Here is a 112,913-nt window from a genome sequence, read left to right as displayed (position 1 = left end):
CGCGGACATCATGGGTACACCCATCGGTACGGTCATGTCGCGACTGCACCGTGGCCGCCGTCAACTCCGCGGAATGCTGGAGGACTATGCCCGTGAGCGCGGGTTGGTTCCCGCGGGCGCGGGGGAGTCGAACGACCGGAAAGGCTCGGGGTCATGAGTTGCGGAGAGCCGCACGAGACAGAGTGCTCTGAGGTCCTGGACCACCTGTACGAGTTCCTTGACCAGGAAATGCCCGACAGTGACTGCACGAAGTTCGAGACCCACTTCGGCGAGTGCAATCCCTGTCTGGAGAAGTACGGCCTGGAACAGGCCGTGAAGAAGCTGGTGAAGCGCTGCTGCGGGTCGGACGACGTGCCCACCGACCTGCGGTCGAAGGTCATGGGGCGGATCGAGCTGATCCGCTCGGGGCAGGCGGTGCCCGATCACGATGTCACCGCCGACCATCCGACCACCGGCTGACCGGATCGGCGGCGCATTGAACAACTGCCCCCGGAAGAGCACTTCATTCACCCGAATGTGCTAATCCGGGGGCGTCCGCATGGCGCAATACGAAAATGTGGCCCGCGTCGCTCGGGGCCCCACCTATTCTCCCCATTCGGTACCGGTCCGCATCGGTACCCGGCCGGAACGGCACAGGGGAGGAGAGCGCCATGCGGCTACTTCCGCCGGCGGCGCGCGGATACGTCCTGTGCGTCGTCCTCGCGGCCGCGGCGTGCGTCACCCCGGCCCTCACGGATTCCGGTACGCCCTGGGCGGCCGTCGCCCTCCTCGCCGTGCTCTACCTCGGCTGCGAACTCGTCAGGATCTGCCCGCTGCCGGGCAGCCGGGTGCCCGAGGGCATCGGCTCCTTCTTCCCCGTGGTGCTCGCCGCCGTCTTCCTGCTGCCGCCCGCCGCCGCCGCGCTCGTGGCGCTGCCCGGCGGATGCGCGGGGACCGTGACCGAGCGGCCCGCCCCGGTGCGCCGGATGTGGCACGGCGCGCAGCAGGCCATGGCCGCCTGGGCCGCCGGCCGGGCGTACGGGCTGCTGGGCGGTCCGGACTCCCTCGGCGGAGGGCCTTCCGCCGGGTCCGGGCCCCCCGGGTGGGTGGCCGACTTCCCCTACGCGATGCTCCCCGCGGCCGCCGCGGCCGTCGTCTTCTGCCTGGTGCTCACCGCCCTCGACGGCGGCATCCTGGCCACCGCCGAACGCCGGCCCGCCGCCACCGCCTGGCGCGGACTGCTCACCCTCTCCCTCGCCCCGCACTGCGTCCACGGCCTCGCCGGACTGATGATGGCCGTCATGTGGCGCAGCCCCTACGGGCTCCCGGCCGCCCTCCTCGTCCTGCTGCCGATGTACATCTCCTGCTGGGTCTTCGCCCAGTACCACCGCGAGCGCTCCGCCCACCGGGCCACCATCCGCGCCCTCGTCCAGGCCGTCGACATCAAGGACCGCTACACGCGCGGGCACAGCGAGCGGGTCGGCCAGGCCTCCGCGATGATCGCCCGCGAGCTGGGCATGGCCGACGACCGGATGGAAGTCGTGCGGATCGCCGGGATCCTCCACGACGTCGGCAAACTGGGCGTCCCCACCCGGCTGCTGCGCAAGGACGGGCCGCTCACCCCGGAGGAACGCCGGATCATCGAGCTGCACCCCGAGTACGGGCACGAGATGGTGCGCGGCATCGGGTTCCTCGGCGAGGCCCGGTCCGCGATCCTGCACCACCACGAGCGGGTCGACGGCTCCGGCTACCCGTACGGGCTGACCGGCGAGCAGATTCCGGTGCTGGCCCGCGTGGTCGCGGTGGCCGACGCCTTCGACGCGATGACCTCGACCCGCTCCTACAGCCGGGCCCGGCCGGTGCCGGTGGCCCTGGCCGAGCTGGACCGGTGCGCGGGCGCCCAGTTCGACCCGGCGATGGTGCGGGCCCTGACGGGCGCCATCGGCCGGTACGGCTGGCACCCGGTGGTCACCTCCGACGAGGACCTCCAGGTGATCAGCGCAAACCCTCCCGCCCGGGCCGCGCGCAGCGGGCCGCCCGAGCGGGGGCCGTCCGTGCCGCCTGGCCGCCAGGGCCCGGGCCCGGCTGCGCCGGCTCCGCCTGCCGATCGGGTCCCGGCGGCTCCGGGCCCGGCCGACCGGTACGACGGAGCCCCTCCCGGTCGTGCCCGCACGGCCCGACCCGCTGCGCGGACGGCGTTGCGCGCCCTGCCCGCGCAGGACGGGGCGCCCGCCGGGGCCGACCGCCCCGGGAACGCGGCTCCGCCCGCAGCCGGACCCGGCCGTGACGCGGACGGCGCCGGGACGGGCGGATGAGGACCGCGGCCGTGTGGGCGGTGCGGGGGGCCGCGGCCGTGCTCACCGCCGTCGCCCTCGCGCACACCCTGTGGAACGGCGTCGTCGAGCCCGGCGCCGCCCTCTCCTTCGGCGCGCTGATCGCCGTCGGCGAGCTCGCCCGCCGGGACCGGCACGGCGGCTCCGTCGACCGCCTGCCCGCGCCGCTCGGCTCCGCCGGCGCCCTCGCCTACGCCCTGCTCGGCGAGAACGCCGGCCAGCCCACCCGGCACGGGGTGCTCCAGATCGTCGCCGTCGTCGTCGCGGCGGCCCTCGCCGGGATCGTCCCGCACATCGCCCGGGGCCGCGGTCGGGTCCTCGACCACCTGTCCCGCCGGGTGCTCACCGTCGCGTTCGCCGCCGTGTGTTTCCAGCCGCTCTACAACTCCGGCCGGCTGGCGGAACGGGTCGGCCAGGGCCCGTGGCTCGTCCTCTTCCTGCTCTGCCTGCTCGGCCTCACCGCCCTGTGCGACGCCGTGCTCGCCGCGGCGCTGGCCGGGGCAGGCACCGGCTGGCCGTACGGTCCCCTGCTGCGCGACGAGCTGCGCGCCCAGCTCGGCATCGGCGCGGCGATCTGTGCCACCGGGGTCGTGATGGCGCTCGGCGCGGCCGTGGCGGGCCTGTGGTCCCTGCCCGTCTTCAGCGTGCCCCTGCTGCTGACCCAGCTGTCCTTCCACCGGATCACCGCGATCCGCACCACCTACCGCCAGACCATCACCTCCCTCGCCCGCGCCACCGAGATCGCCGGCTACACCCGGCCGGGCCACTCGCGCCGGGTCGCCGCCCTGAGCTGCGCCGTGGGCCGGGAGCTGGGCCTGTCGGAGCGGGAGCTCACGGTGCTGGAGTACGCCGCCCTGATGCACGACATCGGCCAGCTGTCCCTCGTCGACCCGGTTCCGGACGGGGCCACCGCCGGGCTGCCGGCCGCAGAGGCCCGCCGGATCGCCGGGCTGGGCGGGGAGGTGGCCCGGCGGACCGGGGTGCCCGCGGACGTCGCCGTGGTGGTGGAGCGGCAGGCGGACCCGTACCGGGAGCAGCCCGTCCTGGCCCGCATCGTGCGCACGGTGAACGCGTACGACGACCTCACCGGCGCCGTCGGCGGGAGGCGTCACCCGGGCGGCTCACTGGCCGCCCTGGAACAGCTCCGGCTGGGCACGGGGCGCGATTACCAGCCGGAGGTCGTGGAGTGCCTGGCAAGGGTTCTGGCCAGGGGTGGACGTGACAGAGTTGTTCCCGTCCGACCTGGGTAACCCATGGGTAATGAGCGGCCGTCCGAGTGGGCATGGTTGGATGCCAGTAAGAGTGTCCGCAAGGCTGCACCGTTGTCCCCCGGCTACCGCCGGGAGGGTGCCCCCAGGCAGGCGGGAATCGTGAGGATCTTCGGGAAGGTACGGCATCGCCCCTCCGCCTCGTGGCGGCAGGCCACCGACCGCGCGTTCACGCTGATCGGCGACGGTCGGTACGAGGACGCGGGCGCGCTGCTGACCAGAGCGGCGGACCTGGAGCCCTGGCTGTCCGAGTCCTGGTTCAATCTGGCCCTGCTGCACAAGTTCCGGCACGACTGGGAGCAGGCGCGGGCCGCGGGCCTGCGCGCCGTGGCGCTGCTGGACCGCGAGACCGGCGCCCCGGACTGGTGGAACGTGGGCATCGCCGCGACCGCGCTCCAGGACTGGCCACTGGCCCGCAGGGCCTGGCAGGCGTACGGGTTGAAGGTGCCCGGCGACGCGCACGGCGCGGGCGCCAAGGGCAGCGGCGAACCGGTCGGCATGGAGCTCGGCAGCGCGGCCGTACGGCTCTCGCCCGAGGGCGAGGCCGAGGTGGTCTGGGGCCGGCGGCTGGACCCGGCCCGGCTGGAGGTCCTGTCGATCCCGCTGCCGTCCTCGGGGCGGCGCTGGGGCGAGGTCGTGCTCCACGACGGGGTCCCGCACGGCGAGCGGATCACCGCGGCCGGCCCCTCGTACCCCGTGTTCGACGAGATCGAGCTGTGGGCGCCGTCGCCGGTGCCGACCTGGGTGGTGCTGCTGGAGGCGGCCACCGAGGCGGACCGTGACGCGCTGGAGCAGCTGGCCTCGGACGCGGGCTTCGCCGCCGAGGACTGGTCCTCGTCGGTGCGGTTGCTGTGCCGGACCTGCTCGGAGAGCGAGATGCCCAGCGACGAGGGTGACGGCGAGCACCTGGACCCGCACGACCACAGCGAGCCGGGGCATCCCGGACCGCTGGGGCACCGCACGGCCGGCTCCGGCTCCCTGTGGGTGCCCGAGCGCGAATGCGGGATCGCGGCGCCGGCCGGTCTGGTGCGCGGACTGCTCGACGGCTGGGTCGCGGACAGCCCGGGCACCCGCGAGTGGCGGGATCTCGAAGAAGTCTGCTGAGCAGGGCCGTAGGCTGTACGGGCACATCGGTGGCCATCGGCGACCACCGGTGACTTGGACTTACGGAAGGCGTACGGCGGACATGTCGCAGCAGGAGAACGAGGTAGTCGGCGTCGAGGTCGTGAACGACGGGTACGTCGTGGACACGGAGGACTGTGCCGAGCGCGAGCTCGCCCACCGTGAGCGCGGCACCGCCCGCCCGATCACCGTCGTCGGCAACCCGGTGCTGCACCGCGAGTGCAAGGACGTCACCGAGTTCGGTGACGAGCTGGCGCAGCTGATCGACGACATGTTCGCCAGCCAGAAGGCGGCCGAAGGCGTGGGCCTGGCCGCGAACCAGATCGGCGTGGACGCCAAGGTCTTCGTCTACGACTGCCCGGACGACGACGGTGTCCGGCACACCGGTGTCGTGGTCAACCCGAAGCTCGTCGAGCTGCCCGCGGAGAGCCGGGTGCTGGACGACTCGAACGAGGGCTGCCTGTCGGTCCCGACCGCCTACGCCTCGCTGGCCCGCCCGGACTACGCCGAGGTCGAGGGCCAGGACGCCCAGGGCAACCCGATCAAGGTGCGCGGCACCGGCTACTTCGCCCGCTGCCTCCAGCACGAGACCGATCACCTGTACGGCTACCTCTACATCGACCGCCTCTCGAAGCGGGACCGCAAGGACGCCCTGCGGCAGATGGAAGAGGGCACCCCGCGCTACGAGACCGTCCCGAACGCGTAACCCCTCGCCCGCTAGGCCGCCTGCGGGCCCCGGAAGGCGCGCCGGAAGGAATTCGGCGTGGTGCCGAGGGTCCGCAGGAAGTGGTGGCGCAGTGCGGCCGCGTTGCCGAAGCCGCAGCGCCCGGCGATGGCGTCCACCGTCTCGTCGGTCGCCTCCAGCAGCTCCTGCGCGAGCAGGACCCGCTGACGCAGCACCCACTTGTACGGGGTGGTGCCGGTCTCCTGGAGGAAGCGGCGGGCGAAGGTGCGCGGTGACATGTGCGCGCGCTCCGCGAGCTGCTCGACGGTGATCTCCTCGTCCAGGTGGCGGGCCATCCACTCGACCACCTCGCCCACGGTGTCGCAGGAGGTGCGCGGCAGCGGCCGCTCGATGTACTGGGCCTGCCCGCCGTCCCGGTGGGGAGGCACGACCATCCGGCGCGCGATGGTGTTGGCCACCTCGGCCCCGTGTTCCTGGCGGACGAGGTGCAGGCAGGCGTCGATGCCGGAGGCGGTGCCGGCGGCGGTGATCACCGGGCCCGCGTCGACGTAGAGCACGTCCGGGTCGACCAGGGCCCGCGGGAAGCGCCGGGCCAGTGTCGCGGCGTGCATCCAGTGCGTGGTGCAGTGCCGGCCGTCCAGCAGACCCGCCGCGCCGAGCACGTACGCGCCGCTGCACACGCTCAGCACCCGCGCTCCGCGGTCCACCGCGCGGCGCAGCGCCTCCATGAACGCTTCCGGGTACACACGGGCGCCCGCGTCCCGGAAGGCGGGCACGCAGATCAGGTCGGCGCTCTCCAGCCGCTCCAGCCCGTGTTCCGGGGAGACCGTGAAACCGGTGCCGGACATGGTCAGGGGGCCTTCCTCCGCCGCGCAGACGGCGAAGTCGTACACCGGCAGCCCGTGATCGCTGCGGTCGATTCCGAAGACTTCGCAGAAGATCCCGAACTCGAAGGGGGCGATCTCGTCGAGGAGGGCCACGGCCACATTGGTCAGCATGCCTCCAGTGTGGCAGTAATTCGTTCTTTCATGACAGTCCTGCCACTGTGCGAGTTTTCCCCGCGGGAGGACAGTAGAGACATGAACACGCTTCTGAGCTACCTCACCGTCCTCGCCGTCGCCGCCCTGGTGCTCGCCCCCAGCCTGTACGGGCTCCTGCGCGACCGGCGGATCGACCGCCAGTTGCGGGCCGTGGAGACCCGGCTCGTATGGCTGCCCCGCCAGAAGGCGGGCGGCATGCCCCCCACCGTCCGCCGGTCCGGCGCCCGGCACACCGGGATGCACTGGGGCCCCATCGCGCACTGAGCGGGGCGACCGTGCACACGGGAAGCCGGACGATCGGGCGCCGGAAACGCGAGAAGCCGGGACGCGGTGCTGAACCGCATCCCGGCTTCGCGGCGTTCACCGCGTCCCGGCCCGTGCTACCGATGGACCTTTAGAAGTCCTCGTCCAGGTCGACCGTGCCCTCGACCGCGACCTGGTAGGCCGACGGACGGCGCTCGAAGAAGTTCGTCAGCTCCTGGACACCCTGGAGCTCCATGAAGGAGAACGGGTTCTGCGAGCCGTACACCGGCGCGAAGCCGAGGCGGACCAGGCGCTGGTCCGCGACGCACTCCAGGTACTCGCGCATCGACTCGGTGTTCATGCCCGGCAGGCCGTCGCCGCACAGGTCGCGGCCGAACTGCAGCTCGGCCTCCACGGCCTCCTTGAGCATGTCGGTGACCTGCTGCTGGAGGGCGTCGTCGAAGAGCTCCGGCTCCTCCTTGCGGACCGTGTCCACGACCTCGAACGCGAAGTTCATGTGCATGGTCTCGTCACGGAACACCCAGTTGGTGCCGGTGGCCAGGCCGTGCAACAGGCCGCGCGAGCGGAACCAGTACACGTACGCGAAGGCGCCGTAGAAGAACAGGCCCTCGATGCACGCGGCGAAGCAGATCAGGTTCAGCAGGAAACGGCGGCGGTCGGCCTGCGTCTCCAGCCGGTCGATCTTCTCGACCGAGTCCATCCACTTGAAGCAGAACTGCGCCTTCTCGCGGATGGAGGGGATCTCCTCGACCGCGTCGAAGGCGGCCGCGCGGTCGTCCGGGTCGGGCAGGTAGGTGTCGAGCAGCGTCAGGTAGAACTGGACGTGCACGGCCTCCTCGAACAGCTGGCGCGACAGGTACAGGCGCGCCTCCGGGGAGTTGATGTGCTTGTAGAGCGTCAGCACCAGGTTGTTCGAGACGATCGAGTCGCCCGTCGCGAAGAACGCGACCAGACGGCCGATCATGTGCTGCTCGGCCGGCGTCAGCTTCGCGAGGTCCGCCACGTCCGAGTGGAGGTCGACCTCCTCCACCGTCCACGTGTTCTTGATCGCGTCCCGGTAGCGCTCGTAGAAGTCCGGGTAGCGCATCGGACGGAGCGTGAGCTCGAAGCCCGGGTCCAGGAGGTTCTTGTTGTCGTTGGAGCTCATTACTGGCAGGCCTCGCAGGACTCGGGGTTCTCAAGGGAGCAGGCCAGAGCGTCGGCGTCGACGGCCTGCGGGAGCGGGGTGGCGGCGGCCGGCACGGCGGACGCGGACGCGGCGCGGGCGATCTTCGTCGCGGGGCGCGAGCGCAGGTAGTAGGTGGTCTTCAGACCCTGCTTCCAGGCGTACGCGTACATCGAGCTGAGCTTGCCGATGGTGGGCGTCTCCAGGAACAGGTTCAGCGACTGCGACTGGTCCAGGAACGGCGTACGGGCCGCCGCCATGTCGATCAGACCGCGCTGCGGGATCTCCCACGCCGTGCGGTACAGCTCGCGGACCTCCGCCGGGATCCAGCCGAAGCCCTGGACCGAGCCGGAGGACTCGCGCAGCGCCTCGCGGGTCTGGGCGTCCCACACGCCGAGCGCCTTCAGCTCCTCCACCAGGTAGCCGTTCACCTGGAGGAACTCACCGCTGAGCGTCTCGCGCTTGAAGAGGTTGGAGACCTGCGGCTCGATGCACTCGTACACGCCGGCGATCGAGGCGATCGTGGCCGTCGGGGCGATGGCGAGGAGCAGGGAGTTGCGCATGCCGGACTTCGCGACGCGGGCGCGCAGCGCGTCCCAGCGCTCGGGCCAGTTCAGCTCGACCTCGTAGTGGTCCGGGTGCAGGACACCGCGGGCGGTACGGGTCTGCTCCCAGGCCGGGAGGGGGCCGCTGCGCTCGGCGAGGTCGCAGGAGGCCTCGTACGCGGCCAGCATGATGCGCTCGGAGAGCTTCGTGGACAGCGCCTTCGCCTCGGGGGAGTCGAAGGGCAGCTTCAGCTTGAAGAAGACGTCCTGGAGGCCCATGGCGCCCAGGCCCACCGGGCGCCAGCGGGCGTTGGAGCGGCCGGCCTGCTCGGTCGGGTAGAAGTTGATGTCCACCACGCGGTCGAGGAAGGTCACGGCGGTGCGGACGGTCTCGTCCAGCCGCTCCCAGTCGATCTCGCCCGTCTCCGTCAGCACGAACGCGCCGAGGTTGACCGAGCCGAGGTTGCAGACGGCGGTCTCGCCGTCGTTGGTGACCTCGATGATCTCGGTGCAGAGGTTGGAGGAGTGGACGACCGTGCCCGGCTCGGCGGTCTGGTTCGCCGTGCGGTTGGAGGCGTCCTTGAACGTCATCCAGCCCTGGCCGGTCTGCGCGAGGGTGCGCATCATCCGGCCGTACAGGTCGCGGGCGGGCATGGTCTTGCGGGCCAGGCCCGCCGCCTCGGCCTTGCGGTAGGCGGCGTCGAAGTCGTCGCCCCACAGGTCGACCAGCTCGGGCACGTCGGCCGGGGAGAACAGCGACCACTCGGCGTCCGCGTTCACGCGGCGCATGAACTCGTCCGGCACCCAGTGGGCGAGGTTCAGGTTGTGCGTGCGGCGCTGGTCCTCACCGGTGTTGTCGCGGAGCTCCAGGAACTCCTCGATGTCCGCGTGCCAGGTCTCCAGGTAGACGGCGGCGGCGCCCTTGCGGCGGCCGCCCTGGTTTACGGCGGCGACGGAGGCGTCGAGGGTCTTCAGGAACGGCACGATGCCGTTGGAGTGGCCGTTGGTGCCGCGGATCAGGGAACCGCGGGCGCGGATGCGGGAGTACGACAGGCCGATGCCGCCCGCGTGCTTCGACAGGCGCGCCACCTGGTGGTAGCGGTCGTAGATCGAGTCGAGCTCGTCCAGCGGGGAGTCCAGCAGGTAGCAGGAGGACATCTGCGGGTGCCGGGTGCCGGAGTTGAAGAGGGTGGGGGAGGAGGGCAGGTAGTCGAGGCGGCTCATCAGCCGGTACAGCGAGGCCACTTCCTCGACGGCCTGGACGCTCTCGTCCGCGGCGAGGCCACAGGCCACGCGGAGCATGAAGTACTGCGGGGTCTCGATCACCTGACGGGTGATCGGGTGGCGCAGCAGGTAGCGGCTGTGCAGGGTGCGCAGGCCGAAGAAGCCGAAGCGGTCGTCGGCGCCCTCGGCGAGGGTGTGCTCGACCAGCGCGTCGAGGCGGCTCGCGTGGGTTCGCACGAACTCGGCCGTGCGGTCGGCGATGAGGCCCTCGCGGTGGCCGACCTCGACGGAGGCGGAGAAGGAGGTGGAGCCCTGGCTCGCGGCCTCGTCGCGCACGGCCAGCGTCAGCAGCCGGGCGGCGAGCTTCGAGTACGCGGGGTCCTCGGAGATGAGACCGGCGGCCGCCTCGGTGGCCAGCCCCCGCAGTTCGGCCTCGTCGGCGGCGGAGCTGCGGCCGCGGAGCGCGGCGGCGGCGACGCGGCCGGGGTCGGTGTCGGGGAGGTCCGCCGTCAGTTCGGTGAGGGTACGCAGCAGCGTGGCCCCCGGGCCCTCGGTGTTGTCGCCAGAAACGGACTCGGCGCGCGGTGCGGAAGGCGCGATGGTCACGGCGGGAGCTCTCCCTCGCTCGGCCCGGTCATCGGCGGAGTGGGCGCGAGCGGGCGCATGCGGGCGTGACGGGAACGCGTACACACCGCATGGCGTCCACCGGCCCAACCGCGAGGCCCGGACGTGTCGGCACCCGGATCGGTCGAGCCGGGCGCGCTGTCGGCAGGTCATCGGACTTGGTGTCCGGTAGCCGGACACTTCATACCGTTGCGGGACAGTTCCGGATTCACACCGGATTCCCCTGCGAGACAGCAGCCTTGAGCATACATGTGGGGGCGCCCCTGTGAGCCAACCCCCACATGTAGTGTCGGCGTGGCTACAGCTTGAGTCGATACGCCAGGAGTGTCAGGCCCGGGATGGGCGCCCAGTCCCGCTCCGGAACGCGTACGAAGCCCAGTCGCGCGTAGATCCGATGGGCGCCGGTCATGCCGCGCTGGGTGGAGAGCACCATGCCCGACACGCCCTCGATCGCCCGCGCCCGCTCGACGCAGGCCCGCACCAGAGCCTCGCCGGCGCCCTGGCCGCGCCCCGCGTGGGCCACGGCGAGCATCCGGAACTCGGCCTCGTCCGGGCCGGCGATGTCGGCGAGCGGACTCCCGGGCGCGGCGAAGGTCACCCCGCCCAGGATCCGCCCGTCGCGCTCGGCGACGAGCACCTCGCCCAGGGCGGCCCGGCCGGCCACGTCACGCAGCACCTTCAGGTACGCGTCGTCCTCGTTGAAGTCCAGGTGCCCGTCGGTGAGATAGGCCTGCGCCGTGATCTCGCCCAGTTCCGCGTACTCGGCGGGCAGCGCCGCCCTGATCACCATGTCCATGCGGTCGAGTGTGCAGGACGCGTGTCGGCGGACGAACACCTGGCGGCGGCGACGTGGTTGCGGCATCGGACGGGTGGGTAGCGGAGGGAATGGGGGGTGCGAAATGGCGCAGAAGGTAGGCGGGTACGTCGCGGTCGGGGGGTCGGTGGCCGCGGTCGTCGGCGCGGGCGTGCTGCTGTGGAACTGGGCGGACGGGAGGCCGTGGACGGCCTGGCCGCTCGTCCTGCTCGGGGCGGGGCTGGTGGCGGCGCTGGTCGGGCTCATACTCCGGCCGGGTCTGGACCGGTGGGCCGACGCGCTGGCCGCCGCCGGTCTGACGGCGTTGGTGCTGGCGGGGGTCCTCACCACGGGCGGCGCGGTGGAGCAGGTCCAGCTCCGGGGGCGGACGACGGAACCGGTGACGGTCGAGCTCAGCGGTTGTCGGGTGACCGGGCAGCACTGGGACGACGGCGCCCCGCCGAAGGACGAGGTCGAGTGCCGGTACGTCTGGTCGGTCGGCGGACGCACCTTCGACGAGGTGCGCCCGGCGGACAAGATGCACCCGGACGGGCACCGGATCCGGCTGTGGGCGTCGCCGGAGGGCGGGGAGCTGGACGACCACGCGTGGCAGTCGGTCGCGGCGATGGGCCTGTCCGCGGCGGTGGTGGACGGGCTGGCGCTCCTGGCCGGTGCGGCGGCGTGGCGCCGGGTGTCGAGGCGGCGGGCCGAGCGAACGGGCGTGGCGGCCGAGCCGGTGCTCGCCGCAGGCCGGGCGGGCACGGGCCGCGAGCGCTGAGGCGCGGGGCCGGTTCGGGGCCGCGAGGTCCCCATACCGAGGCCTGGGCGCCGCTGCTGCTGAGCGTGCGCTGAACACGGGCGAAGGCCCCGCCGGAAGCGTCCGGCGGGGCCTTCGGTGTGCGGGGTGGCTCAGCAGCAGCCGAAGCCCTCGCGGGGGTCCGCCTCGCGGGCGTCCGTGCGGGCGCGTTCGAAGGCGCGGCGGGTGAGGACCTCCGCGTCCGGGTCGTGCGAGCGGGCGTGGGCGACGTACCGGTCGTACGCCGCCTCCCCCGAGAACTCCCGTACGTAGAACCGGGCGCGGGCCAGCACGCCCCGTACGGTGCTCACGCCACCGGCTCCTTGACCTGTCCGCCGCCCGAGTCGAGGCCCGCCGCGGCGAGCTCCGCCCGCTCCTCGGGCGTCGGGATCAGCCCGGCCGGGGCGATGATCTTCGACTCGGTCCACGGGACCTCGGTGAGGGTCGCCGACTCCGGCTTGCGGACGGCCTTCAGGCAGGTCCGGGCCGCGTCCAGGAGCACGATGATGATCAGCAGCGCGAAGAGGGCCGACAGTACGCCGTCCACCGTGGCGTTGGTGACCACGGTGTGCATCTCGTCCATGTTCTTCGCGGGCTTGAGCACCTTCCCGGCGTCGATGCCCTCCTGGTAGGTGCTGCGCTGCGCGAAGAAGCCGATCTTCGGGTTGTCGGAGAAGATCTTCTGGTAGCTGGCGGTGAGCGTCACGGCCACGTCCCAGGCCAGCGGGACGGCCGTCACCCAGGCCCACTTGAGGCGGCCGGACTTCACCAGCAGGGTGGTGCAGACGGCCAGGGCGACCGCGGCGAGGAGCTGGTTCGCGATGCCGAACAGCGGGAACAGCTGGTTGATGCCGCCCAGCGGGTCCTTGACGCCCACCCACAGGAAGTAGCCCCAGGCGCCGACGACGATGGCGCTCGCCAGCCAGACGCCGGGCTTCCAGCTGACGTCCTTGAAGGGCTTGTGCAGGTTGCCGAGGGTGTCCTGGAGCATGAACCGGCCGACTCGGGTGCCCGCGTCGAGGGTGGTGAGGATGAACAGCGCCTCGAACATGATGGCGAAGTGGTACCAGAAGGCCTTCATGCCCGCCCCGCCGATCACCGACGAGAAGATCTCCGACATTCCGAGTGCGAAGGTCGGCGCGCCACCCGTACGGGACAGCAGGCTGGTCTCCTCCACGTCCTTGGCGGCCTGGGCCAGCGCCTCGGGGGAGATGGCGAAGCCGAAGTTGGTGACCGCCTGCGAGGCCGACTCGACGGTGGTGCCGATGACGCCGCCGGGGGAGTTGACCGCGAAGAAGAGGCCGGGCTCGATGATGCAGGCCGCGATGATCGCCATGACGGCGACGAAGGACTCGGTCAGCATCGCGCCGTAGCCGATGACCCGGACCTGGGTCTCCTTCTGGATCATCTTCGGGGTGGTGCCCGAGGCGACCAGCGAGTGGAAGCCGGACAGGGCGCCGCACGCGATGGTGATGAAGACGAAGGGGAACATCGAGCCGGCGAACACCGGGCCGTCGCCGCGCGCGGCGAAGTCCGTGATCGAGGGCATCTTCAGCATCGGCATCGCGATGACCACGCCCAGCGCGAGCAGCGCGATCGTGCCGATCTTCATGAAGGTGGAGAGGTAGTCGCGGGGCGCGAGCAGCATCCACACCGGCAGCACCGACGCGATGAAGCCGTACGCGACCATCCAGATGACCAGCGTCTCCTTCTCCAGCGTGAAGGTGTCCGCGAAGGAGGACTCGGCGACCCAGCCGCCCGCGATGATGGCGACCAGGAGCAGGGCGACACCGATGGTGGAGACCTCGGTGACCCGGCCCGGCCGCAGCACGCGCAGGTAGAAGCCCATGAAGAGGGCGATCGGGATGGTCATGCCGATGGAGAACACGCCCCAGGGGGAGTGTGCCAGGGCGTTGACGATGACCAGCGCGAGCACCGCCAGCAGGATGATCATGATGGCGAACACGGCGACCAGGGCGGCGGCTCCGCCGACGGGGCCGATCTCGTCCCGGGCCATCTGGCCGAGCGAGCGGCCGTCGCGCCGGGTGGAGAAGAACAGCGTGATCATGTCCTGTACCGCGCCGGCGAAGATGACGCCCGCGACGATCCAGATGGTGCCCGGCAGGTACCCCATCTGCGCGGCGAGCACCGGTCCGACGAGCGGGCCGGCGCCGGCGACGGCGGCGAAGTGGTGGCCGAAGAGCACCCGGCGGTCGGTGGGATGGAAGTCGACACCGTTGTCAAGGCGCTCGGCGGGGGTGGCCCGCGTCTTGTCCACCCTGAGCACGCGGTCCGCGATGAAGCGCGCGTAGAAGCGGTATCCGATGGCGTACGAGCCCAGCGCGGCGGCGAGCAGCCACGCGGCCGAGATCTCCTCGCCGCGCGAGAGCGCCAGCACGCCCCAGCCGAGGGCGCCGACGAGTCCGACGAGCACCCACACGGCGATGGACTTGGGAGAGGGCGAGCCGGGCGTGGTGCCCGGACTCGCCGCGTCCCGTTCTGTCCCTGTTGCTTCCGGTTCAGGCATGACCTCGTCCCCTCGTCGATCATCTGCGTAAGGGCAGGGAATCTACGGGGAATTGCCCGGTCAGCGTAAGGGTCCGTCCGCATTCCGGTATGTGAAGGAATTCGGTAGGCCGGGAGCCGGCGGGCGGGGCCGGGCGGCCTCGGACGGGGCCGAACGTTCGAGGTCAGACGGCGGGGCGCTTGAGCCGGGCGACGAACTTGTACCGGTCCCCGCGGTACACCGACCGCACCCACTCCACCGGTTCGCCGTCGGCGTCCAGGGAGTGCCGCGACAGCATCAGCATCGGCAGGCCGACGTCGGTGCCGAGCAGTCCGGCCTCGCGCGGGGTGGCCAGCGAGGTCTCGATCGTCTCCTCGGCCTCGGCCAGGTGGACGTCGTAGACCTCCGCGAGGGCGGTGTAGAGGGAGGTGTACTTGGCCAGTGAGCGGCGCAGCGCGGGGAAGCGCTTGGCCGACAGGTGCGTGGTCTCGATGGCCATCGGCTCGCCGCTGGCCAGGCGCAGCCGTTCGATGCGCAGGACCCGTCCGCCGGTGGTGATCTTGAGCAGTCCGGCGAGGGTGTCGTCGGCCGTCACGTAGCCGATGTCGAGGAGCTGGGAGGTCGGTTCGAGACCCTGGGCCCGCATGTCCTCCGTGTACGAGGTGAGTTGCAGGGCCTGGGAGACCTTGGGCTTGGCGACGAAGGTGCCTTTGCCCTGGATCCGCTCCAGTCGTCCCTCTACGACCAGTTCCTGGAGGGCCTGCCGGACGGTGGTCCGCGAGGTGTCGAATTCGGCCGCGAGCGTGCGCTCCGGCGGGACCGGGGTGCCGGGCGGCAGTGTCTCGGTCATGTCGAGCAAGTGCCGCTTGAGTCGGTAGTACTTGGGAACGCGCGCCGTGCGGGTGGCCGCCCCGCCTTCCGGCTCCGTGGTCGCCCCTTCGGTGGCCATCGCCGCCCGCCTTCCCGACTCCAGTTTCGCTGCCGTCACCGGCTCCTCCGATATGTGCGGTCACATGGTGACACGTAAGGGGGGACAGGCCTTCTCTCTCCCCAGGTGTCGGTCCGATAACGGACCGGGCACCCGCTCATTAGACCCTTGACACCCCTAAAGGTCTAGGCCAAGCTCCAGCTACTGGTCTAAACCAATATGGATCAGATCCCGGCCCCACGGCAGTACTTCGCGTATGTCACCGCGGCGGGCGAGGGAAGTGCAGGCAGGCATCCCTGAGGAGGGTGGCGTGAAGCGCAAGCTCATCGCGGCGGTCAGTGTCGCGGGCATGATGGTCGGAGTCGCGGCGTGCGGCGACGGCGGCGACGACAAGGCGAAGACCGACGCGGGTGGCGCCAAGGAGATCACCGTCTGGGTGATGGACGGCTCCGCGCCCAAGGCCTGGATCGACGAGGTCAACAAGGAGTTCTCGGCCAAGCACCCCGGTGTCACGGTCAAGGTCGAAGAGCAGAAGTGGACCGGCATCCAGGAGAAGGTCACCACGGCCCTCTCCGAGAACAACCCGCCGGACGTCCTGGAGCTCGGCAACACCCAGACCGCCGGCTACGCGGTCACCGGCGGCCTCGCCGACCTGACGAAGGACAAGGCCAAGCTCGGCGCCGACGCCTGGCAGAAGAGCATGCTCGCCTCGGCCGAGATCGACGGCAAGCTCTACTCCGCCCCGTGGTACGCCGCCAACCGCGTCGTCATCTACGACAAGAAGGCCTACGAGAAGGCCGGCGTCACCCCGCCGAAGACCCGCGACGAGTGGATCGCCGGTCTGGAGAAGCTGAAGGCGGCCGACCCGGCCTCGCAGCCGATCTACCTGCCCGGCCAGAGCTGGTACGTCCTCGCGGGCTTCGTCTGGGACGAGGGCGGCGACCTCGCCGTCAAGGACGGCTCCAAGTGGAAGGGCGGACTCGGCACCCCGCAGGCCGCTTCCGCCGTGGAGTTCTACAAGAAGCTCCAGTCCTTCTCCACCGCCCCCAAGGACAAGGACGAGGCCAACCCGCAGCAGTCCACCGACATCGTCCCCAAGGGTGGCGTCGCCTCCTGGATCGGTCTCGGCTGGGAGGCCGGCGGCGCCGAGAAGGCCCTGAAGGACGCGGGCAAGGAGGCCGACTTCGGCTACTTCCCGATCCCCGGCAAGACCGCGGACAAGACCAGCACCGTCTTCCTCGGCGGCTCGAACCTCGCGATCGCCGAGCGCTCCAAGAACAAGGAGCTCGCCAAGGAGTGGCTGGCCCTCGCCGCCGGCAAGGACCAGATGACCAAGTACGCCGCCGAGACCAAGGGCGCGCTGCTGCCGAACCAGGCCGGCGCGAACTTCACCCCGGCCGCCGGCTCCTTCGCCGAGGCCATGGGCAAGGCCGGCGTCAACGGCAAGATCACTCCGGTCACCGCGGGCTGGGCGAACGTCGAGACCGAGCCGAACCCCATCAAGGAGTTCATGACCAAGGTCCTGAACGGTGAGGACCCCGCCAAGGCGGGCGCGGACGCGGACAAGGAAATCGCGAACCGCATCAACAAGTAGTCCCACCCGGCAGTTCACGCACCACCCAGCAGTGTGAGCGCACTGGGGGCACGGCAGGCGCCAGGCCGCCGCCGTGCCCCCCGTCGCGCATTTGACTCCACAGTCAACCGCGAGGAAGCCACGCCATGACCGTGCACTCCCAGGGAGCGATGACCGACGCTCCACAGGACGCACCACAGAAGTCCGCCGGACGGCCCGTGAGGTCCGCGTCCCCCACCAGCCCCGGTCCCAAGTCTCCTCGCGGGGGCGGAAGGTCGCTCCCCTCGGGGTGGCTGCCCTACCTGCTGGTCGGGCCCGCGGTGCTCGCCCTCGCGACACTGCTGCTGTACCCGCTGGTCAAGAACGTGATCCTGTCCTTCCAGGACATCAACAAGATCGAGTTCATCCAGCGGAAGTACCCCTTCGCGGGATTCTCCAACTACACCGAGCTGATCGTCGACGCGGACTTCTGGACCGTCGTCGTCCGCAGCTTCGCCTTCACCGCCGCCAACGTCGTGCTGATCATGGTGCTCGGCAGCCTCATCGGCATCCTGCTGAACCGGCTCGGCAAGAAGATGCGCCTGGTCCTCTCGATGGCGCTGGTGATGGCCTGGGCCATGCCCATCGTGGCCTCCGTCCAGGTCTTCAAGTGGCTGTTCGACGAGCAGTTCGGCGTCATGAACTGGGTGATGCGCACCGCCGGCTTCGCCGGTTACGAGCAGCACAACTGGATGCAGACCGGCCTCTCCACCCTGACGATCGTCACCGTCCTGGTGGTCTGGGGCTCCATCCCCTTCGTCGCCCTCAACATGTACGCCGGACTGACCACGGTCGGGGCCGAGCTGTACGAGGCCGCCCGGATGGACGGCGCCAACGGCTGGCAGACCTTCTGGAAGATCGTCTTCCCGAACCTCAAGCCGTTCTTCCTCATCACCACGTTCCTCGAGGTGATCTGGGTGTTCAAGGCCTTCACCCAGGTCTACGCCATGAACAAGGGCGGCCCCGACCGCGGCTCCGAGATCCTCCCGGTCTTCGCCTACGTCGAGGGCCAGAGCCAGGCCCACTACGGCCTGGCCGCCGCGATCTCCGTCCTGACGATCCTGATCCTCGTGGTCGTCATGTCCTTCTACTTCCGCCTGATCCTGAAGCAGGAGGAGGAGCAGTGAGCAGCCCCACCACCACCGCGCCGAAGCCCGCGCAGCAGCTCCGCAAGCGCCGGCCGGTCCGCCCCGCCGCCGTGGCCAAGAACCTCGGCGCGCTCCTCCTCGCCCTGGTCTTCGTCTTCCCCGTGTACTGGATGTTCTCCTCGGCCCTCAAGCCGTCGAGCCAGATGCTCACGAAGGACCCGGTCTTCGTCTTCACCCCGACGCTCGACAACTTCAGCAAGGCCACCGGGGTCTCCAACTTCTGGACGTACGTCACCAACAGCGTCCTGGTCACCGTCGGCGCCGTCGCGCTGGCCCTGCTCGTCGCCCTCGCCGCGAGCTTCGCCATCGCCCGCATGCGGTTCAAGGGCCGCAAGGGCCTCGTCCTCACCGTGATGATGGCCCAGATGGCCCCCTGGGAGGTCATGGTCATCGCGATGTACATGATCGCCCGCGACGGCGAGATGCTGAACAGCCTCCCGCTGCTCACCGCGATCTACTTCGTGATGATCCTCCCCTTCACCATCTGGACCCTGCGCGGCTTCATCGCCGCCGTCCCGGTGACCTTGGAGGAGGCCGCCCAGATCGACGGCTGCACCCGCGGCCAGGCCTTCCGCAAGGTGATCTTCCCGCTGCTGGCCCCCGGCCTGATGTCCACCTCGCTCTTCGGCTTCATCACGGCCTGGAACGAGTTCGCCATGGTCCTGATCCTGAACAAGGACAAGAGCGCGCAGACCCTGCCGCTGTGGCTGACCGAGTTCATGACGGCCTTCGGCAACGACTGGGGCGCCACCATGGCCGCGTCCTCGCTCTTCGCGGTCCCGGTCCTGCTCATCTTCATCTTCCTCCAGCGCAAGGCCGTCGGCGGGATGACCGCCGGCGCCGTGAAGGGATAACGGCCGCCATGACTGTCCTTGCGCACCGGAGCGACACGCTCACCCGGGACGCCCTCGCGGTCCTCCAGCCCGGCTTCGAGGGCACCACCGCCCCCGCCTGGCTGCTGCGCCGGGTCGGCGAAGGCCTGACCGCCGTCGGCCTGTTCGGCCGCAACATCGCCTCGCCCGAGCAGCTCGCCGCACTGACCGCGCAGCTGCGCGCCGAACGGGACGACGTCCTGGTCGCCATCGACGAGGAGGGCGGTGACGTCACCCGCCTGGAGGTCCGCGGCGGCTCGTCCTTCCCCGGCAACCTGGCCCTCGGCGCCGTCGACGACACCGGCCTCACCCGGGACGTGGCCCGCGAGCTGGGCCGCCGCCTCGCCGAGTGCGGGGTCAACCTCAACTGGGCCCCGTCCGCCGACGTCAACTCCAACCCGGACAACCCCGTCATCGGCGTACGGTCCTTCGGCGCCGACACCCACCTCGCCGCCCGGCACACCGCCGCCTACGTCGAGGGCCTGCAGGCCTCCGGCGTCGCCGCGTGCACCAAGCACTTCCCGGGCCACGGCGACACCAGCGTCGACTCGCACCACGCCCTGCCGCGCATCGACGTCGACCTGGACACCCTCCAGGCCCGCGAGCTGATCCCCTTCAAGGCGGCCATCGAGGCCGGCACCAAGGCCGTGATGAGCGCGCACATCCTGGTGCCCGCCCTCGACCCGACCCGCCCGGCCACGCTCAGCCCGCAGATCCTGACCGGCCTGCTGCGCAAGGAGCTCGGCTACGAGGGCCTCATCGTCACCGACGGCATGGAGATGAACGCCATCGCCGGGACGTACGGGATCGAGCGCGGCTCGGTCCTCGCCATCGCGGCGGGCGCCGACGCCATCTGTGTCGGCGGCGGACTCGCCGACGAGGCCACGGTCCTGCGGCTGCGCGACGCGCTGGTCGCGGCCGTACGCGAGGGCACGCTCCCCGAGGAGCGCCTCGCCGACGCCGCCGCCCGCGTCCGCGAGCTCGCCGCGTGGACCCTCCGGGCCCGGCCGGACGCGCGGCCGGAGGGGAGCCGCGCGTCCGGCATCGGGCTGGCGGCGGCCCGCCGCGCCGTCGCCGTCACCGGTGCGCCGCGGCCGCTCTCCGCCCCGTACGTGGCGACGCTGACCCCGGTCGCGAACATCGCGGTGGGCGACGAGACCCCGTGGGGCGTGGCCGCCGAACTGGCGTCGCTGCTCCCGGGCACGGAGGCGGGCGCCTACCCGGAGGGCGCCGCGGCGGCGGACATCCTGGCGGCGGCGGGGGACCGCACGGTGGTCGCGGTGGTCCGCGACGCGCACCGGCACGCGTGGATGGCGGAGGCCGTGGAAGCGCTGGTCGCTGCGCGGCCGGACACGGTGGTGGTCGAGATGGGCCTCCCCCGGGCGGAGCCCCGTGGAGCCCTCCACATCGCCACCCACGGCGCCTCCCGCGTCTGCGGCCGGGCCGCGGCGGAGGTCATCGCGGGGGCGTAGCCCGGCGGTTGCCGCTGCGCGGTGCATCCCGGGCTCTGCCCGGACCCGGTCCTCAAACGCCGGACGGGCTGAAGTACAGCCCCGCCGGGCACATCCGGCCCCGCCGGCGTTTGAGGCGCGGGTCCGGGCTGCGTCCGGGAGGCCCCGCGCAGCGGCTGCCCGTGCGCGACACGAAGGGCCGGACCCCCAACTCCGGGGGTCCGGCCCTTCGGCGTGCCGGTGCGGCTACAGGCCCTGCCAGGCGGGCTTGTTGGCGTACGTGTGCCGGAAGTAGTCCGCCAGCTTCAGCTTCGACGCGGCGGCCTCGTCCACGACGACGGTCGCGTGCCGGTGCAGCTGCAGCGCGGACGCCGGGACCAGCGCGGACAGCGGGCCCTCGACGGTCTGCGCGACCGCCTCGGCCTTGCCCTCGCCCGTGGCCAGGAGGACCAGGTGGCGGGCGTCGAGGATGGTGCCGATGCCCTGGGTGATGACGTGGTGCGGCACCTGGTCCAGGTCGTTGTCGAAGAAGCGCGCGTTGTCCACGCGGGTCTGCTCCGTCAGCGTCTTGATCCGGGTGCGGGAGGCGAGCGAGGAGCACGGCTCGTTGAAGCCGATGTGGCCGTCCGTACCGATGCCGAGCAGCTGGAGGTCGACGCCGCCGGCCTCGGCGAGGGCCCGGTCGTACGCCTCGCACGCGCCGACTATGTCCTCGGCCGAGCCGTCGGGCCCCATGAAGGAGGCCTCGGACAGGCCGAGCGGTTCGACGACCTCGCGGAGCACGACGGCCCGGTAGGACTCGGGGTGCCCGGCCGGCAGGCCGACGTACTCGTCGAGCTGGCAGATGCGCGCCCGCGAGGCGTCGACCTGACCGGCCCTGACCTTGGCCGCGAGGGCTTCGTAGACGGGCAGCGGGGTAGAGCCGGTCGCCACGCCGAGCAGGGCGTCGGGCTTGCGCCGCACCAGGGCCGCCATGGCCTCCGCGATGAGCTCGCCGCCTGCCTTGGCGTCCGGGACGATGACAACTTCCACGCTGGGCCTGCCGATCTGGAGTGGTGGTGTGGTATAGACCAATCTAGCAGAGGCCGACGCCCGTGGCGGGGGTCTCGCCGTATCCATCGTCATCCGGATCCGGGCCCCGGGCCCGTCGGCGAGAAGCCCCCGGCTCCCTACATCAGCGAGAGTTGGAGCCCGCCCGTCGCGTCCAGGTGCTGGCCCGTGACCCAGCGGGAGTCCGCCGAGGCCAGGAACGCCACCACGTCCGCGACCTCCTGCGCCGTGCCCACCCGGTGGAAGACCGAGCGGGCCGCCAGGTGGGCCCGGGTCCCCGCGTCCGCGAGCAGGCCCGCGTTCAGGTCCGTCTCGGTGATCCCGGGCCCCACCGAGTTCACGGTGATCCCGCGCGGGGCCAGCTCGGCGGCGAGGGAGCGGGTCATCGCGTTCGCCGCGCCCTTCGCCATGACCGTCGCCAGGATGGCCGGCAGGGCGATCTCCGGCGTGCCGGTCACGTTCACGATCCGGCCCCCGTCCCGCAGCCGCGCCAGCCCGTACTTGATCACGAAGAAGGGCGCCTTGGCGTTGAGGGCGTGCGCCCGGTCGTACGTCTCCTCGTCCGTCCCCTCGATCCCCGCGAAGGTCGCCGCCCCCGCGTTGTTGACCAGGACGTCCACGCCCTCGGTGTGCGCGGGATGGGCCTCGTACGCCGCCCAGAGCGCCCGTGCGTCCCCGGGGACCCCGAGCTCGGCCCCGATGGCGAAGGCGCGCCCGCCGGCCGCCTCGATGCCCGCCACCGTCTCCCGCGCCGCCGCCTCGTCGCGCCCGTAGTGCACCGCCACCAGCGCCCCGTCCCTGGCCAGCCGCTCGGCCACGGCCCGCCCGATGCCCCGGCTGCCGCCCGTGACCAGCGCCGTCTTCCCCTTGAGCACGCCCATGACGCGCCCCCCTCCGTAATCGATAGTGGTCGCTACAGAAAGGGACCGTACCAGATTCCCTAGCGCCCGCTATAGAATGCGGCCATGGTGACCGGACAGCGCGGCAGACCCCGTTCCTTCGACCGCGACGCCGCCCTCGACAAGGCGATGACCGCCTTCTGGGAGCGCGGTTACGAGGCGACCTCCATCTCCGACCTGACCGCCCTGCTCGGCATCAGCGCACCCAGCCTCTACGCGGCCTTCGGCGACAAGCGCAGGCTCTTCGAAGAGGTCGTGACCGTGTACGGCGGCCGCTACGGGGACTTCGCGGGCGTGGCGCTGGCCGAGGAGCCCACCGCCCGGGCCGCCGTCGAGCGCATCCTGCGCGAGGCGGCCGGGGTGTACACCGACCCGGCCCACCCGCGCGGCTGCCTGGTGATCAGCGCCGCGATCAACACCACCTCGGACGAGGTGGCGGCCGCCCTGCGCGAGCGGCGCAACGCCAACCTGGAGATGTTCGAGAGCCGGATCCGCGCCGACATGGCCACCGGTGAGCTGCCCGCGGACACGGACGCGCGGGCGCTGGCCCGGTACGCCGGGGCGGTGCTCCAGGGGATGTCCCAGCAGGCGCGCGACGGGGCGGGCCGGGAGGAGCTGGAGGCGGTCGCGGCGCGGGCCCTGCTGGCCTGGCCGCCGGCGTAGGGCCCGGAAAAGGCCCCGAAATTCCTCTGGGCCACGGTGCAGGACGGGACCCTCAACCCGTCCGGCACCGTAGCCCGGAGTACTAACGGCCGACAGGTGTGCGGTTCCCGACGGCCGGTGGGAGGTGCCTGCGCGGTCAGGGCAGAGCGCGCGGCTTACCTCGATCCGTCCTCCTGTGCGGGGAGGACGGAAGCTTAGTCAATTGTGGACTAGACCATTCTGTTCTGTCCATCCAATGACGGGACGTGGAAACCCGTCGCTTCCTCCAACAGTACGCGGCCTGTGGCCCTCCTGGATACTCCTGAGTACCGCCGTGGGGAAAGTCATCACGCGTACCCGGGGTACGCTCGCAACGTGCCCTCCATGAACGACCTCGTACGCCAGCACACCGCTCTCGGTGAAACCGACCTGGAGTGGCTCCACCTGCTGGTCTCGGAGTGGCAACTGCTCTCCGACCTGTCCTTCGCCGACCTCGTGCTGTGGGTGCCCACCCTCGACGGCACGCGGTACGTCTCCGTCGCCCAGATGCGCCCGAACACCGGGCCCACCTCGTACCAGGACGACATGGTCGGCCACCTCGTCCCGCGCGGCCGCCGCCCGCTCCTGGACGCGGCGCTCGACGAGGGCCGGATCGTGCGCGAGGGCGACCCGGAGTGGCGCGAGGAGGTGCCGGTCCGCGTCGAGTCGATCCCCGTCCGCCGCGAGGGACGGGTACTGGGAGTGATCGCCCGCAACACCAACCTGCTCACCGTGCGTACACCGAGCCGGCTGGAGCTGACTTACCTCCAGTCCGCCTCCGACCTGGCCCAGATGATCGCCGCGGGCTCCTTCCCGTTCCCCGGCCAGCAGGTCGACATGGACGCCTCCCCGCGCGTCGGGGACGGCCTGATCCGGCTCGACGCCGACGGCGTGGTCACCTACGCGTCGCCGAACGCGCTCTCCGCCTACCACCGGCTCGGCCTCGCCTCCGACCTGGTCGGGCAGCACCTGGGCAACACCACCGCCGAACTCGCCCCCTCCCGCGGCCCGGTGGACGAGGCCCTGGTCAAACTCGCCAGCGGCTGGGCCCCCAGGGAGACCGAGATCGAGGGGAACGGCGGGGTCATCCAGCTGCGCGCGATCCCCCTCAAGCCGAAGGGGACGCGGATCGGCTCCCTGGTGCTCTGCCGCGACGTCACCGAACTGCGCCGTCGCGAACGTGAACTCATCACCAAGGACGCGACCATCCGGGAGATCCACCACCGGGTGAAGAACAACCTCCAGACGGTGGCCGCGCTCCTGCGGCTCCAGGCCCGCCGAATGGATTCTCCACAGGGCCGCGAGGCGCTCAACGAGGCCGTCCGCCGCGTCGGTTCGATCGCGATCGTGCACGAGACGCTGTCTCAGAACCTCGACGAGCGGGTCGAGTTCGACGAGATCGCCGACCGCGTGATCGCGATGGTCTCGGAGATCTCGCCGGGCAAGGTCGACTGCCGGCGCACCGGCCGCTTCGGGATCCTGGACGCGGAGGTCGCGACCCCGCTGTCGATGGTGCTGACCGAGATCCTGCAGAACGCCCTGGAGCACGCCTTCACCCAGGGCGAGCGGGGGACCGTGGAGGTGGCCGCCACCCGCACCGGCACCGGCCGCACCGACGGGCGGCTGCTGATCACCGTGCTCGACGACGGCAGCGGTCTGCCCGAGGGGTTCGATCCCCAGCGGGCCGGCAACCTCGGGCTGCAGATCGTACGCACCCTCGTGGAGGGCGAGCTCGGCGGAACGTTCGACATGGTCCCGGCGCAGCCGCGCGGCACCAAGGTCGTCCTCGACCTGCCGTCGAGCCCGCAGAAGTAGCCGTACCGGTAACACTCCGTCACCTGGGGTGGCGCCCGAGCCGCCGCGGGAACATCACTCGGTGTGACCGGAAAAGCACTGAGCCCCGGACCGATTGGTGATCGGTCCGGGGCTCAAGAGCACGTTGCTGAGCGCTTGTTCGGGTACTACGCGCTGCGCGTCGAGGCTCGAAAGTCGTTGTCAGGCGCTGGCGTTGCGCGCCCGGTTGCGAGCGGCGCGGCGCTTCATGGCGCGGCGCTCGTCCTCGCTGAGGCCGCCCCAGACGCCGGAGTCCTGACCGGACTCGAGCGCCCACTGCAGGCACTGCTCCATGACGGGGCAACGGCGGCAGACGGCCTTGGCTTCCTCGATCTGCAGCAGCGCAGGACCGGTGTTGCCGATGGGGAAGAAGAGTTCCGGGTCTTCCTCGCGGCAAACGGCGTTGTGACGCCAGTCCATGGCTGCTCCATCTCCTTGTATTGCGGGCACTTTGCTTGTGAATGTGAACGCTTTCACGAATCCCCCCGTGAGGGAAGGGCGACCGCCCGGTTTCACGCGGGTGATCAGTCAGAGATTCGTGGAGGGGTTCTGGCGATCTGTGTGGGTGCCGGGTTGTGCGGGCTGTCCCGATCGCCATGAAGAGATTCGCAAACCTCGGACGGGGATACAACCCCTTCCGGAAAGTTTTTTTTGATTCGTCGGTGTCTACTAGGTCACAGCCCTACATCGTGAGGGTGGACCGGCGTGTAAACGTTCGAGTGAAAGGCCTTCTGGCCCTTCTACTCACACAATCACACGCAGTGCACGGCGTACGCCTGTGAACCGAACGCTGGTCCGCAGTCCGAGGTGGTCTCCGTCCATCTGGAACGGAAGGGGAACCTTCGAATGCAAGGTGAAGTCGGTCAGATCGTGCAGAGACACCGCGTGCTTGCCGTGCGGACCCCGCTCAGGAGTGGAGGTCAGGAGCTGTGTCGCGTAGCGCGCGACCGCCGGAGTTGACAAACGGTCGAGCGCCAATACGTCAAGTGCGGTATCGAACGACGCGTCGGGAGAGGCATAAAGCGGACGATTGCCCAGATACGTCCAAGGTGACGTGTTGCACACTATCGACAGCACCAGATCCGTCACCGGATCCGCGCCGGGGCGCTCCAGCGTCACCGTGCCGTGCCGCCGGTTGGGCTCCTCCCAGAACTGGCGCATCAGCTGTCGTACATACAGGGCGTGCGTCGAACGCTTGCCGCGCTCCCGCTGCTGCTCGACCCGCCCCACCACGCCCGCGTCGAAGCCGAAGCCCGCGCAGAAGGTGAACCAGCGCGCCGGGACCGACTCGTCCTCCGTGCCCGGGGTGCCGGCCGCCAGACCCAGGCCGACCGTCCGCTCCCGCTGCTCGCGCAGCGCGTCCAGCAGGGCGCCGGTCGCCTCGACCGCGTCGTTGGGCAGCCCCAGGGCGCGCGCGAACACATTGGTGGAACCGCCGGGCACCACGGCCAGCCGGGGCAGCCGGTCCGGATCGGGCCCGTCGTGGAGGAGACCGTTGACCACCTCGTTGACCGTGCCGTCGCCGCCGAGCGCGACGACGAGGTCGAGCCCCTCGTGCGCGGCCCTGCGCCCCAGGTCCCGGGCGTGCCCGCGGTACTCGGTGGTCACCGCCTCCAGCTTCATCTCGCTGGCCAGGGCGTGGGTCAGGACGTCACGCGTGCGCGCACTGGTGGTCGTCGCTGCTGGGTTGGCCACGAGAAGTGCACGCATGAGCGCCAGACTACCCACCCCGTCTCCCGCCGACCCTACTGCCCGTCCCCCTCGGGGTCCGGGGCCCGCCGCTACCCTGCTGGAGTGAGTAAGAAGCAGCCTGCGCAGGCCCCCGCCCCCACCGTCGCACCGCCCGCCGGGCTGCCCGGCCGGCTGACCGCCGCCGCCGCGCTCACCGCGCTGGAGGGTCTGGCGCTGGCCGGCCTCGGCGTCTACATGGTGTTCGTCGGCATCGCCGGCGACCCCGACTCCCCGCAGCAGGCCGAGACGGGCGGGATCACCCTGCTCGCCCTCGCCGCGCTGCCGCTGATCGCGGCCCGCGGGCTGCGCCTGGGCCGCCGCTGGAGCCGCGGACCGGCGCTGATCACCCAGCTGATGGCGCTGCCGGTGGCCTGGACCCTCTTCAGCACCGGCGGCGCGATGATCGCCGCCGCGGTGGCCCTGGCCGTGGCCGCGGTGGCCGTCGTCGCACTCCTGGTCAACCCGACGGCGACCGAGGCGCTCGGTATCGGGCCCGGCGAGCAGGCCCGATAGCCGGACGTCCGGCGCCTGGCCCTACTCCTCCACCAGCAGCTTCTCGCGGAGCTGGGCCAGGGTGCGGGCCAGCAGCCGGGAGACGTGCATCTGGGAGATGCCGACCTCCTGGGCGATCTGCGACTGGGTCATGTTGCCGAAGAAGCGAAGCAGCAGAATCCGCTTCTCCCGCGGAGGCAGTCCCTCCAACAGCGGCTTGAGGGACTCGCGGTACTCGACGCCCTCCAGCGCCTCGTCCTCCGCGCCCAGGGTGTCCGCGACCGCCGGCGACTCGTCGTCGGTGTCCGGGACGTCCAACGAGAGCGTGCTGTAGGCATTGGCCGATTCCAGCCCCTCCAGCACCTCCTCCTCGGAGATCCCCAGCCGTTCGGCCAGTTCGTGCACCGTGGGGGAGCGGCCGTGCTGCTGGGAGAGCTCGGCCGTGGCCGTCGTCAGCGAGAGCCGCAGCTCCTGCAGCCGCCGGGGCACCCGAACCGCCCAGCCCTTGTCACGGAAGTGGCGCTTGATCTCGCCGACCACCGTGGGCGTGGCGTACGTGGAGAACTCGACCCCGCGGTCGGGGTCGAACCGGTCCACCGATTTGATGAGGCCGATCGTGGCGACCTGGGTCAGGTCGTCCAGCGGCTCACCGCGGTTGCGGAAACGCCTGGCCAGGTGTTCGACCAGCGGCAGGTGCATCCGTACGAGCCGGTTGCGCAGCTCCGCCTTCTCCGCCGACCCGTCGGGCAGCGCCCGCAGCTCGATGAAGAGGGCCCGCGCGCCACTGCGGTCGCGCGGATCCGGCAGCGCCGGGGTCACCGGGAACACCGGAGCCGCCGGCGCCACGGGGGCCGCGGCCTCCGGTGGCTGTGGTTGGTCGTGCTGGTTCTCGCTCATAGGGCCCGCCCGTCGCTCCGCCGAGTCCAAAAAGCCGTCTTCCGCATCCGCGTCAGCCGGGTGCGGCCGGGCGTGCTGCTGCTCCGGGATGCCGCCGTCGACCTCGTGCCGTACCCGGGGCCGATCCCCGCCCCGCACCGGGATCTCCCCGCCGCTCACGCCGGGCCTGGCCCCGCGCCGCGCTGTTTGTAGAGGCTGATGCTCACCGTCCGGTTCTCCTCGACCGTGGCCTCGACCTTGCCGGCCAGTGCCGACAGGACCGTCCACGCGAACGTGTCACGCTCCGGTGCGCGTCCGTCGGTGGTGGGCGCCGAGACGGTCACCTCCAGCGAATCGTCGATCAGCCGGAACACGCAACTGAGGACGGAGCCCGGCACGGCCTGCTGGAGCAGGATCGCGCAGGCTTCGTCCACCGCGATGCGGAGGTCCTCGATCTCGTCGAGGGTGAAGTCCAAACGTGCTGCGAGACCGGCCGTGGCCGTGCGCAACACCGACAGGTAGGCACCCGCAGCGGGCAGCCGGACTTCCACGAAGTCCTGAGTCCCGGGCTCGCCTGCGATCTGGGACACCCTCACCTCCAAGGTGGTACGAGCTCTGTTCGCCGGTGACGCTATCGCGATCCGGGTGATCGTGTCGCGGCACCCCTCGTGGCGCCCGCTTGGACACCCGCCTGCGGCCAGTGACTGATGGTAAGCCCATGGGTACGCACAGTGGCTAGGGGTCTGCGGGGCTCAAATCGGGGGAACCGGCGGAGGGTTGACCTACCCCCGCCTCAGACGATCGAACCGTCGACAAAACACCATCGCCAGGTCTCGCCCGGTTCGAAGCTCCGCATGACCGGATGACCGGTCTCCTGGTGGTGTGCGGTGGCGTGCCGGTAGGGGGAGGAGTCGCAACAGGCCACATACCCGCACCCCAGACACATCCGCAGCTGCACCGGATGGCTGCCGAGGGCCAGACATTCGGCACAGGTCTGGGCAGAGGGGACCGGCTCGGGGCGCGGCAGTTCGGCAACGTGGGTGCACTCGCTCATGATGACCAGCGTAGGGCCGCGGTGCGGACACGCGACGGATGAGGGTGGATCTTCGATGGAGGTATTGCCGCTGGTGGGGCTCGTCGCGGGCAGCGCGGCCGTGGCGGGGCTGGCCCGCCGTACGCCCGTGCCCGCGCCGCTGATGCTCGTCGCCGTGGGCCTGCTGGCCGGGTACCTCCCGGGCGTGCCCCCGTACACCCTCGACCCGCACATCGTCCTGCCGCTGCTGCTGCCGCCCCTTCTCTACACGGCCGCCGTCGACAGCTCGTACCTGGACCTGCGGGCCAACATCCGGCCGATCGCGCTGCTGTCGGTGGGCTACGTGCTCTTCGCGACGCTCGTCGTCGGGTACGCGGCGTACCTGCTGGTGCCGGGGCTGTCCGTGCCGGTGGCCCTGGTGCTGGGCGCGGTGATCGCGCCGCCCGACGCGGTCGCCGCCACCGCCATCGCCCGCAAGCTCGGGCTGCCGAACCGGATGACGACCATCCTGCAGGGCGAGTCCCTGGTGAACGACGCCACCGCGATCACCGCCTACAAGGTGGCGCTGGCCGCCGCGGTCGGGGTGAGCGCCGGCTGGGCGGGCGGGATCGCGGAGTTCCTGCTGGCCTCGGTGGGCGGTGTGGGCGTCGGCCTGGTGCTGATGGTGCCGATCCACCACCTGCGCAAACGGCTCAAGGAGCCGCTGCTCCAGAACACGCTCTCCCTGCTGATCCCCTTCGTGGCCTACGCGGCGGCCGAGCGGGTGCACGCCTCCGGAGTGCTGGCGGTGGTCGTGGTCGCGCTGTACCTCGGACACCGGAACTGGCAGGTCGACTTCGCCACCCGGCTCCAGGAGGAGGCGGTGTGGAAGGTGGTCGCCTTCGTGCTGGAGTCGGTGGTCTTCGCGCTGATCGGGCTCCAGCTGCCGGTGGTCCTGAAGGGGCTGGACGAGTACGAGGGCCTGCACGCGGCCTGGTACGCGATCGCCGTGTTCCTCGTGGTGGTGGTCGCCCGCTTCCTGTGGGTGTTCCCGGCGACCTTCGTGCCGCGCTGGGTCTCGGAGCGGATCCGCTCGAGGGAGACGGACACCGACTGGAAGGCCCCGGTGATCGTGGGCTGGGCCGGGATGCGCGGAGTCGTCTCGCTGGCCATCGCCTTCTCGGTGCCGATCTCGGTGCCCCACCGGAACCTGATCCTCTTCCTGACCTTCACGACGGTCATCGGGACGCTGGTGGTGCAGGGGCTGACGCTGCCGCCGCTGATCAGCGCGCTGAAGCTGCCGCCGAAGGACGTGCAGGCCGAGACGCTCGCGGAGGCGCAGGCGCAGAGCGAGGCCTCGCGGGCGGCGGACGAGCGGCTGGCCGAGCTGCTGGAGGAACCGGAGAACAGCACCCTGCCGCCGCCGCTGGCGGAGCGGCTGCGGACGGTGCTGGAGCGGCGGCGCAACGCGGTGTGGGAACGGCTGGGCGAGGTCAACCCGCTGACGGGGGAGTCCGCGGACGACATCTACCGGCGGCTCGCGCGGGAGATGATCGCGGCGGAGCGGGAGGTCTTCGTCGCGCTGCGGGACCGGCGGCGGATCGACGACGAGATGCTGCGGGGCCTGCTGCGCCGGCTGGACCTGGAGGAGGCGGCGGCGTACCGCGAGGCGACGTGACGGGCCGCGGTCCGGCCTCGCCGCCGTGCGGGCGCCGGGGCTGCGGGCGGCGGCTACGGACGGCGGCTACGGACGGCGGCTACGGGCGGCCGGTGACCACCGCGGCCAGGGTCGTGCCGTGGGAGAAGGCGCCGGAGGCCGTGAGCTCGGTCAGGGCCCAGAGCAGCTTGGCCACGTAGATCCGCTCCACCGCGAGGCCGTGACGGGACCCGAAGTCGGCGGCGAAGGCCTCCAGGGCGGCCGGGACGCGGGCGTAGCCGCCGTGGTGGAACCCCTCGGCCAGGGACCAGTCGCCGGCCGGGCCACCGAAGGCGGCCCGCTGGAGGGAACGTATCTCCGCGTCCAGGAAACCGCCCGCCAGGACCGGTACGCCGAGCGCCCGCTGCCCCGGGGCCAGGCCGGCCGCCAGGCCCGCCAGCGTCCCGCCGGTGCCGCAGGCCACGGCCACCACGCCGGCCGCGCCCCGCAGCTCGCGGCCGAGCCCGGCGCAGCCGTGCAGGGCGAGGGCGTTGCTGCCGCCCTCGGGGACCACGTACGCACCGGCCGCGCCCGCCCCGTCCACCAGCCGCGCCAGTGCCAGCGGCTCCGCCTTGCGGCGGTACTCCGCACGGGAGACGAAGTGCAGCCGCATGCCGTCGGCGGCGCAGCGGGCGAGGGAGTCGTTCAGCGGCCGCCCGGCGAGCTCGTCGCCGCGCACGATGCCGACGGTCCGCAGACCCAGCAGCCGCCCGGCGGCCGCGGTGGCCCGCAGGTGGTTGGAGTACGCCCCGCCGAAGGTGACCAGCGTGTCGTGCCCCGCCTCCACGGCGGCCCGCAGGTTCGGCGCGAGCTTGCGCCACTTGTTGCCCGGCAGCTCCGGATGGACGAGGTCGTCCCGCTTCAACAGCAGGCGGACGCCGTGCCGCTCGAACCTGTCGTCACGGATCTCCTGCAACGGGGACGGCGGGCGCGGCTGCAAGAGCACGTCAACGTTCGCGGGGCGGTTCACCCGTCCATTGTGGGGCGCTCCTGCCCGTGCCGTCGCACGTCAGAGCCCCGCCCACACGGTGCGGGGCGTGTGAGCGCGGCCCTTCCTGTTCGTCGTGCGAGGGCCTTGCCGGCATCCGGCGGCCGGACCCGTCGGGCTATTTCAGGCGGTCGCCGATGCGTTCGCGCAGCGAGGCCATCGTGAAGCCCCGGGGGTCGACCTTGCCCGGCTGCCATTCGAGGTGGCCGATCACCGAGCGGGCGGTCCAGGCGTGGACCCGGCACAGGGCCGCCGCCGCGCGGGTGATGGCGTCGAGCTGGACCGCGGGCCAGGGGTCCTCGCCGTCGCCGAGGTTCTCGCACTCGAAGCCGTAGAAGTGGCGGTTTCCGTCGGTGTTGGCGTGGTGGTCCGGCGGGAGCCGCTTCTCCGCGATCACCGCCGCGAGGACGTCGGAGTCGCCGAGGCCGGCGTGGTTGGCGCGGCCGTAGCCGACCAGGTGGACCCGGCCGTCCTTGGCGATCACGCCGTGGCAGAGGGGGCCCGGCAGGGCGCTGTGGCCCTCCCGGCAGAGCTGGACGGTGTACGGGGTGCCGCGGGTGACGGTGTGGTGGATCATCACCCCGTGCACCGGGCCCCACGGGCCCTTGTGGTTGCGGTTGTGGGTGCGCCAGGCGCCGACCTCGACGACGGTCAGACCCTCGTGCCGGAGTGCGTTGATGAACCGGTCCGCGGACATGGGTGCGGCCATGGCCGCCTCCTTCGTTGCGGTGCGGGACGGACACCCTGTGTATTCGTCCCATCACGCTACGGTTTAGTGGAGGCGACCCTTCCGCGGCTAGTGTTTTCGTACGGCGAGCGAGCCGATCCGGCCACGGCTCATGCGGAAGCGAGCCAGAGATCCGGGCCGAACACCTCGTAGTGGATGTCGCGGGCCGGCACGCCCTTCGCGATCAGCTGCTCGCGCACGGCCCGCATGAAGGGCAGCGGCCCGCACAGGTAGGCGTGGGTGCCGGGGGTGACGGGGACGGCCGAGAGGTCCATGAGGCCCTCGCCGTCGCCGGGCTCCGCCGCCTCCTCGTACCAGAACCGGGCGGAGGCCTCGGCCAGCTTGTGCGTCAGGGCCCGGTGGTCGGCGCGCAGCGGGTGGTCGGCGGGGGAGCGGTCGGCGTGCAGCACCGTCACCGGGGCGCCGTGCCCGGTGTCGGCCAGGTGCTCCAGCATCGAGAGCATCGGGGTGCAGCCGATCCCGGCCGAGGCGAGCAGGACCGGGGCCGTGGAGTCCCGCAGGACCAGGTCGCCGTACGGGGCCGAGACGCGCAGGGTGTCACCGGTGCGGACGCGGGCGTGCAGGTGGTGGGACACCTCGCCGTCGGGGCCCCCGGCGGCCGGGCCGTGGACCCGCTTGACGGTGATCGCGCGGACCGGGGAGCCGGGTGAGGAGGACAGGCTGTACTGGCGGATCTGGCGGGCGCCGTCCGGGAGTTCGACCTGGACCGAGACGTACTGGCCCGGCTTGAACGCGGGGGCCGGGGCACCGTCCGCGGGGGCCAGCCGGAAGGTGACGCAGTCGGCCGTCTCCTCGGTCCGGCCGGTGACGGTCCACTCGCGCCACACGTCCCCGGCGGCGACCTGCCGCTCGGCGTACAGGCGCTCCTCGATGGCGACGAGGGCGCCCGCCATCAGCCAGTAGACCTCGTCCCAGGCTTCGGCCACCTCGGGGGTGACGGCCTCGCCGAGGATCTCCGCGATGGCCGCGAAGAGGTGCTCGTGGACGACCGCGTACTGCTCCCGGGTGACGCCGAGGCTGGCGTGCTTGTGGGCGATGCGGCCGAGCATCACGTCGGGGCGGGTGTCCGGGTGCTCCACGAGGTGGACCGCGAAGGCGGCGACGGATCCGGCGAGCGCCTGCTTCTGGAGGCCGGCGTTCTGGTTGCCCCGGTTGAAGAGGTCGCGGATCAGCTCGGGGTGCGCCGCGAAGAGCTTGGTGTAGAAGCGCTCGGTGATCTCGCCTATCGCCGCTCCCACGGCGGGCAGGGTGGCTCGTACGGTCGCGGTCGACTTCTCGGAAAGCATCGTGGCTCCTCGCGTGCGCTCTTGCTCGTGCTGTTGTTCGTGCCGGTGTGAATTGGCATCTGAGATGCGCATTTATGGTCGCGGAAAAGTGCGGCCGGAGGTGGCGTGAGACCGTACGGACTTCTGTTCGAGGTCCTGGTGGGGCCGGGCCTCGCGGGTCGCCGGGCGGTGGGAACCGGCCATCCGGCCGGGGTGGTCAGGGTCCGTCGGCCCCTGTCGGGGCCCGGCCGGAAATGCCCAGCAGGAGCGGTCCCGTGGGAGCCGCCACCAGGTCGTTCACCGTCAGCGGCTCCAGTGCGGCGAAGAAGGCCTCCTGGGCCCTGCGCAGGGCCCCGCGCAGCAGGCAGGCGCCGCGCAGCGGGCAGGGCGTGGTGCCGTCGCAGTCCACCACGTCGCCCGCGCCCTCCAGCTCGCGCACCACCCCGCCCACCGAGGCGGCCCGGCCCGCGGAGGTCAGGGCGAGCCCGCCGCCGCGGCCGCGCCGTGCCTCGACCAGCCCGAGGTGCTGCAGCCTGGCGACCACCTTGGCCGTGTGGGTGTACGGGACCTCCATGGTCGCCGCCACGTCGCGGGTGGTCGGGAGCTCGCTCTCCTCGACCGCCAGGCGCATCAGGACGCGCAGGGCCAGGTCGGTGAATCGGGTCAGCCGCATGGGGTCACCGTAGGAAAAGTTGCATCTTCACTGCAAGTTAACGGGGCGCAGGTGCGGGGCGGCCTGGCCGAAAACGATGGGGTGCGAGGGGCGCCCGAGATGCCTGAGGGAGGAGGGAGGCCCGAAAGGGTGCCCCGCCCCCGGACGGAGTAGTCCCACCCTTTTGTGTAATGGTCCCATCACGTTCTGTACTGAAAGGCTGATCCCGCAGATCCATGGAGTGATCGAAAGGGAAACACATGTCGGTCCAGGCGGGTTCCGAACCCGAGGCCCAGGCACCACAGCGCAGTCTCGGGACGACGGCCGCGCGGAACTTGGCCACCACGACCAAGTCCGCACCGCAGATGCAGGAGATCACCTCCCGGTGGCTCCTGAAGATGCTGCCGTGGGTCTCGGTACAGGGCGGCACGTACCGCGTGAACCGCCGGCTGAGCTACTCGGTCGGCAACGGCGTCGTCGAGTTCATCAAGACCGGCACCCAGGTCCAGGTGATCCCCGCCGAGCTGGGCGAGCTCCCGCTGCTGCGCGACTACGAGGACCTCGACGTCCTCGGTGAACTGGCCCAGCGCTGCCGGCAGATCGACTTCGAGCCCGGCCAGGAGCTGACCGCCTTCGGCAGCCCCGCCGACCAGGTGTTCCTGCTCGCCCACGGCCGCGTCGACCAGATCGGCCCGGGCCCGTACGGGGACGACGCCGTCCTGCAGACCGTGGCCGACGGCGCCTACTTCGGCGAGGACGCCCTGGTCGATGAAGAATCGATTTGGGAGTACACGGCCCGCGCCGCCACCGCCGGCACCGCGCTGGTCCTGACCCGCCAGGACTTCCAGCTCCTCGCCGACCGCGTCGACTCGCTGCGCGCGCACCTGGACAACGTACGGACGCTGCCCGCTCAGCGCACCAACAAGTACGGCGAGGCCGCGATCGACCTCTCCGCCGGCCACCAGGGCGAGGCCGTCCTCCCCGGCACCTTCGTGGACTACGAGGCGCGCCCGCGCGAGTACGAACTGTCCATCGCACAAACGGTCCTGCGGGTGCACAGCCGCGTCGCGGACCTCTACAACCACCCGATGAACCAGACCGAGCAGCAGTTGCGGCTCACGGTCGAGGCGCTGCGCGAGCGCCAGGAGCACGAGATGCTCAACAACCGCGACTTCGGCCTGCTCCACAACGCCGACTACGACCAGCGCATCCAGCCGCACGACGGCGCGCCCAGCCCGGACGACATGGACCAGCTGCTGAGCATGCGGCGCGGCTCCAAGTTCTTCCTGGCCCACCCCAAGGCGATCGCCGCGTTCGGCCGCGAGTGCAACAAGCGCGGGCTCTACCCGGAGTCGGTGGAGATCGACGGCAACCGGGTGCCGTCCTGGCGCGGCGTGCCGATCTTCCCCAGCAACAAGATCCCGATCAGCGACGCCCGGACGACGTCCATCCTGTGCATGCGCACCGGCGAGGACGAGCAGGGCGTCATCGGCCTGCACCAGCCGGGCATCCCGGACGAGATCGAGCCGAGCCTGTCGGTCCGCTTCATGGGGATCAGCGAGCAGGCGATCATCTCGTACCTGGTCACCGCCTACTTCTCCGCCGCCGTGCTGGTGCCGGACGCGCTCGGCGTGCTGGAGAACGTCGAGATCGGCCGCTGGCGCTGAGTACGGTGAACGCCACCGCGACCGGTGAGGGCCAGGAGGCCGCCGCCCTCCTGGAGCGGACGAGGCGCACGGTCAACCCGGAGCTGCGCCGGACCGTCGAGAGCCTGCCCGGTGGGATGCGCCGCGTGGCGATGTACCACTTCGGCTGGGAGCACGAGGACGGCACCCCGGCCGCGGGCAACGCCGGCAAGGCCATCCGGCCGGCCCTGGTCCTCGCCGCGGCCCAGGCGCTCGCGGGGCCGGGGACGGGGCGGGACGACGAGGCCGTACGGGCCGCGGTGGCCGTGGAGCTGGCGCACAACTTCACGCTGCTGCACGACGACGTCATCGACAAGGACGTCCGGCGGCGCGGCCGCGCCACCGCCTGGACCGTCTTCGGGACACCGGACGCGGTCATCACGGGCGACGCCATGATGGCGCTCGCGCTGCGGCTGCTCGCGGAGGATCCGCATCCGGCCGCCGCGGCGGCCTCCTCCCGGCTCGCCGCGTGCGTCATCGAGCTGTGCGCCGGCCAGCAGGCCGACTGTGCCTTCGAGCAGCGGCCGGACGTCTCCCTCGACGAGTGCCTGACCATGGCGACGGCCAAGACCGGCGCCCTGCTGGGCTGCGCGTGCGCGCTCGGCGCGCTGTACGCCGGCGCCGGGCCGGACGAGGTCGACGCCATGGACGCCTTCGGACGGGAGGCCGGGCTGGCCTTCCAGCTGATCGACGACCTGATCGGCATCTGGGGGGATCCGGGCCACACCGGCAAGCCCGCGGGGGCCGACCTGATCGCCCGCAAGAAGTCCCTCCCGGTCGTGGCCGCCCTCACTTCCGGCACCGCGGCGGGGGAGGAACTGGCGACGCTGTACGCGGGCCCCATGGACGGGGACGACGTACGCGCCGCGGCGGACGCGGTGGACCGGGCGGGCGGGCGCGACTGGGCCCAGGCCCATGCCGCGGACCGGATGGGGCGGGCGGTCCAGCAGCTGTCGCGCGCCGTGCCGGACCTCGCGGCGGCGGGCGGGCTGCTGGCGCTCGCGGAGTTCGTGACGCGCCGCACGCGGTGAGGGCGCGACCGAGGCCTGTTCCGGCACGGCACGGTGCCGGAACGGGCCTTACCGCGGGTCCGCGCCAACTCTAGGATCGCTCACGGTTGTTGACGCGTGAGCGAAGGGTGTGACCAGTGGCGCTGGAGATACGTCAGGCGGATCAGTCGGACCGGGACGCGGTGGCGCGGCTGCTCGACGAGGCCTTCCGCACGGACCCGGTGAGCAGCTGGGTGTTCCCGGACCCGGCCCACCGGGCCGCGGTGCACGGGAAGTTCCTCGGCGTCTTCGTGGACGTGGCGCTGGCCGAGGGGCGGATCGACTACGCGGTGGACGGTTCGGCGGCCGCGCTGTGGCTGCGGATCCCGGCGGGCGAGCCCGAGGGGGAGGACGAGATCCCGGCACGGATGCGCGCGGTGGCCGATCCGGACAACGAGCGGTGCGAGCTGGTCGGCCGGCTGACGGGCGCGGTGCACCCGACGGCGGAGGAGCACGAGTACCTGCTGATGATCGCGGTCGCCCCGGACCGGCAGGGGCAGGGGCTGGGCGGCGAGCTGATCCGGCCGGTGCTGGAGCGCTGCGACCGCGAGGGCGTGCCGGCGTACCTGGAGGCGAGCAGCGAGCGCAGCAAGGGGCTGTACGAGCGGCTCGGGTGGGAGTTCACGGGTGAGGCGGTGCGCCTGCCGGAAGGGCCGCTGATGTGGCCGATGTGGCGCAAGCCGCGCGGATAGGCGGGGCCGGGGGAAGAGGGCGTGGGAGGGGCGGGAGGGCGGCGAATAGGGCTTGCCTTACCACTTTAGGTGAAGTACTTTCGCTGCCGTGCCACCGGTGTGGGGGTGCGGTCGAACGGAAGAGAATCGCTTGCGCAAGCTCACGTACTTCATCGCCACGTCGGTCGACGGCTTCATCGGGGCCCCGGACGGCGACGGCGATTTCTTCTACTCCCACGTCGACGCCGAGTTCGTCGAACACCTCAAGGCCGAGTACCCGGAGACCATCGCGGCCCAGGGGCGCGCCGCCCTCGGGATCGCCGACGCCGAGCCGAAGCGCTTCGACGCGGTCCTCATGGGCCGCAACACCTACGAGCCGGGCCTCAAGGCGGGCATGACCAGCCCCTACGGCCACCTGCCCGGGCAGTACGTCGTCTCGCGCTCCCTCACCACCTCGCCGGACCCCGAGGTCGAGCTGATCTCCGGGGACGTCGCGGCCCGGGTCCGCGAACTCAAGGCCCGGGACGGGCTCGGCATCTGGCTCTGCGGCGGCGCCGACCTCGCCGGCCGGCTGATCGACGAGATCGACGAGTTCATCGTCAAGACCTACCCCGTCTTCCTGGGGACCGGCATGCCGATGTCACGGGCCGGATTCGGGGTGCGCCCCCTGGAGCTGACCGGGGCCAAGATCCTCGGCGGCGGCCAGACGATCACCTCGTACGCCGTCAAGCGCTGAGCCGGCCGGCCACCGGGTCCGAGGCCCCCGAAACGCGCCGAACCGGCCTACCGTGGAGGTATGGCCGGTGAACAGCAGCAGCGCGCACACGAGACGGTCGCCCCGCAGGCCGGGCACGAACAGCAGACGTGCCCGGCGTGCGGGCGCCTCGTCGACACGGTGGTCAGACGGCGCAAGTCCCTCGGGATCTTCATTCCGGTGTGGGGCCGGGGCCCCTGCCGGAACCCGGGATGCCCCGCTTACGCGGACCCCGAGGAGCGGTGACTCAGCCCTTGGCCGCGAGTTCCTTCGCGCCCAGGCCCGAGGCGAAGCCGTTGGCCCAGAGCTGGTTGACGCGCGCCCGCTCGGCGGAGTTCGGGGTGGCGTTCTGGCACGAGGTGCCCGGTCCGCCGCCCGACATCAGCTCGGAACACGGACCCGAGTAGTGGTCCGGGAGGCCCAGCACGTGGCCGGTCTCGTGCGCGGTCACGCGGGTGGAGTTGTACTGCTGGTTCTGCCGGTAGTCCAGGAAGATGTAGCCGCGGCCGTGCCCGTCCGTGCTCGCGTACGAGCCGCGGGAGTCGTTGCCCTCGCGGTACGAGAAGTTCCCGCCGGAGGAGACCTCCTGGAGCTTGACGTTGCTCACCGAGCTGTTCCAGATCTGCGTGGAGCGGGCTATCTGGGTGCGGAAGCTGGGCGCGCTGCGGGTGTTGTACGTGACGGTCACGGCCAGGACGCCGGGGTTCGCGGCGCGCTGCTCGGCGACCGAGCGCTGCACGGCCTCGAAGAAGGCGCGGTTGGCGGCCTCGTTCTCCGGTGAGCCCGCGTACGCGGCATAGCCGGCGGCATCGCCGACGGGGGCGGGAGCGGCGCTGGCGGTGGGGGTGACACCGAGGGCGGCGGCGAGGCCGAGGCCGACGGTCGTGGCCAGAACGGCCTTACGGGAGTGGCGCATGTGGGGGAGCTCCTACTCGTCCGGTGCGGTGGGGGGTGGGTCGTTCGGTACCGGAGTCTGCGGGAGCGCCGTGGTCCGGCGGATGATGTCACTGCCCGATAGCGCCGGCCTATCGGGAAGATTTCGACAGCCCAACTAGCGTGAGAATGGCGGGATTCGGGGGGCTATCAGTGGCTGGTGCGGTCCACCGCGACCGGCCTACTCTCGGGTCATGGAGCTTGAGGTCAGGCACCTGCGCGCGCTGTGCGCCATCGCCGACGCCGGCAGTCTGCACAAGGCCGCCCGGCAACTCGGCGTGAGCCAGCCCTCCTTGACGACCCAGCTGCGCCGCATCGAACGGGCCCTGGACGGCGAGCTGTTCCTGCGCGAGCGGACCGGCTGCCGGCCCACCCCCTTCGGCCGGACCGTCCTCGGCCGGGCGCGGCCGTTGCTCGCCGAGATGGCCGCGCTGGTGGCCGAGGCCCGGGCGCAGGCCCGGGGCCCGCGGCTGAACATCGGCTCCACGGCCAGCCGGGCGCTTCCGGGATGGCTGCGGCGGCTGCACCGGCGGATGCCGGACACCGACACCTCGCTGGTGGTGGACGTCTCCGCCAACGCGCTGCTGCGGATGGTGGCCTCGGGGCAGCTGGACGTGGCGTTCGTGCACGAGGTGGAGGGCAGCCCGCTGCGGGTGCCGGCCGGTCTGCAGCTGCACGTGCTGATGGAGCGGGAGCCGCAGTTCGTGTCGATGTCCCCGGACCATCCGGCCGCCGGGCAGGCGGTCGTCTCCTTACAGGACCTGGCGGCCGACCGCTGGATGGTCGACCCCTCGGTCGACGGCGAGTGGGACGGGCTGCGGCGGGTCTTCGCGGGGGCCGGGCTCGATCCGCCGGTGCTGCACGCCGACTACCACACGGCGACCTCGCTGATCATCTCCGGTGAGGCGGTCGCGCCCTGCCAGCCCACGTCCGGGCCCCGCGACGACATGGCGATCCGGCCGCTGTCGGGGGACCCCCTCGCCGTACGGCTGCTGCTGGCGACCCGGCCCGGCGCGCACGCGGAGGTCTACGAGGACCTCCGCGCCGCCTATCGCGAGGCGGCCCTGCGCACGCCCCCGTACCGCGCCTGGCTCCACCACCACGCGAGCCCCCTGCTGGCGGCCTGACGGCCCACCGGGGCCCGCCCCCCTGACCCGCGCCGAACGCCGGCGGGGCCGGATCCCCCGGCCCCGCCGGCGTTTCGGCATGCCCGCGCACAGGCTTGACTTCCCTTGACCGCGATATATCGTGTTCTCAGAAGACGCGATATGTTGCGTGCGTCGAGCCCGGTCCGTGAACGCACGAGGAGGATCAGCACCATGGCAGAGCAGTCGTCCCGGCCGTCGCCTTCGCAGTCGACCTGGCACGTCGCCGAACCGCGGAAGGTCACCTTCGAAACGCCGGTGACCGAGCTCCGCGTACGCGTCGTCAGCGGCACGGTGAACGTGGTCGCCGCCGAGGAGGGCCCGGCCCGCCTGGAGGTGACCGAGGTCGACGGACCGCCGCTGTACGTGGTGCAGGACGGCGGCACCCTCACCGTCTCCTACGAGGACGTGCCCTGGAACGGCTCCCAGGGCTTCAAGCAGTGGTTCGAGTCCAAGCCCTGGAAGGCGTGGTCCGGTTCCGCCGCCGGCCGCAAGGCCTGGGAGCGCAGCGCCGCGATCACCCTCACCGTCCCCGCGGCCACCCGGGTGCAGGTGGCCGCGGTCGACGCCACCGCGTTCGTCTCCGGCATCTCCGGCGGCACGGAGGTCAACGAGGTCTCCGGCGATGCCACGCTGGTCGGGCTCTCCGGCCGGGTCAAGGCGCACAGCGTCTCCGGCAGCGTCGAGGCCCAGTCGGTCACCGGCGACCTCCGCTTCCACTCCGTGTCCGGCGGCCTCACGGTCGTCGACGGCGAGGGCGTGAGCGTACGGGCCGACTCGGTCAGCGGCGACATGCTTCTCGACCTGGACCTCGACCCGGCGGCCGCGCGCCCCGTGGACATCGCGCTCAACTCCGTCTCCGGGCAGGTCGCGATCCGCCTCCCGCACCCCGCCGACGCCCGCGTGGAGGCCAACACCGCCACCGGCGGCGTCTCCAACGCCTTTGAGGACCTGCGGGTCTCCGGCCAGCTGGGCGCCAAGCGGATCACCGGCACGCTCGGCTCCGGCACCGGCACCCTGCGGGCCACCACCGTCTCCGGCGGCATCGCGCTGCTGCGCCGCCCGCCGTCCGACGCCGATGCCCCCGCGCCCGCCGCCGCTCCCCCCGCGCTCGACAAGAAGGTGCTCTGACATGCCGCCCGTCTTCGCCCACGGCCGCCTCCGCCTCTACCTCCTCAAGCTGCTGGACGAGGCCCCGCGCCACGGGTACGAGGTGATCCGCCTGCTGGAGGAGCGCTTCCAGGGCCTGTACGCCCCCTCCGCGGGCACCGTGTACCCGCGGCTGGCCAAGCTGGAGGCCGAGGGCCTCGTCACGTACGCCACCGAGGGCGGGCGCAAGGTGTACTCCATCACCGAGGCGGGGCGCGCCGAGCTGGCCGACCGCGGCGGTGAACTCGCCGACCTGGAGCTGGAGATCCGCGACTCGGTCACCGAACTGGCCGCGGAGATCCGCAGCGACGTCCGCGGCGCGGCGGGTGACCTGCGGCGCGAGCTGCGGGAGGCGGCCTCCGCGTCCGCGACCCAGGTCGAGGACGAGTCCTGGAAGGCGGCCAAGGAGGAGCTGCGCAAAGCGAGGCAGGAGTGGAAGGAACAGGCGCGGCGGGCCAAGGACGAGAGCCGCCGGGCCCGCGAGGAGGCCCAGCAGGCCCGCCGCCAGGCCAAGGAGGCGCAGGAGCGGGCCCGCGAGGAGGTCCAGCGCATAGCGGTGCAGCTGCAGGAACAGTTCGCCAAGTCCGGTGGGGTGCTGGGGAGTCTGGCGGGTGCGTGGCTGGGCGGCGGGGCGTCGTCGGCCGGGCCGACGGCTCCGGCGGCCGGTGCGGATGTGGATGCGGATGCGGATGCGGACGCTCGTGTGGGCTGGGCCGAGGATCTGGTGCCCAGCGGTGACCCGGCGCGGGATCTGGACCGGCTGCTGGACCGCTTCCGCGACGAGGTGCGGGACGCTGCGCGGGACCACGGGGTGAGTGCGGCGCAGGTGGCCGAGGCGCGGGTGGGGCTGGCGGCGGCCGTCGCCCGGCTGAGGGCGACGCTGCGGGCCGGCTAGGGGCCTCGGCCGCGCCGCCGTAGCGGGGACTCCGCCCCGGCGCCTCAAACGCCGGCGGGGCTCAAAGATCGGGGCTCCGCCCCGGACCCCGCGCCTCAAACGCCGGCGGGGCTGGAGGGTGCGGCGGGGCTCAAAGATCGGGGCTCCGCCCCGGACCCCGCGCCTCAAACGCCGGCGGGGCTGGAAGGTGCGGTGGGGCTCAACGATCGGGGCTCCGCCCCGGACCCCGCGCCTCAAACGCCGGCGAGGCTGAAGGGTGCGGCGGGGCTGGGTGGTGCGGTGGGGCTGGAGATCGGGGCTGCGCCTCGAGCCCCGCGCCTCAAGTGGCGGCGGGGCCGGAGGGGTCAGGCGGCCAGGGTGGTTTCGGCTGTGGTGTAGGTGATGCCGTGGTCCGTCAGGACCTCGGAGACCGTGCCGGGGCGGGAGAGCAGGGCCAGCAGCAGGTGCAGGGTGCCGATGTGGTTGTCCTTGCGGCCCAGGGCGACGCGGAGGGACTGTTCCAGGACCTTCTTCGATCCCTCGGTGAAGGGCACGCGGTAGCTGCCGGCGCGGTCGTCGTCCGGCTCGTCGCGGCCCAGGGCCGAGCGGAGTGAGGCGCGCAGGGTCCGCCTGCGCGGCGCGGGGGCCGCGAGCGCGCCCTCGCCATGGGTCTCCTCGATGCGGGAGACGATCTCGGTGAGGTCGATGCCCAGTCCGGCCAGCGCCTCCTCGTCGGCCCGGGACATGCCGCCCCGGCGGCGGGCCGCCGCCAGATCGGCGGCCACCCTCGCGCGGTCGACGCCCAGCCGGTCCAGGGCCCCCAGCTCCAGCAGGGAGAGCAGCAGGTGCTCCTCGGTCACGGTGGCGGCCCCGGCCCGCCGGGCCTCGGTCATCGCCCCCGTCACGGTGTTCCGGGCGTCGGTCGTGAAGCGTTCGAACATCAAAGCCTCCCGTACTTCTTGTGCACGGCCTGCCGGCTCACGCCCAGCTCGGCCGCGATCTCCTGCCAGGACCACCCCTGCGCGCGGGCACTGCGTACCTGTACGGCCTCCAGCTGCTCCAGCAGCCTCCGGAGGGCGGCCACGGCACGCAGGCCCACACGCGGATCGCGGTCACCGGCCCGCTCGGCGAGATCGGTTGCTTCCGTCATGATGTCAATTTAGGTTGACGCGGGAGGGGTTGTCAACCTTCATTGACACATCCGGGCCTACGGGTTGAGGACGATCTTCCCGAAGAGGTCGCCCGCCGCGAGCTTCTCGAAGCCCTCGCGCGCCCGGTCCAGCGGCAGCACCTCGTCGATGACCGGCCGGAGCCCGGTCGTCGCGCAGAACGACAGCAGGTCCTCCAGCTCGTCCTTCGAGCCCATCGTGGAGCCGACCACCTTCAGTTCCAGGAAGAAGATCCGGGTCAGCTCGGCGTGTGCCGGACGGTCGCCGCTCGTGGCACCGGAGATCACCAGGGTGCCGCCGGGACGCAGGGACTTCACCGAGTGGGACCAGGTGGCCGCGCCCACCGTCTCGATCACCGCGTCCACCCGCTGCGGCAGCCGCGCGCCCGGCTCGTACGCCTCCACCGCGCCCAGCTCCACGGCCCGCTTGCGCTTGGCCTCGTCCCGGCTGGTGGCGAAGACCCGCAGGCCGGCCGCCTTGCCGAGGGCGATGGCGGCGGTCGCGACCCCGCCGCCGGCGCCCTGGACGAGTACGGAGTCCCCGGGGCGGACCCCGGCGTTGGTGAACAGCATCCGGTACGCCGTCAGCCAGGCCGTCGGCAGGCAGGCGGCCTCCTCGAAGGTCAGCTCGGCGGGCTTGCGCAGGACGTTCCACGCGGGGACGGTCACCTGCTCGGCGAAGGTCCCCTGGTAGCGCTCGGTCAGGATCGAGCGGGGCTCGTCGGGGCCGACCCCGTGGCCGCTCTGGCCGATCACGGAGTGCAGGACGACCTCGTTGCCGTCCTGGTCGATCCCGGCGGCGTCGCAGCCGAGGATCATCGGCAGTCTTTCCTCGCCGAGACCCACCCCGCGCAGCGACCACAGGTCGTGGTGGTTGAGGGAGGCGGCCTTGACGTTCACGGTCACCCAGCCGGGCCGGGCCTCCGGTGCCGGGCGGTCGCCCAGTACGAGGCCGTTCAGCGGCTGGTCACGGTCGATTCGGGCGGCGTAGGCAGCGAACATGCCGCGACGCTACCGCTCGGTAGGGCCGTGTTCCAGCCCCTCGCGAAACGCCCGCCTGAGGCCTTCGTCTCAGCCGCCCCGCCGCCGCCCGCCGCTCCCGGCCCGGAGGCGCACCGCGCCGAGCAGGAGTGGAGGCCCGCCCGGGGCCGCACCGTGCGAGCGGCGCGGCACAAGGCGAGGGCCCGGCCGGAAGGATCCGGCCGGGCCCTCGCCCGTGCAGCTGCTCGCGCGGCGGTCAGGCCAGGCGGGCCACGCCGTCGGCCTTCGCCGCGGCGGCGACGGCCGTGGCGACGGCCTCCGCGACGCGCTCGTCGAAGGGCGACGGGATCACGTAGTCGGCGGCGAGCTCGTCACCCACGACACCGGCGATGGCGTCGGCGGCGGCGATCTTCATGCCCTCGGTGATCCGGGTGGCCCGGACCTTGAGGGCGCCCTGGAAGATGCCCGGGAACGCCAGCACGTTGTTGATCTGGTTCGGGAAGTCCGAGCGGCCCGTGGCCACGACCGCCGCGTACTTGTGCGCGACGTCCGGGTGGACCTCCGGGTTCGGGTTGGCCATGGCGAAGACGAAGGCGTCCTTCGCCATCGAGGCCACCGCCTCCTCCGGGACCGTACCGCCGGAGACGCCGATGAAGACGTCCGCGCCCGCGAGGGCCTGCTCCAGCGAACCGGTTTGGCCGGTCTTGTTGGTCAGGCTCGCGATCTCCGCCTTGACGTCCGTCAGGTCGGAGCGGTCCGCCGACACGACGCCCTTGCGGTCGGTGACGCAGACGTCGCCGATGCCCGCGTCCACCAGGATCTTGGCGATGGCGATGCCCGCCGCGCCCGCGCCCGAGATGACGGCGCGCAGGTCGCCGAGGGTGCGACCCGTGAGCTTCGCGGCGTTGCGCAGTGCGGCCAGCGTCACGATGGCCGTGCCGTGCTGGTCGTCGTGGAAGATCGGGATGTCCAGCGCCTCCTGGAGGCGCCGCTCGATCTCGAAGCAGCGGGGGGCCGAGATGTCCTCCAGGTTGACCCCGCCGAAGGACGGGGCGAGGCGGATGACCGTCTCGATGATCTCGTCCGTGTCCTTGGTGGCGAGCGCGATCGGAACCGCGTCCACACCACCGAACTGCTTGAAGAGAATGGCCTTGCCCTCCATGACGGGGAGGGAGGCCTCGGGGCCGATGTCACCGAGTCCGAGCACGGCCGTTCCGTCGGTGACGACGGCGACCACGTTGGACTTCCAGGTGTACTCGTTCACCAGCTCCGGCTGCTCGGCGATGGCGCTGCACACCTTCGCCACGCCGGGCGTGTACGCGAGGGACAGGTCGTCCTTGTTGGTGACCGGCACCGTGGCCTGGATGGCCATCTTGCCGCCCCGGTGCAGCGCGAACACCGCGTCCGGGTTGTTGTCCGTGACGCTGTCGCTGCGAGGGTTGATGATCTCCGCTGCCACTGTGTGTGACCCCTTAAGTCCTTTGAATCGTTGAGGGTGGCCACTCCTGGTTAAGGGGTGGGCGGGCACCGCGTCCGTACTCCGCATCGACGGTTGGCCCGTCTCCGCGGAGGGGAGGTTCGTACGCGCGGGCGCGCCGCACGCGCGCCCTGAGCCCCGGATGAGGGGTGTAAGGATCTGTTCTACCCGAAGAACGCTCGCCCAGACGAGTCGATTCCCGCTCAATCGTAGGTCGGTTGCCCCGCTTTTGGCGAAAAGTCCAAACCTTGTTGTCCGGCAGACGAGACGCTCCGTAGAAACTGCGGTGAAAAGGCCAGGTCACGGCAGGTTCTGCGGTCTCGAACGCCCATGTCCGCAGTCCTGTTGGGCTACCCCCACCGCCCGTTATGCGATTTTGACCTGACGGGCACCCTGAATGTCTCAGTCCGAATGGCAAGATGCCGTAATCACACGAGGTCGCGACACTCGATGGTGCGTGTCCGACCGTTTTTCGATGCTTTTCCACCACTGCCGGAGGAACCAAGCCATGACCGCTAGCACCACCCGTCGTACGACCGCCGCACGGTCCCGGATCGCCGCGGTCGGCGCGATCGCGGTCGCCGGCGCCCTGATCCTCACCGGTTGTGGTGACCAGACCGACAAGGCCTCCACCAGCCCGTCCGGTGCGGCGAACAGCAGCGCTCCGCTCTTCTCGAAGCTCCCCAAGAAGATCCAGGACGCCGGTGTCATCAAGGTCGGCACGGACGCGACCTACGCGCCCATGGAGTTCACCGAGGGTGGCAAGATCGTCGGCGTCGACCCCGACGTCGCGGCGGCCCTGAGCAAGCAGCTCGGCGTGCAGTTCAAGTTCGAGTCCGGCACCTTCGACACCCTCATCGGCAGCATGCAGACGGGTCGCAGCGACCTGGTCATGTCCTCGCTGACCGACACCAAGGCCCGTCAGGAGGGCCTGGACGACAAGGGCGCCAAGACCGGTGCCGGTGTCGACTTCGTCGACTACTTCTCCGCCTCGACCGGCATCCTGGTCAAGAAGGGCAACCCCCAGGGCATCAAGACCCTCGACGACCTGTGCGGCAAGACGGTCGCCGTGCAGCGCGGCACCACGTACGAGGAGTCCGCCAAGACCCAGGCCGAGAAGTGCAAGACGGACGGCAAGGGCGAGCTCAAGATCGAGTCCTTCCCGACCGACGCCGAGGCCCAGACCCGAGTGAAGGCCGGCGGCGCCGCCGCGGACCTGAACGACTCCCCGGTCGCCGCGTACATCGCGCAGACCGCCGGCGGCGGCAACGACTTCGAGGCCATCGCCAACCCGACCGACGCCGGCCTCTTCGGCATCGCGGTGGACAAGAAGAACACCGAGCTGCGCGACGCGCTCAAGGAAGCCCTCGACGCGGTCATCAAGGACGGCACCTACAAGGCTGCCCTCGACAAGTGGAACGCGGGCTCCGGCGCCGTGACCGAGGCCAAGATCAACGCCGGTTCCTGACCTCCGCGTACCACCGCAGCACACTGAAGGGCAGTCACTGTGACTGACAAGCTCGACAAGGTCCCGGGCCCGGCGGACACCCCGCCGTCCGGGACCGTACCCCCCGAGGCGATCCGCGCCATTCCGGTCCGCCACTACGGCCGCTGGGTCAGCGGCGTGGTCGTCATCGGCCTGGTCGTGGCGCTCGCGATGGCCTTCTCCCAGGGCAACGTGCGCTGGGCGACCGTGCCGGAGAAGCTGTTCGACCCCACCATCCTCCGTGGCGTCGGCAACACGATCTGGATCAGCGTCGCCTCGATGGCCCTGGGCCTGGTGCTCGGTGTCCTCTTCGCCGTCATGCGGCTTTCGAAGAACCCGGTCACCAGCACCATCGCCTGGTTCTACATCTGGCTGTTCCGCGGCACCCCGGTGTACGTGCAGCTCCTCATCTGGTTCAACCTCGCCCTGATCTTCCCGATCCTGAACCTCGGGTTCTACAAGGACGAGATGACCCAGGTCATGACGCCCTTCCTGGCCGCCCTGCTGGGCCTCGGCCTCAACGAGGGCGCGTACATGGCGGAGATCGTCCGGGCCGGCATCCAGTCGGTCGACGAGGGCCAGACCGAGGCCTCGCACGCGCTCGGCATGACCCGCCTGCAGACGATGCGCCGCGTCGTCCTGCCGCAGGCCATGCGGGTGATCGTGCCGCCGTCGGGCAACGAGTTCATCAACATGCTCAAGACCTCGTCGCTCGTCGTCGCCGTGCAGTACTTCGACCTGCTGCGCGCGGCCCAGGACATCGCGTCCACCTCGTTCGCGGTGATGGAGATGTTCTTCGTCGCCTCGATCTGGTACCTCGCCCTGACCAGCGTGTTCAGCGTCGGCCAGTACTACCTGGAGCGCCGCTACGCCCGCGGTGCGCTCCGCTCCCTGCCGCCCACGCCGCTGCAGAAGATCAAGGCGAAACTCTCCAGCTTCTCGAACCGCAAGGCGGTGGCCTGATGACGACTGCCATGGTGAAGGCCGAGGGCGTCCACAAGTCCTACGGTGCGGCGCACATCCTCAAGGGCATCGACCTCGAGGTCGCCCCGCGTGAGGTCTTCTGCCTGGTCGGCCCGTCCGGCTCCGGCAAGTCGACCTTCCTGCGGTGCATCAACCACCTGGAGCAGGTCAACGCCGGACGGCTGTACGTCGACGGGGAGCTCGTCGGCTACCGCCAGAAGGGCGACAAGCTCTACGAGCTGAAGGACAGCGAGGTCGCGGCCCAGCGCCGGGACATCGGCATGGTCTTCCAGCGCTTCAACCTCTTCCCGCACATGACTGCCATAGAGAACGTCATGGAAGCCCCGGTCATGGTCAAGGGCGAGTCCAAGGCGGTGGCGCGCGAGCGCGCGATCAGGCTGCTGGACCGCGTGGGCCTCGGCGACAAGGGCGGGAACTACCCCAGCCAGCTCTCCGGCGGCCAGCAGCAGCGCGTGGCGATCGCCCGCGCGCTCGCCATGGAGCCGAAGCTGATGCTCTTCGACGAGCCCACCTCGGCGCTCGACCCGGAGCTGGTGGGTGACGTCCTCGACGTCATGCGCGACCTGGCCGAATCGGGCATGACCATGATCGTGGTCACGCACGAGATGGGCTTCGCCCGCGAGGTCGGCGACAACCTCGTCTTCATGGACGGCGGCGTGGTCGTCGAGTCGGGCAACCCGCGCGACGTGCTGGGCAACCCGCAGCACGACCGCACGAAGGCGTTCCTGTCCAAGGTGCTCTAGGGCTCCGGCGCTCCGGTGCGCTCGTCGCACCGGCGGACAGGTGAGGGGCGGTACGGGATTCCCGTACCGCCCCTCACACGTGCTCAAGTCCCTACTTCAGACCTAGGACCAGCGCGTCCGAGGGGGAGCGCCAGACGGTACGGGCCTCGGCGAAGCCCGCTCGCAGCAGGGCGGCGGTGTGCCAGGCCTCGGGCGGGGTGTCGCCGTCCGCGTGCTCCCCGTAGATCGCGAAGCGCTGCCTGACCGGCTCCGCGAGGAGCGGGTCGGCGGCGGCGAGCTCCCACCACTCGCGCCAGTCCACCGCGCCGGCCGTCCTGGCCCGGTCCATGCCGGCGTGCCGGTGGGCGTGCTCGGCGGCGTCGATGCGCGGGGTGGCCGGGTCGGGCATGTGGTCGGCGTTCATGAACACCCCGCCGGGGGCGACGAGCGGCGCGAGCTGCCCGTACAGGACGGACAGATCGTCGCTGTGCAGCCAGTGCAGGGCGGTGGCGGTCAGGACCGCGTCGTACGAGTCGTGGGGGAGGGCGGCGCGCCAGTGCGGGTCCTTGAGGTCGGCGGTCACGAAGGTGACCCGCCCGTCCCCGGCGAAGTGGCCCTCGGCGATCGTCAGCAGCGCGGGGTCGAGATCGACACCCGTACTGGTGGCTCCCGGGAACCTCTTGAGGACGCGGTCCGTGATACTTCCCGTACCGCACGCGAGATCCAGCACCCGGGGGGTGGGGCCGACCAGGGCCTCGACCATGTCCAGCATCACCCGGAACCGCTCCTCGCGGTCGGGCATGTACCACTCCTGCTGCCGGTCCCAGCTGTCCTGCCAGGCCTGCCAGTACCCCTTGCCGGTAGTGGTATCCGCCGTATCTGCCGTATTCGTCGTATGCGCCACCACGAACCCCTCCATACGTAATACCCTCGAAGACGTCTCAGCCGTTACAGAGACACTAATCCGCAGCCGTAAGGACTACAAGTGGAACTGGCCCATTACTCGGACTTCGCCGTGCGCCTGGTCAACACCGAGGAGCCGGCCCGCAACAAGGACGAGCTCACCTCCGTGGACGCCGTCCGTGCCCTGTTCGGCGCAAGCGTGCAGATGGCCCGCCGCGTCACCGACACCGACGTCACCCGCTTCCGCAACGTACGGGCCCGGCTGCGCGCCGTCTTCGAGGCGGCCGACGGCGGCGACGACGTCCTCGCGGTCGACCTGCTGAACTCGCTCCTCATGGAGTTCCCGGTCAGCCCCCAGGTCTCCGGGCACAAGACCATCGGCGAGGACGGCCGCCCCGACTGGCACATCCACCTCGCCGAGCACCCCTCGAACGCATCGGCGGGCTACGCCGCCATGGCGGCCATGGGCCTGGCCTTCGCCCTCACCGAGCACGGCCCCGACCGCCTCGGCCTGTGCCAGGCCGCGCCCTGCCGCAACGCCTACCTCGACACCTCCACCAACCGCTCCCGGCGCTACTGCTCCGACCGCTGCGCGACCCGGGCCAACGTGGCCGCCTACCGCGCCCGCAAGCGGCTGGAGGCCGAGGCGTCCGCCGGCAGCGGGCGCAGCGCCGAGGCCGCCCAGGACAGCCGGGCCCTCAGCGACCGCTGATCCTCCTCGCGCGGCCGGAAACGCAGCACGGCCGTCGCCAGCACCAGCTCTGCGGGCACCGGCCCGTAGACGGTGCTGTCGCCGGTCGCGTTGTACGGGTTGTCGCCCAGCACCCACCAGCCGCCCGGCCGCCGCTCCACCGCCCGCTTGATCACCAGCAGGTCCTGCTGGAACGGATGGCGCAGCACCACCACGTCACCCGGGCGGACGGCCGCCCCGTAGCGGACCAGCACCCGGTCCCCGTTCGTCAACGTGGGCACCATCGACGGCCCCGTCACCTCCACCACCCCGAACCGCTTCCGCGGGCGCCCGTTCTCCACCATGCGCGTCCTCCTCCTCACCCCCGCATGCTGCCGCACGGGTCCGTACATTCGCTCACCGGTCCGGCCGCGCCCCTGGACTTTTGTCCTAAGCCCATGGGGGCGCCCGCGAAATCCGGTTGTTCAGCGAGTAATCTCCCCCTTGAGAAGACGATCACGAGGAGGACAAACTCCATGCTTTCCCGCCTCTTCGCCCCCAAGGCGAAGGTCTCCGCCCACTGCGATCTTCCGTGCGGCGTGTACGACCCTGCCCAGGCCCGCATCGAGGCCGAGTCCGTCAAGGCCGTGCAGGAGAAGTACCAGGCCAACGACGACGCCGACTTCCGCGCGCGCGCCATCACCATCAAGGAGCAGCGCGCCGAGCTCGCCAAGCACCACGTCTCGGTGCTGTGGAGCGACTACTTCAAGCCGCCGCACTTCGAGAAGTACCCCCAGCTGCACACCCTGGTCAACGACACTCTGAAGGCCCTCTCGGCCGCCAAGGCGTCCAACGACCCGGCGACCGGCGCGAAGGCCCTCGAGCTCATCGCCGAGATCGACCGCATCTTCTGGGAGACCAAGGCCGCCTGATCCGGCGCCCGACCCCCGCCTCGCGCCCGCCCCAACGGCGCCGCGAACACGAGAACGGCCCGACCGCCACCCGGCGGCCGGGCCGTTCTCGTGGCAGCCGCGGACGCCCTGGCAGCCGTGCGGCGTCAGGGGGACGCGGTGGGAGGCGCCGTCGGGGCCGGTTCAGAGCGCCCCCGCACCGGTTCGAGGGCGCGCGTGATGCCGCGCTTCAGGAGGGCGGAGAGCGGGCGTTCGACGAAGCGGTGGACCAGCCACGCCGTGACGAGCATGCCGAGCGTCATCACGGCCACCAGCGTCCATGGCGAGAGGTGGAAGCGCAGCAGCCGGATGCCCGTCCAGCCGATGTGCTCGTGGAGCAGGTACAGCGGGTACGTGGTCGCGCCGGCCATGGTGAGCCACCTGCCCCGCACCCAGGAGAGCCCGCCGAGCGCGAGGACGATCATCACCAGATAGCCGAGGGTCATCAGGGCGATCGCCGGCTTCGCGTCGAGCGTCCGGCCGAGGCTCACGGCCAGGCCGTCGCTGTAGATGGCGACCTGGCGGACCGAGAAGACCCACGAGACCAGGACGATGCCCCACAGCAGGAGGGTCGGCCCGTACCGGTGCATCAGGTACATCGCCACACCGGCGATGAAGTACGGCGAATACTCCGGCATGACGACGTAGTTGAGGAAGGGCGCCCGCCCGGCGGTCACCAGGACCGAGGCGACGGTCCACAGCGCGCAGAAGAGGACGACGCGGCGGTAGGTGACGCCCTTCCAGACGACCAGGGCGAACAGCAGGTAGAAGCGCAACTCGACCCAGAGCGTCCAGTAGACGGCGTCGACCGACCCGACCCGGAACGGCTCCTGCAGCATGGTGAGGTTGAGGAGCACGTCCTTCACGCCAAGTGGCTGCACCACCAGCGGCCAGAGCGTGACCACGGCGGTGGTGAGCAGGACCCCGAGCCAGTAGGCGGGATAGAGGCGCACCACCCGGGACGTGAAGAAGTCCCCCAGGCTCCGGCCCCAGCTGCTCATGCAGATGACGAAGCCGCTGATGACGAAGAAGAGCTCGACGCCGGTCCAGGTGTAGGAGGCCAGCCAGGAGGCCGTGGGAAAGACCACGTCGACGGGCTTGGTCCAGGCGTTCCTGGACGCGTCCGCGTTGCCGCCGTAGCCGACGTAGTGGTGGAAGACCACCATGAGCGCGGCGACGAGACGCAGCCCGTCGAGCGCCGCCAGCCTGGGGCGAGGCCGGCCGGCCGTGATGCGGGCCGGGGCTGCCTCTTTGCTCGGTCTCGGCGCGAGGTCGTTCAGCATTGGGCGGATGCTACTAGGACCGTGCCCCATGCAGTTAATGGGATGAACGCCGTGGCGGTGGACCCGCTGCCACGGGTGCCACCGGGCCGCTCACTCGTCGGCGTCGTCGTCCTCGTCGTCCAGGCGGGCCAGCCAGGTGGCCAGGCGTTCCACCGGGACCTCGAAGTCCGGGTTCAGGTCGACGAAGGTGCGCAGCTGCTCGGCGAGCCACTCGAAGGTGACCTCCTCCTCGCCGCGCCGCTTCTCCAGCTCCTCGATGCCGCGATCGGTGAAGTACAAGTCGGGCTCCGTGCCGTGATGGGGGTGTGCAGGGGGTGTTTCCCGCCAGGATAATCCGCGCGGGCGAAGAGACCTCCCGCCCGTGGGGCCCCCGGGGCTAGCCTGGATGCCCAACGAGCGGGGGGTGCGGATGACGGACGGGCGCACGACCGGCTCGGCGCGCGCCTTCGAGCTCCTCGAGCCCCTCGTCCAGGCCGCGACCGTACGCGTTCACGCCCCGCCCGGCGGGTATGACACCCCCGGCAGCCATCGGACCGGTCCCACGTGGGGGAGCGGTTTCTTCATCGCCCCCGGCTGGGTCCTGACGTGCGCGCACGTGGTCGGCGAAGGGGGTGCTGCGGTGCGTCTGACGGGACGCGAGGTCGGCATCACCTTCTCCTCCGGGACCCACGGGGCGACCGGGACGGTCACCGGGCGCGTGGAGTGCGTACTGCCCGAGCGGCTGGAGGAGCGGCGTCCGCGCCGGGGCGCCTTGTGGGACCTGCCCGACCTGGCGCTGCTCAGGGTCCTGGCCCCGGTGTCGCACGCCTGCGTCTGGCTCACCGACAGGTCCAGACCCCGTTTCGACGAGGTCGCCTACTTCGGCGTCACAGAGGACCTCGGCACGCCCGAGATCACCGGCCGCACCACCCGGCTGCGCGGCAGCGCCGGGAACGGCGCGGCCATCCGGCTCGGCGGCGACGACGAGATCGACCCCGGGATGTCCGGCGGCCCCGTGGTGGACCTGGCCCGCGGGGAGGTCGTCGGGGTGGTCAAGGCCCGCCGGCACGGGGCGGGCGGCGGGCTCGCCGTCTCCATCGTGCAGCTGCGCACGCTGCCGATGCCCGCGCGCGGCCAGGTCGGGCTCTACCGCCGCGTCATGCAGGCCCACGACCTGCACCACTACGACCAGCACCTCAGCGACCTCGACAACCGCCGGACCTGGACGGACGTGCACGGCGAGCTCCCGCCGGAGGAGGGCGCCCCGTACGGCGGCCGCGGCCGGCTCACCCCCGGCGAGCGCACCACCCTGTGCGGGCTGCTGGCCGAACTGCCGCCGCCGGGCTCCTCCGAGGTCGTACGGGCCCTCGTCGAGGCGGCCCGCGGCGAGGAGCCGGATCCGCAGCCGCCGGCCCCGCTCAGCTGGCGCGACGGGCTCGGCCTGCTGCACGACCCGCCCGGCGGGGCGGGGGAGGCCGCGGCCATGCTCCGGTACGCGACGGACGTGAGCGTGGCCGACTACCGGGAGCCGCCGACGCCGGGCGCGGACGAGGAGCTCTGGGACTGGATCCGGGCCACGGCCGAGCGGTTGTGGCGCCCGCTGCGGCGCGAGCTCGGCGAACGCCACGAGCGGGGCCTCGCGGAGCGGGAACGGCGCCGGCGGGCCTCGGCCGGGCGGGCGGTGAACGGCCCGACCCGGCGGACCGGCGGGGTTCCGCCCGGAGCCTCGGCGCTGCTGGAGGTGTGGGCGCACGGCTGGGAGGACGTCTACGACTGGCGGGTCTCCGTCCTGGCGGGCCCGGCCCAGCCCGGGCGGGTGACCCCCGTGGACTCGGGCGTACGGGCCACCCCGGCGGGACTGCGCGAGGTGTTGCGGGCCCCGCTCGCCGAGGCCTTCCGGCGCTGCGACACCCACGAGGCGGCGGCCCTGCTCGAAGTGGCCGTGGCCCCGGAGTTGTTCGGGCTGGCCGTGGACGAGTGGGTGGTGACGGGCGGCGTACCGCTCGGGGTGCAGCGGCCGGTGGTGCTGCGCCACCCCGCCGGACGGCCCGGGGCCGGGCACCCGGCGGACGCCGGCCGTCCCGCGGGCCCCGCAGACCCGGGGGCGGGCCGCGGGCACCCCGCCGACCCGGGGGACCCCGCGGGCCGCGGGCACCCCGAGGCGGCCGCCCGGTGGGCGCGGGTCCAGGCGGGACCCCTGCAGGACGAACGGGCCGACTGCGCGGGGGGCCGCCCGCGCAGCCCGGCGGCCGAGTGGCTGTCGGGACTGCCGGACAACACCGTGCCGGTGCACTGCCGGGCCGCGGATTCGGAGCCCACGCTGGGGTCCTTGCACGCGGTGCGCGACGCCGGGTACGGGGTGGTGGTGACCCGGCGGCCGCCGCCGGACCCGAGGGCGTCGTGCGCGCCGTTCCACCGCGGGCTGCGGGAGGAACTGGCCGACGCCGGGCGGGCGGAGGTGCTGCCGGTGCGCCTTCAGTCGCTGCGGGGGAGGGCGTACGGGGCGGACCCCGACGCGTACTGGGCGGCCGGGACCGGGCTCGTGTGGGAGGACCCGGCACGGCCGCTGCCGGACGACGAACCGCTCCAGGGCGACCTGTGACGGCACCGGGCCCGGCGGATTCGAGTGAGGGAGGGGCAATGAACGACGAGTGGCTCATATACCGGGGGGTCGGTGAGCCCCATGACGGGATCGACGCCCTGCCCGATCCGCCGCCCTGGCGGGACTTCGACGGCGGGCCGGTGGCGGAGCCCGGCGGCCCGGCCGCGGCCGCCGACGGCAACGTCGCCCGGCGGCTCGGTGCGCACCGGCAGGCCGCCGAGCTGCACCGGCCGGAGCCCGAGGAGCTGGAGGCCGTCAACGCGGCGCTGTACCTGCGCCGGCCGCTGCTGGTGACCGGCTTCCCCGGAACGGGTAAGTCCACGCTCGCGCACGCGGTCGCCCACGAGTTGAAGCTCGGACGGGTGCTGCGCTGGCCGGTGGTCTCGCGGACGGTGCTGCAGGACGGGCTGTACCGGTACGACGCGCTCGCCCGGCTGCAGGACGTACAGCTCGCGGCGAGCGGAGGAGGCGGAGGCGGAGGCGGCGGCGGAGGCGGCGGAGGCGGAGGCGGCGGAGGCGAGGACGCCGGCGGCAGAGCCGGGCCCCACGGCACCGGAACGGCCACCGGCATCGGGAGGTACATCCGGCTCGGGCCGCTGGGCACCGCCCTGTTACCCACCACCCGGCCCCGGGTGCTCCTCGTCGACGAGCTCGACAAGAGCGACATCGACCTGCCCAACGACCTGCTGAACGTGCTGGAGGAAGGCGAGTTCGCGCTCCCCGAGCTGGAGCGGGTCGCCGACACCGAGCCCGAGGTGCAGGTGCTCACCGACGACGGGACCAAGGTGACCGTCCGCGGCGGCCGCGTCCGCTGCCGGGAGTTCCCCTTCATCATCCTGACCAGCAACGGCGAGCGGGACTTCCCGGCCGCCCTGCTGCGGCGCTGCATCCAGCTCAAGCTCGGGCAGCCGGGCGAGAAGCGGCTCGCCACCATGGTCCGCGCCCACCTCGGCGAGGAGGCCGCCCGGCTCGGGGCCGACCTGATCCGGGAGTTCCTCAGCCGCTCCCAGACCGAACTGGTCGCCGCCGACCAGCTGCTCAACGCCGTGTACCTGACCCACTACGCCGCCCCGCCCACCCGGGAGGACCTCGCGGACCTGCTCATCCAGCGCCTCGACCGCCCGAGGTGACGGGCCGTGCCGCCGACTCCCGCCGGGCCGCCGCCCGCCGTGCCCCCGCCGCCCGAGCCCCAGCCCGCCGTGGCCCCCGCCGCACCCGAGCCCCGGCAGGGCGTCCGTGAGCTGGCCGCGCTGCTGCGCGCCGCCGGACTCGACCCGAGCGCCGAGGAACTCGCCGACGCCCTCTGGCTCGCCGGGCACATCCGCGGGCCGCGGCCGGCCGCGCCGGGCGGGCCCGAACCGGACCCCGGGGAGGACTCCGAGGACCCGGCCGACAAGCCCGCCGAGCCCGCACGAGCCCGGACGGACGGCGACGATCCGGTCAGGCTCTACGCAGCCGGCGCGCGCCGTGCCGGCGGGGCGGAGGGGGACCGGCCGCAGGAGTCGCCCGAGGAGCGCGGAGTACCCGTACGGGTGCCCCGGGCCGCCGCGCTGCCGCGCATCCTGGACGTCCAGCGGGCCCTGCGCGCCCTCCAGCGGCACCGCCCGCCCGTCCCGCCCACCCGGCTCGTCATCGACGAACCGGCCACCGCGGAGGCCAGCGCCCGGGCCCTCGGACTGGTCATCCCGGTGCTCCGTCCGGAGAGCCGGCGCGAGGCGACCGTACGGCTGGTGATGGACGCCTCCCCCTCGATGGCCGTCTGGCAGGACATGTTCGACGAACTGCGTTCCGTGTGCGAGCGCCTGGGCGCCTTCCGGGACGTCCAGGTGCACTACCTGCACCGCCTCGCGGACGGTACGGCGGCCCTCGGCCGCGGCCCCGTGCCGGGTTCCGGGCTGCGCTCCGGCGACCAGTTGCGGGACCCCACCGGCCGGGCCCTGACCATGGTGGTCTCCGACTGCGCCGGGCCGCTGTGGCGCGAGGGCGCCGCGCAGCGGCTGCTGTATCGGTGGGCCGAGTGCACCCCCTGCATGGTCGTCCAGCCGCTGCCGCAGCGGCTGTGGGGCCGCAGCTGGCTGCCGACCGAACGGGGCACGCTCACCCGGCTGGAGGGCGGCGGGCAGCAGCTGAGGTTCCGCCCGGACCGGCCGCCGCCGCCCGGCCGGCCCGCGGGCGGGCTGACCGTGCCCGTGCTGCCGCCGAGCCCGACCGCCCTCGGGGCCTGGGCCCGGCTCGTCGCCGGACTCGGCACCGGGCCGGTGCCGGCCGAGGTCGGCCGGGTGCGGGCCGACCACCCGGTCGTGCCCGCGCCGCCGCCGCGCGCCGTACGGCCGCCGCGCGAGCTGGTGGCCCGCTTCCGGTCCTCGGCCGCGCCCCGGGCCGTACAGCTGGCCGTGTACCTGTCGGCGGCGCCGCTGACGCTGCCCGTGATGCGGCTGGTGCAGCGCACGATGCTCCCGGACTCGGAGCCGTCCGACCTGGCGGAGGTGCTGCTGAGCGGGTTGCTGCGGCGCAGCGGGCCCGGGCCGGGGCACTGGTACGAGTTCGTCCCCGGGGTGCAGGACGTACTGCTGGGACCGCTGGGGCGGGACGAGGCCGCCCTGGTGCTCAAGCACTGCTCGGAGTACGTGCTCGCGCACTTCGGGCGGGGCGTACGGAACTTCCCCGCGCTCGCCGTCTCGCAGCTCACCGGGGTGCCGCCGGCGGCGGTCGACCCCGGGCCGCGGGACGCCGAGCGGGTGCCCGAGGGGCGGCTCCCGCAGGCTTTCGCACAGGTTTCGGCCAAGGTCGTACGGCGCTACGTACCCGGCATGCCGCAGGAGGGCCCGGCCCGCCGGGAGCCCCCCGCGGTCCCCCCGCTCGGTCGGGCCGCAGCGGTGCGCGCCGCCCGGGCCCGGCTCGCGGACGCGGCCGCGGACGGCGGTGCGCGGGCCCTGAACGAGGCCGTGGCGGTACTGCGGCGGGCGGTGACGGCCCCGCTGGCACCCGGCGACCCGCCGGAGGAGGCCGAGACCGAACTGGCCGGGGCGCTGCTGCGGCTGTGGGCGCTCCAGCGGGACCCGGAACTCCTCGCCGAGGCGGGACGGGCCGTGACCGGACTGCGGACCGCGCCGGCGCGGGCCGTCCTCGGCCGGGTGCTGTACGAGCGGGCGCTGGCCCACGGCCCCGACGCGGAGCTGCTGGCCGAGGCGGACCGGGAGTTCGCGGCGGCGGGCGCCACGGCCGACCCGGAGCTGCGGCGGGACTGCGCGGTGCGGCGGGCCGAGACCCTCATCCGGCTGAGCGGGCTGCGTCCGGACGCGGGCGCGCTCCGCGAGGCCCGCGCCGCCCTGGAACCCCTGGCCGGGCTCCCGGACGCCCCCGGCCGGTCCCTCGACGGGCCCCCCGGCGCAGACCCGGACGCGCTCCCCGAGGCGGAGCCCGAGCCCGACCCCGCGCTGCAACGGGCCCTGGGCCGGGTGCTCCTGGCCCTCCTGCCCCGCACGCCGGACCCGGCCGAGCGCACGGCCCTGGCCGAACAGGCCGCCGCCCGGCTGGCCGTACCGGGCGCGGGCGCGGCCAGGGCCACGGCCGCCGAGGCGCGGGTGCGGGTGGACCTGGCCGGCGCGCTGCGCTACCTGCCGGCCCGGCTGGAGGAGGCGGCCGACCAGCTCACCACGGCCCTGGAGGAGGCCGGCGGGGACCCGGAACTGCGGGTGGCCGCCCTCGTGTGCCTGGCCCGGGTGCACCGGGAGCGGTACGCGCGCGACGCCGACCCGGCGGCGCTGGAGGACGCGGCCGAGGCGTACGCCCGGGCCCGGCGGCTGATCCCCCGCGACGGGGAGGCCTTCGGGGAGCTGCTGCCCGAGTGGGGGGAGGTGCTCCTGGAACGGGCCCGGGCCGCCGACGGACGGCGGTTCGCCGGAGCCGCCGTACGCGTCCTGCGCGACAGCCGGGCGGCGGTCCCGCAGTCGGACCCGGGAGCCGCGCACCGGCTGGTGCGGCTGGCCACCGGGCTGCGCCTGCGGCACGCGTACGAGGGTGACCCGGTGGACCTGCGGGAGGCGGAGTACCTGCTGGAACTGGCGGTCCGGCACAGCCGCAGCCCGCTGGAGCGGGCCCGGGCCTGGCGCGACCACGGCGAGGTGCAGCAGGAGATCCACGGTCACACCCGGGCGGTGGAGCGCCTGGACCGGGCGGCGGATTCCTACCGGCGGGCCTGGCGGTCCGCCCTGGAGGCCGCCCGCGAAGGCGACGAGGGCCGCGAGGACGACGAGGGCCGCGGGGTCCGCGGGGTCCGCGGGGTGCCCGAGGGCGGCGGGGTTCACGGGGTGCCCGAAGGCCCCGGGGTCCGCGAAGGCCGCGCCGGCCACGCCGGTCCGGACGGCCACGCCGGACCGGAAACCGGCCCGGACGCCGACCGCCGCGAAGGCGACGAGGCCCCCGCCGGCAGCGCGGGCTCCGAGGGCTCCCGGGGCTCCGGCGGCACCGCCCTCCGACTGGCCGCCCGGGTGCAGGAGGCGCGCGGGGAGGTGCTGGAACGCCTCGCCCGCCCCCGGGCCGCCCTGGACGCGTACCGTGCCGCGCTGGAGCTGTGGACACGCCCCGAGGCGGGCGCCGACGCCGAGGCCGAAGGCCGCACGGCGGCCCTGCGCGCCCGCGTCCGCGCCCTGGAAGCCGGGCTCTGAAGCGGGAGCGACGGGCCGAGCACGCCGTTTCCGTGGACCGGCCGGAGGGAAAGGACAGTGGACCGTCCGGTCCGCGACGCGACAGGGGGAGCAGCGGGACATGGTGACGAAGCGGCAGGAAGCGGAGGCGGTGACCCCGGCGTGCACCGGGCGCCTGCCGGATCTCTCCGGGCTGGACCTGGCCGCGCTGCGCGGGATCGACCATCCCGTGCTGGCCCAGGTGATCGAGGGCATGGTCGAGCGGGTGACGCATCCCGCCGAGATCCTCAACGCCTTCGACTCCGGGGTGGCCTGACCGGCGCGTGCCTGATCCGCCCCACCTTGAAAGCGAGTTGACCACTTTCCGCCGTTAGGCCGGTCCGTCCGAAGGGCAGGGATGGACCGTCCGCCGGGGGTCGCCCCCCGGAGGCCGGGGGAGGGAGGTGGGGCGATGAGGCGAGCGGTCACGAGCGACTCCGTGCTGCCCCCGCCACCCGCGCCCGGCGGCGCACGCTCCGACCCGCACCAGGACCCGCCCCGCCCCGGGCAGGACCCGCCGCGCCCCGGCCAGGACCCGGCCCGCCCCGGGCAGGACCCGCCGCGCCCCGGGCCGGACCCCGCCGCGGGGCAGCGGCTGCGCCACGCCCGGCACGCGCCCTGGCCCTACACCCGGCTCGACGTGGCCGCCGCGCGGGCCGCCGGGCACCGGCCGCACCCGATACGGCAGTTCGTCCTCAAGACCCGCAGCCGCTGCAACCTCGCCTGCACCTACTGCTACGTCTACGAGATGGCCGACCAGGGCTGGCGCGGCCAACCGCCCGCGATGACCCCCGCCACCGCCGCCCGCGCCGCCGAGCGGATCGCCGAGCACGCCGCCGCCCACCGCCTGCCCCGCGTCGACCTGGTGCTGCACGGCGGCGAACCGCTGCTCACCGCGCCCGCCGCACTGGCCGGGCCGGTCGACGCCGTGCGGGCCGCCGTGGCCCGGGCCGCCCCCCGCACCAAGGTCACCGCCACCGTCCAGACCAACGGCACCCTGCTCACCCGCGGCCGCCTCGCCGCGCTCGCCACCGCCGGGATCCGCGTCGGCGTCAGCCTCGACGGCGGCCTGCCCGCGCACAACGCCCGGCGCGTGGACCACACCGGGCGCCCCGGCTTCGGCGCGGCCGCCCGGGGCCTGCGGCTGCTGGCCCGCCACCCGGACAGCTACGCCGGAGTGCTGTGCGTCGTCGACCTCGACCAGGACCCGGTGGAGACGTACGAGTCCCTGCTCGCCTTCGCCCCGCCCAGCCTCGGGCTGCTGCTGCCGCTCGCCAATTGGAGCGCCCCGCCCCCCGGCCACCACCCGGGCCTCGCCCCGTACGCCGACTGGCTGCTCGCCGTCTTCGAGCGCTGGTGGCACGACGGGGTACGGCGCACCCGGATCCGGCTCTTCGAGGAGATCATCGCCCTGCTGCTCGGCCTGCCCGCCGCCACCGAGACCCTCGGGCTCGCGCCCGCCGCCACCGCCGTGATCGAGACCGACGGCTCCATCGAACAGGCCGATTCACTGAAATCCGCGTACGAGGGCGCCGCCGCGACCGGCATGAGCGTCGACACCCACAGCTTCGACCAACTCCTCGACCACCCCGGCCTCGCCGCCCGCCAGCTCGGACGGGACGCGCTCGCCGCGGGCTGCCGCGCCTGCGAGCTGGTCGAGGTGTGCGGCGGCGGGCACTACCCGCACCGCTACCGCGCCGGCGAGGGCTTCCGGCAGCCCTCCGTGTACTGCGCCGACCTCCAGGTGCTCATCCGGCACATCGCCACCGCCGTCCACCGGGCCGCACAGTCCCCCGCGCCGGCCGCCCGGCGCAGCGGCGCCCAGGCCGTGCAGGCCGGCCGGACCCTCCCCCCGCGAGCCGCCCGTGCCACCGTCGCCCACCCGCCGGCGGTCGCCTCATGACCACCGCGCTCACCGCCTTCACCGTCTCCTCCCGCACCCTGCGCGCCCTCGCCTCCACCGAACCCTCCCCGGAAGGCACCCGCCTGGTCCGCGACGTGCGCCGCTCCAAACGCCTGGTCCTGCTCCGCGCGGTCCTCGACGCCGCCCCCGACGGCCCGTCCGGGGAGGCCGCCGACCACTGGGCGCTGCTGGAGGAGGCCGAGCGCCACGACGCGGGCGCCGTGCGCGACGTACTGCACTACCCGGCGACCGGGGTCTGGGCCGAGGAGACCCTGCGCCGGCTGCACGCCTCCTACGGACCCCCGCCCGACCTCGGCCACCTCGGGGCGCTCGCCGTCGCCGCCGCCCTGCGCGCCGGGATCGCCTTCACCCACACCCTGCGGCCCCAGCAGGGCCGGCTCGTCCTGCCCACCCTCGGACTGCTGCGCCCCGAGCGCCCCGGCCCCCTCGCCCTCACCGAACGCTCCTGGGACCCCGACGACCCCGCCACCCTGCCCCTGCACGCCCTGCCCGGCGGCCGGACCGCCCTCGACGACCTCGACCCCTACCGGGCACCCGGGCCCGCGCAGCCGGCGCCCGTACGGCCCGCCCGCCGGCTCACACCGAAGGGGCACAAGCGCTGGGACACCCAGTGGTCCGGCGCGCTCACCCTGCTCCGGCGCTACGACACCGTCCGCGCCGAGGAGACCGGGCAACTGCTGCGCTCCGTCGTACCGCTGTCCGGCGGCTCCCGCTCCAACGGCGCCACCCTGCCCGCCGCCGCCGGCTCCGTCCTCGCCCGCGCCCAGGCCCCGCCCGCCCTGGCCGCGACCCTCGTCCACGAGGTGCAGCACGGCAAACTCGCCGCCCTCGCCGACGTCCTGACCCTGCACACCGCCGACCGCACGCCCCGCCACTGGGCCCCCTGGCGCGGCGACCCCCGCCCGCTGGAGGGACTCCTGCACGGCGCCTACGCCCACCTGGCCCTGGCCGGGTACTGGCAGCGGGCCGCCCTCTACGGGGCCCGCGGCGCCTGGGCCCAGCACGCCCGGATCCGCGCCCAGGTGGCCGCCGTCCTGCCCGCCCTGCTGGCCCACGACCGACTGACCGCCGCGGGACGGGAGTTCACGGAGGCGATGGCCGCCGCCGAACGGGCCATGGACGAGCTGCCGCCACCCGGCGACCAGCACACCGCGGCCCGCCGGGCCGTCGACCGGGAGCGCCGCGCCTGGTGCGAGGAACACCCCGAACTCGCCCCGTTCGCCCGCGGTTGAGGGGCCGCGCCGAACGGACCGCTGCGGTACCTTTTCAGTCCCGTCCACTGCCCGGAGCCCAGGGAGACGGCGCATGACCACCGGTAGTCGGCAGGACCAGGGCAACACCGCGAACCCGTACCCGCACGCCCAGCCGCAGCGCTTCGTCATCAGCTTCGCCGGGTTCAACCGCCCCTGGGCCGTGTGGATCGGCCACCGCCTGGAGGAACACGGCCACCGCGTCGCCCTCCAGCGCTGGGACCCGCAGAACAGCCCCGGCATCGCCCAGGCCCTCGACGACCTCGCCCGCTCGGGCAGCCGGGTCCTCCTCGTCCTCAGCGAGCGCTACTTCTCCGCCGGCACCCACACCGACGAGCAGTGGAACACCGCCCTGCGCGACGTCACCGACCGCCACCCCGACCGGTTCGCGGCCGTCTGCCTCACCGACGCCCCGCTGCCCAGCGCCGTCGCCGTACTGGAGAAGACGGACCTGTGGGGCCTGGACGCGTACGAGGCGGAGTACCGCGTGCTGCGCCGGCTGGAGCTGCCCACCGACCGGATCGGCACCGAGACCGGCCGCCGCGGACCCCGCTTCCCCAACGACCCGCCCGAGATCTGGGGCCGGGTCCCGCGCCGCAACCCGCGCTTCACCGGCCGCAACGACGTCATCGGCACCCTGCGCGAAGCCCTCGCCCAGGCGCCGGCCGGCGCGTCCACCGTCACCCTGCTCGGCCTCTCCGGCGTCGGCAAGACCCAGGTCGCCACCGAGTACGCCTACCGCTTCGCCTCCGAGTACGACGTCGTGTGGTGGGTCCCCGCCGAGGACCGGCCCACCCTGCGCGAACGCCTCGCCGACCTGGCCCCCGCCCTCGGCCTGCCCCGCGGCGCGGGCAGCTACGGCGAGCAGATCCGGGCCGTCCTCGAAGCGCTGCGCCGCGGATCCCCGTACGGCCGCTGGCTGATGGTCTTCGACGGCTGCGACAACCCCGACGACCTCATCGACCTGCTGCCCTCCGGCGCCGGCGACGTGATCATCACCTCCCGCAACCGCGAATGGGCCACCCGGCACACCAGCCTCGTCGAGGTCCCGCTCTACGCCCGCCCCGAGTCGATCACCTTCATCCGCCGCCGCGCCCTGCGCCTGACCGCCGACGAGGCCGACCAGCTCGCCGAGGCCCTGGAGGACTACCCGCTCGCCCTCGACCAGACCGCCGGCTGGCTCGCCGACTCCCCGCTCGCGGTCGGCGACTACCTCGCCCTGCTCCAGCGCCGGATGGACTCCCACGAAGCCGTCACCGTCTCCGACGACTACCCGCTGCCCTTCCCCACCGCCCTCGCCATACTCCTCAACAACGTCCGGGAGAACTTCCCCGACGCCCTCGCCCTGCTGCGCCTGTTCGTCTTCTTCGCCCCCGGACCGGTACCGCTGCGGCTGCTGCGCGAATTCCCCGCCGACGACGTCCCCGAACAGCTCGCCGGACTGATCAACGACCAGATCCGGTGGAACGCCGCCCTCAACAAGCTCGTCCAGTTCTCCGTCGTCCGGCTGGAGTACTCCGACCTGCCCCTGGAAGAGGGCGGCGGCGGGCTGGAGACCGTACAACTGCACCGCATGGTCCACGGCATCGTCCGCGAGAACCTCTCCGAGGAGGAGGCCGAACCGCTCGCCCGCGCCGTACGGCAGGTCCTCGCCGCCGCCGACCCCGGCGGTCCCTCCGACTCCCGGCTGTGGCCCCGCTACGCCGAACTCGTCCCGCACCTGGCCACCTCCGGCGTCCTCACCAGCGGCAACCCGCGCATCCAGAACTTCCTGCTGCGCTGCCTGCGCTACCTGATCCTCGCCGGGGAGTACCGCACCTGCCTGCGGCTCTGCGAGGAGACCGACCTGATCTGGCGGGCCGTGCTCGGCGAGGACCACCCCAAGGTGCGCGAGCTCAGCTACCAGTACGGCAACGCCCTGCGCAACCTCGGCCTGTTCCGGCGCGCCGAGACCCTCACCAGGGCCGTGTCCGCCCGGCTCACCGCGGAGCGCGGCGACCGGGACCTGGAAAGCCTGCGCGCCACCAGCGCGTACGGCGGCGTACTGCTGTGCATCGCGAAGTTCGAACCGGCCCGGGAGATCTTCGAGCACTGCCTGAGCACCTACCGGGAACTGCTCGGCGAGGACGACTCCGTCACCCTGGACGCCCAGAACAACCTCGCCGCCACCTACCGGCTGCTCGGCCGCTACCAGGACGCCTACGACCTCGACCTGGACACCCTGCGCCGCCGCGAGCGGGTCCTGAAGCCCCTGCACATCTCCACCCTCGCCTCCGGCATCGCCTGCGCCATGGGCCTGCGCCTGATGGGCCGCTACCGGGAGGCGCAGACCCGGCAGGAGCAAGGGGTCAAACTGAACACGCAGGTGCTGGGGCTGGGCCACCCGCAGACCCTGCGCGCCGAGCACAACCTCGGCATGTGCCTGCGCCGTTCCGGGGACATCCCGGGCGCGGGGCTGCGGCTGCGGACCGTGTGGGAGCGGGCGACCCGGGTCTTCGGCGTCGACTACCCCTGGACCCTGATGGTCGCCTCCGACTACGCCACCTACCTCAGGGAGTACGGGGACATCGGCGAGGCCCGCCGGATCTCCGAGGACGTGGTCCGCGGCTACCAGACGCAGCTCGGCCTCGCCCACCCGTACAGCATCGGCACGGTCGGCAACCTCGGGCTGGTGCTCCGCGCCCAGGGCGAGCGCACGGAGGCCCTCTCCCTGGCGGAGCAGGCCCTCGTCGGCATGCGGGGCGCGCTCGGCGACCGCCACCCGTGGACCCTGGGCTGCGCCCTCAACGCCACCGGCCACCGCAACATCACCGGCCGACTGGAGGACGCCCTGGACCTGAGCCGGGACACCCTGCGCACCGCGGAACAGGTACTGGGCCCGGACCACCCGATGACGCTGAGCGCGCAGATCGCGCTCGCGGCCGACCTGCGCTCCGTCCGGGAGGACCAGGAGGCGGGCAAGCACGAGGACGCGGGCATCAAGGGCCTGACCCGCACCCTCGGCGCCCAGCACGTCCACACGGTCTCCGCGAAGCAACGAGCCCGCCCCTACTGGGACTTCGAGCCGCAGCCGTAGGGCTACGGGACCACGCGTGCGGGGCCTTCACCCCCTCGGCCCCAGCACACGATCGGAGGAAGCCTCAGGAAGCGGGCCGTGTCGGACACCGCGGAGGCCGGGACGGTGGTGAGGTTGCGGTATGCCATGGAACCCCACGCTCGTCGATGCCGAGATTCTGGCTGTCCACGCGGCTTTCTTGAATTATGACAAAATTGCCTACTTTGCAGGCAGTCAATTCGACGCTCAGTTGCCGACGGGTATTGAAAACACTCGGCTCTACGACTGCGGCACGGGCGGCGTTTCCAAGGTGGTCGGTGGGCCGGGCTTCGATGCCTTCTGCGCCGGGCACGCCCTCAGCGCGAACGGCACGCTCCTGGCGGCAGGCGGGACCGCTACGTACGCACACGGCTACCGGGGACTGCGGGAGTCGGCTGTTATCCGGTACACCCCGGACCGGGCGGAGTGGAGAAGTGTCGCCCCGTTCAACTCGAATCCCAACGTGGACGACGTGCACTCAGGTGGTCGCTGGTACCCGACCCTGCTCACGCTGGCCAATGGGAACGTCCTTGCGCTGAGCGGCATCCCGGGAGAGCGGGACGAAGAGTCGCGCAACATCATCCCGGAAGTCTTCACACCCTCTCCTTTGCCGCACGGTGCCTGGCACTGGCTGGGTGACTACCGGAACCATGCGCAGCACCAACTGTTCGAGGGTCACGTCACACCCCTCTATCCTCGCGCGCTTCTCCTTCCCACAGGTGATGTCATTTTTACGTCGCCGTCCGGATCCAATCGGACGGTTACGATGACCGTGAAAGAGAGCCCGTGGTCGGCCACCTTCGATGACGTATGCGATTTCAAGCCCATTGATGGCGACGAGTACGGCGGGTACCGGGAGACCTCCGTGCTCCTTCCGCTTCTGGCTGGGGAGAACTACTACCGCCGGCGCATGCTCATCGCCGGCGGCAAGGAGGCGTGGATTCTGGACCTGAGCGGCTGGCTGCCGGGCGTTACCCCACCCGACCAGTTGCACTGGGAGCCGAGCGAACGCGCATTGGCCGGACGCCCGCGGCGCATGCACTGCAACGCCGTGCTGCTGCCCACAGGGCATGTCCTCGTCGTCGGCGGCGTGCAGGGGACCGCGGCAGGGCAACCAAAGGACTCCACAGGAGTCATGACTCCGGAAATCTTCAACCCGCACACCAGTAAGTGGTCCGCGCTGACTGCATCGAACGAGCAGGCTCAAGTGGTCCGAAATTATCACTCGGTCGCGCTGCTCATGCGTGATGGACGTGTGTGGACTGCAGGGTCGAACCATGACAGCAACCCCGGGATCATTAACGCGGAAATGAAGATCGAGATCTACGAGCCATGGTACTACGGAAACCCAAACCGCCCAGAAATTCTCGCCGCCCCTGACCGCTGGGTGACCGGAGAGGAGTTTATCCTTCGCACGACTCAAGCGGCCGATATTCGGCGTGTTGCCATGGTGCGAACCGGTTCGTGCACTCACGCCTGCAACTCGGACCAGCGTTATGTGTCACTGAAATTTGAGCACGCAGGTGGTGACATTCTGCGGGTTACTGCTGCTCCTGACGGAAACATCGCGCCCCCCGGTATGTACTTCCTGTACACGATCAACAAGCAAGGGCTGCCGTCGGATGGCATCACGATCTATCAGAGCACGGACCCGCAATCAGACGTTGAGGGCGCGTGGGAGGGATTGTTCCGCCAGTAACGAGGTGCCGCCCGCTTCGCACGGCCGGCGTCAACGGGGGTGTTCCCGTCCGCCGGACGGGGACACCCCGCAAGGGTTACAGGCCCGGTATCCCTTCCAGGTGGGGGCCGTTGTCGATCTGTCGGCCCTGGCCCTTGACCCGGTCGCGTTCCTCGGGCGTGACGCACTTGACGTCGCCGTCCCACTTCTCGCGCCAGACGTAGCCCTGCATGCAGGTGGACGGCCCGTAGGCGCCGCCGCCGGGCTGGCGGTACGGGTTGACGGAGTGGTTCCAGTCGCGTGTCGCCGGTGTGACGCAGTAGGAGTCCCCGTCGAAGCTGTCCCGCCAGACGTAGCCGGGCATGCAGGTGTCCGGCCCGTACGCGCCGCCGCCGGGCTGGCGGTGGGGATTGGGGTCGACGTCGGCGCGCACGCCGACCGGGGCCCGGGGTGGCTGGGTGGTCGCCGCCGACGACGGCAGCGCGACGGCCCCGCAGATGACGGCGGCCGAGGCGACGGGCATCACGAGGCGGGCGATCCGCAGCCCGGGCCGGGCAACGGTCGGGGCGGGGACGACGTGGGACATGGTGGCTCCTCGAAGGCGTGGGGCCGGCGGCGAGGGCCGCCGCCGGGTCTGCCTCCAGTACGCGCCACGGCACCGGTCCCGGTCATGTTCCGGAAAGACGTGACTTGACGGGACGGCCGAGAGCCGGGCTCGGAACGCCGGAAGGCCCGGCCCCCGTGAGGGGCCGGGCCTTCCGCGAGCTGCGAGGGCTACGCCTCGAAGACCTCGTTCAGCAGGAGCTGCTGCTCCGCCTGGTGGCGCTTGGCGGAGCCGACCGCCGGGGACGAGCCGTGCGGGCGGGAGACGCGGCGCAGGCGCTCGCCGGCCGGGACGTCCGCGCCGACCGCCAGGTCGAGGTGGTCGATCAGGTTCAGCGCGATGAACGGCCACGCACCCTGGTTCGCCGGCTCCTCCTGGGCCCAGATGTACTTCGCCGCGTTCGGGAACTTGGCGATCTCCGCCTGGAGCTCGGCACCCGGCAGCGGGTACAGGCGCTCGATGCGGATGATGGCGGTGTCGGTGATGCCGCGCTTCTCGCGCTCGGCCTCCAGGTCGTAGTAGACCTTGCCGGCGCAGAAGACGACCTTGCGGACCGCGTTCGCGTCCACCGTCGAGTCGCCGATGACCGGACGGAACGAACCGGTCGTGAACTCCTCCGCCTTCGACGCCGCCGCCTTCAGACGCAGCATCGACTTCGGGGTGAAGACGATGAGCGGCTTGTGGTGCGGGTTGTGGACCTGCCAGCGCAGCAGGTGGAAGTAGTTCGACGGCAGGGTCGGCATGGCCACCGTCATGTTGTCCTGCGCGCACATCTGGAGGAAGCGCTCGGGACGCGCGGACGAGTGGTCCGGGCCCTGGCCCTCGTAGCCGTGCGGGAGGAGCAGGGTGACGCCGGAGGTCTGGCCCCACTTCTGCTCGGCCGAGGAGATGAACTCGTCGACGACGGTCTGCGCGCCGTTGACGAAGTCACCGAACTGGGCCTCCCAGAGGACCAGCGCGTCCGGGCGGGCCAGCGAGTAGCCGTACTCGAAGCCCATGGCCGCGTACTCGGAGAGCAGCGAGTCGTAGACGTTGAAGCGCGCCTGGTCGTCCGCGAGGTACTGCAGCGGGGTGTAGTCCTCGCCGGTCTCCCGGTCGATGAGGACCGCGTGGCGCTGACCGAAGGTGCCGCGGCGGGAGTCCTGGCCGGACAGCCGGACCGGGGTGCCCTCCATCAGCAGCGAACCGAAGGCCAGGGTCTCGCCCATGCCCCAGTCGATGGTGCCCTCGTCGATCATCGCCGCGCGGCGCTGCAGCTGGGGCAGCAGACGCGGGTGCACGGTGACGTGGTCGGGGATGTTGACCTGGGACTCGGCGATCCGCTTGACGACGTCCTGCGAGATCGCGGTGTTCACGGCGACCGGGAACTCCTGCGCGGTCTGCGCGGGCGTCACCGGGGCGCCGGCGGCCGGGGCCGTGGACGCCTCGCGGACCTCCGCGAAGACCTTCTCCAGCTGGCCCTGGAAGTCCTGGAGCGCCTGCTCGGCCTCTTCCAGGGTGATGTCGCCGCGACCGATGAGGGACTCGGTGTACAGCTTGCGCACCGAGCGCTTCTTGTCGATCAGGTCGTACATCAGCGGCTGCGTGAAGGCCGGGTTGTCGGACTCGTTGTGGCCGCGGCGGCGGTAGCAGATGAGGTCGATGACCACGTCCTTGTTGAACGCCTGGCGGAACTCGAAGGCCAGCCGCGCGACGCGGACGACGGCCTCGGGGTCGTCGCCGTTCACGTGGAAGATCGGCGCCTCGATCATGCGGGCCACGTCGGTCGCGTACATGGACGAACGCGAGGACTCCGGGGCGGCGGTGAAGCCGACCTGGTTGTTGATGACCACGTGCACGGTGCCGCCGGTGCGGTAGCCGCGCAGCTGCGACATGTTCAGCGTCTCGGCGACGACGCCCTGGCCCGCGAAGGCCGCGTCGCCGTGGAGCGCGAGCGGGAGGACCGTGAAGTCCGTGCCGCCCTTGTTGATGACGTCCTGCTTGGCGCGGGCGACACCCTCCAGGACCGGGTCGACCGCCTCCAGGTGGGAGGGGTTCGCGACGAGCGAGACCTTGATCTGCTCGCCGTCCAGGCCGGTGAAGGTGCCCTCGGCGCCCAGGTGGTACTTGACGTCGCCGGAGCCGTGCATGGACTTCGGGTCGAGGTTGCCCTCGAACTCGCGGAAGATCTGCGCGTACGACTTGCCGACGATGTTCGCCAGGACGTTCAGGCGGCCGCGGTGGGCCATGCCGATGACGACCTCTTCGAGGCGGGCCTCGGCGGCCGAGTCGATGACGGCGTCGAGCAGCGGGATGACGGACTCGCCGCCCTCCAGGGAGAAGCGCTTCTGGCCGACGTACTTCGTCTGCAGGAAGGTCTCGAAGGCCTCCGCCGCGTTCAGGCGGCGCAGGATGCGCAGCTGCTCCTCGCGCTCCGGCTTGGTGTGCGGGCGCTCGATGCGGTCCTGGATCCAGCGGCGCTGCTTCGGGTCCTGGATGTGCATGAACTCGACGCCGGTGGTGCGGCAGTACGAGTCGCGCAGGACGCCGAGGATGTCGCGCAGCTTCATCATCGACTTGCCGGAGAAGCCGCCGACCGCGAACTCGCGCTCCAGGTCCCACAGGGTGAGGCCGTGCTCGGTGATGTCGAGGTCGGGGTGCTTGCGCTGCTTGTACTCCAGCGGGTCGGTGTCGGCCATGACGTGGCCGCGGACCCGGTAGGAGTGGATCAGCTCGAAGACGCGGGCGGCCTTCGTGACGTCGTCGTCGTGCGAGGCGTCGATGTCGCGGTTCCAGCGGACCGGCTCGTACGGGATGCGCAGCGACTCGAAGACGGAGTCGTAGAAGTCGTTCTCGCCGAGGAGCAGGTTCGCGACGATGCGCAGGAACTCGCCGGAGGCCGCGCCCTGGATGACCCGGTGGTCGTAGGTCGAGGTCAGGGTCATGACCTTGGAGATGCCCAGCTTGTTCAGGGTGTCCTGCGAGGTGCCCTGGAACTCGGCGGGGTAGTCCATGGAGCCGACGCCCATGATGACGGACTGTCCGGGCATCAGGCGGGGCACGGAGTGGACGGTGCCCAGGCCGCCCGGGTTGGTGAGGGAGACCGTCACACCGGTGAAGTCGTCCATCGTCAGCTTGCCGACGCGGGCGCGGCGGACGATGTCCTCGTAGGCCTGCCAGAACTCGAAGAAGTTGAGGGTCTCGGCCTTCTTGATGCCGGCGACGACGAGCTGGCGGTCGCCGTTGGGCTTCACCAGGTCGATCGCGAGGCCGAAGTTGATGTGCTCCGGCTTGACCAGGGTCGGCTTGCCGTCCTTCGCCGCGAAGGAGTAGTTCATCGCCGGCATGGCCTTGATCGCCTGCACCATCGCGTAGCCGATCAGGTGCGTGAAGGAGATCTTCCCGCCCCGGGCGCGCTTGAGGTGGTTGTTGATGACGATGCGGTTGTCGAACAGCAGCTTCACCGGGACGGCGCGGACGGACGTGGCCGTCGGCACCTCGAGGGAGGCGTTCATGTTCTTGGCTACGGCAGCCGCCGGGCCGCGGAGCGTCACCAGCTCGGGCCCCGCGGGGGCCTCGGTGGCGGGCGCGGGCTTCTGGGGGGCTACGGCGGAGGGGGCGGGCGCGGCCGGTGCGGCGGCCGGGGCCTGGGAGGTGACAGTCACAGCAGGGGCACCAGAGGGGGTGGCAGGAGCAGGGGCAGGAGCTGACACAGGCGTGGGCGCGGGAGCCGGGGCGGCAGTCGCGGGCGCGGCGCTCGCCGCCCCCGTGGCGGCGTCGGCGACCTGCGGGGCCTGGGCGACGGCGGTGGCGGCCTGTGCGGAGGCGCCGTCCGTCGTCGTCGTGGGCTTCTCCGCACCGTCGGACTTCACCGGAGCGGCGACGCCCCCCGGCTTGTAGTCGGCGAAGAAGTCCCACCAGGCCCGGTCGACCGAATGCGGGTCCTGGAGGTACTGCTGATAGATCTCGTCGACGAGCCACTCATTCGCGCCGAAGCCTGAGGCGGGGTTCTTCCCGCCCTCTGCTGCTTCGGTCGTGGTGCTCGAGTTACTGGGGGACTGTGGCGACACGGCGGCAACCGCCCTCTTCCGCTTCACAAGGTATGGACAGCGGGAATAAAGGCTACGCCTCCTGGGCCGTGAGATGCAGACCGGGCGGGACATCCGTCGCGCAGGTCACATCGAACGGCGGGTTTCACCGCCTGGAATGGCGGGAAACAAGTGTGGTTCGGGTAGGGGGCACCGAGGTTGCGGCCCCCTTGGCTTCGCACCCCTGACGGACCTCGGGTACGTGTGGCCGAGATCATGTCCTTCCCACTCGAACCCTACGTCAACACGGAGCCTGCGAGCTGCCCGGAAGCGTGACGAGGATGCGGCAGCCGCGTGACGATTCGGCCACTCCGATCCGCCCGCCGTGCAGCTCCACGGCCCAGCGGGCGATCGCCAGCCCCAATCCGGTGCCGCCGTCGCCCCCGCGGGCGTTGCCCCGGTTGAACCGCTCGAAGACCCGGTGGCGCTCCGCCTCCGGGATGCCGGGGCCCTCGTCCCGTACCTCCAGGACCAGGGCGCCGGGCGCGTCGCCGGCCCGGGCGCGGACCGTGACCCGGCCGTGCGGGGGGCTGTGCTTGACCGCGTTGTCGATCAGGTTCGCGACGACCTGGTGCAGGCGCTCGTTGTCCGCGTACGCCCACAGCTCGGACGGGAAGACGTCCAGGTGCAGGTGCACGTCGTTGCGGGCGTGCCCGCCCGAACCGGAGAGCAGCCCCGGCCGGCCGGCGGCCGCCAGCCGCGACTCCTTCAGCACCCCCGACAGGTACGGCCACACCTCGAAGCGGCGGGCGCGCAGCGGGACCACGCCGTTGTCCACCCGGGACAGGTCCAGAAGGGTCTCCACGAGCCCGCCGAGGCGTTCGGTCTGCTTCAGCATCGTGCGCATGGTCTCGGGATCGGCGGCCGAGACGCCGTCCACCACGTTCTCCAGCACCGCCCGCAGCGCCGCGATCGGCGTGCGCAGCTCGTGCGAGACGTTGGCGACCAGCTCCTTGCGGTGCCGGTCCACCGCCTCCAGGTCGTCGGCCATCAGGTTGATGGTGGAGGCCAGGTCGCCCAGCTCGTCGCGGCGCCCGGCGCCACGCACCCGGCGGGTGTAGTCGCCGTGGGATATCGCCCGGGCCACCGTCGTCATGTCGTCGAGCGGAGCCGTCAGGCTGTGCGCCACGAACTGCGTGATCAGCATCGAGGCGATCACCGAGAAGACCGTGATGAAGCGCAGCTCGGTGTCGGTGCGCAGGGCCACCAGCAGCAGGCCGGTCGTGATGAAGACCGAGACCACCACGAGCGTGCCGAGCTTGGTCTTGATCGAGAACGGCGAGAAGGGCCGCAGCCCGCCGGAGAGCCGCTGCCTCGGCCTCGGGCGCTGCCGCTGCGCGCTCGCGGGGCCGCTCATGCCTGGGCCGGGGTCTCCAGGGCGTACCCGACGCCGTGGACCGTACGGATCCGCTCCGCGCCGATCTTGCGCCGCAGTGCCTTGATGTGGCTGTCGACCGTACGGGTCCCGGACGCGTCGGCCCAGTCCCACACCTCGGCCAGCAGCTGCTCCCGCGAGAGCACCGCCCGCGGGGTCCCGGCCAGGCACACCAGCAGGTCGAACTCGGTCGGCGTCAGGTGCACGTCCTCGGTCTGGACCCGGACCCGGCGCTGGGCGTGGTCGATCTCCAGATCGCCCAGGCGCAGGGTGGCCCCGCGCGGGGTGTGCGCGGCGATGGTGGCCCGTTCCACGCGCCGCAGCAGCACGTGGACCCGTGCGGCCAGCTCGCGCATCGAGAACGGCTTCGTCATGTAGTCGTCCGCGCCGACCCCGAGCCCCACCAGCAGGTCGGTCTCGTCGTCCCGCGCGGTGAGCATCAGCACCGGCACCGGACGCTGCGCCTGGACCCGGCGGCAGACCTCCAGCCCGTCGAAGCCGGGCAGCATGACGTCGAGGACCAGCAGCTCCGGCAGCCAGCTCTCGGCCGCGGCGACGGCGGCGGGGCCGTCCGCCGCCGTCTGCACCTGGAAGCCCTCGGCGCGCAGACGGGCCGCGATGGCCTCGGCGATGGTGTGGTCGTCCTCGACGACGAGCACACGCCGCTGGGCGCCGGGTGTCGCCGCGGCGCCGTTGTGTGTGGTGTGTGTCTGTTCCATGTCCGCCCCTGAAGATCCCGCGTGAATGGGGTGCAGCGTAGAGGAGGCACCGGCCTGCGGCTACGTGGGGTTCGGACATGGCATATGTGCTGGAGGGGCCTAAGCGGAATGATATGTACCGGGTGCCGGACCCCCCACGGGACCGCCACCCGGCGGTCGGGACGGGTCAGCTGCCCCACCGTCTGCGGCCCTTCAGAGGGCCAGTCCGTGCCCGTGCGGGAAGACCGGGTCGAGGGTGTCGTTCGGCACATCGGGACGGGAGGCCGCGACCGCCTCCATCGAGCGCGGCAGCTCGAAGGGCAACCGGCCCTCGGGCACCGCGCGGCCGAAGGCCACGTCCAGGAGGGCGGCGTCCGAGGCGCCGTGGTCGGCGATCAGGGCGGCCCGCGAGCGGCGGGATCGTGGTGGACATGCCGGCCCGGCTGCGCGGCTTCCTGGACCGGCTGCTGCGGAAGCTCTCGCCAGCCCCGGCCGGGAGCGGGACGGCCTGCCAGGCCCGGCGGGGCCCGGGTGTCCTAGCCCGCCGTGAAGGAGGGCAGGGCGTCCACCACCCTGGTCAGGGCCGGCGGCAGGGAGCCCTGGGCGCCCGCCACCTCGTAGCCGCCGTGCACGAACGCGTAGAAGTACCCGTCGTAGATCGTGGGGCCGCCCGTGGCGAGCCTGGGCAGGTGGGCGAAGTCCGCCTCCTGGAGGGCGGTGCGCAACGCGGCGAGCCCGGCCTGCGGCATCGTGCCGGTGCTCTCCGTCTTCGCCTTGGCGTCCAGCCGCGTCCAGGAGCCGTCGCCCTTGACGATGAGCGTGTGGGTCTGCCCGGCGAAGCCGCCGGTGCGGGTGACGCGGACCAGGGTCTCGCCGGGGGCGGGGACGCGGCTCGCGGTAGGGCTCGGGGTGGGGCTCGCCGTAGGGCTCGGGGTAGGGCTCGCGGTGGGGCCCGTACCGGAGCCGGAGGCGCTCCCGGCCGGGCTCGGGGCCGACTCCGTCGACGCCTTCGCAGGCGTGTCGTCGCCGCCCGCGGAGCCCGCCGTTGCGCACCCCGCCAGCAAGGCCGCACCCAGCACCAGTCCCGCCACCGCTCGTAACGCGCGCACACCCACCTCCGCAGTCACTCCGGTCCAACCCCGAGTATGGAGTCCGCAGGGATTGCGCACACCCGTTCCGACAGCACCCGGAGGCCGACATCAGCCGGATCGCCCCCTGGCGACTGCTGCCGCCGCTGCTCGCCGTGGCCCTCGGCCTCTGGGGCCTGGAGCGGGGCGGCAGCATGTGGCGCGACGAGTCCGTCACCTGGCAGGTCGCCCACCGGCCGCTCGGCGGGATCTGGGAGCTGCTGCACGGCGTCGACGCCGTGCACGGCCTGTACTACCTGCTCATGCACGGGGTGTTCCAGGTCTGGGACGGCGGCCTGTGGGCGCTGCGGCTGCCCTCCGTCGCCGCCACCGCGGTCGCGGCCGCCGGGGTGGCCGCCGTCGCGCACCGGCTCGCGGGGGAGCGGGCCGCGCTGATCGCCGGCTGCGTGTACGCCGTCCTGCCGCCCGTGCAGACGTACGCCCAGGAGGGGCGCTCGTACGCCTTGGTCGCGGCGGCCGTGGTCTGGGCGACGTACCTGATGCTGCGCGAGCGGTGGGCCGCGTACACGGTGGTGCTGCTGCTCGGCTGCTGGCTGCACGAGTTCGCCGTGCTGGCCCTGCTCGCGCACGCCTTCACCGCGTGGCGGTCGCGCGGCTGGCGGTGGAGCGCCGGGATCGTGGCGGCGCTGCTGCTGCCGCTAGCCCTGGTGAGCGCGCGCCAGGCCGAGCAGCAGCTCGGCTGGCTCGGCCGGCCGAGCTGGCAGGACTGGATGGCGTACGGAGTGGTCGGCGGCGCGGCCCTGCTCCTCGCGCGGGGGGCCGCGAAGGACCTCGTACGGGTGGCGCTCCCGCTCACCCTGCTGCCGCCCGGGCTGCTGATGGTGATCTCCCTCGTGCACCCCTGGTACGTCGACCGGTACGTGCTCTATGCGCTGGCCGGAGCCGCCCTGCTGGCCGGGGCCCGGCTGGCGGCGGCCCGCGGGTGGTGGCCGTGGCTGCTCGCCGGACTGCTGCTCGTGCCGTGCGGCGTCTGGTCGGTGTGGCTGCGTACGCCGGAGAGCCGCAAGGACGACGTCCTCGCGGTGGCCGCCGCGGTCCGCGAGCGGGCCCGGCCGGGGGACGCGGTGGTGTTCATGCCCTCGCGGCGGCGCGAGTGGCTGCTCTCCTCGCCCGGGGTCTACGCCTCGCTGCGCGACGTGGCCCTGGACCGGACCCCGGCGGCCTCGCACAGCCTCCAGGGCACCGAACTGTCCCCGGAGCGGATCCGCGCGGCGCTGCTCGCCTCGCCGCGGGTGATCGCCCTGCTGGACCCGGCCGGGCAGCCGCTGGACCCGTACCCGCGGGAGGCGGCCAAGCGGGACGCGCTCGCCGCCGGCTTCGAACTGTGCTCGCTGACCGGCGTCCGCGGAGCCCGCATCGCGGTATACGCCCACCCTGGCACCTGCCCCTGACCCACCCCGGGCGCGCTCCGCCCACCACCCGGGCCGTCTGCCGGCCACCCGGGCCGTCCGCCGGCCGCTCGGCGGGGGCGGGGGCCGACTGGGGGTGCGGGCTGTCGACCGTTCTGGGTGCGGGGGTGCGGGGGTGCGGGGGTGCGGGGGTGCGGGTCGGGGCCGCCCGGGGGCGAGCGTCGGGCGGGTGTGCGGGATGCGCCGGTGTGGCCTGCGTGCGCCGCGCGGTTCGGCCGGGGGCCGTCTGCGGTCCGTACCCCCCCGGCGGCCGTCGGCGCGGGCCGCCGACTGCTCGGGCTGGGGCGCCGTTCCCGTTAGTGGCCGGTGTCCCGGCTGCGCCGGCCGGACGGGGCCGGCTGGCGACCCGTCGGCGGGTGTGCCGTCCGCTGGGGTCCGGTCGCCGCCTCTTCCGCGGGTGCGGGGGTGCGGGTGCCCGCGCCGCCGCCGACCCGGCCGGTCGGTGGCTCGGGTGGGCCAGGAGGATGGGGCGAACCGTGTCGCACAGCCGGAGGTGTCGAATGACCACGCCCCAGAACGCCGCGCCCCAGGAGCCCGCGCCCGGGCCGGAGGCCGGGCCGCTGCCCGGGGCGCTCGTCGGGGCGCAGTGGCTGGGCGGGCGGCTGGGGACGGGCGGGCTCGTGGTCCTCGATGCTTCCGTCGGCGCCCACCGGGGGGCGGAGCGGCGGATTCCGGGGGCCCGTCCCTTCGACCTCGACGGTGCCCTGTCCGACCACGACGCGCCCGCCCCGCACACCATGCCCCCCGCCCGGGAGTTCACCGAGGCCGTGCGGGAGCTCGGCGTGGACGACTCGGACACCGTCGTCGTCTACGACGGCGCCGGGATCTACTCCAGCGCCCGCGCCTGGTGGATGCTGCGCGCCATGGGCTTCGACCGGGTGGCCGTCCTCGACGGGGGACTGCCCGCCTGGACCGCCGCCGGCCTGCCCGTCGAGGCCACCCGGCCGGCGTACGACGGCCCGCGCGGCTCCTTCACCGCTCGGCCCCGCCCCGGGCTGCTGGTCGGCAGCGGGGCCGTCGCCGAGGCACTGGCGGACCCGGCCGCGGCCGTCGTCGACGCCCGCACCCGTGGCCGCTTCGCCGGCACCGACCCCGAGCCCCGCGCGGGCCTGCGCGGCGGGCACATGCCGGGTGCGGTCAACCTCCCGTTCGGCGAACTCCAGGGCCCCGACGGCCTGATGCGCCCGGCCGCGGAACTCCGTACGGCCTTCGAGGAGGTGACGGGCGGGCGCGAACGCCTCTACTTCAGCTGCGGCTCGGGGGTGACCGCGTGCGTGCTGGCCCTCGCCGCCGAGCTCGCCGGGTACGAGAACCCGGCCGTGTACGACGGCTCCTGGAGCGAGTGGGGCGCGCCGTCCCCCCTGCGCCCGGTCGCCACCGGCCCGGCCTAGCCCTGGCCCTGCCCTGCCCTGGCCGGGAGCCGGGCGGGGTGGGGTCGGTTGTGCGGGTTGGTTGCGCCGCTCGGGTCGGGCTTCGGGTGGGGGCCGGTTGGGGCAGGCGCGGGCGCCGGTTGGCTGCGCCGCTCGGGCGGGGGCCGGTTGCACCGGGGGCTGGGCTTCGGAGGGGGGCGGTTGGGGTGGGGGCGGGCGCGCGCCGGGGCGTCTCCTCGGGCGCCGAACGTGACGAGGGGTCGGAGAGCTCGGCGGCAGTGCGTTCGGCACCCTGCGGGGATCACCCCGACACACACCCACCCCCACCCCAACCGCCCCGGTTGACCCCCCCAGCCCGACCCACCATCCAGCCCCGCCCCACCACCCAGTGCTGACGCACAATCCAGCCTCGCCGCACCAATTCAGCCCCTCCGGCGTTTGAGGAGCGGGGTTCGGGGCGGAGCCCCGATCTTGGAGCCGCACCGGCCGCGCAACTTCAGCCCCGCCGGCGTTTGAGGCGCGGGGTGCGGGGCGGAGCCCCGGGCTTTGAGTCGCGGCGGCAGGTCCGTTCGGCCTGGATCCGGGGGGTAGCCCCACCCCGGGATCGGGTACCGGCACCATCGGCCGGGCAGCCGCACCGCGCGAGGATCGGTCCATGCCTTCTCACGCCACGCCACGACGTCTCGTCCGCACCGCGGTTGCCGTCCTCGGGACCGGGTTCCTGCTGGCCGGCTGTTCCTTCTCGGACGGACCGAAGAGGACGGCGACCGCCGACACCACGGTCACCGAGGGGGTCACGGCGGTCGAGGTGACGCACGCCCGGGCCGGCTCGATCGAGGTCACCGCAGGGACGGGCACCGGCGTCACGGTCCACCGCACCGTCCACTACCGGGGTGACACCGCCCCCACCCCCGGCCAGCGGGTCAGCGCGGGCGTGCTCACCTTCTCCAGCGGCTGCTCGGGTAGCTGCTACGTCGACTACCGCCTGGAGGTTCCGGCCTCCGCCAAGGTCAAGCTGGAGAGCAGCAGCGGCCGCATCACCGTCGCGGGCGTGGCCGCCGCCGAGGTGGAGGCCGACTCCGGCGACGTCCGGGCCGAGCGCATCGCGGGCCCGCTGAAGATCCGTACCTCCTCGGGCGACATCACCGCGGCCGGCCTGTCGGGCCCGAGCGCGGACGTCCACTCGGACTCCGGTGACGCCCGCATCGACTTCACCGCGGCCCCCACCTCGGTGCTCGCCGAGACCTCCTCGGGCGACGTCACGCTGAAGGTCCCGCAGGCCCCCTACCGGTTCGCGGTCTCCACCACCTCCGGTGCCCGCGACATCGCGCTGGCCGAGGACCCCGCCGCCACCTCCCGTCTCTCCGCGAAGACCACCTCGGGCGACGTCCGCATCCAGGCGGGAGCACAGGCCGCCGCGCTGTTCGCCGGGGGCGAACGCAGGTTGGGGAACATTGGGAGGCGCACATGCATTGAGTCGGCATAGCTCAACTTCACTGCCGGAGGGAAGATCATGGCTTCGACGTCCGTCACACTCACTCTGCCCGTGCTGCCGCTCGACGACGAGGTCGTGCTGCCCGGAATGGTCGTGCCGCTGGACCTGTCCGACGCCGAGGTGCGCGGTGCCGTGGAGGCGGCGCAGGCCGCGGCGGGCAGCGGGAAGCCGCGGGTGCTGCTTGTGCCGCGGATCGACGGGAAGTACGCCGCGACGGGTGTGCTCGGGACGGTCGAGCAGGTCGGCCGGCTCTCCGGTGGCGACCCGGGCGCACTCATCCGAGGGCTCGGCCGGGTCCGTATCGGCGCCGGCACCACCGGCCCCGGGGCCGCGCTCTGGGTCGAGGGCGAGACCGTGGACGAGCACGTGCCGGACCCGCTGCCGGGATCCGTCGCCGAGCTCGTCAAGGAGTACAAGGCCCTCGCCACCAGCTGGCTCAAGAAGCGCGGCGCCTGGCAGGTCGTGGACCGGGTCCAGCAGATCGAGGGCGTGTCCGCGCTCGCGGACAACTCCGGATACTCGCCGTTCCTGACGGTCGAGCAGAAGGTCGAACTGCTGGAGACGGCCGACCCCGTCGCCCGCCTCAAGCTCGCCATCAAGGCGCTCAGCGACCACCTCGCCGAACAGGACGTGGCCGAGTCCATCGCCAAGGACGTCCAGGACGGCGTCGACAAGCAGCAGCGGGAGTTCCTGCTCCGGCGCCAGCTGGAGGCCGTGCGCAAGGAACTGCGCGAGCTGAACGGCGAGAAGGACGGCGAGGAGTCCGACGACTACCGGGCCCGCGTCGAGGCCGCCGACCTGCCCGAGAAGGTACGGGAGGCCGCCCTCAAGGAGGTCGAGAAGCTGGAGCGGGCCAGCGACCAGAGCCCCGAGGGCTCCTGGATCCGCACCTGGCTGGACACCGTGCTGGAAATGCCCTGGAACGAGCGCACCGAGGACGAGTACGACATCCGGGGAGCCCGGGCGGTGCTGGACGCCGAGCACGCCGGCCTCAGCGACGTGAAGGACCGCATCACCGAGTACCTCGCCGTGCGCAAGCGGCGTTCCGAGCGCGGCATGGGCGTCATCGGCGGCCGCCGCGGCGGGGCCGTGCTCGCGCTCGTCGGACCGCCCGGCGTCGGCAAGACCTCCCTCGGGGAGTCCGTGGCCCACGCCATGGGCCGCAAGTTCGTGCGCGTCGCCCTCGGCGGCGTACGGGACGAGGCCGAGGTCCGCGGCCACCGCCGGACCTACGTCGGCGCCCTGCCGGGCCGCATCGTCCGGGCCATCAAGGAGGCCGGTTCGATGAACCCGGTGGTCCTCCTCGACGAGATCGACAAGGTGGGCTCCGACTTCCGCGGCGACCCGGCCGCCGCCCTCCTGGAGGTCCTGGACCCGGCGCAGAACCACACCTTCCGGGACCACTACCTGGAGGTGGAGCTCGACCTGAGCGACGTCGTCTTCCTCGCCACCGCCAACGTCCTGGAGGCCATCCCGGAGGCACTGGCCGACCGCATGGAGGTCGTCCGCCTCGACGGCTACACCGAGGACGAGAAGGTCGTCATCGCCCGCGACCACCTGCTGCCGCGCCAGCTGGAACGCGCCGGACTCGGCGCCGACGAGGTGGTCCTGGAGGAGGACGCCCTGCGCAAGCTCGCCGGGGAGTACACCCGCGAGGCGGGCGTCCGCACCCTGGAGCGCTCCCTCGCCCGGCTGCTGCGCAAGGTGGCCTCCCAGCACGAACTGGGGGAGCGGGAGCTGCCCTTCAGCATCGGCGCGGACAGCCTGCGGGGGCTGATCGGGCGTCCGCACCACGTCCCCGAGTCCGCCCAGGACCCGGCCGAGCGGCGCACCGCGGTCCCCGGCGTGGCCACCGGCCTCGCGGTGACCGGCGCGGGCGGCGACGTGCTGTTCGTCGAGGCCTCGCTGGCCGACCCGGAGACGGGCGCGGCCGGCCTGACCCTCACCGGCCAGCTCGGCGACGTCATGAAGGAGTCGGCGCAGATCGCGCTGAGCTTCCTGCGCTCGCACGGAGCGGAACTGGAACTCCCGGTCGCCGACCTGAAGGACCGGGGCGTGCACATCCACTTCCCTGCGGGAGCCGTGCCCAAGGACGGCCCGAGCGCCGGCATCACGATGACGACCGCGCTCGCCTCGCTGCTCTCCGGACGGCAGGTGCGCACCGACGTGGCCATGACCGGCGAGGTCTCGCTGACCGGGCGGGTCCTGCCGATCGCGGGGTCAAGCAGAAGCTGCTGGCCGCCCACCGGGCCGGGCTGACCACCGTGATCATCCCGAAGCGGAACGAGGCCGACCTGGACGACGTCCCGGCGGAGGTACTGGAGGGGCTGGAGGTGCACCCGGTGACGGACGTGCGCCAGGTGCTGGAGCTCGCTCTGGCGCAGGCGGAGGTGGAGGTCGCCGCCGCGGCGTGACCGGCGGCCTGACCGGCGCGTAACGGCGTGACCGAGGGCCGCACGGCCCACCGGAGCGCCACGCGCCCCTCCCCGCTCCTCCGCACGCCCGCCGCACGGCCCGGCTCCCCGCTCCGGCGGGGTCCCGGGCCGTCGGCACACCCGCTGCGAAATACTGGCCCCTCACCCACCGGGGTGCCACACACCATCGAAGGAGCGGGACGTGCACGGGAGCGAAGACCAGGAGTTCCTTGCCCTGGAGCGGGAGCTGTCCGTCTTCCTCCGGCGCGCCCGCGCCTCCTCCGGCGAGATGGCCCGCGAGCTCCACCCCGAGCTGGAGCCCGCCGCGTACGGACTCCTCGTACGCCTGGAGGCGGCCGGCCGGCAGCGGGCCACCGAGCTCGCCGCCTACTTCGGCGTCGGCAAGGCCACCATGAGCCGGCAGCTGCGGGCCCTGGAGGTCCTCGGCCTGGTGGCCCGCGAGCCGGACCCCGCCGACGGCCGGGCCTTCCTGGTCGGGCTCACCGAGGAGGGCCGCGAGCGGTTCCTGCGGGTACGGGGCGCACGGCGCGAGCAGTACATGCGCAAGCTCGCCGACTGGGACCGCGGCGAGGTGGCGGAACTGGCCCGGCTCCTCAACCAGTTGAACGCGGGCGCCGAGTAGGGGCACCCGCCCGGCCCGCGCCCGCTGTCAGAGCTCCGCGTAGACCGCCGAGGCGTCGTCGTGCCGCTTGTACCGGGCCGGCGGCCGCGACGGGTCGGACTCGATGGCGCGGACCCGGCCGATGAGGCCCTCCGAGCCCTCCTTGCGCAGCACCGCCAGGCACTCGGTCCAGTCGCCCTCCCCGAACGTGTCCGTCCACCGGCTCGCCCCGTCCGTGAGCGCGGCCACCGCCCGCACCTGCTCGCGCGGGCTGCGCCCGGTCACCGCCCGGGCCGCCACCGCCGGGTCCGCGGCGGCCGTGAAGAAGCCGCCCTCCGCGTTGCGCAGCGCGTCCGTCGCCGCCACCGAGCGCAGCACCTCCCGAGGAACCCGGTCCAGCCGGTCGTCGAGCACCGCCGTCACAGCGCCCCCGGGCGCCTGGAGGAGCAGTACGGAGTCCGAGAGCACGAGGTGTTCCACGCAGGACTCGTCCCAGCGGACCATGACGACCGTCGCCTGCGGCGTACGCACGTGAGAAAGGTCACACGTGTCGCGGTGGGCGTCGGCCGTGGCGCGGACGGACTCGGCGAGGATCCGGTCCAGCGGCATGTCCCGTCGCGATCCGGACAGTTCGGTCAATCGGCCGCCGAGCCGGGCCGCGAACCACGGAACCCCGTGCACGCAGCCGTCCTCTCCGCTCGGCGGGGTGACCCCGTCCAGCGCGACCAGGACACCGCCGCCCGAAGCGGGGATCGCGGCCGACACCCAGTCCTCATTGGGGCGTTCTTCGCTGCCGGGGGCCGAGGCGAGGTCGATGCGCATGCCGCCATTCTGCCGGGCGGCGGCCCCCGCGCACGCTCAGGTCCGTACCAAAGCGGAAGGGGGCGGACCGTCCTCTGCGCGGTGCTCCGGGGGTGGGCCGGAGGGGTCCGGGCCGGGCTCCGGCGCGCGGGCGGACATGTGGGCGGGCATCCTGCCAAAGCCCGTATCGATCTTTCAACCACCTGTCCACGGAGGCGCTCTGGGGCGGGGTGCCCGAGTTGGATGCCAACTCATCCGTGATGTTCACTCGTTCGAGTGGCCGGGTGGGCGATGTGCGGCTCTCTCCCCAACACGCTGCAAAGGTCTGAGGCGGTACGAGGGGGCAGGGGGCGTTTACTTGTTGACCGGCCGTTACCTCGGCCACACGAGTAGACGAGCACAAGCACACGTACAGGATTGCGAGCACCGGTGCAGAAGAAGCGGTCTCGGAAATGGGGGCACCTCCCAGCGGTAGCTGGGGGAGGCACCGCCGCCGACGGCCCGGCCCCCGCAGGACGCCGCGTCCGCGTGCGCCGCAGGCTGGTCGTCGGCGTCGCCGTCGCCGGCCTCACCGTCCTCGCGGCAGGCACACCCGCCGTCGTGACCGCCGTGAGGGAGCTGAACGACTCCCAGCGGCTGGTCACCCTCGCGGAGCAGACCGGGCAGATCCTCACCGTCGCGCACGTCCTCGCCGACGAGCGCGACGCCGTAGTCGAGTACGCCGCCAAGGGCCGCCCCGGCGCCGCCAGGGGCGCCCTCCAGGAACGCATCCTGCGCACCGACCGGCAGATCGCCGAGGCCGCGACCGAGGTCGACGAGCCCATCGGCACCGCCCTCGCCCGCGTGGCGGCCGTCCGCACCGAGGCCATCGACGGCAAGGGCACCGCCCTCGCCGCCCACCAGGCCTACAGCGGCGTCCTCACCGAACTCCTCGCCCCCGGGGGCCGGCTCGCCGAGCAGACGCCGCCGCGCGCCGAGGCCGCCCTCACCACCACCCGCCCGCTCGCCCCGCTGGGCCAGGCCGTGGAGCAGGCCTCGGCCACGCGCGGACTGCTGCTCGCCGCGCTGGCCGTCCCCCGCGGCGAGCAGCCCCCGGGCGCGGCCGCGGTCGACGAACTCACCGCCGCCGCCCAGCGTTCGCGCGTACGGGAAATGGCCGCGCTGGACGACTTCGCGCGGGCCGCGCGGCCCGACGTGCGCCAGACCCTCACCGCCACCGTCACCGGCCCCGAGGTCAAGACGGCCGACGACTTCCTCAAGCGGCTCACCGACCGGCCCACCCTGACCCCGGCCGACCGCAAGACCGACGGCGCCGCCGTCGGCAGTGCGCTCACCGCCCGCATCGACCGGATGCGGACCGTCGAGGCCACCCTCGCGGGCCAGCGGGCCTCCGCCCTGGCCTCGCTGCGCGACGACGACGTGACCCGCCTCGAAACCCTCGTCGCCCTGCTGGGCCTGCTGTTCCTGGTCGCCGTCGGCGTCTCGACCGCCGTCGCCCGCTCGCTGACCCGGCCGCTGTCGGTGCTGCGGCGCGGCGCGGCGCGGCTGGCGACGCCGGAGGGCTCGGTGGAACCGGTCCGGTTCACCGGCCGCAACGACGAGTTCGCCGAGGTCGTACGGCACCTGAACGCGGTCCGCGACCAGACGGTCTCCCTGCACACCCGGATCGCCGGGCTCGACGCCGACCGCCGCCGGATCATCGGCCGCAATGAGGCGCTGACCGCCGGTCGGGACGTGCTGGAGGAGGAGCTGAACAAGCTGCGGGCGGGGCTGGAGGAGCACCGCCGCGTCATGTCGACGACCTCCGTCTCGCTGTCGCTGCGGACCCTGGGCCTGGTCGAGCGCCAGCTCGCGGTCATCGAGGAGCTGGAGTCCAAGGAGCAGGACCCGGACCGGCTCGCGACCCTCTTCAAGCTCGACCACCTGGCGACCGTGATGCGCCGCCACAACGAGAACCTGCTGGTGCTGGCCGGGCAGGAACACGGCCACGGGCAGGGGCTGCCGGTGCCGCTGGTCGACGTGATGCGGGCCGCCGTCAGCGAGATCGAGCGCTACGAGCGCGTCGACCTCGCGGCGCTGCCTTCGTACACCCAGGTGGCGGGGCACGCGGCCGACGACCTCTCGCACGTGCTGGCCGAGCTGCTGGAGAACGCGACGACGTTCTCGCCGCCCGAAGTCAAGGTGAAGGTGTCCGGCTGGACGCTGGACTCCGGCGACGTCGTGCTGTCCGTCGTGGACGAGGGCATCGGGGTCACCGGGGACCGGCTGGAATCGCTGAACTCCCGGCTCTCCACCCCCGAGGCGTACGACGAGGAGCCCGAAGCCGAACACGGCCTGGGACTCGGCCTGTACGTGGCCGGACGCCTCGCGGCGCGGCACGGGGTCACCGCGGAACTGCGCGCCGGGCGGCACGGCGGGACCGAGGCCCTCGTGGTCGTCCCGGCCGCGCTGCTGCCCGCCACGCCGCCGGTCTCCCCGGTCCACACCCTGGCCACGCCGGGCGCGCCCGCGCTGCAGCTCCCGGGCGTGATCGCGGAGGCCAACGAGAACACCCTCCCACCCCGCCGCCGAGGCACCCACGCCGCCGCGGACTCCGCCGCTCCGGCCACGCCCGACGCCGCCGACGCGCTCGCGGACCCTGCCCCCTCCACCTCCGCGGGTGTTGCGGAGCCCGACGCCGAGGCTCCGGCTGACACGGAGTCGGAGTCGGCCTTCCGCGTGCCCACCACCACGGTGGCCGCGGTGACCCTGGCCGAGGCCCTCGCGGGCCCCGCCCTCCCGGCCGAAGCGGACACCCCCGCCGCGGCGGACCTGCCCCCCGCCGACCAGATCTTCACGGCCGAGCCCCCCGCAGGTGCCCCGGCAGGGCCGGACGTCACCGCCGAGCCCCCCGCAGGGGCCCCGTCGGGGGACGTGCCCGCGGACCAGGTCTTCACCGCCGCGCCCGCAGAGCCGGACGTCACGACCGAGCCCCCCGCAGGGGACACGGCAGAGCCGGACTTCACGACCGAGCCCCCCGCAGGGGACACGGCAGAGCCGGACGTCACGGCCGAGCCCCCCGCAGGGGACACCGCTGAGCTCCCCGCAGGGGACACGGCAGAGCCGGACGTCACCGCCGAGCCCCCCGCAGGGGAGCCGGCACATCGTGCGGTCCCCGAGCCCCACGCCCATGCCCCCGCCGAAGGCAACTGGCTGCCCCGGCAGGGCAGTCACCCCGCCGACCCCGCCGACGCCGTCACCGACAAGGGCCTGCCGAAGCGGACCCCGCGCACCGTCACCGCCGGACGCGCGGACGACGTACGGCCGCCCGAGCCACCGCGCCGGATCGACGCCGACGAACTCCGGCGCCGGCTCGGCGGTTTCTACCAGGGAGCCCAGGACGGGCGACGCGTCGTCGCCGCCGAGCTCGCCCAGGACCAGGGGCAGGGGCAGAGGCAGGGGCAGGGACACAGCAAGACCGACCAGGGGGACACCGCACAGGAGGCACGCACATGACCGCGCCCAGTACGTACGGACTGAGCACCCAGGCCCGCAACCTGCAGTGGCTGCTGACCGACCTGGTCGAGGAGGTACCCGGCGTCAACTCCGTCGCCGTCGTCTCCTCGGACGGGCTGCTGCTCCTGTCCTCCGACCCCGCAACGGGCGGCGCGGCCGATCCACAGGCCAAAGCCAGGCCGAAGGGCCCGCGCGGCGCGTCCGCCGACCTCGCCACCATCGTGTCGGGCCTCGGCAGCCTCACCACCGGCGCCGCGGCCCTCATGGAGAGCGGCTCCGTCAAGCAGACCATGGTGGCGATGGAGCACGGCTCCGTCTTCGTCATGGCCATCAGCGACGGCTCACTGCTGGGCGTGCACGCCACCCCCGACTGCGACATGAGCGTCGTCGCCTACCACATGGCCCTGTTCGTCGGCCGCGCCGGCCACGTACTGACCCCCGAAGTCCGCAGCGAGCTGCGCCAGTCAATGGAGAACACCCCGTGAGGAGTACGGCCTCCGACCGGCTGCCGATACGCGGCGCCGACCGCCGCCCCGCCCGCGTCCGCCCGTACTCGCTCACGGGCGGCCGCACCCGCTTCACGCAGGTCCTGAACGTCGAGACCTTCGTCGCCGCCCTGGAGTCGAAGGCCTCGGAGCCGCAGAAGCCCGACCGCATGCCCGAGATGCCCGCCATCGTCGAGGTCTGCCGCCGCATGCGCACGATCGCCGAGATAGCCGCGCTGCTGAAACTGCCGCTCGGCGTCGTCCGCGTGCTCGTCAGCGACCTCGCGGACCAGGGCCGGCTGCGGGTCTACGGCACGGGCCACGGCACTGGCCGTCCCGAACGCGCGCTGCTCGAAAGGGTGCTCAGTGGTCTCCGCCGTCTCTGATCAGCCGGTACCGCCGGCCTTGGACGACGAGCCCGTCCAGCCCTGGCAGTACGACCGTTCCCGTGCCCCCGTCGCCGTCAAGGTGCTGGTCGCGGGTGGCTTCGGCGTCGGCAAGACCACCTTCGTCTCCTCCGTCTCCGAGATCACCCCGCTGCGCACCGAGGCGGTGATGACCCAGGCCAGCGTCCCCACCGACGACCTCTCCGGCACCCCGGACAAGAACACCACCACCGTCGCGATGGACTTCGGCCGCGTCACGCTCGACGACGACCTCGTCCTCTACGTGTACGGGACCCCGGGCCAGGAGCGGTTCTGGTTCATGTGGGACGACCTGGTGCGCGGGGCCATCGGCGGGCTCGTGCTGGCCGACACCCGCCGGCTGCGCGACTGCTTCCCGGCCCTCGACTACTTCGAGAGCTGCGGGCTCCCGTACGCCGTCGCCGTCAACCACTTCGAGGGCTCGCAGTCGTACGAGCCCGAGGACGTGCGCGAGGCGCTCAGCGTCCCGCCGCACGTACCCGTCGTGATCATGGACGCGCGGCGTCGGCACACCGTGGTCGAGTCCCTGCTGGCCCTGGTGGGCCACGCCCTCGAGACCACTCCCGAATAGGTCCGCGGGCCCGTGCCCCGCGGGCCCCCCGCGCCCGTAGCTCGTACGCCCGTAGCCCCGTAGCCCCGTACCCCCGAATCGAGAACGTGAGATGCGCAAGATACTCGTCGTCGGAGCCGGCCAGTCCGGTCTCCAGCTCGCCCTCGGCCTCCAGTCGAAGGGGTACGAGGTCACCCTCATGTCCAACCGGACGGCGGACGAGGTCCGCACCGGCCGGGTGATGTCGACGCAGTGCATGTTCGACACGGCGCTCCAGCACGAGCGCGACCTCCAGATCAACTTCTGGGAGCAGCAGGCCCCGAAGATCGAGGGCCTCGGCGTCTCCGTCGCCGCCCCCGACTCCGGCCGCGCCGTCGACTGGCTGGGCCGCCTCAAGGGGTACGCGCAGTCCGTCGACCAGCGCGTGAAGATGGCCGGCTGGCTGGACACCTTCGCGCAGCGCGGCGGGCAGCTGGTCATCCACGGCGCGTCGGTCGCCGACCTCGACTACTTCTCCCGTACGTACGACCTGGTGCTGGTCGCCGCCGGCAAGGGCGAGCTGGTGTCGATGTTCGGGCGGGACGCCGCGCGCTCCCCGTACGACGCCCCGCAGCGCGCGCTGGCCGTCTCGTACGTGCACGGCCTCGGGCCGCGCGCCGAGCACCCGGAGACGGAGGCCGTGCGCTGCAACCTCGTCCCGGGCGTCGGCGAGCTGTTCGTGATGCCGACCCTGACCACCTCGGGCCGGGCGGACATCCTGTTCTGGGAGGGGCTCCCGGGCGGTCCGGTGGACGCGTTCAACGGGATCAAGGACCCGGCGGAGCACCTGGCCCTCACGCTGGAGCTGATGGAGAAGTTCACGCCGTGGGAGTACGCGCGGGCGACGAAGGTGGAGCTGACGGACGCGGGCGGGACGCTGGCGGGTCGTTACGCGCCGGTGGTCCGCAACCCGATCGGGCGGCTGCCCGGCGGCGGGCTGGTGCTGGGCGTCGCGGACGTGGTCGTCGCCAACGACCCGATCACCGGTCAGGGCTCGAACTCCGCCGCCAAGTGCGCGGCCTCGTACCTCTCCTCGATCCTGATGCACGGGGACAACCCGTTCGACGAGGCGTGGATGAAGGCGACCTTCGACAAGTTCTGGTTCACCACGGGCAAGCCGGTGACCCAGTGGACCAACGCCATGCTGGGCGTCCCGCCGGAGCACGTGCTCAACCTGATCGGCGCGGCCGGGCAGCTTCAGCCGGTGGCGGATCGATTCGCCAACGGCTTCGACAACCCGGCCGACTTCGACGCGTACTTCTACGACCCCGAGGACGCGGCGGACTACCTGGCGGAGGTCGCCTCGTCCGTGGCCGCCTCCTCGGCGGCCCCGTCGGCGGGTGCGTCCTGCGACGAGTAGCCGGTGTCGTCGTCCCCCGCCGTGCCCGTCGCGTCCGCCCCGGGCAGGGGCGGGGGAGCGAACTCCGCGAGCGGGGTGCCGCCGGGGTCCGGGCGTACGGCGCCGAGCAGCGGATTCGCGGCGAGGGGTGAGACCTTCACCTTCGCCCCCGGCCGCGGCGCCTGGATCACCTTGCCCTCGCCCACGTACAGGGCCACGTGCGTGGCCTTGGGGAAGTAGACCACCAGGTCCCCCGGGCGGAGCTGGTCCAGCGGCACCTTCGGCAGCCGCGCCCACTGCTCCTGGCTGGTCCGCGGGATGGTGCGCCCGGCGTGCGCCCAGGCCTGCGAGGTGAGCCCGGAACAGTCGAAGGCTCCCGGGCCCTCGGCGCCCCAGACGTACGGTTTGCCGATCTGGGCCGCCGCGTAGGTGAGGGCGGCGCCGCCGGCGGCCGTGGGGGTGCCCGTACGCGTGGGGAGCCGGCCCGAGTCCAGCAGATCGCGCTGCGCGGCTGCGGTGTTCTTGTCCTCCTGCGCCCCGAGCCGCGTCAGCTGCTCGGGGGTCAGCGAGGCGAGCACCCGCTCGACCTCCTTGAGCTGCGCCACGACCTCGTCCTTGTGCAGCTTCTGCCGCGCCGCCAGGGACTGCCGGGTTTCGAGCGCCTTGCGGGCCCGTACGGCGAGCTCGTCGGCCTTCTTCTCGCCCCGCGCGAGCCGGTTCAGTACGCCGGCCCGTCGCGCGCCCTCGCGGGCGGTGAGCCGGCGCTGGTCCAGGGCGGCCTGAGGGGTGCCGGCGAGCAGCATCCGGGCGTACGGGGAGAGGCCCCGGGTGCCCTGGTACTGCTCCCGGGCCAGCTTCCCGACCAGGGCCCTCTCGGAGTCGAGGGCGGTACGGGCCCGGCCGAGGTCGGCGACGCGCTGCCGCTCCTCCTCCTGGCCGGCCTTGAGGGCGACCTCCGTGGCGTTGTACGCCTCGGTGGCCTCCTCGGCCTTCTGGTAGAGCCCCTGTAGGCGGGTGAGCAGGACCCCGACGGACTCCGCCTCGGGTCGGGCGGGCTCGGCGCCGGCCCCCGGGACCGGGCCGGCGACGAGGAGCACCGCGGCAATGCAGGCGGCGCGAAGCGGCCGATGTGACATGGGATCACCTCCGAGGCGCCCGATGCTGCCACGGCCGGTATGACAAATCCCCCAACCGGGCGGCCGGTGGCGGACCGGCCACCCGGTTGGGGGAGTGGGGCACGGTCGCCGGCCTGACGGTTCCCGCCCGCCGACCGGGCCGACCGGGCGCCGCCCGCCCGCCGCCCGCCGCCCGCCCGCCGCCCGGGTCAGCCGCGCAGCAGGCGCGCCTTGGCCGTCGTGAACTCCTCCGGGGTCAGCAGGCCCTCACGGGTCAGGTCGGCCAACTGCCGCAGCTCCGCCACCAGGGAAGTCGACGCGGTCACCGGTGAACTCGTCGGCGAGCCGGGCCGGATGCCCTCCTCTTCTTCCGCCGCGCCCTGCGCCACGTCCACCGGCTCCGGCGCCTCCTCCGGTTCCGGCGCCTCCTCCGGTTCCGGCGACGGCGGTTCGGCCGGGGCCCGCGCGGCCCGGACCGGCCGCGCCGGCAGGTCCCGGCGCGCCGCTTCGCCCGGGCCGACCGCGCCCGTCGTGTCCTCCACCGCCCCGGCCGCCCGGGCCAGCAGGCCCCGTAGCAGCGGGTGCCCCGCCGGCCGCTGCGCCGGCCGGACCGTCGGTCCCATCGGCCGGATGAACATCAGGCCACCCCCGCCCGCGGGTCCGCAGGGACCCGGTCCGGCGGGATGCGGACCGAGCCGACGATCCGCCCGCCCGCCGCCCGTACGGCGATCGCCGCGTCCTCGGCCCACACGTGCTCGACCACCAGCAGCAGCGCGCAGCTCCCGCGTTCCAGCAGCCCCGCCGCCTCCTGCACGTCCTCCGGTCCGATCAGGCGTGCCACGTCCCGCCCCGTCAGCAGCCCGTGCAGTTCCACGTATTCGTCGAACTCCGCCGCGAGCACCTCGCCCGAGGCGGTCCTCGTCGCCACGAGACCGTCGATCAGCCGGACCACCCCGGTCTTGCGCAGTCCCATCACGGCCTCGATCGCCGGGACCCGCAGCTGCTCCTCCGGGAAGGCGAGGACGATGAATTCCACGGGCCCCATACGCCTCGGCTCCTCACGTGTGACCGTTTTTGACGACTCTTCGGCACACTATGACATAAGCGGACATACCATCCGTCTGCTTGCTACGTTTCGGGTATGACCGCTCTGACGGCGAAGGTGACGGAGCCCGCGCCCCCGCCCCCCGACGCCCGCGCCCCCAAGCGTCGCGGCGTCGAGCTGACGCTCCTCGCCGGCGCCGTCCTGGTCTCCGTCCTCGGTCACCTCTACGTCGGCCTCACCACCACCGGCCACACCCCCCGCCTCGCCGCCCGGTACGCCGGGGGGCTCGCCGCCGCCGCGCTCCTCGCGCACCTCGCCGTCCGCTTCAGGGCCCCGTACGCCGATCCCCTCGTCCTGCCGATCGCCGTCCTGCTCAACGGGCTCGGGCTCGTCCTCATCCAGCGCCTCGACGCGACCACCCCCGGCCACCTCACCGCCGGGGCCCAGCTCCGCTGGTCCGCCCTCGGCCTCGCGCTGTTCGTCCTCGTCGTCGTGCTGCTGCGCGACCACCGCGTGCTCCAGCGCTACGCGTACCTGTCGGTGGCCGCCGCCCTCGTGCTGATGCTGATCCCCGTCTTCTTCCCGGCGGTCAACGGCGCGCACATCTGGATCCGGTTCGCCGGACTCTCCTTCCAGCCCGGGGAGTTCGCCAAGATCCTGCTCGCCGTGTTCTTCGCCGCCTACCTCGCCGCGAACCGCACCGCCCTCGCCCTCACCGGACGCCGGCTCTTCTGGAAGCTGCGCCTGCTCCCCGGCCGCGTCCTCGGCCCGATCCTCGCGATCTGGCTGCTCAGTGTCGGCCTGCTCGTCCTGGAACGGGACCTGGGGACCTCGCTGCTGTTCTTCGGACTGTTCGTGATCATGCTGTTCACCGCCACCGGACGGATCGGCTGGATCGCGATCGGACTGCTGCTCGCCGCCCTCGGCGCGTACGCCGTCGGCACCTTCGAACCCCACGTGCACAGCCGCGTGGACGACTGGCTGAATCCTTTCGCCTCCATCGAACGCGGCGAAGGCCCCGGCCAGCTCGCCCAGTCCCTCTTCGCCTTCGGCGCCGGCGGTCTGCTCGGCGCCGGGCTCGGCCACGGCCACTCCTTCCTCATCGGCTTCGCCGCCAAGTCGGACTTCGTCCTCGCCACCGCCGGCGAGGAACTCGGCCTCGTCGGCCTCGCCGCGATCCTGCTCCTCTACGGACTCCTCGTGGCCCGCGGCTTCCGCGCCGGGCTCGCCCTGCGCGACCCCTTCGGCCGACTGCTCGCCACCGGACTCGCCTCGATCGTCGCCCTCCAGGTGTTCGTCATCGCGGGCGGGGTCACCGGGCTGATCCCCCTCACCGGCATGGCCATGCCCTTCCTCGCCCAGGGCGGCTCCTCCGTCGTCACCAACTGGATCATCGTCGCGCTGCTGGTCCGGCTGAGCGACAGCGCCCGCAGGCCGCGCCCCGGCGAGGAGGGCGCCCCGTGATCCGCTACATCCGCTGGTGCGCGTACTTCTGCGCACTGCTCCTCGTCGCCCTGCTGGTCAACATCGCCCGCGTGCAGGTCTGGGAGTCCGCCGCCTACGGCGCGAACCCCGCCAACAAACGCCCCGCCATCGAGCGCTACGCGAAGCCGCGCGGGGACATCCTCGTCGACGGCCGCCCCGTCACCGGCTCGCGCGACAGCGGCCAGCTGCTGCGCTACGAGCGGACCTACACGAACGGCCCGCTCTACGCCCCCGTCACCGGCTTCTCCTCCCAGACGTACGGGACCAGCTTCGTGGAGCGCGCCGAGGACGCGGTCCTGTCCGGCACGGACCCCGGCCTGTCGGCCTTCCCGCTCTGGTACGACCTGGCCCGCGGCCACCCGGCCGGCGGGAACGCCGTCACCACCATCCGCTCCGGCATGCAGCGGGCCGCGTACGCCGGACTCGCGGGCAAGCGCGGGGCGGTCGCCGCCGTCGAACCGGCCACCGGGAGGATCCTCGCGCTGGTCAGCAGCCCCTCGTACGATCCGGCGGAGCTGTCCGGGACCGGCCCGCGGGTGAAGGACGCCTGGGCCCGCCTGAACGCCGACCCGGCCAAGCCGATGCTCAACCGGGCGCTGCGCGAGACGTACCCGCCCGGCTCCACCTTCAAGATCGTGACCGCGGCGGCCGCCCTCGACGCGGGCGTCGTCACCGACGTGGACGCCCCGACCCGCACCCCCGACCCCTACCCGCTGCCCGGAACCAGCACCCTGCTGCCGAACGCGGCCACGGGCTGCGAGGACGCCTCGATGGCGGACGCGGTGCAGTGGTCCTGCAACACGGTGATGGCGAAGATCGGCGTACAGGTCGGGCTGCGCGCGATGGTGGAGGCGGCCGGCCGCTTCGGCTTCAACGCCGAGGGGCTGCGGGTGCCCTCCTGGGTGTCCCGCTCGAACTTCGACACCGACATGAGCCAGGACCAGCTGGCCCTGTCCGCCATCGGGCAGTTCAACACCAGGGCCACACCGCTGCAGATGGCGATGGTGGCGGCTGCGGTCGCCAACGGAGGCGAGCTCAAGTCGCCCTACCTGGTGGAACGCACCACCCAGGACGACGGCTCCCCGGTCCGGCGCGGGGAGCAGCGCAGCCTGGGCAGGGCGATGAACCCGGCGACCGCGCTGCGGATGCAGGACCTGATGGTGAAGGTGGTGGAGAACGGCACGGGCCGCAACGCGGCGATCCCGGGCGCGGTCGTCGGCGGCAAGACCGGCACCGCACAGCACGGCGTCGGCAACGCGGGGACCCCGTACGCCTGGTTCATCTCCTGGGCCAAGGCGGAGGGCTCACCGCTGCCGGCGGTCGCGGTGGCGGTGGTGGTCGAGGACGCGGCGGCGGACCGGGGCGACATCAGCGGCAACAGCGCGGCCGCCCCGATCGCCCGCGCGGTAATGCAAGCCGCCCTGCCGCCCCCGTAACCCCCTGGCCCCGGCCCTGCCGAGGCCGCGTCCGGGCCCGCGCCCGGGCCCGCGCCGGCGCCCGCGGTGCCGAGCGCTAGGTGGAGGCGTCCCGGACCGCCGCCTCGACCTCCGCCACCCGCAGTGCCTCCTCCGCCGCGAACCGCTCCCGGTCCAGGACCTCCGCGATCTCCTCGTCCTGACGCATCAGCAGGTCCAGGTTGGAGTCGCCCATCTCGAAGACGCCCATGTCCACGTAGGCCCGCTGGAGCCGTTCCCCCCACAGCCCGATGTCCTTCACGCACGGCACGATCCGGCTGAACAGCAGCCGGCGGAACATGTGCACGAACTCCGACTGCTCGCTGAGCTGCTCCGCCTCCTTCGCCGGGATGCCGAAGTTCTCCAGCACCTCCACCCCGAGCAGCCGGTCCCGCATCAGGTGGCAGCCCTCGATCACGAACTCCTCGCGCTCGCGCAGCTCGGCGTCCGTGAGCTGCCGGTAGTAGTCGCGCAGCGCCATCCGCCCGAAGGCCACGTGCCGGGCCTCGTCCTGCATCACGTACGCCAGGAGCTGCTTCGGCAGCGGCTTCGCCGTCGTGTCGCGGATCATGCCGAAGGCGGCGAGCGCCAGCCCCTCGATGAGCACCTGCATGCCCAGGTACGGCATGTCCCACCGGGAGTCGCGCAGGGTGTCGCCGAGCAGCCCCTGGAGGCTGTCGTTGATCGGGTACAGCATCCCGACCTTCTCGTGCAGGAAGCGTCCGAAGATCTCCGCGTGCCGGGCCTCGTCCATGGTCTGCGTGGCGGAGTAGAACTTCGCGTCGAGGTCCGGCACCGACTCGACGATCCGCGCCGCGCACACCATCGCGCCCTGCTCGCCGTGCAGGAACTGGCTGAAGTTCCAGGAGGTGAAGTGCCGGCGCAGCTCGCCCTTGTCCTTCGCGGTGAGCTTGGCCCAGTGCCGCGTCCCGTACAGCGGCAGGGCCTCGTCGGGGGTGCCGAGCGGATCGTACGGGTCCACCTCGATGTCCCAGTCGATGCGCTTGGCGCCGTCCCACTGCTTGTCCTTGCCCTTCTGGTAGAGCGCGAGGAGCCGCTCGCGGCCGTCCTCGTACTCCCAGCTGAAGCGGGCGGAGCCGGAGGCGGGGATCTGCCAGACGGCCTCGCCCGGGTCCTCGGTGTAGAGCTCGTGCGTCGACACTGACGCCCCCTCGTCTCACGTACTGCCGTGCGGGACCGGACAGTTGGCAGGGTCACACGTTGGTAGACACGGGGTCAACAAGTCGTGCGCGGGGGATTGACGACCTTGCTGACAGGCAGTCTCATAAGCAATGACCGCCGGTAACTCGACCACGAGGTGTCCGAAACCATGACGACCGTGACCGAACGAGCCGCGCTCAGGGACGCCCTCGGCCTGCTGAAGGACCGGGAGCAGATCGCCGAGCGACTGCTCGAATCCTCGGCCAAGCACTCCTTCGACCCCGACAAGGAGCTCGACTGGGACGCCCCCGCCATCGAGGGCAAGTACTACTGGCCGCCCGAACTGCTCTCCCTCTACGACACCCCGCTGTGGAAGAAGATGGGCGAGGAGCAGCGCATCGACCTCTCCCGCCACGAGGCGGCGGCGCTCGGCTCGCTCGGCATCTGGTTTGAGATCATCCTGATGCAGCTGATGGTCCGGCACATCTACGACAAGTCGCTGACCAGCAATCACGTGCGCTACGCCCTTACCGAGATCGCCGACGAGTGCCGCCACTCGATGATGTTCGCCCGGATGATCAAGCAGAGTGGCAGCCCCGAGTACCCGGTCTCCCGCGTCAACCACAACCTCGCGCGGATCCTGAAGACGGTCTCCACCACCCCCGGCTCCTTCGCCTGCACCCTCCTCGGCGAGGAGATACTCGACTGGATGCAGCGCCTGACCTTCCCGGACGAGCGCGTCCAGCCGCTGGTCCGCGGGGTCACCCGGATCCACGTCATCGAGGAGGCCCGGCACGTCCGGTACGCCCGCGAGGAACTGCGCCGCCAGATGCTGACGGCCCCGCGCTGGGAGCAGGAGCTCACCCGGATCAGCTGCGGCGAGGCCGCCCGCGTCTTCTCGCTGGCGTTCGTGAACCCGGCCGTCTACGACAACGTCGGCCTGGACCGCCGCGAGGCCGTCGCCCAGGTCAGGGCGAGCGGCCACCGCCGTGAGGTCATGCAGACCGGCGCCAAGCGGCTGACCGACTTCCTCGACGACATCGGCGTACTGCGCGGGGTCGGCCGGAGGCTGTGGAAGAGCTCGGGACTGCTGGCGTAGCCCCTGTCCGGGCGCGGACGCGGACGCGGACGCCGGCGCGTGCAGGGCCTTGTACGCGCGGGCTGAGCCTCGTACCGGCCTTGTGCGGGGCCTCGTACGAGCCTCGTCCGGCGCGGGCCGGGCGGGGGTCGGGCGCGGCCCGGCCCGCGGGGACGGGCCGTGCCGGCCCGGGCCGGCCGGTGGAGATCGGCCGGACCTGGGCCCCCGCGGCGGCCGGTGGAGATCGGCCGGACCGGGCCCCGGCGGCGGCCGTGGGGCTACCCTGCGGTCATGACCGTACGCGCCTACCGCAGGCTCAGCGTCGAGGAGCGGCGAGCCCAACTCCTCGACGCCGCCCTCTCGCTGTTCGCGCACCGGGCGCCGGAGGAGGTCTCGCTGGACGACGTCGCGGAGGCCGCCGGGGTCTCGCGCCCGCTCGTCTACCGCTACTTCCCGGGCGGCAAGCAGCAGCTCTACGAGGCCGCCCTCCGCTCGGCGGCGGACGTCCTCGAACTCTGCTTCGCCGAACCCCAGCAGGGGCCGCTGACCCAGCGCCTCGCCCGGGCCCTGGACCGCTACCTCGCCTTCGTCGACGAACACGACGCCGGCTTCGCCGCGCTCCTCCAGGGCGGCAGCGTCGTGGAGACCTCCCGCACGACGGCGACGGTGGACGGCATCCGCCGGGCCGCGGCGGACCAGATCCTCGTCCACCTGGGCGTCCCGGCCCCCGGCCCACGGCTGCGCATGATGGTCCGTACGTGGATCACGGCGGTCGAGGCGGCCTCCCTGATCTGGATCGACGAGGGCAAGCAGCCGGAGGTCGAGCGGCTCCGGGACTGGCTGCTGGACCAGTTCATCGCCCTCCTGACGGCCACCGCGGCCACCGACCCGGAAACCGCGGCGGCCGCGCGGGCCGCGCTGGCGCTGGAATCGGCCGACGGGCCGGTCGGGGTGCTGGCCCGCCGCGTGATCCCGGTGGTCTCCGAGGCCGCCCACCTGCTGTGACACTGGTGGGGTGAAAAGCCAACCGACCCCGTTCGAGGGCGGTCCGATGGACGGCCGGGTCCTCCCGGTCCTCCTCGGCCTGACCGGACACCCCCCGAAGTGGTACGAGATCCCCGTTCCGGCGCCGGACGGGCCGCCGACGGTGCTGCTGTACGAACGCGTGCCGGCGGGGTACTCGAGGCGACTGGGCCTCCAGAAGGGCTGGAAGTACGAATTCCGCCCCTCGGGCGAGAAGCCGAAGCCCCGCTGGCCCTGGACCAAACCCTCCCGCCCCTGATGTGCTGCTCGCTGGCGGCCGTGCCGGGTGTGCTCGTGGCCCCGACCGTGCCCCGACCGGGCAACCTTGCTGCCGCCCGACACGGGCCGTGCCGGAGGGGCGCGGTCGGGGTCGGGTGTGTGTCGGGGTGATCCCCGCAGGGCGCCGAACGCACTGCCGCCGAGCTCTCCGACCCCTCGTCACGTTCGGCGCCCGAGGAGACGCCCCGGCGCGCGCCCGGCCCCGACCGTGGCCCGACCAAGGCGGGCCCGGCCCGGTGGAGCCGAAGCAGCCCGACCCGGAGCGGGGTCAGGGACCCGGGCCGGGGCCGCGGTTCGCCGGGCCATGCTCACCCGCACCCGCACCCGCACCCGCACCGGCACCCGCGCCCGCGGGCACCCGTACGATCCGCTCGCGCGTCGGCAGCATGGTGAGCTGCTTCTCGTCCCAGGACCAGGCGGTGATCAGTTCGTAGCCGCGGTTCCCGCTGGGCACCCGCAGGACCACGTCCCGCCCGGCCAGTTCCACCGAGATGACGGTCTGCGTGGTCGCCATGATCCGGTTGAGCCGTCCGTCCGGGTCCGCGGTGTACACCCGTACGGACATCCTGTGGTCGGGGAGTTCGACGCCCACGATCAGCTCGTCCTTGCCGTTGCCCGTGAGGTCCCGGTAGTACGGCGTCAGCACCGGGCACGCCGCGGGTTCCGCGTCCCCGTCCTCCCCGCCGTCCCCTTCCTCCCCGCCGTCCTCTTCCTTCGTGCACGCCCTGATCGCGGCCGCGGTCCCGGCCGGCATCCCCTCGGCCCCGGCGTCGGTGTTCGGGTGGGCCCGCAGCTCCGCCTGGACCAGGGCCACCGGATCGACGCCGTGCACGTCCTGGTCGTGGACCGGCGGGATCCCCTTGACGTACTCGGGCGGGGCCCCGCCCGGATCGGCGGGCGGTACGGACGCTCCCGTACGGTCGGGCCACAGGTGGACGGGCCCGCTCGCGGTCGGGGTGGCGCCGGCCGCCACCAGGGCGCCGGTGTCGCCGCAGCCGGCCAGCAGCGGGAGCAGGGCCAGGGCGGGCAGGGCGCGGAGCCAGGGCACCACGGTGCGAAGCCTGTTCACCGCTCCCGTGCCCTCCTCTCCGCATGACGCCGCCGACCGCCGCTGCCCCGACGCCGACGCCGACGCCGACCGACTGGGGGATGTCAGCTGTCCGTGCGCCCTCGGCGCAGCATCGCGAAGCCGAGCCCGGCGGCGCCGACGGCCGCGATGCCGCCGCCGGCCGCGAGGAGCAGCACGCCCTCGCCGGGTCCGTCGGCCAGCGTGCTCAGGCGCTGTGCGTCGGCCGGGCCCGAGGCGAGGTCGCGGAGCCCGCCGGTGGCCTGCTGCTGCTGAGCCGAGGCGGGGAGCACGTGCCCGCTGCGGGTGCCGGTCTTGTGCCCGTCGCCCGCGACGACGTGCCCGCCGCCCTGCGCGGAGGTGTCGCCGACCCAGGAGGTCAGCCGTCCGGTGGAGTCCAGCGCGACGTGCAGCTCCCCGGCGGTACCGAAGTCGGTGATGCCGTCGCGGCTGGTCAGCGTGGTCGCCTTGGAGCCGTCGGCGGTCAGGATCTCGGCCTGGTACGCGCCCTGGGCGGTGCGGTAGACCTGCGCCGTGGACGCGCCGTCCGCGAGGGCGAGGCTCTTGACCAGGGTCCGCTGCGGGGCCGCGGAGCGCGCGGACGAGGCCGCGGGCACCCCTTCGGCCAGCGCGGCGGCGGTGGGCAGCGCCAGCAGGCTCGCGGCACATGCGGTCACGGCGGCGGCGCGAACGAGGGTGCGGCGGCGGCTGACGGTGCTCACGGGAAGCCCTTCGGTGCTGGTGCTGGGGTTGGTGCTGGCCAGGCCCTGGTGTGTCCAGGTGGGACAAACCTAGGCGCCGGCCGTTGCGGCCGAGCCCCGGACGTGTAACAGCGAAGTCGCAACGTCCCGTCGGAGTCGTTACACAACCGAGGGATTGTGGTGCGGCGTTCCGGCTGCTCCCATGGACGGCGGGGGGTGAGGGCGATGCGCGGACTGAAGGTACTGCCGAGCGGCCGGCCCGGCCGCGGCCGGCTGTACGTGAACCTGCCCGACGGGCAGGCGGTTGCCTGGTACGACCGGCAGGCCAACCGGATCAGCGTGCTCGCGGACGACCAACGCGAGGCGATCCTGGCGGTGCTGCGGCCCTACTTGAGCGGGACCGTCTCGATCGGCCCGCCCCCGGTCCCCACCCGGGCCGACCTGCGGCGCCTCGCCCTGCCGCCGGACGCGGACCTGGCCCCGAACCGCCCCGGCGAGACCTTGCTGGGCGACCTCGAACACGGCTCGGCGGGCACCCGCGCCCGGCACCGGCTGCGCCAGGACCTCACCGCGCAGCAGCGGATGGGCGACGCCTTCGACGCCCTGGAGCCGGACGGCTGGCGGACCCTGCACTGCGTCCCGCTGCCGGGCCTGGGCCTCATCGACCACCTGCTCATCGGCCCGGCCGGGATCTTCTGCGTGCGTACGGTCCCGGGCCGCCGTCAGCGCGCGGTGGTCGGCGACCTCCTGCTCACGATCGGCCGTACGGAACCCCGCCCGGACCCCCGCTGGATCCGCCGCGCGGCGGCCCGCGCCTCCCTGGCCCTCACCGCGCCCGTCACCCCGGCCCTGGCCCTGGTCGACGCCTCCCGCATCGACAAGGCCCCCACGGTCCGCGACATCCGCGTCCTCCATCCCCCGACGGCCACTTCGGACCTCGCGGGATCCCCCACCACCCTCAAACCCCCGGAAGTCGAAACCCTCTTCGCCCAGGCCCGCGACTCAAGAACCTGGCTCCCCTCCGCATGAGCCCCGCCGGCGTTCGAGGCGGGGGGTGCCCGGGGCGGAGCCCCAAGTTCGGGCAGGGGCGGCCAGGTCAGAACACCGCAGGCCCCGACCCACCCGCGTCGGCCCCCGCACTGCACCCGCCCGTGCCCGCACCCGCCCGTGCCCGTGCCTGCACCGGCCCGTGCCCGTGCCTGCACCGGCCCGTGCCCGTGCCTGCACCGGCCCGTGCCCGTGCCTGCACCGGCCCGTGCCCGTGCCTGCACCCGTCCGTGCCCGCACCCGTCCGTGCCCGTGCCCGTCCGTGCCCGTGCCCGTCCGCGCCCGTGCCCGGCCGCGCCCGCGCCCGCCCCCGCCCCCGCGCCCGCCCCCGCACCCTCAGGCGGAGGACCGCCTCCGAGGCGTCGCCGCCTTCTTCCAGGCCGCGCCCGCGCCCGCCCCCGCACTGCGCGCCCGCCCCCGCACTGCACCCGTCCGTGCCAGCGCCCGGCCGCGCCCGCGCCCGCACGCATCCGGGCCCGTCCGCTCCGCACCCGCACCGCACCCGCACCCTCAGGCGGAGGACCGCTTCCGAGGCGTCGCCGCCTTCTTCCCGGCCGCGCCCGTCTTCTTCGCTGCCGCCGCCGAGGTGGACTTCGTGGCTGCGGCCGAAGTGGACTTCGTGGCCGCGGACTTGCCCGTGGTCGACTTCTTCTTGGTCGCGGCCGACGCCGAAGCCGCGGTCTTCTTCGCCGAAGCCGCCGTCGACTTCTTCCCGCCCACCGCCTTCGGCGCAGCCGCACCCGCCCTCGCGCCCGCACCCTTGCGCCGTAGCGGAGTCACCTCGCCCCCACCCCCGGCCTCCGCATCCGCATCCGCATCCGCCTCCCCCCGAGACGCCTTCGCCGCCCGCACGCTCTTCTCCAACGCCGCCATGAGGTCGATCACCTGGCCCCCGGCCGGCCCCGGCACGGCCTCCGCCGGTTCGAACCCGCCTCCCGCCTTCGCCGCGATCATCGCCTCCACGGCCTCCCGGTAGTCGTCGTGCAGCGAGGCCATGTCCACCTCGCCCAGCGTCGCCATCAGCGCGTCCGCCAGGTCGAGTTCGGCCTCCCGCACCGACACCGTGACCTCCGGCGCCACCCCTTCCGGCGCCCGGATCTCGTCCGGCCACAACAGCCCGTGCATCGCGATCACGTCGTCGACGACCCGCAGCATGCCCAGCCGCTCCCGCCCCCGCAGCGCGTACTTGGCGATCGCGACCTTCCGGCTCCGCTTCAGCGCCTCGCGCAGGAGCGTGTACGGCTTGGCCGCCGTCGCCCCGTTCGCCGCGAGGTAGTACGCCGCGTCCATCTGCAGCGGATCGATCTCGTCGGCGGGTACGAACGACATGATCTCGATCGTCTTCGCGGTCGCCAGCGGCAGCTGCGCCAGGTCCTCGTCCGTGATCGGGATGACCGACCCGTCGGCCTCCTCGTAGCCCTTGCCGATCTCGGCGCTCGGCACCTCCTCGCCGTCCAGCTCGCACACCTTGCGGTAGCGGATCCGCCCGCCGTCGGCCAGGTGGATCTGACGGAAGGAGATCGAGTGGCTCTCGGTGGCGTTCACGAGCTTGATCGGAATGCTGACCAGGCCGAAGGAGATCGCCCCGTTCCAAATGGATCGCACGGTTCCTCCTGTTTCGTGGCAATCTCATCGTATGACGCCGATCACCATGGTGGAGGGCCGCCGCATCGCGCTCAGCAATCTCGACAAGGTCCTCTATCCGGAGACCGGCTTCACCAAGGGCGAGGTGCTCCACTACTACGCCACCGTCGCGGGCCCGCTCCTCGCCCACGTCCGGGACCGGCCGGTGTCCTTCCTGCGCTATCCCGACGGACCCGGCGGCCAGCTCTTCTTCACCAAGAATCCGCCGCCCGGCACGCCCGACTGGGTGAAGACCACCCCCGTGCCCCGCTCCGAGGACCTGTCCGCCGAACAGGTGGTCATCGCCGACCTGGCCACCCTCATGTGGGCCGCGAACCTCGTCGTGGAGCTCCACACCCCCCAGTGGCCCGCCGGCAGCCCCGCCGTCGCCGACCGGATGGTCCTCGACCTCGACCCCGGCGCGCCCGCCACCGTCGTCGAGTGCTGCGCCGTCGCGCTCTGGCTGCGCGAGCGGCTCGCCGCCGACGGACTGCACGCCTACGCCAAGACCTCCGGCTCCAAGGGCATGCACCTGGCCGTGCCGCTGGAGCCCACCCCGTCCGCGCAGGTGTCGGCGTACGCGAAGCAGCTCGCCCAGGAGGCCGAGCGCGAGCTCCCGGACCTGGTGGTGCACCGCATGGCCAAGGCCCTGCGCCCCGGCAAGGTCTTCGTCGACCACAGCCAGAACGCCGCCGCCAAGACCACCGCCGCCCCCTACACCCTGCGCGCGCGGGCCCGCCCGACCGTGTCCGCGCCGGTGTCCTGGGAGGAGGTCGAGGCCTGCCGGACCCCCGCCGCCCTGGTCTTCCTCGCCGACGACATCGCGCCGCGGCTGGAGCGCGACGGGGACCTCTTCGGCCCGCTGACCGACCCGGACCGGGCCGGCAGGCTGCCCGGAGGCCGGCCGTGATCCGCGTCGCCCTGGCCGCGTCCGTACGCACCCTGCCGCGCGGGGCGGGACTGGCCTACGAGCCGAAGTTCGACGGCCACCGGCTGGTCGTCGTGCGCACGGCCGACGACGTGGTCCTCCAGGCACGCTCCGGCCGGATCGTGACCAGCGCCTTCCCCGACCTGGCCGCGGCCGCGCTGCAGCTGCCCGCCGCGACGGTCCTCGACGGGGAGGTGGTGGTCTGGCACGCCGGCCGTACGGACTTCGCCCTCGTCCAGCGCCGGGCGGCGGCCACGGCCGCACGAGCCGCATTGCTCGCGCAGAGCCTGCCGGCCTCGTACGCCGCCTTCGACGTGCTGGAACTGGCCGGGCTCGACCTGCGCGCCCGCCCGTACGAGCGCCGCCGGGCCCTCCTCGTCGACCTGCTCCTGCCGCTCGGGCCGCCGCTGCAGCCCGTACCCATGACGACCGACCCGGAACTGGCCGCCACCTGGTACGAGACCCTGCCCGCCAGCGGTATCGAGGGACTGGTCGTCAAGCGGCTGGACCAGGCCTACCCGGCCGGGCGGCGCGGCTGGCAGAAGCTCCGCCACACGGACGTCCGGGACGCGGCGGTGATCGGCTACACCGGGACCCCGCGCCGACCGCTCGCCCTGGTGCTCGTCCTGCCGGCCGGGGACGAGACCCCGCTGGTGTCGAGCCCGCTGACGGCGGCGCTGCGCGCGGAGGTGGCGGCGGAACTGGCCTCGCGCACGGCGACGGCCACGTCCGCTCCCACAGCCACGTCCGCTCCCACGTCCACCACCGCTCCCACGTCCACCGCCCGGTCCGCAGCCGCTGCCACGGCCGCTGCCACGGTGACGGCGGTCGGGCTCGGGGAGGTCCCCTTCCGGCCGCTCGACCCGCCGCTGACGGCGGAGGTCCGCTACACCTCGACCCGGCACCCACCGCCGGAAGTGCTCCGGCTGCGCTCAGACCTCTGACCCGCGCGGGGTGCGCGGGTCAGAGGGTGATCGGCGGGAAGGGCGAACGGAGCGCCCGAGGTCAGGAGTGTGCGCCGCGTCCCGAGTCCGGGGGAGCACCCGGCTGCGGGTGCGGGCCCGGTCCCTCGGGCCGTTTGTAACCGGACTCGCGCTCCTTCCTGACCTCGTCCGGATGGGTGGAGGTCGTGGAGCCGAAGTTGCCGTAGCCCTGCATCTCGTGCGGCCTCAGGCCGCCCTCGGGCATCTCGACAGGATCCCGCTCCTCGCGGACCTCGAAGACCGCCCCGCCGTTCGGCAGGTTCGGCTGTTCCTCGAGGGTGGGCGGCGGCGGTTCCTTCGCCCGCACCCGCTGACCCAGCTTGAATCCGCCGAGCAGCAAGGCGACGACGACCAGCCCGACGAACAGGAACCACGCGATGTCGCTGAGGATCGCGTCCACGCTCAGGATCATGTCCATGCAGCCCAGTTTGGCGCACATCGCCCCGATGTGCGCACTTCCGCCCCGGAGGCTGTGCGCCACCCGGGGCGGAACGCCGACGAGCTGGCCTCGGGACTAGGAGTTGATGGGCCCTTCGGAATCCCGCAGCGCACCCGCCGTACGGGCGCCCAGCACCCCCAGGATCTCGGCGCAGATCGCCAGCGCGGTCTCCGCCGGCGTACGAGCACCGAGGTCCAGGCCGATCGGGCCGTGCACGAGGGCCAGCCGGGCCTCGCTCACGCCCGCCGAGAGCAGCCCCTCCCGCCGCCGCGCGGTCGTACGCCGGGACCCGAGCGCCCCGACGTACGGAACCCCCGCCGCCAGCGCGACCTGGAGCGTCGGCACGTCGAACTCCTCGTCGTGGCTCAGCATGACCACGCAGGCCGCGTCCCGGCGCGCCTCGATCAGCTCGGCCGCCTCCTCCCGGCCGGTGACCAGCGCGGCCTCCCAGCCCAGCAGCAGCGCCTGCCGCTCGATGATCTCGGCCAGCTCGCCGTTGCCGCCGATGACCACGTACGGGGCCGACGGGTGCGCCTCGACCAGCACCAGCCCGGACTGCCCGTACAGCGCGTCCCGCCCGGGCCGCCGTACGGCCAGCAGTTCGCCGGCCCGCCGCCCGGCATCGTCGCGAGGGACGTCGGTGGCCCGTACGACCTCACTGGAGGCCTGGTCGGCGGCCTCGTTCAGCCGGGTCACCAACGCCACGCCGACGCCCTCGCCGAGCAGCTCCCACCACTCGGCCGGGATCGCCGACAGCGGCTGGAGCAACACCTCGGCCTGCCCGCCACAGGTCAGCTTCGCCTCCACGGCCTCGGCCAGGCGCACCGACACCTCGCACACCCGCGCGGTGTCCCCGGGCCGCATGGCCCCGGCCTCGGCGACAAGTTCGGCGTCGAAGACCCCCCGGTACAGGGCGCCGACGCACTCCCCCCGCGCATCGACGAGCACGGCACCGGCCGGATCCCGCGGCCCGAACCCCTGCTCGGTCACGGGCCGGGCCAGATAGGCCGCCCGCCCCTCGGCCACCCACTGCCGTGCCGTATCCACCAGCTCACGCATCTGTGCCGCCCCATCCACTCCGAGCTCGCTTCCCGCAAAGCGCCAGGTCAACGGCACAATGCGGCCTCAGAACCACCCTAAGCAGGCCCCCCATCCCTCCCCACCCCCCAAACCCACAGATCCCGCCCCACCTCCCTCGTACAGACCACCGGAACCGCGGCACGCGACCGCCGCGCGACCACGGCAGGCGGTCGCGGCCCGGGGCACGGCGGAGACCGGCCGGGTGCACCGTGCGCTCGCTGACCGGTTCCGCCTCGCGGGGGCGGTGGTCTCGGGCACCATGGGCGAACAGCTCGACCAGCGCCGGCCCCGGGCCCCCACCCGAGCCAGTGCCGTCACGAGGACCCTTGCCGTCACGAGGACGTCTGCCGTCACGAGGACCTCTGCCGTGACAAGGGGAGCCGTGCCGTCACCAGGATCCGTGCCCGTCACCACCACCCCTGCCGTCACGACCACCCGTGCCGTCACCAGGACCCCCGCCGTCACCGGGACCCGTAGCACCGCAAGGCCCGTACCACCGCAAGGCCCGCGCCACCGCCAGGACCCGCGCCACCGCAAGGAGCCGCCGTGCGTGACCAGCCCCACCCCTCCCTCCGCGACCTGGTACTCGGCCGCCTCGCGGCGTCCGGGCTGGCCCCCGCGACGCGCGAGCTCGTGGCCGGGCTGCTGCCCGAGGTGCGGACCAGGAGCGGCGGACGGGCCGGCCCGGTGTACCTGCGCTCGATCTCCGCCGCCGGCTGGCGCGGCATCGGCCCGGCCGCCACCCTCGACCTCGAACCCGGCCCCGGCCTCACCGTGATCGCCGGCCGCAACGGCTCCGGGAAGTCGAGCTTCGCCGAGGCGGCCGAGATCGTGCTCACCGGGGACAACTTCCGCTGGCAGGACCGTACTCAGATCTGGAAGCAGGGCTGGCGCAACCTGCACGACCACACCGCCCCCCAGGTGTCCGTGCAGCTCCGCCCCGACGGCGGGAGCGCGCCGCTGACCGTCCGCAGGAGCTGGCACGGCAACGGCCTGGAGGACTCCCGGACGGTGGTCCACCGCCCCGGCGGGCCCGAACAGGACCCACGCGAGGTCATCGACGCCGAAGACCTGACCACCTACCGGCCGTTCCTCTCGTACAGCGAGCTCGGCGCGATGATCAACGGGCGGATGAGCGCCCTGCACGACGCGCTCGCGCAGATCCTCGGTCTGGACCTGCTCGCCGACGCCGACACCGAGGCCCGCGCCCGGTCGAAGAAGCTCACCGACACCGTGACGGGGGCCGGTGACCTGGTCCGCGCCGTCCTCGCCGAACTGTCGGAGTCGGACGACCCGCGCGCCGCCGAGGCCGCGGCGGCGCTCGGCGGACGCCGGCCCGACCTCGAGCGGTTACGCGCGCTGCTCAAGGGCCGGATCGCCACCGACGGCGCCGAACTGGCCCGGCTGCGCCGCCTCGCCGGCCTCGAAGGCCCCGACCCGCGCGCGGTCGCGGACGCGGTCACCCGGCTCCGGGCGGCCGCCGCCGTCGCCGAGGACGCACGGTTCGGCACCTCCGAGGACGCCCGGCAGCTGATCGAACTGCTGGAGCGCGCCCTGGACCACCGCCGCCGCCACCCGCGGTCCGCCGACTGCCCGGTGTGCGGCGGCGAAGGCCGCCTCGACGAGGGCTGGTCCGCGCGCGCCCGGGACCAGGTCGAACGGCTCCGGCGGGAGGCCGCCGAGGCGCAGAGCGCCCGTACGGGCCTGGCGGCCGCGGTGAGGTACGTACGGGACCTCGTACAGCCGGTTCCGGCATGGCTGCACGGCGATGCCTCGCCGTTCGCCTCGCTCTGGCACGACTGGGCCGGCTGCCGGGAGGTCACCGACCCGCGCGAACTCGCGGACCGGGTCGAGCGCGTGGCGGCCGCGATGGCCGACGCCTGCCGCCAGCTGAGCGAGGAGGCCGCGGACCGGATCGCGGCGCAGGACGGCCGGTGGCAGCCGCTCGCCCTGCGGCTGACCGAATGCCTGCGCGAGGTGGAGCGGGCGGAGGCCGCCCGGCCGCTCGTCAAGCAGATCAAGGACGGGCGGGCGTGGCTGAGGAAGGTCACCGACGACCTGCGCGAGGAACGGCTGCGGCCCTTCGCCGACCAGTCGCAGACCATCTGGAAGCTGCTGTGCGAGCGCAGCAGCGTCTCGCTCGGCTCGATCAGCCTCGCGGGCACCGCCAACCAGCGCAAGGTCGTGCTCGACGCCTCCGTGGACACCATCGACGCGCCCGCCTTCGGCGTGATGAGCCAGGGGGAACTCCACTCGCTCGCGCTGTCGCTGTTCCTCCCGCGCGCCACGCACCCGGACAGCCCCTTCGGCTTCCTCGTCATCGACGACCCGGTGCAGTCCATGGACCCGGAGAAGGTCGAAGGACTCGCCCGCGTCCTCCACCTCCACTCCCGCAGCCGCCAGGTGGTCGTCTTCACCCACGACACCCGGCTCCAGCAGGCCATCCGGCAACTGCGCGTGCCCGCGACGATCATGCAGGTCTCCCGTCAGACCGACTCCGTCGTACGCGTCACCCGGACCGACGACCCGGTCTCCCTCGCCCTGGGCGAGGCCCGGGCCGTGGCGAGCGACCGCAACCTGCCGCAGGACGTCGCCGACCGGGTGCTGCCCCAGATGTGCCGAGGGGCGCTGGAGGCCGCGTACCTGGAGCCCGCACGCCGCCGGCTGCGCGCCGACGGACACAGCCACGACGAGGTCGAGGCGCGGATCGGCCGGACGTACAAGCTCACCGAGCTGGCCGCGCTCGCGTTCTACGACAGCGCGATGGCACCGGCCGAGGTGCTCGCCGCCGTCGCCCAGGACCACGGGCCGTGGGCGCGCGTCCTGATCGAGCGGTGCAACGCGGGCGCCCACCAGGGCCCCGCCGCCTCCCGCGCCCCCCTGGACCTGGTCCGGGAGACCGAGCGGCTGGCGAGGGCGGTGCAGCACCGGTGACCCGCTCCCCGCACCCCCTCGTGGCCGCCGCCGGCGACCTGCTCACGCCCCCGCCCGGCACCCCGCCGACCCTGGCGCCCGGACTGCGCGCCCGCGCCGCGGCCGCCCTGTTGCGGCTGGCCCTCGACGAGGCCATGGACGACTTCTGGCGGAGCGTCAGCCCCCGCATGGTCCACAGCAGGGGCCGGACCAAGGCGCTCTGCCTGGACTGGTACCTGAGCCCCACGGTGGCCCGCCGGTGGTACGTCGTCTGGTCCGCCCTCAGCGCCGCCTGCCACCACCACACCTACGAACTTCCCCCCACTCCGGCCGAGGTGAGGGCCTGGCACGCCGACGTCACGGAACTCCTGCGGGCCATGCCGTCCGCCACCACCGGGCCCTGACGGCAGCCGGTACAGCCGCCGGTACAGCAGTCAGTACGGAAGGAAGGAACGCACCACGTGGACACCCGCCGCTACCGCATGGTCGTCACCAGTGGACTCGACTACGTCGGAACCGGAGCCCAGGTCGACGACCGGCTGCGGAACTGGCTGAAGGAACCGCCCAAGCAGTACGACATCGACGCCTTCGCCGAGGGACGCAACGAGATAGCCCGGGGCGTGACCCTCGACCACGACTCCGCCACCGGCGCGTCGGGCACGTACGGACGCTGGCGGCTCCGGGAGACCACCCCGGACGGGACCTGGCAGACGACCGTCGTGATCCGGCAGGCCGGGGCCGGACCGACCTGGGTCCAGCTGGACGTGGAGCACCTTCCCGACGACCCCCACGCCCTTCCCGTACCGGCCAAGCCCCCCCGGCTCGCCGGAAACCTGCTCGACGTACTCCAGGCGCGCGACGGGCTCGCCGACGTGACGCGGATGCCGCAGGTCATCGAGGTCGACGACGTCGACTCCGTCATCGACGAGCTGTGCGACGAGCGGCGGCGCCTGCCCGTCGTCGTGGCCAGCACCCCGTACGGCGTGGACTTCGACGCGTGGCTGGAGGGCACCGTGGACCCGCTGGTCCGCCCGCTGGCCGGCCTCGCCGTCCTCTACGTCCTCGCGCCCGAGGCCGAGGCGTGCTTCAACCGGGCCCTGGAACACCACCAGGTGTTCGCCGGCGGGGTCCGCACCTACCTGCCGGGAGTGGACCCGGCCTGGGCGGCCGACGGGCAGCGCCACCGCGTGATGTCCCGCAAGGCCGTCACGGAGAGCCCGTGGCGCGCCCGGCGCCTCCTCGCCCAGCTGCCGCAGAGCCTGGCGACGCACGCCCCGCTGCCGCCGGCGCTCGACTCCGTTCCCCTCCTGCGCGCCCGCACCAAGGAAAGCGCCGGGACGTCCGAGCTGGAGCGGCTGAAGAACGAGAACCACGCCCTCTTCGAGATCCTGGAGGAGGCGGGGCGCGAGCAGCGGGTCCGGGCCGACGAGATCCGGGACCTGAAGCAGGAACTGCAGAGCGCGCGGCAGGGCGAATCGCTGCTGACGGTCGAGTACGACGAGCAGTACCGGGACCTGCAGCGCGCCAAGGCCCAGGTACGGGCCCTGCAGAAGAGGCTCCTGGTGCTCAACGCCGGCGAGGCCGCGTACATGCCGGCCGAGCCGGGCCCCGCCGAGCCGGCGTCCTTTTCGGAGATCCTCGCCCGGATCGCCGAGATGCCCCGCGTCCACTTCACCGGCTCCCGCAAGATCACCCTCGAACTCGACGACCAGGCGTACGGCTCGTCCTGGGGCCGCATGACCTGGGACGCCCTGCTGGCCCTGCGCGACTACGCCGACGCCGCGGCGGGCGGCGACACCTCCCGCGACTTCAAGCAGTGGTGCGAGGACGTGCCCGAGGGCATGCACGCCATCTCCCCCCGGAAGATCATCCGGGACGAGTCGAAGTCGGTGAAGAGCAAGACCGACTGGCGCAGGGAACGCACCTTTCCCGTACCGGACTACGTCGACCCCACCCGCAAGGTCTTCATGGGCGCCCACATCAGGATCGAAGGCGGCAACACGGTGGCCCCCCGCCTCCACTACCACGACGCCTCCTGCGCCACCCACGGCATCTTCGTCGGCTACATAGGCCCCCACCTCACCAACACCCTCACCTGACACCCGGCGCCCTTGTGGGGGTGGGAGGCCGCTGGTGCCATGGCTGGAGGGTCGCCGTGAGGGCAGGGGGACGGGTGGACGAGTTGCGGGTCACTTCCTGGAAGCGGTACGGGCACGACCGCCTGTACGTGAACCTGCCGGACGGGACGGCGGTGGCGTGGGCGGACCGCAGGACGGGACAGATCACGTTCCTGCGCACCGGCTTCGGGGACGCCGTCCTGGACGCACTGGCCCGCCGAGCGGCCTACGTACCGTCGGATTCCCCGGATGCCCGGGATGCCATGCTGCCCGGGCCGACTCTGCCCCCGCTGACACGGGAGAACGACCTCGCCTCGAACCGCCCCGGCGAGGAGTTGCGGAAACGGCTCGGCGAGACGGGGCCCGGCCTCCTGGGGCGTGCGGTCGCCCGGATGCTCCGGCGCGGGGCGGACGAGGACTCGTGGCGCACCGGACTGGCCGGCGAGCGCCGGGTCGGTGAGGAACTGGACCGGCTGACCCGCCAGGGATGGCGTGTCCTGCACTCCGTCCCCCTGCCGCGCCAGGTGGACATCGATCACCTGCTCATCGGCCCCGGCGGGGTCTTCACGATCAACACGAAGCGGCACCCCCGTCAGCCCGTCTGGGTCGGGGACGACATGGTGAAGGTCAACGGCGGCAAGGCCCAGCCGTACGGAATCAAGAGCC

101 protein-coding genes, 1 pseudogene and 1 riboswitch (2 of these 103 running past the window's edge) are annotated in these 112,913 nt (G+C 72.8%); of the genes and pseudogenes, 59 read left to right on the top strand and 43 right to left on the bottom strand.

Translation table 11 applies throughout. The features are described from left to right. From ACZ6JT_RS16210 to def, 6 genes are all read left to right on the top strand, one after another. Positions 1 to 157, top strand: the 3' end of a protein-coding gene (locus tag ACZ6JT_RS16210; protein WP_030709911.1) for a sigma-70 family RNA polymerase sigma factor. Its footprint begins 488 nt before the window's first position; the window shows 157 of its 645 coding nt (coding positions 489-645); the start codon falls outside the window, past its left edge; it ends in the stop codon at positions 155 to 157. Then, complete coding sequence (rsrA, locus tag ACZ6JT_RS16205) at positions 154 to 459, top strand: mycothiol system anti-sigma-R factor (protein WP_469210333.1); 306 nt, start codon at positions 154 to 156, stop codon at positions 457 to 459. Before ACZ6JT_RS16210 ends, rsrA begins: the two co-directional genes overlap by 4 nt. A gap of 191 nt (positions 460 to 650) precedes the next feature. Further along, a complete protein-coding gene (locus ACZ6JT_RS16200) occupies positions 651 to 2,294 on the top strand; it encodes an HD-GYP domain-containing protein (protein WP_469210331.1) in 1,644 nt (547 codons plus the stop codon). After that, positions 2,291 to 3,562 (top strand): HD-GYP domain-containing protein, encoded by a 1,272-nt coding sequence (locus ACZ6JT_RS16195; protein ID WP_469210329.1) that lies wholly within the window; start codon positions 2,291 to 2,293, stop codon positions 3,560 to 3,562. Before ACZ6JT_RS16200 ends, ACZ6JT_RS16195 begins: the two co-directional genes overlap by 4 nt. A 120-nt stretch (positions 3,563 to 3,682) precedes the next feature. Then, positions 3,683 to 4,684 carry a tetratricopeptide repeat protein gene (locus ACZ6JT_RS16190; protein WP_365475026.1) on the top strand — a complete coding sequence of 334 codons (1,002 nt, stop codon included), beginning with the start codon at positions 3,683 to 3,685 and terminating at the stop codon, positions 4,682 to 4,684. A gap of 82 nt (positions 4,685 to 4,766) precedes the next feature. Next, positions 4,767 to 5,408 (top strand): peptide deformylase, encoded by a 642-nt coding sequence (def, locus tag ACZ6JT_RS16185; RefSeq protein ID WP_469210327.1) that lies wholly within the window; start codon positions 4,767 to 4,769, stop codon positions 5,406 to 5,408. Positions 5,409 to 5,419: 11 nt separating this feature from the next. Here def and ACZ6JT_RS16180 read toward each other — a convergent pair whose 3' ends face one another. Then, complete coding sequence (locus ACZ6JT_RS16180; protein ID WP_469210325.1) at positions 5,420 to 6,385, bottom strand: helix-turn-helix domain-containing protein; 966 nt, start codon at positions 6,383 to 6,385, stop codon at positions 5,420 to 5,422. A gap of 81 nt (positions 6,386 to 6,466) precedes the next feature. On the opposite strand from ACZ6JT_RS16180, the gene ACZ6JT_RS16175 reads away from it, so the two are divergent. After that, entirely contained in the window at positions 6,467 to 6,691 is a 225-nt protein-coding gene (locus ACZ6JT_RS16175) for a hypothetical protein (protein ID WP_469210323.1), read from the top strand. A gap of 130 nt (positions 6,692 to 6,821) precedes the next feature. Here the strand turns inward: ACZ6JT_RS16175 and ACZ6JT_RS16170 are convergent, their stop codons facing one another. From ACZ6JT_RS16170 to ACZ6JT_RS16160, 3 genes are all read right to left on the bottom strand, one after another. Next, positions 6,822 to 7,838, bottom strand: coding sequence for a ribonucleotide-diphosphate reductase subunit beta (locus ACZ6JT_RS16170; protein WP_365475033.1), 1,017 nt, complete (start codon positions 7,836 to 7,838; stop codon positions 6,822 to 6,824). Further along, positions 7,838 to 10,231 (bottom strand): ribonucleoside-diphosphate reductase subunit alpha, encoded by a 2,394-nt coding sequence (locus ACZ6JT_RS16165; RefSeq protein ID WP_469210321.1) that lies wholly within the window; start codon positions 10,229 to 10,231, stop codon positions 7,838 to 7,840. The genes ACZ6JT_RS16170 and ACZ6JT_RS16165 overlap by 1 nt, the downstream gene beginning before the upstream one ends. 144 nt (positions 10,232 to 10,375) lie before the next feature. After that, positions 10,376 to 10,506, bottom strand: a riboswitch (cobalamin riboswitch). Positions 10,507 to 10,547: 41 nt separating this feature from the next. Then, positions 10,548 to 11,045 (bottom strand): GNAT family N-acetyltransferase, encoded by a 498-nt coding sequence (locus ACZ6JT_RS16160; protein ID WP_469210319.1) that lies wholly within the window; start codon positions 11,043 to 11,045, stop codon positions 10,548 to 10,550. Positions 11,046 to 11,148: 103 nt separating this feature from the next. On the opposite strand from ACZ6JT_RS16160, the gene ACZ6JT_RS16155 reads away from it, so the two are divergent. Beyond that, positions 11,149 to 11,820: a hypothetical protein gene (locus ACZ6JT_RS16155; RefSeq protein WP_469210317.1), complete on the top strand. Its 672-nt coding sequence runs from the start codon at positions 11,149 to 11,151 to the stop codon at positions 11,818 to 11,820. Between the two features lie 131 nt (positions 11,821 to 11,951). Here the strand turns inward: ACZ6JT_RS16155 and ACZ6JT_RS16150 are convergent, their stop codons facing one another. From ACZ6JT_RS16150 to ACZ6JT_RS16140, 3 genes are all read right to left on the bottom strand, one after another. Continuing rightward, complete coding sequence (locus ACZ6JT_RS16150; RefSeq protein ID WP_469210315.1) at positions 11,952 to 12,149, bottom strand: CstA-like transporter-associated (seleno)protein; 198 nt, start codon at positions 12,147 to 12,149, stop codon at positions 11,952 to 11,954. After that, positions 12,146 to 14,365: a carbon starvation CstA family protein gene (locus ACZ6JT_RS16145; protein ID WP_469210313.1), complete on the bottom strand. Its 2,220-nt coding sequence runs from the start codon at positions 14,363 to 14,365 to the stop codon at positions 12,146 to 12,148. Before ACZ6JT_RS16145 ends, ACZ6JT_RS16150 begins: the two co-directional genes overlap by 4 nt. Before the next feature lie 163 nt (positions 14,366 to 14,528). Continuing rightward, a complete protein-coding gene (locus ACZ6JT_RS16140; protein ID WP_030016685.1) occupies positions 14,529 to 15,293 on the bottom strand; it encodes a GntR family transcriptional regulator in 765 nt (254 codons plus the stop codon). A 289-nt stretch (positions 15,294 to 15,582) separates the two neighbouring features. Here ACZ6JT_RS16140 and ACZ6JT_RS16135 point away from each other — a divergent pair, with 289 nt between their 5' ends. The 4 genes from ACZ6JT_RS16135 (at position 15,583) to ACZ6JT_RS16120 (ending at position 20,376) form a co-directional block, all read left to right on the top strand. Next, positions 15,583 to 16,866 (top strand): extracellular solute-binding protein, encoded by a 1,284-nt coding sequence (locus ACZ6JT_RS16135; protein ID WP_469210311.1) that lies wholly within the window; start codon positions 15,583 to 15,585, stop codon positions 16,864 to 16,866. A gap of 125 nt (positions 16,867 to 16,991) precedes the next feature. After that, entirely contained in the window at positions 16,992 to 18,011 is a 1,020-nt protein-coding gene (locus ACZ6JT_RS16130) for a carbohydrate ABC transporter permease (protein ID WP_469210309.1), read from the top strand. Continuing rightward, complete coding sequence (locus ACZ6JT_RS16125) at positions 18,008 to 18,886, top strand: carbohydrate ABC transporter permease (RefSeq protein WP_469210307.1); 879 nt, start codon at positions 18,008 to 18,010, stop codon at positions 18,884 to 18,886. Before ACZ6JT_RS16130 ends, ACZ6JT_RS16125 begins: the two co-directional genes overlap by 4 nt. Before the next feature lie 8 nt (positions 18,887 to 18,894). Continuing rightward, positions 18,895 to 20,376: a glycoside hydrolase family 3 protein gene (locus ACZ6JT_RS16120; protein WP_469210305.1), complete on the top strand. Its 1,482-nt coding sequence runs from the start codon at positions 18,895 to 18,897 to the stop codon at positions 20,374 to 20,376. A gap of 225 nt (positions 20,377 to 20,601) precedes the next feature. Here the strand turns inward: ACZ6JT_RS16120 and nagB are convergent, their stop codons facing one another. Both nagB and ACZ6JT_RS16110 read right to left on the bottom strand, forming a co-directional pair. Then, a complete protein-coding gene (nagB, locus tag ACZ6JT_RS16115; RefSeq protein WP_469210303.1) occupies positions 20,602 to 21,387 on the bottom strand; it encodes a glucosamine-6-phosphate deaminase in 786 nt (261 codons plus the stop codon). A gap of 137 nt (positions 21,388 to 21,524) precedes the next feature. After that, positions 21,525 to 22,286, bottom strand: coding sequence for an SDR family oxidoreductase (locus ACZ6JT_RS16110; RefSeq protein WP_469210301.1), 762 nt, complete (start codon positions 22,284 to 22,286; stop codon positions 21,525 to 21,527). Between the two features lie 84 nt (positions 22,287 to 22,370). Between ACZ6JT_RS16110 and ACZ6JT_RS16105 the strand changes: the two genes are divergently transcribed. Next, the gene (locus tag ACZ6JT_RS16105; protein WP_469210299.1) at positions 22,371 to 22,967 is read left to right on the top strand and encodes a TetR/AcrR family transcriptional regulator; all 597 of its coding nucleotides are present in this window, start codon (positions 22,371 to 22,373) and stop codon (positions 22,965 to 22,967) included. Positions 22,968 to 23,330: 363 nt separating this feature from the next. After that, the gene (locus ACZ6JT_RS16100; protein WP_469210722.1) at positions 23,331 to 24,800 is read left to right on the top strand and encodes a sensor histidine kinase; all 1,470 of its coding nucleotides are present in this window, start codon (positions 23,331 to 23,333) and stop codon (positions 24,798 to 24,800) included. Between the two features lie 180 nt (positions 24,801 to 24,980). Here the strand turns inward: ACZ6JT_RS16100 and ACZ6JT_RS16095 are convergent, their stop codons facing one another. Continuing rightward, positions 24,981 to 25,238, bottom strand: a complete 258-nt coding sequence (locus ACZ6JT_RS16095) for a WhiB family transcriptional regulator (protein ID WP_003953983.1) — start codon at positions 25,236 to 25,238, stop codon at positions 24,981 to 24,983. Between the two features lie 324 nt (positions 25,239 to 25,562). Then, positions 25,563 to 26,528 carry a diacylglycerol/lipid kinase family protein gene (locus tag ACZ6JT_RS16090; protein WP_469210297.1) on the bottom strand — a complete coding sequence of 322 codons (966 nt, stop codon included), beginning with the start codon at positions 26,526 to 26,528 and terminating at the stop codon, positions 25,563 to 25,565. A gap of 84 nt (positions 26,529 to 26,612) precedes the next feature. On the opposite strand from ACZ6JT_RS16090, the gene ACZ6JT_RS16085 reads away from it, so the two are divergent. Further along, a complete protein-coding gene (locus ACZ6JT_RS16085; protein WP_469210295.1) occupies positions 26,613 to 27,062 on the top strand; it encodes a hypothetical protein in 450 nt (149 codons plus the stop codon). Positions 27,063 to 27,083: 21 nt separating this feature from the next. Here ACZ6JT_RS16085 and ACZ6JT_RS16080 read toward each other — a convergent pair whose 3' ends face one another. The 3 genes from ACZ6JT_RS16080 to ACZ6JT_RS16070 all read right to left on the bottom strand — a co-directional run bounded on the left by ACZ6JT_RS16080 (position 27,084) and on the right by ACZ6JT_RS16070 (position 28,971). Next, the gene (locus tag ACZ6JT_RS16080) at positions 27,084 to 28,082 is read right to left on the bottom strand and encodes an RNA polymerase sigma factor SigF (RefSeq protein WP_385816920.1); all 999 of its coding nucleotides are present in this window, start codon (positions 28,080 to 28,082) and stop codon (positions 27,084 to 27,086) included. Between the two features lie 11 nt (positions 28,083 to 28,093). Continuing rightward, positions 28,094 to 28,507, bottom strand: a complete 414-nt coding sequence (locus ACZ6JT_RS16075; RefSeq protein ID WP_030012703.1) for an ATP-binding protein — start codon at positions 28,505 to 28,507, stop codon at positions 28,094 to 28,096. A gap of 203 nt (positions 28,508 to 28,710) precedes the next feature. Then, positions 28,711 to 28,971 (bottom strand): UBP-type zinc finger domain-containing protein, encoded by a 261-nt coding sequence (locus ACZ6JT_RS16070; RefSeq protein ID WP_469210292.1) that lies wholly within the window; start codon positions 28,969 to 28,971, stop codon positions 28,711 to 28,713. Positions 28,972 to 29,026: 55 nt separating this feature from the next. On the opposite strand from ACZ6JT_RS16070, the gene ACZ6JT_RS16065 reads away from it, so the two are divergent. Beyond that, positions 29,027 to 30,607 carry a Na+/H+ antiporter gene (locus ACZ6JT_RS16065; protein WP_469210290.1) on the top strand — a complete coding sequence of 527 codons (1,581 nt, stop codon included), beginning with the start codon at positions 29,027 to 29,029 and terminating at the stop codon, positions 30,605 to 30,607. Positions 30,608 to 30,686: 79 nt separating this feature from the next. Here the strand turns inward: ACZ6JT_RS16065 and ACZ6JT_RS16060 are convergent, their stop codons facing one another. The 4 genes from ACZ6JT_RS16060 to ACZ6JT_RS16045 form a co-directional block, all read right to left on the bottom strand. Continuing rightward, positions 30,687 to 31,595 (bottom strand): 1-aminocyclopropane-1-carboxylate deaminase/D-cysteine desulfhydrase, encoded by a 909-nt coding sequence (locus ACZ6JT_RS16060; RefSeq protein WP_469210288.1) that lies wholly within the window; start codon positions 31,593 to 31,595, stop codon positions 30,687 to 30,689. 136 nt (positions 31,596 to 31,731) lie between these two features. Then, positions 31,732 to 32,322, bottom strand: a complete 591-nt coding sequence (locus ACZ6JT_RS16055; RefSeq protein ID WP_469210286.1) for an N-acetylmuramoyl-L-alanine amidase — start codon at positions 32,320 to 32,322, stop codon at positions 31,732 to 31,734. A gap of 128 nt (positions 32,323 to 32,450) precedes the next feature. Beyond that, entirely contained in the window at positions 32,451 to 33,647 is a 1,197-nt protein-coding gene (locus ACZ6JT_RS16050; RefSeq protein WP_469210284.1) for a globin domain-containing protein, read from the bottom strand. Positions 33,648 to 33,843: 196 nt separating this feature from the next. After that, positions 33,844 to 34,299 carry an RrF2 family transcriptional regulator gene (locus tag ACZ6JT_RS16045; RefSeq protein ID WP_469210282.1) on the bottom strand — a complete coding sequence of 152 codons (456 nt, stop codon included), beginning with the start codon at positions 34,297 to 34,299 and terminating at the stop codon, positions 33,844 to 33,846. Between the two features lie 239 nt (positions 34,300 to 34,538). Between ACZ6JT_RS16045 and ACZ6JT_RS16040 the strand changes: the two genes are divergently transcribed. From ACZ6JT_RS16040 to ACZ6JT_RS16020, 5 genes are all read left to right on the top strand, one after another. Next, a complete protein-coding gene (locus ACZ6JT_RS16040; protein ID WP_469210280.1) occupies positions 34,539 to 35,945 on the top strand; it encodes a family 2B encapsulin nanocompartment shell protein in 1,407 nt (468 codons plus the stop codon). Further along, the gene (locus ACZ6JT_RS16035) at positions 35,942 to 36,994 is read left to right on the top strand and encodes a family 2 encapsulin nanocompartment cargo protein polyprenyl transferase (protein ID WP_469210720.1); all 1,053 of its coding nucleotides are present in this window, start codon (positions 35,942 to 35,944) and stop codon (positions 36,992 to 36,994) included. The genes ACZ6JT_RS16040 and ACZ6JT_RS16035 overlap by 4 nt, the downstream gene beginning before the upstream one ends. A 116-nt stretch (positions 36,995 to 37,110) precedes the next feature. Then, on the top strand, positions 37,111 to 37,704 hold the full coding sequence (locus ACZ6JT_RS16030) for a GNAT family N-acetyltransferase (RefSeq protein WP_469210278.1): 594 nt from the start codon (positions 37,111 to 37,113) through the stop codon (positions 37,702 to 37,704). A gap of 130 nt (positions 37,705 to 37,834) precedes the next feature. Then, positions 37,835 to 38,419, top strand: coding sequence for a dihydrofolate reductase family protein (locus ACZ6JT_RS16025; RefSeq protein ID WP_469210275.1), 585 nt, complete (start codon positions 37,835 to 37,837; stop codon positions 38,417 to 38,419). A 60-nt stretch (positions 38,420 to 38,479) separates the two neighbouring features. Further along, positions 38,480 to 38,683: a hypothetical protein gene (locus ACZ6JT_RS16020; protein ID WP_037805701.1), complete on the top strand. Its 204-nt coding sequence runs from the start codon at positions 38,480 to 38,482 to the stop codon at positions 38,681 to 38,683. Position 38,684: 1 nt separating this feature from the next. Here the strand turns inward: ACZ6JT_RS16020 and snpA are convergent, their stop codons facing one another. Then, positions 38,685 to 39,353 (bottom strand): snapalysin, encoded by a 669-nt coding sequence (gene snpA, locus ACZ6JT_RS16015; RefSeq protein WP_469210273.1) that lies wholly within the window; start codon positions 39,351 to 39,353, stop codon positions 38,685 to 38,687. 211 nt (positions 39,354 to 39,564) lie between these two features. On the opposite strand from snpA, the gene ACZ6JT_RS16010 reads away from it, so the two are divergent. The 3 genes from ACZ6JT_RS16010 (at position 39,565) to ACZ6JT_RS16000 (ending at position 42,559) form a co-directional block, all read left to right on the top strand. Continuing rightward, positions 39,565 to 40,497, top strand: coding sequence for a LysR family transcriptional regulator (locus tag ACZ6JT_RS16010; protein WP_469210271.1), 933 nt, complete (start codon positions 39,565 to 39,567; stop codon positions 40,495 to 40,497). Positions 40,498 to 40,689: 192 nt separating this feature from the next. Further along, positions 40,690 to 41,646: a DUF4097 family beta strand repeat-containing protein gene (locus ACZ6JT_RS16005; protein ID WP_469210268.1), complete on the top strand. Its 957-nt coding sequence runs from the start codon at positions 40,690 to 40,692 to the stop codon at positions 41,644 to 41,646. A 1-nt stretch (position 41,647) separates the two neighbouring features. Further along, positions 41,648 to 42,559: a PadR family transcriptional regulator gene (locus tag ACZ6JT_RS16000; protein WP_469210266.1), complete on the top strand. Its 912-nt coding sequence runs from the start codon at positions 41,648 to 41,650 to the stop codon at positions 42,557 to 42,559. 344 nt (positions 42,560 to 42,903) lie between these two features. On the opposite strand, the gene ACZ6JT_RS15995 is transcribed toward ACZ6JT_RS16000, so the two are convergent. From ACZ6JT_RS15995 to ACZ6JT_RS15980, 4 genes are all read right to left on the bottom strand, one after another. Then, positions 42,904 to 43,479: a Clp protease N-terminal domain-containing protein gene (locus tag ACZ6JT_RS15995; RefSeq protein ID WP_469210264.1), complete on the bottom strand. Its 576-nt coding sequence runs from the start codon at positions 43,477 to 43,479 to the stop codon at positions 42,904 to 42,906. Further along, positions 43,479 to 43,688 (bottom strand): helix-turn-helix domain-containing protein, encoded by a 210-nt coding sequence (locus ACZ6JT_RS15990; RefSeq protein ID WP_030013034.1) that lies wholly within the window; start codon positions 43,686 to 43,688, stop codon positions 43,479 to 43,481. Before ACZ6JT_RS15990 ends, ACZ6JT_RS15995 begins: the two co-directional genes overlap by 1 nt. A gap of 57 nt (positions 43,689 to 43,745) precedes the next feature. Beyond that, entirely contained in the window at positions 43,746 to 44,708 is a 963-nt protein-coding gene (locus ACZ6JT_RS15985; protein ID WP_361753081.1) for a zinc-binding dehydrogenase, read from the bottom strand. Positions 44,709 to 44,943: 235 nt separating this feature from the next. Further along, entirely contained in the window at positions 44,944 to 46,146 is a 1,203-nt protein-coding gene (locus ACZ6JT_RS15980) for an NAD(P)-dependent malic enzyme (RefSeq protein ID WP_469210261.1), read from the bottom strand. 526 nt (positions 46,147 to 46,672) lie between these two features. Between ACZ6JT_RS15980 and ACZ6JT_RS15975 the strand changes: the two genes are divergently transcribed. Genes ACZ6JT_RS15975 through ACZ6JT_RS15965 form a run of 3 tightly spaced genes read left to right on the top strand, consistent with a single transcriptional unit; the run spans position 46,673 to position 49,377 of the window. Further along, complete coding sequence (locus tag ACZ6JT_RS15975; protein WP_365475083.1) at positions 46,673 to 47,632, top strand: ABC transporter substrate-binding protein; 960 nt, start codon at positions 46,673 to 46,675, stop codon at positions 47,630 to 47,632. 39 nt (positions 47,633 to 47,671) lie between these two features. Beyond that, a complete protein-coding gene (locus ACZ6JT_RS15970; RefSeq protein WP_469210258.1) occupies positions 47,672 to 48,613 on the top strand; it encodes an amino acid ABC transporter permease in 942 nt (313 codons plus the stop codon). After that, positions 48,613 to 49,377, top strand: a complete 765-nt coding sequence (locus ACZ6JT_RS15965) for an amino acid ABC transporter ATP-binding protein (RefSeq protein ID WP_469210256.1) — start codon at positions 48,613 to 48,615, stop codon at positions 49,375 to 49,377. The genes ACZ6JT_RS15970 and ACZ6JT_RS15965 overlap by 1 nt, the downstream gene beginning before the upstream one ends. Positions 49,378 to 49,468: 91 nt before the next feature. Here the strand turns inward: ACZ6JT_RS15965 and ACZ6JT_RS15960 are convergent, their stop codons facing one another. Beyond that, positions 49,469 to 50,275: a class I SAM-dependent methyltransferase gene (locus ACZ6JT_RS15960; RefSeq protein ID WP_469210254.1), complete on the bottom strand. Its 807-nt coding sequence runs from the start codon at positions 50,273 to 50,275 to the stop codon at positions 49,469 to 49,471. 66 nt (positions 50,276 to 50,341) lie between these two features. On the opposite strand from ACZ6JT_RS15960, the gene ACZ6JT_RS15955 reads away from it, so the two are divergent. After that, complete coding sequence (locus tag ACZ6JT_RS15955) at positions 50,342 to 50,971, top strand: CGNR zinc finger domain-containing protein (RefSeq protein ID WP_469210252.1); 630 nt, start codon at positions 50,342 to 50,344, stop codon at positions 50,969 to 50,971. Here the strand turns inward: ACZ6JT_RS15955 and sodX are convergent. Beyond that, a complete protein-coding gene (gene sodX, locus ACZ6JT_RS15950) occupies positions 50,875 to 51,294 on the bottom strand; it encodes a nickel-type superoxide dismutase maturation protease (RefSeq protein WP_469210249.1) in 420 nt (139 codons plus the stop codon). The genes ACZ6JT_RS15955 and sodX overlap by 97 nt on opposite strands. A 171-nt stretch (positions 51,295 to 51,465) precedes the next feature. Between sodX and sodN the strand changes: the two genes are divergently transcribed. Continuing rightward, positions 51,466 to 51,861: a superoxide dismutase, Ni gene (gene sodN / locus ACZ6JT_RS15945; protein WP_030709803.1), complete on the top strand. Its 396-nt coding sequence runs from the start codon at positions 51,466 to 51,468 to the stop codon at positions 51,859 to 51,861. A gap of 125 nt (positions 51,862 to 51,986) precedes the next feature. Here sodN and ACZ6JT_RS15940 read toward each other — a convergent pair whose 3' ends face one another. Both ACZ6JT_RS15940 and ACZ6JT_RS15935 read right to left on the bottom strand, forming a co-directional pair. Beyond that, entirely contained in the window at positions 51,987 to 53,162 is a 1,176-nt protein-coding gene (locus ACZ6JT_RS15940; RefSeq protein ID WP_469210247.1) for an acyltransferase family protein, read from the bottom strand. A 90-nt stretch (positions 53,163 to 53,252) separates the two neighbouring features. After that, positions 53,253 to 53,441, bottom strand: coding sequence for a DUF6104 family protein (locus ACZ6JT_RS15935; protein ID WP_030709801.1), 189 nt, complete (start codon positions 53,439 to 53,441; stop codon positions 53,253 to 53,255). Positions 53,442 to 53,547: 106 nt separating this feature from the next. On the opposite strand from ACZ6JT_RS15935, the gene ACZ6JT_RS15930 reads away from it, so the two are divergent. From ACZ6JT_RS15930 to ACZ6JT_RS15895, 8 genes are all read left to right on the top strand, one after another. Then, complete coding sequence (locus ACZ6JT_RS15930; protein WP_469210244.1) at positions 53,548 to 55,743, top strand: VMAP-C domain-containing protein; 2,196 nt, start codon at positions 53,548 to 53,550, stop codon at positions 55,741 to 55,743. 38 nt (positions 55,744 to 55,781) lie between these two features. Then, positions 55,782 to 56,873 (top strand): AAA family ATPase, encoded by a 1,092-nt coding sequence (locus tag ACZ6JT_RS15925; RefSeq protein WP_469210242.1) that lies wholly within the window; start codon positions 55,782 to 55,784, stop codon positions 56,871 to 56,873. 6 nt (positions 56,874 to 56,879) lie between these two features. Beyond that, a complete protein-coding gene (locus tag ACZ6JT_RS15920; protein WP_469210240.1) occupies positions 56,880 to 60,410 on the top strand; it encodes an SAV_2336 N-terminal domain-related protein in 3,531 nt (1,176 codons plus the stop codon). Positions 60,411 to 60,510: 100 nt separating this feature from the next. Further along, entirely contained in the window at positions 60,511 to 60,705 is a 195-nt protein-coding gene (gene fxsA / locus ACZ6JT_RS15915) for an FxSxx-COOH cyclophane-containing RiPP peptide (RefSeq protein ID WP_388470767.1), read from the top strand. A gap of 135 nt (positions 60,706 to 60,840) precedes the next feature. Beyond that, complete coding sequence (locus tag ACZ6JT_RS15910) at positions 60,841 to 62,331, top strand: FxsB family cyclophane-forming radical SAM/SPASM peptide maturase (protein WP_469210237.1); 1,491 nt, start codon at positions 60,841 to 60,843, stop codon at positions 62,329 to 62,331. Further along, positions 62,328 to 63,584, top strand: coding sequence for an HEXXH motif domain-containing protein (locus ACZ6JT_RS15905; protein ID WP_469210236.1), 1,257 nt, complete (start codon positions 62,328 to 62,330; stop codon positions 63,582 to 63,584). The genes ACZ6JT_RS15910 and ACZ6JT_RS15905 overlap by 4 nt, the downstream gene beginning before the upstream one ends. A 73-nt stretch (positions 63,585 to 63,657) precedes the next feature. Beyond that, the gene (gene fxsT, locus ACZ6JT_RS15900; RefSeq protein ID WP_469210234.1) at positions 63,658 to 66,678 is read left to right on the top strand and encodes an FxSxx-COOH system tetratricopeptide repeat protein; all 3,021 of its coding nucleotides are present in this window, start codon (positions 63,658 to 63,660) and stop codon (positions 66,676 to 66,678) included. A gap of 121 nt (positions 66,679 to 66,799) precedes the next feature. After that, positions 66,800 to 68,395 (top strand): galactose oxidase-like domain-containing protein, encoded by a 1,596-nt coding sequence (locus tag ACZ6JT_RS15895; RefSeq protein ID WP_469210232.1) that lies wholly within the window; start codon positions 66,800 to 66,802, stop codon positions 68,393 to 68,395. Between the two features lie 76 nt (positions 68,396 to 68,471). On the opposite strand, the gene ACZ6JT_RS15890 is transcribed toward ACZ6JT_RS15895, so the two are convergent. The 6 genes from ACZ6JT_RS15890 to ACZ6JT_RS15865 all read right to left on the bottom strand — a co-directional run bounded on the left by ACZ6JT_RS15890 (position 68,472) and on the right by ACZ6JT_RS15865 (position 76,227). Next, positions 68,472 to 68,960 carry a hypothetical protein gene (locus ACZ6JT_RS15890; RefSeq protein WP_469210230.1) on the bottom strand — a complete coding sequence of 163 codons (489 nt, stop codon included), beginning with the start codon at positions 68,958 to 68,960 and terminating at the stop codon, positions 68,472 to 68,474. Positions 68,961 to 69,148: 188 nt separating this feature from the next. After that, entirely contained in the window at positions 69,149 to 73,027 is a 3,879-nt protein-coding gene (locus tag ACZ6JT_RS15885; protein WP_469210228.1) for a multifunctional oxoglutarate decarboxylase/oxoglutarate dehydrogenase thiamine pyrophosphate-binding subunit/dihydrolipoyllysine-residue succinyltransferase subunit, read from the bottom strand. Between the two features lie 259 nt (positions 73,028 to 73,286). Continuing rightward, positions 73,287 to 74,402 (bottom strand): HAMP domain-containing sensor histidine kinase, encoded by a 1,116-nt coding sequence (locus ACZ6JT_RS15880; protein ID WP_469210225.1) that lies wholly within the window; start codon positions 74,400 to 74,402, stop codon positions 73,287 to 73,289. Beyond that, a complete protein-coding gene (locus ACZ6JT_RS15875; protein WP_362797126.1) occupies positions 74,399 to 75,139 on the bottom strand; it encodes a response regulator transcription factor in 741 nt (246 codons plus the stop codon). The genes ACZ6JT_RS15880 and ACZ6JT_RS15875 overlap by 4 nt, the downstream gene beginning before the upstream one ends. A 192-nt stretch (positions 75,140 to 75,331) precedes the next feature. Then, positions 75,332 to 75,475: a hypothetical protein gene (locus ACZ6JT_RS15870; protein ID WP_469210223.1), complete on the bottom strand. Its 144-nt coding sequence runs from the start codon at positions 75,473 to 75,475 to the stop codon at positions 75,332 to 75,334. Positions 75,476 to 75,654: 179 nt separating this feature from the next. Beyond that, positions 75,655 to 76,227: a hypothetical protein gene (locus tag ACZ6JT_RS15865; RefSeq protein WP_469210221.1), complete on the bottom strand. Its 573-nt coding sequence runs from the start codon at positions 76,225 to 76,227 to the stop codon at positions 75,655 to 75,657. Positions 76,228 to 76,361: 134 nt separating this feature from the next. Here ACZ6JT_RS15865 and ACZ6JT_RS15860 point away from each other — a divergent pair, with 134 nt between their 5' ends. The 5 genes and pseudogenes from ACZ6JT_RS15860 (at position 76,362) to ACZ6JT_RS15840 (ending at position 83,597) form a co-directional block, all read left to right on the top strand. Beyond that, the gene (locus ACZ6JT_RS15860) at positions 76,362 to 77,657 is read left to right on the top strand and encodes a glycosyltransferase family 39 protein (RefSeq protein ID WP_469210219.1); all 1,296 of its coding nucleotides are present in this window, start codon (positions 76,362 to 76,364) and stop codon (positions 77,655 to 77,657) included. A 518-nt stretch (positions 77,658 to 78,175) separates the two neighbouring features. Then, positions 78,176 to 79,066: a sulfurtransferase gene (locus ACZ6JT_RS15855; protein ID WP_469210217.1), complete on the top strand. Its 891-nt coding sequence runs from the start codon at positions 78,176 to 78,178 to the stop codon at positions 79,064 to 79,066. Between the two features lie 634 nt (positions 79,067 to 79,700). Next, the gene (locus ACZ6JT_RS15850) at positions 79,701 to 80,531 is read left to right on the top strand and encodes a DUF4097 family beta strand repeat-containing protein (RefSeq protein WP_469210215.1); all 831 of its coding nucleotides are present in this window, start codon (positions 79,701 to 79,703) and stop codon (positions 80,529 to 80,531) included. 27 nt (positions 80,532 to 80,558) lie between these two features. Beyond that, a pseudogene (gene lon, locus ACZ6JT_RS15845) lies at positions 80,559 to 82,954 on the top strand (endopeptidase La). A gap of 202 nt (positions 82,955 to 83,156) precedes the next feature. Beyond that, positions 83,157 to 83,597, top strand: a complete 441-nt coding sequence (locus tag ACZ6JT_RS15840) for a MarR family winged helix-turn-helix transcriptional regulator (RefSeq protein WP_234323486.1) — start codon at positions 83,157 to 83,159, stop codon at positions 83,595 to 83,597. 27 nt (positions 83,598 to 83,624) lie between these two features. Here ACZ6JT_RS15840 and ACZ6JT_RS15835 read toward each other — a convergent pair whose 3' ends face one another. Then, the gene (locus tag ACZ6JT_RS15835) at positions 83,625 to 84,398 is read right to left on the bottom strand and encodes a hypothetical protein (RefSeq protein WP_469210212.1); all 774 of its coding nucleotides are present in this window, start codon (positions 84,396 to 84,398) and stop codon (positions 83,625 to 83,627) included. A 507-nt stretch (positions 84,399 to 84,905) separates the two neighbouring features. On the opposite strand from ACZ6JT_RS15835, the gene ACZ6JT_RS15830 reads away from it, so the two are divergent. The 5 genes from ACZ6JT_RS15830 to ACZ6JT_RS15810 all read left to right on the top strand — a co-directional run bounded on the left by ACZ6JT_RS15830 (position 84,906) and on the right by ACZ6JT_RS15810 (position 90,731). Continuing rightward, positions 84,906 to 87,872, top strand: a complete 2,967-nt coding sequence (locus tag ACZ6JT_RS15830; protein WP_469210210.1) for a sensor histidine kinase — start codon at positions 84,906 to 84,908, stop codon at positions 87,870 to 87,872. Continuing rightward, entirely contained in the window at positions 87,869 to 88,357 is a 489-nt protein-coding gene (locus tag ACZ6JT_RS15825) for a roadblock/LC7 domain-containing protein (RefSeq protein WP_469210208.1), read from the top strand. Before ACZ6JT_RS15830 ends, ACZ6JT_RS15825 begins: the two co-directional genes overlap by 4 nt. Beyond that, positions 88,354 to 88,743, top strand: a complete 390-nt coding sequence (locus ACZ6JT_RS15820; protein ID WP_469210206.1) for a DUF742 domain-containing protein — start codon at positions 88,354 to 88,356, stop codon at positions 88,741 to 88,743. Before ACZ6JT_RS15825 ends, ACZ6JT_RS15820 begins: the two co-directional genes overlap by 4 nt. Further along, positions 88,724 to 89,353, top strand: a complete 630-nt coding sequence (locus ACZ6JT_RS15815; protein ID WP_469210204.1) for a GTP-binding protein — start codon at positions 88,724 to 88,726, stop codon at positions 89,351 to 89,353. Before ACZ6JT_RS15820 ends, ACZ6JT_RS15815 begins: the two co-directional genes overlap by 20 nt. 91 nt (positions 89,354 to 89,444) lie before the next feature. Continuing rightward, the gene (locus tag ACZ6JT_RS15810; protein ID WP_469210202.1) at positions 89,445 to 90,731 is read left to right on the top strand and encodes a styrene monooxygenase/indole monooxygenase family protein; all 1,287 of its coding nucleotides are present in this window, start codon (positions 89,445 to 89,447) and stop codon (positions 90,729 to 90,731) included. Here ACZ6JT_RS15810 and ACZ6JT_RS15805 read toward each other — a convergent pair. The 3 genes from ACZ6JT_RS15805 to ACZ6JT_RS15795 form a co-directional block, all read right to left on the bottom strand. Continuing rightward, positions 90,656 to 91,846, bottom strand: a complete 1,191-nt coding sequence (locus ACZ6JT_RS15805) for a C40 family peptidase (protein ID WP_469210200.1) — start codon at positions 91,844 to 91,846, stop codon at positions 90,656 to 90,658. The two genes, ACZ6JT_RS15810 and ACZ6JT_RS15805, sit on opposite strands and share 76 nt — an antisense overlap. A gap of 188 nt (positions 91,847 to 92,034) precedes the next feature. Beyond that, on the bottom strand, positions 92,035 to 92,463 hold the full coding sequence (locus ACZ6JT_RS15800) for an SHOCT domain-containing protein (RefSeq protein ID WP_469210198.1): 429 nt from the start codon (positions 92,461 to 92,463) through the stop codon (positions 92,035 to 92,037). Beyond that, a complete protein-coding gene (locus ACZ6JT_RS15795) occupies positions 92,463 to 92,870 on the bottom strand; it encodes a DUF6325 family protein (protein WP_469210196.1) in 408 nt (135 codons plus the stop codon). The genes ACZ6JT_RS15800 and ACZ6JT_RS15795 overlap by 1 nt, the downstream gene beginning before the upstream one ends. 96 nt (positions 92,871 to 92,966) lie before the next feature. Between ACZ6JT_RS15795 and ACZ6JT_RS15790 the strand changes: the two genes are divergently transcribed. Continuing rightward, on the top strand, positions 92,967 to 94,334 hold the full coding sequence (locus ACZ6JT_RS15790; protein ID WP_469210193.1) for an FtsW/RodA/SpoVE family cell cycle protein: 1,368 nt from the start codon (positions 92,967 to 92,969) through the stop codon (positions 94,332 to 94,334). After that, on the top strand, positions 94,331 to 95,791 hold the full coding sequence (locus ACZ6JT_RS15785; protein WP_469210191.1) for a penicillin-binding transpeptidase domain-containing protein: 1,461 nt from the start codon (positions 94,331 to 94,333) through the stop codon (positions 95,789 to 95,791). The genes ACZ6JT_RS15790 and ACZ6JT_RS15785 overlap by 4 nt, the downstream gene beginning before the upstream one ends. Positions 95,792 to 95,867: 76 nt before the next feature. On the opposite strand, the gene ACZ6JT_RS15780 is transcribed toward ACZ6JT_RS15785, so the two are convergent. Then, positions 95,868 to 96,971: a ferritin-like domain-containing protein gene (locus ACZ6JT_RS15780; RefSeq protein WP_469210189.1), complete on the bottom strand. Its 1,104-nt coding sequence runs from the start codon at positions 96,969 to 96,971 to the stop codon at positions 95,868 to 95,870. Between the two features lie 168 nt (positions 96,972 to 97,139). Here ACZ6JT_RS15780 and ACZ6JT_RS15775 point away from each other — a divergent pair, with 168 nt between their 5' ends. From ACZ6JT_RS15775 to ACZ6JT_RS15765, 3 genes are all read left to right on the top strand, one after another. Continuing rightward, positions 97,140 to 98,069, top strand: coding sequence for an AurF N-oxygenase family protein (locus ACZ6JT_RS15775; protein WP_351303779.1), 930 nt, complete (start codon positions 97,140 to 97,142; stop codon positions 98,067 to 98,069). 270 nt (positions 98,070 to 98,339) lie between these two features. After that, complete coding sequence (locus tag ACZ6JT_RS15770) at positions 98,340 to 99,053, top strand: TetR/AcrR family transcriptional regulator (protein WP_376612875.1); 714 nt, start codon at positions 98,340 to 98,342, stop codon at positions 99,051 to 99,053. A 10-nt stretch (positions 99,054 to 99,063) separates the two neighbouring features. Beyond that, positions 99,064 to 99,330 (top strand): hypothetical protein, encoded by a 267-nt coding sequence (locus ACZ6JT_RS15765; protein ID WP_469210186.1) that lies wholly within the window; start codon positions 99,064 to 99,066, stop codon positions 99,328 to 99,330. A 288-nt stretch (positions 99,331 to 99,618) separates the two neighbouring features. Here ACZ6JT_RS15765 and ACZ6JT_RS15760 read toward each other — a convergent pair whose 3' ends face one another. Together ACZ6JT_RS15760 and ACZ6JT_RS15755 are read right to left on the bottom strand one after the other, a co-directional pair. Then, complete coding sequence (locus ACZ6JT_RS15760; protein WP_469210184.1) at positions 99,619 to 100,419, bottom strand: hypothetical protein; 801 nt, start codon at positions 100,417 to 100,419, stop codon at positions 99,619 to 99,621. An 83-nt stretch (positions 100,420 to 100,502) separates the two neighbouring features. Beyond that, a complete protein-coding gene (locus ACZ6JT_RS15755) occupies positions 100,503 to 101,138 on the bottom strand; it encodes a hypothetical protein (RefSeq protein WP_469210182.1) in 636 nt (211 codons plus the stop codon). 204 nt (positions 101,139 to 101,342) lie between these two features. Here ACZ6JT_RS15755 and ACZ6JT_RS15750 point away from each other — a divergent pair, with 204 nt between their 5' ends. After that, complete coding sequence (locus ACZ6JT_RS15750; RefSeq protein ID WP_469210180.1) at positions 101,343 to 102,146, top strand: nuclease-related domain-containing protein; 804 nt, start codon at positions 101,343 to 101,345, stop codon at positions 102,144 to 102,146. 528 nt (positions 102,147 to 102,674) lie between these two features. Here the strand turns inward: ACZ6JT_RS15750 and ku are convergent. Next, positions 102,675 to 103,769, bottom strand: a complete 1,095-nt coding sequence (gene ku, locus ACZ6JT_RS15745) for a non-homologous end joining protein Ku (RefSeq protein WP_469210178.1) — start codon at positions 103,767 to 103,769, stop codon at positions 102,675 to 102,677. 31 nt (positions 103,770 to 103,800) lie between these two features. On the opposite strand from ku, the gene ligD reads away from it, so the two are divergent. Beyond that, on the top strand, positions 103,801 to 104,697 hold the full coding sequence (ligD, locus tag ACZ6JT_RS15740) for a non-homologous end-joining DNA ligase (RefSeq protein ID WP_469210177.1): 897 nt from the start codon (positions 103,801 to 103,803) through the stop codon (positions 104,695 to 104,697). Then, positions 104,697 to 105,659 (top strand): ATP-dependent DNA ligase, encoded by a 963-nt coding sequence (locus tag ACZ6JT_RS15735; protein ID WP_469210718.1) that lies wholly within the window; start codon positions 104,697 to 104,699, stop codon positions 105,657 to 105,659. The genes ligD and ACZ6JT_RS15735 overlap by 1 nt, the downstream gene beginning before the upstream one ends. 61 nt (positions 105,660 to 105,720) lie before the next feature. Here the strand turns inward: ACZ6JT_RS15735 and ACZ6JT_RS15730 are convergent, their stop codons facing one another. Both ACZ6JT_RS15730 and ACZ6JT_RS15725 read right to left on the bottom strand, forming a co-directional pair. Beyond that, positions 105,721 to 106,116: a DUF6479 family protein gene (locus tag ACZ6JT_RS15730; protein ID WP_469210175.1), complete on the bottom strand. Its 396-nt coding sequence runs from the start codon at positions 106,114 to 106,116 to the stop codon at positions 105,721 to 105,723. A 96-nt stretch (positions 106,117 to 106,212) separates the two neighbouring features. After that, the gene (locus ACZ6JT_RS15725; protein ID WP_469210173.1) at positions 106,213 to 107,196 is read right to left on the bottom strand and encodes an XdhC family protein; all 984 of its coding nucleotides are present in this window, start codon (positions 107,194 to 107,196) and stop codon (positions 106,213 to 106,215) included. A 567-nt stretch (positions 107,197 to 107,763) separates the two neighbouring features. Here ACZ6JT_RS15725 and ACZ6JT_RS15720 point away from each other — a divergent pair. The 4 genes in view from ACZ6JT_RS15720 to ACZ6JT_RS15705 are tightly spaced (at most 57 nt apart) and all read left to right on the top strand, a layout consistent with a single transcriptional unit that may run on beyond the window. Further along, positions 107,764 to 110,151 (top strand): AAA family ATPase, encoded by a 2,388-nt coding sequence (locus ACZ6JT_RS15720; protein ID WP_469210171.1) that lies wholly within the window; start codon positions 107,764 to 107,766, stop codon positions 110,149 to 110,151. Beyond that, the gene (locus ACZ6JT_RS15715) at positions 110,148 to 110,534 is read left to right on the top strand and encodes a hypothetical protein (protein WP_469210170.1); all 387 of its coding nucleotides are present in this window, start codon (positions 110,148 to 110,150) and stop codon (positions 110,532 to 110,534) included. The genes ACZ6JT_RS15720 and ACZ6JT_RS15715 overlap by 4 nt, the downstream gene beginning before the upstream one ends. Before the next feature lie 57 nt (positions 110,535 to 110,591). Beyond that, the gene (locus ACZ6JT_RS15710; RefSeq protein WP_469210168.1) at positions 110,592 to 112,229 is read left to right on the top strand and encodes a hypothetical protein; all 1,638 of its coding nucleotides are present in this window, start codon (positions 110,592 to 110,594) and stop codon (positions 112,227 to 112,229) included. A gap of 56 nt (positions 112,230 to 112,285) precedes the next feature. Next, positions 112,286 to 112,913, top strand: partial view of a nuclease-related domain-containing protein gene (locus ACZ6JT_RS15705; protein WP_469210165.1) — the 5' portion only. It continues 245 nt past the right edge of the window; only the first 628 of its 873 coding nucleotides appear in the window; the start codon lies at positions 112,286 to 112,288; its stop codon lies beyond the right edge, outside the window.

The organism is Streptomyces sp. NPDC046308, assembly GCF_055588065.1.
The sequence above is the reverse complement of the archived record's forward strand: the minus strand, read 5'-3'. Positions and strand labels throughout refer to the sequence as shown.

Excerpts from the sequence above, each read along its gene's own strand:
- rsrA (WP_469210333.1), top strand. The coding sequence starts at position 154 with ATGAGTTGCGGAGAGCCGCACGAGACAGAGTGCTCTGAGGTCCTGGAC.
- ACZ6JT_RS16200 (WP_469210331.1), top strand. The coding sequence starts at position 651 with ATGCGGCTACTTCCGCCGGCGGCGCGCGGATACGTCCTGTGCGTCGTC.
- ACZ6JT_RS16195 (WP_469210329.1), top strand. The coding sequence starts at position 2,291 with ATGAGGACCGCGGCCGTGTGGGCGGTGCGGGGGGCCGCGGCCGTGCTC.
- def (WP_469210327.1), top strand. The coding sequence starts at position 4,767 with ATGTCGCAGCAGGAGAACGAGGTAGTCGGCGTCGAGGTCGTGAACGAC.
- ACZ6JT_RS16180 (WP_469210325.1), bottom strand. The coding sequence starts at position 6,385 with ATGCTGACCAATGTGGCCGTGGCCCTCCTCGACGAGATCGCCCCCTTC.
- ACZ6JT_RS16175 (WP_469210323.1), top strand. The coding sequence starts at position 6,467 with ATGAACACGCTTCTGAGCTACCTCACCGTCCTCGCCGTCGCCGCCCTG.
- ACZ6JT_RS16170 (WP_365475033.1), bottom strand. The coding sequence starts at position 7,838 with ATGAGCTCCAACGACAACAAGAACCTCCTGGACCCGGGCTTCGAGCTC.
- ACZ6JT_RS16160 (WP_469210319.1), bottom strand. The coding sequence starts at position 11,045 with ATGGACATGGTGATCAGGGCGGCGCTGCCCGCCGAGTACGCGGAACTG.
- ACZ6JT_RS16155 (WP_469210317.1), top strand. The coding sequence starts at position 11,149 with ATGGCGCAGAAGGTAGGCGGGTACGTCGCGGTCGGGGGGTCGGTGGCC.
- ACZ6JT_RS16145 (WP_469210313.1), bottom strand. The coding sequence starts at position 14,365 with ATGCCTGAACCGGAAGCAACAGGGACAGAACGGGACGCGGCGAGTCCG.
- ACZ6JT_RS16140 (WP_030016685.1), bottom strand. The coding sequence starts at position 15,293 with ATGGCCACCGAAGGGGCGACCACGGAGCCGGAAGGCGGGGCGGCCACC.
- ACZ6JT_RS16130 (WP_469210309.1), top strand. The coding sequence starts at position 16,992 with ATGACCGTGCACTCCCAGGGAGCGATGACCGACGCTCCACAGGACGCA.
- ACZ6JT_RS16120 (WP_469210305.1), top strand. The coding sequence starts at position 18,895 with ATGACTGTCCTTGCGCACCGGAGCGACACGCTCACCCGGGACGCCCTC.
- ACZ6JT_RS16110 (WP_469210301.1), bottom strand. The coding sequence starts at position 22,286 with ATGGGCGTGCTCAAGGGGAAGACGGCGCTGGTCACGGGCGGCAGCCGG.
- ACZ6JT_RS16105 (WP_469210299.1), top strand. The coding sequence starts at position 22,371 with ATGGTGACCGGACAGCGCGGCAGACCCCGTTCCTTCGACCGCGACGCC.
- ACZ6JT_RS16100 (WP_469210722.1), top strand. The coding sequence starts at position 23,331 with ATGAACGACCTCGTACGCCAGCACACCGCTCTCGGTGAAACCGACCTG.
- ACZ6JT_RS16095 (WP_003953983.1), bottom strand. The coding sequence starts at position 25,238 with ATGGACTGGCGTCACAACGCCGTTTGCCGCGAGGAAGACCCGGAACTC.
- ACZ6JT_RS16090 (WP_469210297.1), bottom strand. The coding sequence starts at position 26,528 with ATGCGTGCACTTCTCGTGGCCAACCCAGCAGCGACGACCACCAGTGCG.
- ACZ6JT_RS16070 (WP_469210292.1), bottom strand. The coding sequence starts at position 28,971 with ATGAGCGAGTGCACCCACGTTGCCGAACTGCCGCGCCCCGAGCCGGTC.
- ACZ6JT_RS16065 (WP_469210290.1), top strand. The coding sequence starts at position 29,027 with ATGGAGGTATTGCCGCTGGTGGGGCTCGTCGCGGGCAGCGCGGCCGTG.
- ACZ6JT_RS16055 (WP_469210286.1), bottom strand. The coding sequence starts at position 32,322 with ATGGCCGCACCCATGTCCGCGGACCGGTTCATCAACGCACTCCGGCAC.
- ACZ6JT_RS16050 (WP_469210284.1), bottom strand. The coding sequence starts at position 33,647 with ATGCTTTCCGAGAAGTCGACCGCGACCGTACGAGCCACCCTGCCCGCC.
- ACZ6JT_RS16045 (WP_469210282.1), bottom strand. The coding sequence starts at position 34,299 with ATGCGGCTGACCCGATTCACCGACCTGGCCCTGCGCGTCCTGATGCGC.
- ACZ6JT_RS16040 (WP_469210280.1), top strand. The coding sequence starts at position 34,539 with ATGTCGGTCCAGGCGGGTTCCGAACCCGAGGCCCAGGCACCACAGCGC.
- ACZ6JT_RS16020 (WP_037805701.1), top strand. The coding sequence starts at position 38,480 with ATGGCCGGTGAACAGCAGCAGCGCGCACACGAGACGGTCGCCCCGCAG.
- snpA (WP_469210273.1), bottom strand. The coding sequence starts at position 39,353 with ATGCGCCACTCCCGTAAGGCCGTTCTGGCCACGACCGTCGGCCTCGGC.
- ACZ6JT_RS16010 (WP_469210271.1), top strand. The coding sequence starts at position 39,565 with ATGGAGCTTGAGGTCAGGCACCTGCGCGCGCTGTGCGCCATCGCCGAC.
- ACZ6JT_RS16005 (WP_469210268.1), top strand. The coding sequence starts at position 40,690 with ATGGCAGAGCAGTCGTCCCGGCCGTCGCCTTCGCAGTCGACCTGGCAC.
- ACZ6JT_RS16000 (WP_469210266.1), top strand. The coding sequence starts at position 41,648 with ATGCCGCCCGTCTTCGCCCACGGCCGCCTCCGCCTCTACCTCCTCAAG.
- ACZ6JT_RS15995 (WP_469210264.1), bottom strand. The coding sequence starts at position 43,479 with ATGTTCGAACGCTTCACGACCGACGCCCGGAACACCGTGACGGGGGCG.
- ACZ6JT_RS15990 (WP_030013034.1), bottom strand. The coding sequence starts at position 43,688 with ATGACGGAAGCAACCGATCTCGCCGAGCGGGCCGGTGACCGCGATCCG.
- ACZ6JT_RS15985 (WP_361753081.1), bottom strand. The coding sequence starts at position 44,708 with ATGTTCGCTGCCTACGCCGCCCGAATCGACCGTGACCAGCCGCTGAAC.
- ACZ6JT_RS15975 (WP_365475083.1), top strand. The coding sequence starts at position 46,673 with ATGACCGCTAGCACCACCCGTCGTACGACCGCCGCACGGTCCCGGATC.
- ACZ6JT_RS15965 (WP_469210256.1), top strand. The coding sequence starts at position 48,613 with ATGACGACTGCCATGGTGAAGGCCGAGGGCGTCCACAAGTCCTACGGT.
- ACZ6JT_RS15960 (WP_469210254.1), bottom strand. The coding sequence starts at position 50,275 with ATGGAGGGGTTCGTGGTGGCGCATACGACGAATACGGCAGATACGGCG.
- sodX (WP_469210249.1), bottom strand. The coding sequence starts at position 51,294 with ATGGTGGAGAACGGGCGCCCGCGGAAGCGGTTCGGGGTGGTGGAGGTG.
- sodN (WP_030709803.1), top strand. The coding sequence starts at position 51,466 with ATGCTTTCCCGCCTCTTCGCCCCCAAGGCGAAGGTCTCCGCCCACTGC.
- ACZ6JT_RS15940 (WP_469210247.1), bottom strand. The coding sequence starts at position 53,162 with ATGCTGAACGACCTCGCGCCGAGACCGAGCAAAGAGGCAGCCCCGGCC.
- ACZ6JT_RS15930 (WP_469210244.1), top strand. The coding sequence starts at position 53,548 with ATGCCCAACGAGCGGGGGGTGCGGATGACGGACGGGCGCACGACCGGC.
- ACZ6JT_RS15925 (WP_469210242.1), top strand. The coding sequence starts at position 55,782 with ATGAACGACGAGTGGCTCATATACCGGGGGGTCGGTGAGCCCCATGAC.
- fxsA (WP_388470767.1), top strand. The coding sequence starts at position 60,511 with ATGGTGACGAAGCGGCAGGAAGCGGAGGCGGTGACCCCGGCGTGCACC.
- ACZ6JT_RS15910 (WP_469210237.1), top strand. The coding sequence starts at position 60,841 with ATGAGGCGAGCGGTCACGAGCGACTCCGTGCTGCCCCCGCCACCCGCG.
- ACZ6JT_RS15905 (WP_469210236.1), top strand. The coding sequence starts at position 62,328 with ATGACCACCGCGCTCACCGCCTTCACCGTCTCCTCCCGCACCCTGCGC.
- fxsT (WP_469210234.1), top strand. The coding sequence starts at position 63,658 with ATGACCACCGGTAGTCGGCAGGACCAGGGCAACACCGCGAACCCGTAC.
- ACZ6JT_RS15895 (WP_469210232.1), top strand. The coding sequence starts at position 66,800 with ATGCCATGGAACCCCACGCTCGTCGATGCCGAGATTCTGGCTGTCCAC.
- ACZ6JT_RS15890 (WP_469210230.1), bottom strand. The coding sequence starts at position 68,960 with ATGTCCCACGTCGTCCCCGCCCCGACCGTTGCCCGGCCCGGGCTGCGG.
- ACZ6JT_RS15880 (WP_469210225.1), bottom strand. The coding sequence starts at position 74,402 with ATGAGCGGCCCCGCGAGCGCGCAGCGGCAGCGCCCGAGGCCGAGGCAG.
- ACZ6JT_RS15875 (WP_362797126.1), bottom strand. The coding sequence starts at position 75,139 with ATGGAACAGACACACACCACACACAACGGCGCCGCGGCGACACCCGGC.
- ACZ6JT_RS15855 (WP_469210217.1), top strand. The coding sequence starts at position 78,176 with ATGACCACGCCCCAGAACGCCGCGCCCCAGGAGCCCGCGCCCGGGCCG.
- ACZ6JT_RS15850 (WP_469210215.1), top strand. The coding sequence starts at position 79,701 with ATGCCTTCTCACGCCACGCCACGACGTCTCGTCCGCACCGCGGTTGCC.
- ACZ6JT_RS15835 (WP_469210212.1), bottom strand. The coding sequence starts at position 84,398 with ATGCGCATCGACCTCGCCTCGGCCCCCGGCAGCGAAGAACGCCCCAAT.
- ACZ6JT_RS15825 (WP_469210208.1), top strand. The coding sequence starts at position 87,869 with ATGACCGCGCCCAGTACGTACGGACTGAGCACCCAGGCCCGCAACCTG.
- ACZ6JT_RS15810 (WP_469210202.1), top strand. The coding sequence starts at position 89,445 with ATGCGCAAGATACTCGTCGTCGGAGCCGGCCAGTCCGGTCTCCAGCTC.
- ACZ6JT_RS15805 (WP_469210200.1), bottom strand. The coding sequence starts at position 91,846 with ATGTCACATCGGCCGCTTCGCGCCGCCTGCATTGCCGCGGTGCTCCTC.
- ACZ6JT_RS15800 (WP_469210198.1), bottom strand. The coding sequence starts at position 92,463 with ATGTTCATCCGGCCGATGGGACCGACGGTCCGGCCGGCGCAGCGGCCG.
- ACZ6JT_RS15795 (WP_469210196.1), bottom strand. The coding sequence starts at position 92,870 with ATGGGGCCCGTGGAATTCATCGTCCTCGCCTTCCCGGAGGAGCAGCTG.
- ACZ6JT_RS15790 (WP_469210193.1), top strand. The coding sequence starts at position 92,967 with ATGACCGCTCTGACGGCGAAGGTGACGGAGCCCGCGCCCCCGCCCCCC.
- ACZ6JT_RS15775 (WP_351303779.1), top strand. The coding sequence starts at position 97,140 with ATGACGACCGTGACCGAACGAGCCGCGCTCAGGGACGCCCTCGGCCTG.
- ACZ6JT_RS15770 (WP_376612875.1), top strand. The coding sequence starts at position 98,340 with ATGACCGTACGCGCCTACCGCAGGCTCAGCGTCGAGGAGCGGCGAGCC.
- ACZ6JT_RS15750 (WP_469210180.1), top strand. The coding sequence starts at position 101,343 with ATGCGCGGACTGAAGGTACTGCCGAGCGGCCGGCCCGGCCGCGGCCGG.
- ligD (WP_469210177.1), top strand. The coding sequence starts at position 103,801 with ATGACGCCGATCACCATGGTGGAGGGCCGCCGCATCGCGCTCAGCAAT.
- ACZ6JT_RS15730 (WP_469210175.1), bottom strand. The coding sequence starts at position 106,116 with ATGGACATGATCCTGAGCGTGGACGCGATCCTCAGCGACATCGCGTGG.
- ACZ6JT_RS15725 (WP_469210173.1), bottom strand. The coding sequence starts at position 107,196 with ATGCGTGAGCTGGTGGATACGGCACGGCAGTGGGTGGCCGAGGGGCGG.